This window comes from Streptomyces sp. NPDC008238 (genome assembly GCF_042956445.1).
Lineage (GTDB): Bacteria > Actinomycetota > Actinomycetes > Streptomycetales > Streptomycetaceae > Actinacidiphila.
In genome coordinates, this window is the sequence record NZ_JBIBGK010000017.1 from 1 (window position 1) to 111723 (window position 111723).

A 111723-nucleotide genomic window follows, 5' to 3' on the forward strand; every position below is an offset into this window, starting at 1 on the left:
GTTGACTTTTGGCACGCTGTTGAGTTCTCAAGGAACGGAAGCTTCCTTCGAGACCGTTTCACCGGCCCCTCCGGGCTTTCCCTTCGTTGTCTCCAACCTTACCAGATCCGTTTCGCGTTTCCGCTCTTCGTTTCCGGCCCCCTGTTGGAGCGGGGTTTTTCGTTTCGCGCCTTCCGGCGTGTCCACTACGTTAGCGGATTTCCCCGGCGGTTCATAATCGAGCCATTCGGATCGGATTTCGGCATGCCGAAATCGTCCCCGAGGGGAAGTCGTGCGGTAGTGGTTTGCCGCCGGGCGGCTTGAGTGGCCGCCCCTGAAAAGGTGACCCCGTCCGAGGCAGCTAGAGAACACTACACCACGCCCCACGGTGCTTCAAACCTGTGGCCGTCAACAGGTTTGCGGGTTACCTTCGGGGCATGACCGAGCATGCGCACTCGTACCTGTGGTGGGCCGCCTGACGGCGGCCGACCGACCAGCGCATGCACCCAACGGCCGCCGCTTCGGCGGCCGTACGCGTTCCTGCTCCGGCCCGTCGAGCTGCGGCGGTCCCACAGCCGGGAGGAACACGATGACGAGGGTCTTCAGCGGGATCAAGCCGACGGGGCACCTGACCCTGGGCAACTACCTGGGAGCGGTGCGGCAGTGGGCCGCCGTCGACCAGCACCGGGCCGAGTCGCTGTTCTGCGTCGTGGACCTGCACGCGATCACCGTCGAACACGATCCGGCCCGCGTGCGGAGGCTGAGCCGGCAGGCGGCGACCCTCCTGCTGGCGGCCGGCCTCGACCCACGGGTCTGCACGCTCTTCGTGCAGAGCCACGTGGACGAGCACACCCGGCTGGCGTACCTCCTCGAGTGCACCGCCACCGACGGGGAGATGCGGCGGATGGTGCAGTACAAGGAGAAGGCGGCCAAGGAGCGGGGGCGCGGCGGCGGTGTGCGGCTGTCCTTGCTGACGTACCCCGTGCTGATGGCGGCCGACATCCTCGCCTACGGGGCGGACGAGGTGCCCGTCGGCGACGACCAGGCGCAACACGTGGAGCTGACCCGGGATCTGGCGGTGCGCTTCAACCACCGGTACGGGCACGTGTTCACCGTCCCCCGGGCGGTGCTGCCGCAGGTGGCGGCGCGGGTGATGAACCTGCAGGACCCGGGGTCGAAGATGGGGAAGTCGCAGGACACCGGGCCGGGCATCGTCTACCTGCTCGACGAGCCGGAGGTCGTGCGCAGGAAGGTGCTGCGCGCGGTGACGGACAGCGGGCAGGACGTGGTCCACGACCCGCAGGAGCGGCCGGGGGTGGCGAACCTGCTGGAGGTCCTGTCGGCGTGCACCGGCCGGCCGCCGGGGGACCTCGCGGCGGGGTACGACTCGTACGGCGCCCTGAAGAAGGACACCGCCGAGGCCGTGGTGGAGGAGCTGCGGCCGTTGCGGGAGCGGCACGCGGGGCTGGTGGCCGACCCGGGGTACGTGGACGGGGTGCTGCGGGAGGGTGCGGAGCGGGCGCGGGCGCTGGCCCGGCCGACCGTGGACGCGGCCTACCGGGCCGTCGGGCTGCTGCCGCCGGGCTGAGTGTCCGTGCGTACCGGGGGCCGGTGGACGTTGCGGGCGGCGACGGCCGCCCGCCTCCCTCCGGGCCGCGCGTCAGCCGTTGCCGGAGGCCAGTTCGCGGCTGCGGTCGCGGGCGGCCTCCAGGGCGGCGATCAGGGCGTGGCGCACGCCGTGCTTCTCCAGTTCCCGGATGGCGTTGATGGTGGTGCCGGCCGGGGAGGTGACGGCCTCGCGGAGCTTGACGGGGTGCTCGCCGCTGTCGCGGAGCATCACGGCCGCGCCGATCGCGGACTGCACGATCAGGTCGTGGGCCTGGGCGCGGGGCAGCCCGAGGAGGATGCCCGCGTCGGTCATGGCCTCGACCAGGAAGTAGAAGTACGCGGGGCCGGAGCCGGAGAGGGCGGTGGCGGCGTCCTGCTGGTACTCGGGGATGCGCAGGGTCTTGCCGACCGGCTGGAAGATCTCCTCGGTGCGCAGCAGGTGCTCCTCGGCGGCGTGGCTGCCGGCGGAGATGACGGACATGCCCTCGTCGACCAGCACCGGGGTGTTGGGCATGACGCGGACGACCGCGATGCCGTCCGCGAGGCGCTCCTCGAAGAAGGAGGTGGGGACGCCGGCCGCGGCGCTGATGACCAGGCGGTCGGCGGCGACGTGCGGGGCGAGTTCCGCCAGGAGGGCGGACATGTCCTGGGGCTTGACGGCGAGGATGAGGGTGTCGGCGGTCTTGGCCGCCTCCTCGTTGGAGACCGATTCGACGCCGTAGCGGGCGTGGAGCTCCTGGGCGCGGACCGGGCGGCGCGCGGTGACGAGCAGGTTCTCCGGCTTCCAGCCGGCGCGGAGCATTCCCGACAGGAGGGCCTCGCCGATCTTGCCGGTGCCGAGCACCGCGACTTTCTGCGTCATGGGCTCATCCTCGCACCGTGGGCGGCCCGGGGGCCGTGCCGTCCACGGTGCGGTCACCCGCGGGGATCAGGCCGTACGGCGGCGGAGGGTGGCCGCGCCGAGGGCGAGGGCCAGCGCGGCGCTGCCGGCGACGACGGCGAGGTCGCGGACGAAGTCACCGGTGACGCCGGTGTGGGTGAGGACCTCCTGCATGCCGTCGACCGCGTACGACATGGGCAGGACGTGGGAGATGGCCTCCAGCACCGGTTGCATCCGGTCGCGCGGCACGAGCAGTCCGCAGAGCAGGATCTGCGGCAGCAGGACGGCCGGCATGAACTGCACGGCCTGGAACTCGCTGGCGGCGAAGGCGCTGACGAACAGCCCGAGGGCGGTGCCAAGGCACGCGTCGGCGAGGGCGACCAGGAGGAGCAGCCAGGCGGAGCCGGTGACCTCGAGGCCGAGGGCGAGGACGGCGAGCCCGGTGGCGAGGGCGGCCTGGACGACGGCGATCGCGCCGAAGGCGAGGGCGTACCCGGCCAGCAGGTCGCCCTTGCCGAGCGGCATGGACAGCAGGCGTTCCAGGGTGCCGGAGGTGCGTTCGCGCAGCGTCGCGATGGAGGTGACCAGGAACATCGTGATGAGCGGGAAGATGCCCAGCAGCGAGGCGCCGACGGTGTCGAAGGTGCGCGGGTTGGCGTCGTAGACCCAGGACAGCAGGGTCAGCAGGACGCAGGGCACGACGACTATCAGGGCGATGGTGCGCGGGTCGTGGCGCAGTTGCAGCAGCACGCGGCGGGCGGTGGCGAGGGTGCGGCGCGTGCTCATCGGGCGGCCTCCTCGGCCTGGTGGGGGAGCTTGCCCGCCGCCTCGTCGACGAGGCGGAGGAAGGCGTCCTCGACGGTGCGTGCGCCGGTGCGTGCGCGCAGCTCGTCGGGGGCGCCCTGGGCGAGGATGCGGCCCTCGCGCATCAGCAGCAGCCGGTGGCAGCGCTCGGCCTCGTCCATGACGTGGCTGGAGACGAGGAGGGTGGCGCCGCGTTCGGCGGCGAGGCGGTGGAAGAGCTCCCACAGGTCGCGGCGGAGGACGGGGTCGAGCCCGACGGTGGGTTCGTCGAGCACGAGCAGTTCGGGGGTGCCGAGCAGCGCCACGGCGAGGGAGACGCGGTTCAGCTGTCCGCCCGAGAGGTTGCCGGCGAGGGCGGTGGCGTGGGAGGCCAGGTCGACGTCGGAGATGGCGCGTTCGACGTGGCCGGGGGCGTCGCCGCCGAGGACGGCGGCGAAGTACTCGAGGTTCTGGCGGACGGTCAGGTCGAGGTAGACGGAGGCGGCCTGGGTCACGTAGCCGATGCGCGGGCGCAGCTCGCGGTGGCCGGCGGGCAGGCCGAGGACGTCGAGGGTGCCGGTGACGGCGGCCTGGGTGCCGACGACGGCGCGCATGAGGGTCGACTTGCCGCAGCCGCTGGGGCCGAGCAGGCCGGTGATCTCTCCTCGGGGGACGGTGAACTCCAGTGCGTCCAGGACGGTGCGGCCACCGCGGACGACGGTGAGCCCTCCGGCGTGCACGGCTGGTCCGGGGCCCGGCTCCCCGGGCTCCTCGGCTTTATTCATCATGCGGTGAATAATGCTCCGCGGGGCTTCGGGGCGTCAAGGAGCGGAAGGAGTATCCGTTTGGGTGACGGATCATTTACGCTCCGTTTACTTAAAGAGCTTGCAAAATGGAGTGGCTGTCTGCGCAAAATGAAGGGCGGCTACGCATCGGAACGGGGGCACCTGTGGTATCGGCCAAGGGAGTTGCGCGTGCTGTCGCCGTCATGGCGGCACTGCTGCTCTCCCTGTTCGCGGCGATAGGCTGCGCCGCCGCCGAGCCCGTTCCCGCCTCCGGCCGTGGCACGGGCACGACGGTGGCGCGCGCGGAGCCCGATACCCGTACCTGCCTCGCACGGAGGCACGGGAGCAACGGCATACGCCTGGTGCTGCCCGGGACGGTGAGCGTCCCGGCCCCGGCACCCGCTCCGCGGGGCGGCGCCGGAACCGACGAGACGGTTCCGGTGGACGACGCCCAGGTGTCCGCCGCCGTGACGGCGCCGCGGACCGCCCGGCAGGCGGTACCCCTCTCCAGATCCGGAGAACTACCGATCGCCCACGGCGCGTTCCGCTGCTGAGGCACGGCCTGCCGCCTGCTCCTCCCTCCTGACCGCGGTCGTCGCCCGCGGCCCGGGCCCCACCCCGGCCCGAGCCGCGCCGGCGCCCGCGCGTCCACGTGCACGCACATGCACTCGTACGCGGCGCCCGCGGCCCGGGAGACCGACCCCCCACACCGCTCGACCACGTACGCCCCCGCCCACGCCGGCGCCGGGGCGCAATGGAGGACACCCGCGTGAAGACCTTCATCCCCCCATGCACCACCCCCTGTTCCGCCCTCCCCCCACCACCGGCCCGGGCCGACCGGCCCGACCGGTCCCTTCGGCCCGGTTCGCCGCCCGTCCGCGGCTCCCTCACCCCCGCCCCCGCCCGGTGAGCCGCCTCATCCGCGCCGCGTCGCGACTGCCCCGCCCGGAGTCGCTGCGCGCCGACGTCACCGCATCCCTCGTCGTCTTCCTCGTCGCCCTGCCGCTGTGCGTGGGCGTGGCCGTCGCCTCCGGGGTGCCGGCCGAACTCGGGCTGGTCACCGGCATCGTCGGCGGCATCGTGACCGGGATGCTCCCCGGCAGCAGCCTCCAGGTGTCCGGCCCGGCCGCCGGACTGACCGTCCTGGTCTACGAGGCCGTCCAGGAGTTCGGGCTGCCCTCGCTGGGCGTGCTCGTGCTCTGCGCCGGGGCGCTGCAGCTCGCCATGGGCGTCCTCCGGCTGGGCCGCTGGTTCCGGGCCATCTCCGTCGCCGTCGTCCAGGGCATGCTGGCCGGCATCGGCCTGGTGCTGATCGCCGGGCAGGTCTACGCCCTCACCGACACCGCGGCACCGGCCGGGGGCCTGGCGAAGATCGCCGGATTACCGGGACTGGTCGCGGGCACCCTCACCTCACCCACGGCGCTCACCGCGCTCGCCGTCGGCGGCGGCACCATCGCGGTGCTCGTCCTGTGGCCCCGCATCCCACGGGCGGCGCGGCTGCTGCCGGGGCCGCTGGCCGCGGTCGCCCTGGCCACGGGCGCGGCGATGCTGTTCGACCTGCCGGTCGAGCGCGTCCAAGTGGCGGGGCTGCTCGACGTCGTCCAGCCGCCGGGCGCCGGACAGTTCGCGGGGCTGGCCGGCCTGTCCATGATCGGCACCGTGCTGGCCTTCACCCTGATCGCCTCCGCCGAGAGCCTGTTCAGCGCCGCCGCGGTGGACCGGCTCCACGACGGGCCGCGCACGGAGTACGACAAGGAACTCATCGCACAGGGCGCGGGCAACGCCGTCTGCGGGGCGCTCGGGGCCCTGCCGATGACCGCGGTCATCGTGCGCAGCGCCGCCAACGTGCAGGCCGGCGCCCGTACGAAGGCCGCGCGCGTGCTGCACGGCGTGTGGCTGCTGCTGTTCGCCGCGCTGCTCCCTGGCGCGCTCGGGGTGATCCCGGTGGCCACGCTGGCGGGTGTGCTGGTGCACGCCGGCTGGAAGCTCGTACCGGTGAAGGAGATCGTGCCGCTGTGGCGCGAGCACCGGGGCGAGGCCGTGGTGCTGATCGTCACCGCGACGGGCATCGTGGCCACCAACATGTTCGAGGGCGTGCTCATCGGACTCCTGACGGCGGTGGTCAAGGCGGCCTGGGAGACCTCGCAGACCCATGTGGAGATCCACGACAAGGGCGAGGGGCCGATCGTCGTCCGCGTCCTGGGCAACGCGACCTTCCTACGGCTGCCCAGGCTGCTGGAGCAGTTGGAGGCGCTGCCCCGTGACCGCCCGATGGAGCTGGACCTGCGCCGGCTGCGGCACCTCGACCACGCCTGCGGCATGGCCCTGCTCGGCTGGGCCGAGCGGCACAACGAGGAGGGGGTGACGCCGGTCCGGGTCCAGGGCGCACCGGTGTAGCGCGGCGACCCCGTCCCGCCCGGAACCGGGCGGGACGGGGCGTCCCGCCCCTGACCCTCGGTTCCGGGCCGTCTCAGGGTCATCCCCTATGGCTTCCGGGGCTAAGCGGAGTGACCGTGGCCATATGAGGCGTTCTACCGATGTATCCCGGGACGTGACCGGAGCCGAGAAGCGGCAGCTCGCGGTGGCCTCGGCCACCCTCGGCCCCTGGCGTCCGGCGGCGGCCGTCGGCGCGATCGGCGGCGGGGTCTCCCTCGCCGCCTCCGCCCTGAGCGGCGACTTCGGTCTCGGCGTCGTCGCCGGCGCCGTGTCCGTCGCGTTGATGCTCTTCTTCCTCGTCGGCGGCGCCGGCGCGGTGACCGGCCGCGGCCCGCGCGCCGACCGCCGCATACGCCGCTGGGCGGCCGCCCACCCCTGGCGCGTCGCGCTGGTGCCGGCGGGGATGCTGCTCGTCACCGACGTCGTGGTGCGCCAGGTCCTGACCTCGGAGGGCTTCTTCGGGAGCCTCTGGGACGGCCTGTGGCGAGGGGCCCTCGTCGCGGGTGTGGTCGGGCTCGTCGGTTCGGTGGCGGGGAAGCGGCGGGCGGGGTAGGGAGGCCGGTCCTCGCCCTTCGTGCCCGCGTGCCCGCGTGCCTTCGTACGGCGGGCCTTCGTCTCGCGGGCCTTCGTCTCGCGGGCCTTCGTTCTGTCAGGTCTTCGTTCTGTCAGGCCTTGACCGCGACCGTGAGGTCGACCTTGTAGGGCTCGACCACCTGGCCGTCCGGGAAGAACTCCAGCAGCGTGCGCCGCTCGTCGTCGAGGATGCGGCGTGCGGCCTCCGGGGCGAGCACGGCGAAGTAGGAACGGCTGCCGAGCATCGCGAGGTGCGTGTCCAGCGGGACGGTGCGCGTCCAGTGGAGGACGCGGGACTCGGTGCGCATCCCCAGGCGGGTGCCGAGCGAGCGGAGGATGTCCTCGGCCGTGCCCGTCAGGCCGTTCTCGTGGTAGCGCGGGACCGCCCGGGACAGCCGTTCCTCCTGCTCGCGCACCCAGGCGACCCCGGTGTCCGGGACGTTCCACCACAGCGCGAGCGCACCGCCCGGGCGCAGCACCCGGGCAGCCTCGGGGGATGACTTGACCGGGTCCGTCCAGTGCCAGGCCTGGGCGTACGTGACGAAGTCCGCCACCCCGGAGGCGAACGGCAGCGCGTCCCCGTCCCCGCGCACGAGCGGCACGCCCGGCTGCCCCGCCCGCAGTTGCGCGGCCATCCCCGCCCCGGGCTCCACCGCCGTCACGTGCGCCCCGCGCGCCCGTATCAACACCGTGGCGATGCCCGTGCCGGCCCCCACGTCCAGGACCGTCGCCCCGGCGAAGGGCCGTCCGCCGATCTCCTCGACGGCGTCGAACAGCTCTCCGGGGTAACCGGGGCGGGCCGCGGCGTACTGCGCGGCGACGGTGTTGAACGAGTGGGCGAGCACGCGGTGGGCCGGCTGTGTGGTCATGGGGGTTGTCCTTCCCCGTGGGACGCGGGCGCGACCCACCGCGAGGGCTCGGTCAGCCGCACTCCCCGGCGACGTAGCCGTCGCTGCCGGTGTGCACGTAGGTGTCGGAGACGTACTGGCCGGGGCCGATCCGGTCCCAGATGTTCGAGGTGCCGTAGTAGCCGCTGACCGTCTCACCCCGGGTCTGGCAGAAGATCGGCACCTTCTGGTCGTACGGCAGGATCTTGACGATCTGGTAGTTCGTGCCCGGGCCGGTACGCACGTTGAGCCGTACGTCGGGTGCGACCGGGTAGTACACGAGGTTCGGGGCCGCCACGGCTTCGGCGGCACCCCCCAGCACGAGGAGGACCGTCCCCGCCATCGCCGCCGCACCGGTCACCAGTGCGGCGCGCCTGTTCTTGCTCATCATGTTCCTGCCGCGGGTCCGAGGCATGGGTGGGACGAGACCCGCCGCATCAGCTGCAGCGCGAGGCGACGTACCCGTCGCTCCCGGTGTGCACATAGGTGTCGGAGACGTACTGGTTGGTGCCGATGCAGTCCCAGATGTTCGAGGTGCCGTAGTAACCGCTCTCCGTCGTGCCGGGTGTCTGGCAGAAGATCGGCACCTTCGCGTCATAGGGGAGGACCTTGACGATGTGGTAGCTGCTCCCCGGTCCCGAGCGGACGTTGAGGCGCACGTCCGGAGCGACCGAGTAGTAGATCAGATCGCCCGCGACCGAAGCCGAGGCCGCCGCGGCATCCCCGGCGCCACCGAGCACCGGCAAGGCCGCCCCGGTCAGCACGGCGACGCCGGAGGCGAGTACCGCGCGCCTGCTCTTGTTGGTGCTGTCGCTGTTGCTCAACACGTTCCTCCTGGAGAACGGGCCTCATGGGCACGCGCCACCGGCTCCCCGGCAGGCGAGGAGCACGGTGACGCGATGGAGCACGGACTGCGGCAGTGTCAGCTGCAGCGGGAGGCGATGTAGCCGTCGCTGCCGGTCTGCACGTAGGCGTCCGAGACGAACTGGCCTTCGCCGATGCAGTCCCAGATCTTCGACGTGCCGTAGTAACCGCTGACGGTCGTGCCCGGCGTCTGGCAGAAGACCGGCACCTTGACGTCATACGGGAGCACCTTGACGATGTGGAAACTGGTGCCGGGCCCGGACCGGACGTTGAGCCGGCACCCGGGAGCCACCGCGTAGAAGATTTGCCCGGCAGTGGCTGCGGCACCCGTCGTAGCGGTCATCGACTGCACGCCGTCGCGCGCCTCGTCAAGATTGTTCTCGGCCATCGGCCCTCCCCCGTGAGATTCACGCTGTGTCAGGTGCAGGCTAGCAATCCGACCCGTCGCCGTTACGAGGATCCACTAGGCTCACCGAGTTACGGCTGCTGACGAACACACGGGGGTGGGTCATGCCGCCAGTGCGGAGACCCGGGACCGACCCGGAAGCGGAACATCCGGAATACGCGGGGCAGTACCGGCTCGAGGGCCGGCTCGGCTCCGGGGGCATGGGCGTGGTGCACCTGTCGCGTTCCACTTCAGGCATGCGCCTGGCCGTCAAGGTCGTACACGAGGAATTCGCCAAAGACCCCGAGTTCAGGGCACGTTTCCGGCAAGAGGTAGCCGCCGCCAGACGCGTGAGCGGCGCCTTCACCGCGTCCGTCGTGGACGCCGATCCCGATGCCGAGCGGCCGTGGATGGCAACGGTCCACATACCCGGGCCGACCCTGGCCGAGTTCGTGAAGCGGAACGGACCGGTGGCTCCGGCCCAGGTGCGGTACCTGATGACGGGCCTCGCCGAGGCGTTGCGAGATATTCACCGAGCGGGCGTCGTCCACCGGGACCTCAAACCCAGCAACGTGCTGCTCGCCGCCGATGGCCCGAAAGTGATCGACTTCGGCATCTCGCGCCCCTCGGACAGCGAACTGCGCACCGAGACCGGCAAGCTCATCGGAACGCCGCCGTTCATGGCGCCCGAGCAATTCCGGAGACCTCGAGCCGTGGGACCGGCAGCGGACGTCTTCGCGATGGCCAGTGTCCTGGTGCACGCCGCCACTGGACGCAGCCCGTTCGACTCCGACAGTCCCTACATCGTGGCGTACCAAGTGGTCCACGATGAACCGCAGTTGGACGGCATCCCGGCGGACCTCCGGCCGCTCATCGAGCGCTGTCTGGCCAAGGACCCCGAGGACCGCCCCTCGCCGGACGCGCTGATGGCCGAACTGAGGACCGTCTCGGCTTCGTACGACACCCGGACCTTCAACGCCTTCGACATCGAAGGTCTCATCCCCGTCCAACGTCGGTCCGGTGAGGGCCGGGCCCTGCCCTCGTCGGAAGACTCCGCACCCGCAACGGCAACGGAGGCGGAACCTCGTCCACGACGGCACGCCCTGCGGGCGATCGTGGCAGCGGCGGCACTGGCAGTCCTCGGCCTGGGCGCTGTGTGGGCGACGATGCCCGGGAGCGCCCGCACAGCGTCACCCGATGGCCCGGACGGCCGTTCCGCCGCCACCACCTTCCAACCGTGGGAGACGGTCCTGCGAAGCGGCGGCGCAACCACACCGGCGGCGTGCGGCTTCGGTGCGGGCGCCCTCTTCTGCAACGGTCCCGGCGTCAAGGCGGCCAGGGTGGACCCGGCCGGCGGCCTGTTGCAGTGGTCGGTGCGCACGCGGGTGAGCCGCATCCCCGGGACCAGGCCACCGGCGCCGGAATGGGCAGGCGGCGTTCTCCGCGTCGTCAGTGAGGACCAGTCCCGTATGGAGGGCCTCGACCCGGAAACGGGCCGCTCCCTCTGGACCCTGGACATCTCGGCGTACGAGGGCTCGCCCGTCGGTGTCGGAACGACGGTCCTGTTCTCCGGCCGGGACGGAGCTGTCAGCGCCGTGGACGGGAAGACCGGAGAAGAGCGCTGGAGGAGGAAACTGCCGGGCTTCACCCGGCCGTCGATCGGCGGGAACGGCACTTCCCGCTACGCGTACGCCGTGGAGACCGCACCGGACGGACGCCACACGCGTGTCGCCGCTGTGAGGCCGGCCGACGGCACCGTGGAGCGGCAGGTCACGCTCGACGGGCAGTTGAGCTTCCTCGGCGAGTCGAACGGAACGGTCGTCCTCGCCTCTTCGGATGCCTACACACGTGTCAACGCGATCGTGCGGTTGCGTGTGGCGGACTGGTCGTCACGTCGCATACCGCTCTCGGTTCCCCTCACCGACGCCCATGCGGCCTTGCGGGGCGGGACGGTCTACCTGCTCGAGTACGCAGGCACGTTGGTGGCCGTGGACACCGATCGCCCGAGTGGTGCCGGCAAGGCCGAGCGATGGAGACTCGAAACGTCGGTGAGCGGTGGCTCCTGGCCGACCGTGGCCGGGCGTGGTCTCTACTTCACGGCCGCCGACGGACGGCTCCTGGCAGTGGACGCCGAACGGGGCGTCTTCCTCGGACAGACGAAGCTGCGACTGGGGACGCGGACGCGGCCCGGCAGCCACCCCGGATTCCCGCCCGCCCCCGTCGTCGCCGACGGGAAGGTGTTCGCGACGGCGCCCGACGGCAGTGTGTTCGCCGTGGACGCGAAGGACCCCTCCCGCTGGTGATCGTGGCGATCGGCGGAAGGGGTCCCTGGGGACGACGACGGGGCCCCGTGTCCGGGGGCCGGGGTCAGCCCTCGAGCTTGGAGACGTCGCGGACGGCGCCCTTGTCCGCGCTGGTGGCCATCGCGGCGTAGGCCTTGAGGGCCAGGGAGACCTTGCGGTCGCGGTCCTTGGGGGCGTACGCGCCGCCGAGCGCGGTGCGGCGGGCGGTCAGTTCCTCCTCGGGGACGAGGAGTTCGATGCTGCGGCCCGGGATGTCGATGCGGATCCGGTCCCCGTCCTCGACCAGCGCGATCGTGCCGCCGGAGGCCGCCTCGGGGGAGGCGTGGCCGATGGAGAGCCCCGAAGTGCCGCCGGAGAAGCGGCCGTCGGTGATCAGGGCGCAGCTCTTGCCGAGGCCGCGGCCCTTGAGGAAGGACGTCGGGTAGAGCATCTCCTGCATGCCGGGGCCGCCCTTGGGGCCCTCGTAGCGGATGACGACGACGTCGCCCTCCGTGATCTCCTTGCGGAGGATCTTGTCGACGGCCTCCTCCTGGGACTCGCAGACCACGGCCGGCCCCTCGAAGGTCCAGATGGACTCGTCGACGCCGGCGGTCTTCACCACGCAGCCGTCGACGGCGAGGTTGCCGTGGAGCACGGCCAGGCCGCCGTCCTTGGAGTAGGCGTGCTCGACGGAGCGGATGCAGCCCACGGCGGCGTCGGTGTCGAGGGCCTCCCAGCGCTCGGACTGGGAGAAGGCCTCGGCGGAGCGGACGCAGCCCGGGGCGGCGTGCCAGAGTTCCTCGGCCTCGGCGGAGGGGGAGCCGCCGCGCACGTCCCAGGTCTTGAGCCAGTCGGCGAGCGACGGGGAGTGGACGGCGTGGACGTCCTCGTTGAGCAGGCCGCCGCGGTGGAGCTCGCCCAGCAGGGCGGGGATGCCGCCGGCGCGGTGCACGTCCTCCATGTAGTACGTGCGGTCCTTCGCGACGTTGGGCGCCACCTTGGCCAGGCACGGCACGCGGCGCGAGACGGCGTCGATGTCGGTCAGGCCGAAGGGGACGCCGGCCTCCTGGGCCGCAGCGAGCAGGTGGAGGATCGTGTTGGTCGAGCCGCCCATGGCGATGTCCAGGGCCATGGCGTTCTCGAAGGCCGCGAAGGTGGCGACGGAGCGCGGCAGGACGGACTCGTCGTCCTGCTCGTAGTAGCGGCGGGTGAGGTCGACGACGGTGCGGCCGGCGTCCTCGTACAGCGCCTTGCGGGCGGTGTGGGTGGCCAGGACCGAGCCGTTGCCGGGCAGCGACAGGCCCATCGCCTCGGTGAGGCAGTTCATCGAGTTGGCGGTGAACATGCCGGAACACGAGCCGCAGGTGGGGCAGGCGTTCTCCTCGATGCGGAGGATGTCCTCGTCGGAGATCTTGTCGTTGACGGCGTCGGCGATCGCGTCGATCAGGTCGAGGGTGCGCACGGTGCCGTCGACGAGGGTCGCGCGGCCGGCCTCCATGGGGCCGCCGGAGACGAAGACGGTGGGGATGTTGAGGCGCAGGGCGGCCATCAGCATGCCCGGGGTGATCTTGTCGCAGTTGGAGATGCAGATCAGCGCGTCGGCGCAGTGCGCCTCGACCATGTACTCGACGGAGTCGGCGATCAGGTCGCGGGAGGGCAGCGAGTAGAGCATGCCGCCGTGGCCCATGGCGATGCCGTCGTCGACGGCGATCGTGTTGAACTCGCGCGGCACGGCGCCCGCGGCCTTGATCGCCTCGCTGACGATGCGGCCGACGGGCTGCAGGTGGGTGTGCCCGGGCACGAACTCCGTGAAGCTGTTGGCCACCGCGACGATCGGCTTGCCGATGTCCTCGCTCGCTACGCCCGAGGCCCGCATGAGGGCACGGGCGCCCGCCATGTTGCGGCCGTGGGTGACTGTGCGGGACCTCAGCTCGGGCACGGGGACCACTCCCTACGTTTCCATCCTTGGAGCCTTCGAGCGTACGCCCCCGGCCGTGGCACCCGGCGGCGTGTCCGTATCGCGGACGGCGAGTCCACGCTCTGGATGACGTCCGGTACCGGCCGCCGCGGGTCGGCCGCGGGGCCGGCGACGCACCGGAACCGCTCCCTCCCATTGTCGGCCCGCGGGCCGCGGTGCGGGCTCAGCCCGTGACGGGTCCCGGATCGGTCAGGTAGCGCTGGAGCGTCGGCGCCACGAGGGCGACGACCTCCTCCATGTCCGCCGACGCCAGCGGCTCGATCCTGATGACGTAGCGCATCATCGCGAGCCCGATCATCTGGGCACCCGCGAGTTCCGCGCGCAGCCTCGGGTCGGGGACCTCCAGCTCCGACGCGACGCGTTCCAGCAGCCGCCGCAGGACGATGCCGCGCAGCACGCCCGCCGCCGTGTCGTTGGTCACGGCGGAGCGGAGGATCGCCAGCATGGGGGCCCGGGAGACCGGGTTCTCCCAGATGGTGACGAAGAAGCGGGCCAGCCGCTCGCCGACGCCCTCGGGGCCGGCCGCGAGGACGTCGGGGACGCCGAAGGCGGGCTCGAAGCTCAACTCGATGGAGGCCGCGAAGACCTGCTCCTTCGCCCCGAAGTAGTGGTGGACCAGCGCCGAGTCCACGCCCGCGGACTTGGCGATGGAGCGGATCGAGGTCCGGTCGTAGCCGTGGGCGGAGAACTCCTGGCGGGCGGCGGCGAGGATCCGGTCGCGCGTCTCGGGGGTGCCCGAGCGGCTTCCCGCGGGCCGGCCGCGGCCGCGCCTGCCGGCGTCGCCGTCCGGGACCATCAGCGCACCCGGGCGGCCGCGGCCAGGTGCAGCCGGGTGAACGCGAGTGCCTCGGCGAGGTCCGCCTCGCGCTCGGCGGCCGACATCGCGCGCCGGGTGTTGACCTCGATCACGACGTGGCCGTCGAAGCCGCGCGCCGCCAGGCCCTCCAGCACCTGCGCGCAGGGCTGCTTGCCGCGTCCGGGCACCAGGTGCTCGTCCTTGCCGGAGCCGCTGCCGTCGGCCAGGTGGACGTGGCCGAGCCGGTCGCCCATGCGGTCGAGCATCTCCAGCGTCTCCGTCCTGGCCGTGGCGGTGTGCGACAGGTCGATGGTGAAGTGCCGGTAGTCGTCCTTGGTCGGGTCCCAGTCGGGGGCGTAGGCGAGCATCTCCCGGTCGCGGTAGCGCCACGGGTACATGTTCTCGACGGCGAACCGCACGTCGGTCTCGTCCGCCATCCGCCAGATGCCGCTGACGAACTCCCGCGCGTAGCTGCGCTGCCAGCGGAACGGCGGGTGGACGACCACGGTCGAGGCGCCCAGCTTCTCCGCCGCCGCCCGGGCCCGCTGCAGCTTCACCCACGGGTCGGTCGACCAGACCCGCTGGGTGATCAGCAGGCAGGGGGCGTGCACGGCCAGGATCGGGATGGCGTGGTAGTCCGAGAGGCGGCGCAGCGCCTCGATGTCCTGGCTGACCGGGTCGGTCCACACCATCACCTCGACGCCGTCGTAGCCCAGCCGGGCCGCGATCTCGAAGGCCGTCGCCGTGGACTCGGGGTAGACCGAGGCCGTGGACAGCGCGACCTTCGCGTCCGGTACGCGCACGGTGTGTCCGTTCGGGTCCACAGGGTCAGGGGCTGCCACGGGGAACAGCGTACGGCGGCCGGTCGGCCGAACGGCACATCGCACCCGGCCGACGTGACGCGATCGACACGCGCGGGGCGCGGGGGCCGCGGGGCGGCCGCACCGCGTGCGCCGTCTCAGCCCCGGTCGCTCGTCATCAGGTCGAGGCGGCGCAGGATGACGCCCTCGCGCAGCGCCCACGGGCAGACCTCCAGCTCCGTGACCCCGTACAGGTCCATCGCCGCGTCCGCGACCAGCGCCCCGGCCAGCAACTGGCGGGCCCGGCCCTCCGACACGCCCGGGAGTTCCCGACGGGCGCCCTCGGTCATGGCGGCCAGCCGCGGCACCCACTCCGCCAACGCCTTGCGGCTGAGGGTGCGCTGTACGTACAGGCCCTCGGCGGAGCGCGCCGCGCCGGCGATCCGGGCCAGCTGCTTGAAGGTCTTGGAGGTGCCGACCACGTGGTCGGGCGCGCCGAGCCGGCTGAACTCCGCGACGGTGCGGGCGATCTCGGCGCGCACGTGCTTGCGCAGGCCGCGCACGTCGTCGGCGGCGGGCGGGTCGCCGGGCAGCCAGCCGCTGGTGAGCCGGCCGGCGCCGAGCGGCAGGGAGACGGCGGCGTCCGGGTCCTCGTCCATGCCGTACGCGATCTCCAGGGAGCCGCCGCCGATGTCCAGCATGAGCAGCCGGCCGGAGGACCAGCCGAACCAGCGGCGGGCGGCGAGGAAGGTGAGCCGTGCCTCGTCCTCCCCGGACAGCACGGTCAGGTTGACCCCGGTCTCGGCGGCGACCCGGGCGAGCACCTGCTCGCCGTTGGCGGCCTCGCGCACCGCGCTGGTGGCGAACGGCAGGACGTCCTCGACGCCCTTGTCCTCGGCGACGACCAGGGCCTCGGCGACCTGGGCGACCAGCCGCCGCACGCCGTCCTCGCGGATCGCGCCGTCCTCGTCCAGCAGCTCCGCCAGCCGCAGCTCCGCCTTGTGGGAGTACGCCGGGAGCGGACGCGCGCCGGGGTGCGCGTCCATGACCAGAAGGTGGACGGTATTCGAACCCACGTCGAGGACACCGAGTCTCATGCCCGGCACGCTACTGCGCCGGACCCGGACCGGGGACATGCGGGGTATGGGCACGTGCGCGGGTGACCACTCGAGAAGCTTCACATGCTTACCCTGACATCGTGGCGAAGGTGAAAAAGGCGACGAAGCGGCAGCATCACCCGGACGTGTCGGACGAGGTCGGGCTCGATTTCCCGCGCGCGTGGGTCGAGTTCCCCGATCCGGCGGACGAGGAACAGGTCTTCCGGTGCGACCTGACGTGGCTCACCTCACGGTGGAACTGCGTCTTCGGCCGGGGCTGCGAGGGCATCCAGGCGGGCCGGGCGAGCGACGGCTGCTGCACCCTCGGCGCGCACTTCTCGGACGACGACGACGAGAAGCGCGTCGCACGGCACGTGGAGCGGCTCACCCCGGAACTGTGGCAGTTCCACGGGGTCGGCGAGGAGGACGGCTGGGCCGAGGTCAACGAGGACGGCGACCGGCAGACCCGGCGGCACCAGGGCGCCTGCATCTTCCTCAACCGCCCGGGCTTCCCGGCGGGCGCCGGCTGCGCGCTGCACACGCTCGCGCTCAAGGAGGGCCGCGAGCCGCTGGAGACCAAGCCGGACGTGTGCTGGCAGCTGCCGATCCGGCGGACGTACGACTGGGTGGACCGCCCGGACGACACGCGGGTGCTGATGATCTCGATCGGCGAGTACGACCGGCGCGGCTGGGGCCCCGGCGGCCACGACCTGCACTGGTGGTGCACCGGCGCGCGGTCCGCGCACGGCGCGGGCGACCCGGTGTACGTCTCGTACCGGGCGGAGCTCACGGAGCTGATGGGGCGGCCGGCCTACGAACGGCTCGTCGAGCTGTGCGAGCAGCGGCTCGCCTCGCTGCTGCCGATGGCGCCGCACCCCGCGGACCCGTCGACGCCGGACCCGCGCGGCCGGGGCGAGGACGCCGGGTAGGCCGTGCCGTCACCCGGCCGCCTACTCACCGGTGTGGCCCTGGCCCTGGCCCCCGTCCGCGGCGGAGGACGGGGAACCCGAGGGGCTCTGGCTCGGCGGGTGCGGGTCGCTCGGTGACGGGCCGGGGTCGGACGGGCTCGGCGAGGGGTCCGGGGAGGGCGACGACTGCGGCCTCCCCCGCCCCTCGATCGTGACGACGGCACCCGACGGGTCGAACCAGATACGTGCCGCCCAGGGCCCCTCGGGCTCGCGCGAGCGGTCCACGGAGACCGTCAGCGTCATGCTCTCGCCGGGGCGGAGCCTGCCGTGACTGCGGCTGAGCCGCAGCCACGGCTCGGAGGTGGCCGCCCGCCAGCGCACCGGTGCGGCGCCCTCGGCGGTGAGGGTGACGACGGTGACGTGACCGCGCGAGCGGGCCTCCACCAGCAGCCGGCCCGGGCGGGGCGCCGAGCGGTCCTCGCCGTCCGCGAGGTCGCCGGACGGCGAGGCGGAGCCGCGGGCCCCCGCCGGGGCGGAGGCGGCGGTGGACGCCGAGGGGGCGGCGGAGACGACGGAGACCGACAGGCGGCCCTGGCCGCGGTTGGACCGCCCGCGCGCGTCGGCCGCGCCCGCGACGCCCGCCTTCTCGTACTGCACGCCGTCGAGGCCCTCGCCGGCGCTGAAGGAACCTTCCCCTTTGTGCTCGGGGGCCAGCGGCGCGCCGTGGTACGCCGCCCACAGCGCCAGCACCGGCGCCGCGACGACGGCCGCGACGACCGTGGAGGTCACCGCGCGGTGCCGCATCCGGGCCCGCCGCGCCATCCGTTCCTTGAGGTCCATCGGGAAGCCGTGCCGGTCGAAGCGCGGGGTGCCCTGGCGGGCGCGTCCGACGCCGCCCCGCATGGCGTGCAGCAGGGCGGCGTACGCGGCGGAGCGGGGTGCCTCGACCGTCGACAGCACGGCCGTGGCGGCGGTGGTGGCCAGGCCCGGCCAGGGGCCCGTCGCCACGGCGCGCTCGGCCGTGACCCGGCAGTGCGGGCAGACGTCGACGTGGGTCACCAGCTCGCGGCGGAGCGCCGAGCCCAGCAGCACCCGGGCGTCACCGGCGAGCCGGGCGACGGCCGCGCAGTTGCCGAGCTCGACCACGGCGAGGGCCGCCCGGGTGCGCTCCACCTCGCAGGCCGCCTGGGCGAGCAGCGCCCGCGTCGCGTCCGGCTCCCGTCCGACGACCAGGGCCACCTCGTGCGGGGCCAGCTGGTGCCGGACGGCGAGTTCCAGCGCCTCGCGCTGCTCGGGGGTGGTGCCGGCCGCCTCGGGCCAGGCCAGTGCCGCCAGTTCGCCGCGCCTGCGGGCGGCGACGTCCGCGGAGGCCTGCACCGACACCGGGCGGCCCTCGGCCAGGGTGCGCAGGCAGGCCCAGCGGGCCAGCGCGTACAGCCAGGGCCTGCGCAGCTCCGGGTCGCGCAGCCGGGCGCGCTGGCGCTCGGCCACGGCCAGCACGTCGCCGAGGGCGGCGGCGGCGGAGTCGTGCTCGCACAGCACCGAGAGGCAGTAGGTGAACAGCCCGTCCAGGTACGGCTCGTAGTGGGCCGGCGGCTGCGCGGGCAGGGTCCCCTGCGGGCGCGGCCGCCGCCGCGCCGGGGACCCGGTGGCCCCCGGCGCGGAGCGGCCACGCTGGACCGGCGCGCGGTGTCGGCGGTGCGCGCCGGTTGTCTGGGAGGGTGTGTCAGACCTGCTGCTCATCACTCCGTGACGGTAGGACCACGACCCGTACGCCCTCAGGCATCACGGCGGGCTTTAATCCAAATGGGTGGTGATCCCGCCCGAAAGAGCACACGCCGCTCACTCCCCCGGGTGACCCCTCCGGCCAGGTGCGCGAGCCTTTTCCGGAGCGGACGGCAGACGTCCGCGCCCGGGGCGGCGCCGCGTTGTCGGTGGCACCCGATAGCGTGCGGCACATGGCTGCCCGTACCCGCCCCGCTTCCAAGGACCGTCCGTCGTACCGCTGCACGGAGTGCGGCTGGACGACGGCCAAGTGGCTCGGCCGCTGCGGCGAGTGCCAGGCGTGGGGGACGGTCGAGGAGTACGGCGGCGCGTCGCCGGTGCGGACGACCGCGGCGGGCCGGGTGACCACGCCCGCCAAGCCGATCGGCCAGGTGGACGGGCGCCAGGCCACCGCGCGCGGCACGGGCGTGCCGGAGCTGGACCGGGTCCTGGGCGGCGGGCTGGTGCCCGGGGCCGTGGTGCTGCTCGCCGGCGAGCCCGGCGTGGGCAAGTCGACCCTCCTGCTGGACGTGGCGGCGAAGGCCGCCGGCCCGCAGGCCCGGACGCTGTACGTGACGGGCGAGGAGTCCGCCTCGCAGGTCCGGCTCCGCGCCGACCGCATCGGGGCGCTCTCCGACCACCTCTTCCTGGCCGCCGAGACGGACCTGTCGGCCGTGCTCGGCCACCTCGACGACGTGAAGCCGTCCCTGCTGATCCTGGACTCGGTGCAGACCGTCGCCTCCCCGGAGATCGACGGCGCCCCCGGCGGCATGGCCCAGGTGCGCGAGGTCGCGGGCGCCCTGATCCGCGCGTCGAAGGAGCGGGGCATGTCGACGCTGCTCGTCGGCCACGTCACCAAGGACGGGGCGATCGCGGGTCCCCGCCTCCTGGAGCACCTGGTGGACGTGGTGCTGTCCTTCGAGGGCGACCGGCACGCCCGCCTCCGCCTGATCCGGGGCATCAAGAACCGCTACGGCGCCACCGACGAGGTCGGCTGCTTCGAGCTGCACGACGAGGGCATCACGGGCCTGGCCGACCCGTCCGGTCTCTTCCTGACCCGGCGCGACGAGCCCGTCCCCGGCACGTGCCTGACGGTGACCCTGGAGGGCAAGCGCCCGCTGGTCGCCGAGGTGCAGGCGCTGACCGTCGACACCCAGATCCCCTCCCCGCGCCGTACGACCTCCGGCCTGGAGAACTCCCGGGTGTCGATGATGCTGGCGGTGCTGGAGCAGCGGGGCCGGATCAAGTCGATCGGCAAGCAGGACATCTACACGGCCACCGTCGGCGGCGTGAAGCTCGGGGAGCCGGCCGCCGACCTGGCGGTGGCGCTCGCCCTGGCCAGCGCGGCGATCGACACGCCGCTGCCGAAGAACCTGGTCGCGGTGGGTGAGGTGGGCCTGGCGGGCGAGGTCAGGAGGGTCACCGGGGTGCAGCGCAGGCTCGCGGAGGCGGCCCGGCTGGGCTTCACCCACGCCCTCGTGCCGCCGGACCCGGGGAAGATCCCGGCGGGGATGAAGGTGACGGAGGTGACGGACATAGGGGACGCCCTGCGCGTCCTGCCCAAGAGGGCCCCACGTCCCTGACCCTTCCGACGGTAAACTTTGCCCTGGTCTCGCCCATCCGGGCATCCGTACGACCGGAGGAGAGCAGTGGCAGCCAACGACCGGGCGGCAGCTCCCGGCAAGGCCTGGGGTCGCGAGGGCTCCGGCGGTGAGGGCCTGATGCGCGCCTCCCTGAGCGCCGTCGCCCCCGGCACGGGCCTTCGGGACGGCCTCGAGCGGGTTCTGCGCGGCAACACCGGCGGCCTCATCGTGCTGGGCATGGACAAGACCGTCGAATCGCTGTGCACCGGCGGTTTCGTGCTGGACGTCGAGTTCAGCGCCACCAGGCTGCGCGAGCTGTGCAAGCTCGACGGCGCCCTCATCCTCGACCGGGACATCACCAAGATCGTGCGGGCCGGGGTCCAGCTGGTGCCGGACGCGGCCATCCCCACCGAGGAGACCGGCACCCGCCACCGCACCGCGCAGCGGGTCTCCATCCAGACCGGCTTCCCCGTGGTGTCCGTCAGCCAGTCGATGCGGCTGATCGCCCTGTACGTGGGCGGGCAGCGTCGCGTCCTGGAGGACTCGGCGGCCATCCTCTCCCGCGCCAACCAGGCGCTGGCCACGCTGGAGCGTTACAAGCTGCGCCTGGACGAGGTCGCCGGCACGCTCTCCGCCCTGGAGATCGAGGACCTGGTCACCGTCCGGGACGTCACGGCGGTCGCGCAGCGCCTGGAGATGGTGCGCCGGATCGCCACGGAGATCGCGGAGTACGTGGTCGAGCTGGGCACCGACGGCCGGCTGCTCTCCCTGCAGCTGGACGAGCTGATCGCGGGCGTCGAGCCCGAGCGCGAGCTGGTCGTCCGCGACTACGTGCCGGAGCCGACCGCCAAGCGCAGCCGCACGGTCGCCGAGGCGCTCGCCGAACTGGACTCGCTGCCCCAGGGCGAACTGCTCGAACTCCCCACCGTGGCGAGGGCGCTGGGCTACGCGGGCTCCCCGGAGGCGCTGGACTCCGCGGTGTCGCCGCGCGGGTACCGGCTGCTGGCGAAGGTGCCCCGGCTGCCCAACACGATCGTGGAGCGGCTGGTCGAGCACTTCGGCGGGCTGCAGAAGCTGCTCGCCGCGAGCGTGGACGACCTGCAGACCGTCGACGGTGTCGGCGAGGCCCGGGCCCGCTCCGTCCGCGAGGGCCTGTCGCGCCTCGCGGAGTCCTCGATCCTGGAGCGCTACGTCTGAGACCCCGAGGGACCCCGGGCCCCGGACGCCGGGGCGTCCAGGGTGTCCGGAGCGTCCCGGCCCGGCCGGGGCTCCCTAGACGTTCTTCAGGACGAAGGACGTCTGCTTGGCGGAGCGGCCCGGCAGCTTCACCTCGAGCAGGTAGGTGCCGTAGGGGGCGGTGCGGGTCTTGGGCGTGGCGCACTGCGGGGAGCTCGTCCGGCGGTCCCACTCGACGTCGTACGAGGTCGAACCGCCCGCCGGGACCTGCAGCAGGTACGACGCCCGGCTCCTGGGGCAGTCGTCGCTGGCCCACACGTGGTGGTCGCCCACGTCGGTGATGGACAGCACCGCGGACTCCGGGCCGAAGTCCAGCTTGCAGGCGGTTGCGGTGGGGTTGGTCGCGGTCAGCGTGAACCGGGGCCGCTCACCGGGCTCGTAGGCGTTGTCGGTGCTGCGCACGCTCACCGAGACACCCGGACCGCAGTCCGGCAGCGAGGAGCCCGCAGGCAACTGCCCACCGCCGCCGCCGTTCCCGCTACCGCCTCCGCTGCCGCCGGAGCCGCCCGTCCCCGCGGCGCCCGAGGCACCGGAGTCCGCGCCGCCGTCGCCGGCGCCCGCGTCGGCGCCCTGCGAACCGCCGTCCGTGGCACCGGAGTCGCCGGTACCACCGTCCGCGCCGCCGTCCGAGGCGTCACCGCCGTCGTCGCCTCCCCCGCCGCCGACCGAACCGCCCGGGCGGGAGCTGTTGAGCGGACCGCTCGCGGACGGACCGGGGGTGATGGACGGCGCCGGCGTGCGGCCGTCCGGCCCGTTGGCGCTGTTCCCCCCGCCGTCACGGGAATTGACGGCCCATACGGCCAGGACGGTGAGCAGCGCGAGCAGGAGCAGCACAACCGCCCGTCGCCGCCAGTAGATGGAGGACGGGAGAGGTCCTACGGGATTGCGCATAGAGCCCACGCGCAAACCTTATGCGGTTTCCCATGAATCGGACCAAGGCACGCGCGGCACGCTGGCAACTTGTGTGATTGATCAGCAGATCTCCCCTCCGTTCCGGGGAACTCCCTCACCCGTTCGCGCTGCCCGCCGCGGCGCCCCCGGGGACGTAGGATCGAAGGCGCTATGAACGACGACCGCGACCACCACCCGCTGCACTCGCCCGTGATCGACTGGTTCGACGACCACGCCCGGGACCTGCCGTGGCGGCGCCCCGAGGCGGGCGCGTGGGGCGTCATGGTCAGCGAGTTCATGCTGCAGCAGACCCCGGTCAGCCGGGTCCTGCCGGTGTACGGGCAGTGGCTGGAGCGCTGGCCCACGCCGGGCGACCTCGCCGCGGAGGCCGCCGGCGAGGCGGTGCGCGCCTGGGGCCGGCTGGGCTATCCCCGCCGGGCGCTGCGGCTGCACGCCGCCGCAACCGCGATCGCCCAGCTGCACGGCGGCGAAGTGCCCACGGAGCACGCCGAGTTGCTGGCCCTCCCGGGGGTCGGGGAGTACACGGCCGCCGCGGTGGCCTCCTTCGCGTACGGGCAGCGGCACCCGGTGCTGGACACCAATGTGCGCCGGGTGTTCGCGCGTGCCGTGACCGGTGTGGAGTACCCGCCGAACGCCACGACCGCCGCCGAACGCCGGGTCGCCCACCGGATGCTCCCCGCCGACGAGGCCACCGCCGCCCGCTGGGCCGCGGCCACGATGGAACTGGGGGCGCTGATCTGCACCGCCCGCGGCCCCGAGTGCGTGCGCTGCCCGATCGCCGGGCAGTGCGCCTGGCGGCTGGCCGGCTCCCCCGCGCACGACGGCCCGCCGCGCCGCGGCCAGACGTACGCCGGCACCGACCGCCAGGTCCGGGGCAGGCTGCTGGCCGTGCTGCGGGAGGCCACGGAGCCGGTGCCGCAGGCCGCGCTGGACGCCGTGTGGCACGAGCCCGTCCAGCGTGCCCGGGCCCTGGACGGCCTGGTCGCCGACGGCCTGGTGGAACCCCTGCGGGACGGTCTGTACCGGCTGCCCGGCTGAGGGCCGCGCCTGCGCGGCGGCCGCGTCGTTACACAACCGATGGGTGGCTGTGGGTCCGCTGTGCGGCGGCGGTCGCCAAAGCCGGACATCCGCTCCGTAGCGTCGGCCGGGTCGTAATCGAGCGCGCCGGACGGAGGGACGCCATGGCGGCGAACGCCCAGGGGACAGCCCCGGTCATGGACTTCGAGGAGTACGTGCGGAACCGGCAGGAGGCGCTGCTGCGCAGCGCGCGCCGGCTCGTGCCGGACCCGATCGACGCCCAGGACCTCGTCCAGACGGCGCTTGCGCGCACCTACCCGCGCTGGGGCGACATCGCCGACAAGAACCTGGCCGACGCCTACATGCGCCGGGTGATGATCAACACCCGGACGGAGTGGTGGCGCGCCCGCCGGCTGGAGGAGGTGCCCACCCCCGAGCTGCCGGAGGGCTCCGTCGACGACGGCGCCGAGCAGCGCGCGGACCGGGCGATGCTGCTGGACGCCCTCGGCATGCTGGCCCCCAAGCAGCGCCAGGTGGTGCTGCTGCGCCACTACCGGCAGCTCAGCACGGAGGAGACGGCGCACGCGCTGGGCATGTCGGTGGGTACCGTGAAGAGCACGCTGCACCGGGCACTGGCGCGGCTGCGCGCCGAGCTGGAGCGGCAGAGCAACGGATACGGGAGGCCCGTGGAGCCCGCCACGGGCAGGACGGAGGGCGTGTGCGCCGCAGCGTAGTCCCGGTGGGTGCCGCCGCCGCCGCTGTCGCGGTGTGCGGGGCGCTCGTCGCCGTGACCAGCTGCCGCGACGCCGGGGGTGTGCGCGAGGAGGGCACCGCCTCGGTCGCCTCCCCCGCCCCGCCGTCCCCCTCCGCGTCGCCCCCCGCCGCGGACGCCCACCCGCTGGACGCCGGGCGGTCCGCGGACCCACCGGCGGTGGACGCGAAGGCCGCCGCGGACGTGGTGCACATGGTGCGGCAGGACCCGAAGGTGGCCCGGGACATCCGGGACGGCCTGGCGGCCTGCCCCGCGCAGTCCGCGGTCACCGAGGCCCGTCCGGTGGCCGCCGCGGAGCCCTACCCGGTGGACCGCCGCACCGCGCGGCTGACCGGCGGGCAGGGCGCGGACCTGGTGGTGAACGTCTCGACCTGCGCGGACAGCGTGGGCATCGGCAGCTACGTCTACCGGCGGGTGGGCGGCGCGTACGTCAACGTCTTCACCGACGAGCAGCCCCCCGTCTTCGCCGAGGTCAGCGGCGGCGTCCTGAAGGTGACCCACCAGGTGTACGAGCCGCAGGACGCGGTCTCCAACCCCTCGGGCGAGGACGTGACCACGTACCGGTGGAACGGCTCCCGCTTCGAGGAGGTCTCCTTCTCCCACCGCGACTACGGGACGGACGACGGCACCACCGGGAGCGCTCCGCATGGCTGAGACGCACGTCCTGTTCGTCGAGGACGACGACGTCATCCGCGAGGCGACCACGCTGGCGCTGGAGCGGGACGGCTTCGAGGTGACGGCCGTGCAGGACGGCCTGGCCGGGCTGGCGGCGTTCCGCGCGCGGCAGCCGGACCTGGCGCTGCTGGACGTGATGGTGCCGGGCCTGGACGGGGTGAGCCTGTGCCGGCGCATCCGGGACGAGTCCACGGTGCCGGTGATCATGCTCTCGGCGCGGGCGGACGCCATCGACGTCGTCCTGGGCCTGGAGGCCGGCGCCGACGACTACGTGACCAAGCCGTTCGACGGCGCCGTGCTGACCGCCCGCATGCGGGCGGTGCTGCGGCGCTTCCGGGTGGCCGCGGTGGACGGTCCCGCGGCCGGGGCGGGGGTGCTGACCTTCGGGGACCTGGAGGTGGACCCGGAGGGGATGGAGGTGCGGCGGGCCGGCGAGCGGATCGCGCTGACCCCCACGGAGATGCGGCTGCTGCTGGAGTTCTCGGCGGCGCCGGGAACGGTGCTGTCGAGGGACCGGCTGCTGGAGCGGGTCTGGGACTACGACTGGGGCGGCGACACCCGGGTCGTGGACGTCCACGTCCAGCGGCTGCGGGCGAAGGTCGGGCAGGAGCGCATCGAGACGGTGCGCGGCTTCGGCTACAAGCTCAGGGGCTGACGCGGTGACCGCGCGTCCCGGCAGGCCCGCCGCGAACAAGGGCCGCCCGCTGCCCAAGATCGGGTTGCGCTGGAAGGTCTGCGTGGCGATCGCCGTGGTGTCGGCGCTGGTCGCGCTGGTGCTGAGCCTCGTGGTGCACAATGCGGCCCGGGCCAGCATGATCGACAGCTCCCGGGACGTGCAGGACGAGCGGGTGCGGTTCGTCCAGCGGATCTACGAGTCCACCGGGCGGCTGGGGAGCCTCTTCGGCGCCCGGCTCAACGACCCGGATCTGCCGGCCTCGCTGAAGCGGCTGGCCCGCGAGGGCAAGCGGGCCACCTACGTCGACAACTCCGGTGGCGCGCCGGTGGTGTGGGCGGCGACGCCGGTCAAGGACGGCAAGATCCTGTCGCTGAAGACGACCTTCACCGACGGCTTCGCGGTCCTGGAGGACCTGGACCAGGCGCTGGTCATCGGCTCCTCGGCGGTCGTGGTGGGCGGTACGGCGCTGGGCGTGCTCATCGGCGGGCAGCTGTCGCGGCGGCTGCGCAAGGCCGCCGAGGCGGCGGGCCGGGTGGCCGACGGGGAGACGAACGTACGGGTGCGCGACGCGATCGGCGGCCGGGTCCGGGACGAGACGGACGAGCTGGCGCGGGCCGTGGACGCCATGGCGGACGCCCTGGCCGGCCGGCTGGAGGCCGAGCGCCGGGTCACCGCCGACATCGCCCACGAGCTGCGGACCCCGGTGACGGGGCTGGTCACGGCGGCCGAGCTGCTGCCGCCGGGGCGCCCCTCGGAACTGGTCAGGGACCGTGCGCAGGCGCTGCGCACGCTCGTGGAGGACGTGCTGGAGGTCGCCCGGCTGGACGGCGCCGCCGAGCAGGCCGACCTGCAGGACGTGGCGCTGGGCGACTTCGTGCGGCGCAGGGTCGCGGCGGCGGCGCCCGAGGCGACCGTGACCGTACGCGGGGACGCCGTCGTCCGCACCGATCCGCGCCGGCTGGAGCGGGTCCTCGGCAACCTGCTGGCGAACGCCGCGCGGCACGGCCGGCCGCCGATCGAGGTCACCGTCGACGGCCCGTACGTGGAGGTCCGCGACCACGGCCCGGGCTTCCCCGACGACCTGCTCCGCGACGGCCCGAGCCGCTTCCGCACGGGCAGCAGCGACCGGGCCGGCAGCGGCCACGGACTGGGCCTGACCATCGCCACCGGCCAGACCCGCGTCCTGGGCGCCCGCCTCACCTTCCGCAACGTGCCCGCGGCGGACGGCGGCGGCGCGGTCGCCCGGCTGCTGCTGCCGAGGGAGTAGCCGCGCGACGCGCCCGGGCAGGCGCGCGACCCGCGCATACGGACGATGCCCGCACGCGGGTCGGAAGACCTGCGGGCGGGCATCGGCAGCGGGTGGGTCGGGGTGGGCCGGCGGCTCAGACCACCTCGACCGCGGCGACCGCCTCCTCCGTGCTGGGCACGGTGGGCGCCGAGCGCAGCGGGATCTCCTTGACGAAGAAGGCGAGCAGGAAGCCGATGACGCTGACGGCGGCGCCCCACAGGAAGACGTGGTGCGTGCCGCCCGCGACGGCGTGCAGGTAGGCGTCCTTGACCGGCGGAGCCAGCCTGGCCAGGCCCGCCGGGTCCAGCTGGGCGGCGCCGGAGGCGGCACCCGCGGCGGCGTCGCCGAGGCGGTCCGTCATCGTGTTCTGCACCTGGTGGGTGAAGATCGCGCCGAAGAGGGCGACGCCGAAGGAGCCGCCGATCGTCCGGAAGAGGGTGGAGGACGAGGAGCCGACGCCCATGTCCTTCATCTCGACGCTGTTCTGGGCGATGAGCATGGTGATCTGCATCAGGAAGCCCATGCCCGCGCCGAGCACGGCCATCCACAGGCCGGAGACGAAGCGGGTGGTGCCGGTGTCCATCGTCGACAGCAGGTAGAGGCCGACGGTCATCAGGCCGCCGCCGACGATCGGGAAGATCTTGTACTTGCCGGTCTGGGTGGTGACCCGGCCGGCTATCAGCGAGACGACCATCATCGACAGCAGCAGCGGCAGCAGCAGGAGCCCGGAGTTGGTCGCCGAGGCGCCCTGGACGGTCTGCTGGAACAGCGGCAGGAAGGTCATCGCGCCGAACATCACGAAGCCGACCAGGAAGCCGATCACCGAGATCAGCGAGAAGTTGCGGCTGTGGAAGATGTGCAGCGGGATGACCGGCTCGGCGACCCGGGTCTCCACGTAGAGGAAGGCGGCCAGCGCGGCCACGCCGAGCACCAGCAGGCCCAGGATCTGGGGCGAGCCCCACTCGTACTGGTTGCCGCCCCAGGTGGTGAGCAGGACGAGCGAGGTGATGCCGACGGTCAGCAGCACCGTGCCGAGGTAGTCGATGCTGGTCTTGATGGTCTTCTTCGGCAGGTGCAGCACCGCCGAGATCATGAAGAGGGCGACGACACCGAGCGGGAGGTTGATGTAGAAGCTCCAGCGCCAGCCCCAGTTGTCGGTGATGTAGCCGCCGACGAGCGGGCCGCCGATCATGGCGACCGCCATGACGCCGGCCATCATGCCCTGGTACTTGCCGCGCTCGCGCGGCGGGATCAGGTCACCGATGATCGCCATCACGCCGACTATCAGACCGCCGGCGCCCAGGCCCTGGACGGCGCGGAAGGCGATCAGCTGGCCCATGTCCTGCGCCATGCCGGACAGCGCCGATCCGATCAGGAAGATCACGATCGACGACATGAAGATGCCCTTGCGGCCGTACAGGTCGCCGAGCTTGCCCCAGACGGGCGTCGATGCGGCGGTGGCGAGCGTGTAGGCGGTGACCACCCACGACAGGTGCTCCAGGCCGCCCAGTTCGCCCACGATGGTGGGCATCGCGGTGCCGATGATCATGTTGTCCAGCATCGCGAGCAGCATCGCGATCATGAGCCCGAACAACACCACGCGCACACTGCGCTGCGGGGTCTCGGCGGTGTCCGCCATCACAAGCTCCCCTACTTGTTTCTCTGTCTTGACTTGAGGTTGCTTACCTGCCGCCCGGCTAGTTGCCTGGGGCACCCTGACAGTATGCGGCTTACTAGCCGGGCGTCAAGTAAGTTAAAGTGCGCCCATGGCAACGCCCCACGCACGCAGAGGTGATACGCGACGCCGCATCCAGGACGTCGCGCTGGAGCTCTTCGCCGAGCAGGGATACGAGAAGACGTCCCTGCGCGAGATCGCCGAGCACCTGGACGTGACCAAGGCGGCGTTGTACTACCACTTCAAGACCAAGGAGGACATCCTCAACAGCATCGTCGAGGACCTGGCCTCACCGGTCGACGAGCTGATCGCCTGGGCCAACGAGCAGCCGCGCACCCTGGAGACCAAGTGCGAGGTGCTGCGCCGCTACTCGGACGCGCTGTGGAGCGCGGGCCCGCTGTTCCGCTTCGTGCAGGAGAACCAGGCCACCGTCCGCGACCTCAGCATCGGTGAGACCTTCAAGACGAAGCTGCTCGCCGTCCACTCCCTGCTCAAGGACCCGGACGCGCCGCTGACCGACCAGGTGCGATCGATCACCGCGGTCTTCGCGATGCACGCGGGGATGTTCGCCATGCAGAACCTCGAGGGCGACCCCGAGGACAAGCGTGCCGCCGTCCTCGAGGTCGCCCAGGAGTTGATCGCCAGGACCTACGGGGGTCAGACCGACACGCCGTGAGCCCGGAGGTAGGGCAGCGGGTTGACGGATGAGCCGTAGTACGGGGTCGTGCGGATCTCGAAGTGCAGGTGGGGGCCGGTGCTGTTGCCGGTGTTGCCGGACAGCGCGATCTGCTGGCCCTCGCCGACGTGCTGGCCGACGCGCACCTGCGTCGCGGACAGGTGGCCGTACTGCGAGTACATGCCGTTGGCGTGGCGGATCACGATGTTGTTGCCGTAGGCGCCGCCCCAGCCGGCCTCGACGACGGTGCCGGAGCTCACGGCGTGGACGTTGGTGCCGATCGGCACGGCGAAGTCCTGGCCGGAGTGCTTGTGCGCCCAGCGGGCGCCGTCCTGCATGTAACCGGCGGACAGTGCGTACTTCTTGACCGGCACCGACCAGCCGCTGTTGCTGCTCTGCTGCTGCGGGGCGCTCTTCGCGGACCGCGACAGGTGGTTCTGGTGCTTCCAGTGCAGCTCGGCGTGCGCGTGGCGGTCGGCCTTCACGGCCTGGGCGGCGCGCTGCTGCACGTCGGCCTGCGCCCGGGTGACGTCCGCCAGCTTCCCGGCAGCGCCGAGGCCCAGCAGGCTCTCGCTCTGCGTCTCCGCCATCGCCGTGCCTGCCGCACCGAGTGCCAGCGAGGCGCACACACCGGCGGTGACGACGGTACGACGGCCACGGAAGACGGAGTTCGAGATCTTGGGCATGCGCATTCGGAATTACCTCGCGGAAATAGCCGGACAAGACTTTTGCGACGTGTTCGCCGCGATCCCTTGGTAACCCGGCATTCCGGCCCAGGACAAACCCCCCCGTCCACTGCCTTCTTTCGTAGCCGGCGCCCGGCGGACCCCGCTCGGCCGCCTGCGGCATGGGCTCCGTCCCCTAAGGTGATTCGTACGTGGCCCAGGTCACGTGGGTCACGTCACCGGCCCCGGGACCAAAGGGAATTGCCCTTCGGGACCTAGGTCCCGTGGCCCGGGTCACACGGGAAGAAGAAATCCGGGAGCTCGCGGGGCGCGGGGAATGCGAAAAGCGCGCTCCGTACGACGGGGGGCGGGAACGTGGATCCTTCGGCCGTGGGCGTACGGCTGGCGTCGGCCGTGGCGGGACCTCTGGTGAAGCGGCTCTTCGTGGCCGAGGGACCCGGCGCCGGCCTCGTGGACCGGCCGGTCCGCATCTCCTCCCGGGTCTCCTTCAGGGGCGAGAAACGCACCCTGACCGAGGCGGACCTGCGCGCCCTGGCCGCCGCGCTGGTGCGCCGGGCCCTGCGGGCCGGGGAGCGCCCCGTCGGCGCCGGCGAGGAGACCGCCGTCGCGGACGCCCTCGCGGCCTCGCTGCGGGCCCTGGGCGACCTCGACCTCACGGACCTGCAGGCCGTGGACCTCGGCCACACCGCCTTCGCCCGCGCCCTGCACCGGGCGGCCGGCTCGCCGGAGCGGGAACTCAGCGCCGACGGCGCGTACTTCCACGAACGGCTGCTCGACACGGCCTGCCTGCACATCCTGCACTTCTTCACCCAGCGCTCGACCTTCGTCGCCGCCACCCTGGTCGAGCAGAGCCGGGCACTGGGCGAGCTGACCGCCCGCGTCGACGAACTGCTCTCGCGCAGCCCGCTGCCGGGCGGCGAGGACGCCGCCTTCGAGCGGCGCTACCTGCGGTACGTCGAGAAGAAGTACGGGCGGCTCACGATCCACGGCCTCGACCTGGCGGACACCCCGGACCGCTGGCCGCTCGACACCGCCTACCTCAGCCTGGAGGCGGCACCCTCCGCCGGGCCCGCGGACGGCGTGCCGCAGGGGGCCGCCGACCCGCACCCCGCCGACCGGGCGCTCGCCGCGCACGAACGGGTCCTGCTGCGCGGCGAGGCCGGGTCGGGCAAGACCACGCTCGTGCAGTGGCTGGCCATCGCCTGCGCGCGTCAGGACCCGGACGGGCCGATGGCGTACCTGGAGGACCGGATCCCGTTCGTCCTCCCGCTGCGCACCCTCGCCGGCCACGGCGGGCCGCTCCCCGTCCCCCGCGACTTCCTCGCCGCCGCCGGCTGCCCGCTCGCCGGTACCCAGCCGGCCGGCTGGGAGGCCCGCGTCCTCACCGAGGGCCGCGGGCTGCTGCTGGTGGACGGCATCGACGAGATCCCCGGGGCCGGGCGCCGCCGCGCCAGAGAGTGGCTCGGCGACCTGCTCGACGCCCATCCCGGCAACCGCTGGCTGGTCACCTCCCGCCCCTCCGCCGTACGGGAGGACTGGCTGGCCCCGGAGGGCTTCACCGAACTGGCCCTGACGCCCATGGGTCCCGCCGGCGTCGCCGCCTTCGTCCGCCGCTGGCACGCCGCCGCCGGGCCGGAGGCGGCCGGGTACGCCGAAGGGCTGCTCGCCGCCGTACGGACCGAGCCCGACCTCGCCCGGCTCGCCACCAACCCCCTGATGTGCGGCCTGATCTGCGCCCTGCACCACGACCGCCGCGGCTACCTGCCCCGGGCCAGGAAGGACCTGTACGCCGCCGCGCTGTCGATGCTGCTGGTCCGCCGGGACCGCGAACGGCGGACCGCGGTCGTGCCGCTGCGCGAGGAGGCGCAGACGGAGCTGCTGCAGCGGCTGGCGCACTGGCTGGTCCGCAACGGCCGCACCGAGATGGACCTCGACCGGGCCGAGGCCGTCGTGGCGCGGGCGCTGCCCACCGTCCCCGAGGCCGCGGCGCTCGGTGACGCCGCCACCGTGCTGGCCCACCTCCTCGACCGCGGCGGCGTCCTGCGCCGGCCCGCGCCCGGCACGGTCGACTTCGTGCACCGCACCTTCCAGGACTACCTGGGCGCCCGCGCCGCCGTGGAGGAGGGCGACTTCGGGCTCCTCGCCGCGCACGCCGCGGACGACCGGTGGGAGGACGTCCTGCGCATGGCGGTCGCCCTCGCCCGTCCGCACGAGCGGGCCGCGGTCCTTCGAGAACTCCTCGACCGCGGGGACGGCGCCGGCGACCGCCGCACCCGGGCACGGCTGCACCTGCTCGCCGCGGCCTGCCTGGAGCACGCGACCGCCCTCGACCCGGACGTGCGGGAGGCCGTCGCGGCACGCGCCGCGGCGCTGGTGCCGCCCGCCGACGCGGCGGAAGCCCGCGCCCTGGCCGAGGCCGGGCCGCTCGTCCTGGACCTGCTCCCCGGCCCCGACGGGCTCTCCGACGAGGACGCCCTCCACGTGGTGGTCACCGCCTGCCACTTGCCCTCGGACCGGGCCGCCCGCTACCTGGGCGGCTTCGCCGGGCACCCGTTCCTGCGGGTCCGCGCCCAGCTGATGTGGTCCTGGCACCGCTTCGACGCCGCCGTGTACGCGGAGGAGGTCATCGCCCGTCTCGACCCGGAGGGGCTGGACTTCACCGTCCGCTCCGCCGGGCAGCTGCGCGAGCTGCGCCGGCTCGGCCTACGACCCGCCCGCCTGGACCTGCGGGGCGACCTGCCCGCGGACGAGCTGGCCGCATACGTGGCCGGGCTCGACCTCACCGAGGTCCGGATGCGGGACTGCGCCCTGCCCGACCTGCGCTTCCTGGCGGGCCAGCGGGGTCTGCGCAGGCTCGCGCTGCTCGGCCCGGGGCTGCCCGCCGACTGGGCGTCGGCCGGCGTGGCGGCCGCGCTGCGGGAACTGGAGCTGGCCGCCCCGGCCGACGGCCGGCTCGACCTGTCGCCGCTCGCCGCCCACCCCGGACCGCTGACCGTGCGCGTCGCGCTGCCCCCCGACCGAATCGCCGGGGCCGAGCGGCTGCCGACAGGCGTCACCGTCCTCCCCGGACCGCGTCGGGGAGGCTAGCCCTCGTCCCGTTCCCTCCAGCCGTCCCAGCCGCCGTGACCGCGGCCCCGCCCGCCGTGGTCCCGGCCGGGGCCGTCCCCGCCGGCCGTCGGGGAGGCGGTGGCCGAGAGCGTCGGGCTCGGCGGCGCCGAGGGCGGCACGGCCACCCGGGTGGAGTCGGCGCGCAGCCGGGAGCCGGTGGTGTACGCCACCGACTGGAAGCGGGGCGGGGCGATCGAGGTGTCGAAGGCCCAGTGCTGGACGGGCCGCCCGTCCCGGGGCCTGAGGACGACCTCCGCGCCGGGCGCGCCGCCCTCGGGGGCGACCGCCAGCTGCTGGTTCCAGCGAGGGATCAGGTCGCCCGTGAGGGTGAGGTCGTACCGCACGTCCTGGGCGCCGGTGACGAAGGACGCCGTGCACAGGCCCAGCTCCAGCGCGGGGCCGCGGTGCGAGTTGAGGCAGTAGGCCGGCTGGGCGACGCTGCGCATCAGGCCGTCCGGCTCGTACGACCAGAACTGCGTGGCGCCGGAGTCGCAGCGCGCGGTGATCGTCCCGGTGCCGATGACGGTCCGGCGGCCGGTCAGGTCGACGCACAGGTCGTTGTCGTCGTTCCGGAGCCGGCCGCGCAGCCCGTCCTCGGGCAGGGGGCCGGTGGTGGTCGTGCCGGAGGCGGGCGCGGTGTCCGAGCCGCCGGCCGGGGCCGGGACGGTGGGGGATGCGGTGGCCGCGGTGGGCGCCGTCGCGGCGGCGCGGTCGTCGCCGTCGCCGCCACCGCTCGTGAGACCGACGACCAGGGCGGTCGCGAGGGCGAAGCCGCCGAGTCCCAGCAGGGTCGCGACGAGCCGCCGGGGCCCGTTCTTCGCGGCCCTGCGCCTGCGGCCGCCCTGGCGGCGTCCCGGAGCGGCGCCGGAGCCGTTCCGGGCATCGTTGTCACGCGCCGCCCGGCGGGTGGGGCGCGAGTCGTAGTAGCCCCGCGCCTCCCAGACCAGCACCGCCTCGGCGATCAGCACGCCCAGCCGGTCCCCGGAGTGGTCGAGCTGCTCGGCCGCGTAGCGGCAGTGGTCGCACCGGGCGATGTGACGCTGCAGGTCGGGTACGAGCCCGGCGCCGCCGCGGTGGACGGAGATGTCCAGCAGACGGCTGAACTGCAGGCACGCCTCGTAGGGCGCGAGGTCCCGGTGCGCCTGGACGCAGGCCTCGCGGAAGCGGGTGCGGGCGAGCTGCAGCTGGCCCGCGGCCCGTTCCGGGTCGATGCCGAGGAGTCCGGCGGGCACGTCCAGCGGCTCGGCGTCGACCTCGGCGTGCCAGAGCAGGCAGCGGGCGGGTTCGGGGAGCCGCATGAAGGCCCGGTTCGCCAGCCGGCGGTTCTCCGGTACGGCCAGGCGGGCGTCGGTCTGGTCGGGCCGGGGCCGCAGCCGCCGGTGGAGCCAGGCGCGCCGGCGGTCGACGGCCCACTCCTCGGAGATCTTGTGGACGGTGATCAGCAGTTCGGGGCGCCAGGCGGCCGAGGGCCCGGTCAGTCGCAGGGTGTCGACGAAGACCCGGGTGAACGCGGCCGCCGCGAGTATCCCGGCGGCGTGTCCGGAGACCGTGCACAACTCCGCGTACTCGGAGACCGGCCGCCAATGGCGGGCCAGCAACTCCTCGAACGGTTGGTGCGCGCCCTCCTTTCCCAGGGCCTTTCCGATCTCTCCGGACAGCGACTCGTCCGGTACGCCGAACAGCCGGCCGGGGTGCGCGGAATTCGGATGCGGGGATTCCTTCAACGGGAGTTTCCTTCCGCGTTCGCCCCGCCGGGAAAAGTACGAACCAATGCGCCGGCGCGGCACGCAGCTACGTGGGGGGAGGTGAGGCCGGGGCGCCGGTGAAGGGGCAAGGCGGCCGCTCCTCACTCTCGGCTGATCCTTTCGAATGCCTGCCGGAATGACGGCACGACACCGGCCGGAGCACGGAGAAGGAAGGGTCCGTGCTGAACATCGCTCACCTTTCCACAAATGCAACCGGCGCAACAAGGGTGGGTTCATGGGGAACACAAAACACGACGGCCCCGCCCGCACTATTGTGCGGACGGGGCCGGATCGCTCTGCGATTACCTGCGGTTATGCTTCCTTGCTGAGGTTCGGCCCGCCGGCCGCCTCGACCGGAGGAGCGTCGGCGACGGCCACCTTCTCCTCACCGCGGAAGGTGAACTTGACGTTCTCGCCCTCGCCCTCGGTGCCCACGACCACGATGTGACCGGTGCGCAGCTCGCCGAAGAGGATCTTCTCGGAGAGCACGTCCTCGATCTCCCGCTGGATCGTCCGGCGCAGCGGCCGGGCTCCCAGCACGGGGTCGTAGCCCTTCTTGGCGAGCAGCGACTTGGCCTCGGGGCTGAGCTCGATGCCCATGTCCTTGTCCCTGAGGCGCTCGTCCACCCGGGCGATCATCAGGTCGACGATCTGGATGATGTCTTCCTCGCTGAGCTGGTGGAAGACCACGATGTCGTCGACACGGTTCAGGAACTCGGGGCGGAAGTGCTGCTTGAGCTCCTCGCCGACCTTGGCCTTCATCCGCTCGTACCCGGTCTTGACGTCGCCCGCGGCCGCGAAGCCGAGGTTGAAGCCCTTGGAGATGTCCCGGGTGCCGAGGTTGGTGGTCATGATGATCACCGTGTTCTTGAAGTCCACGACCCGGCCCTGGGAGTCGGTCAGCCGACCGTCCTCCAGGATCTGCAGCAGGCTGTTGAAGATGTCCGGGTGGGCCTTCTCGACCTCGTCGAAGAGGACGACGGAGAACGGCTTGCGGCGCACCTTCTCGGTGAGCTGGCCGCCCTCCTCGTAGCCGACGTATCCGGGCGGGGAGCCGAACAGCCGCGAGACGGTGTGCTTCTCGCTGAACTCGGACATGTCGAGCTGGATCAGCGCGTCCTCGTCGCCGAAGAGGAACTCGGCGAGCGTCTTGGAGAGCTCGGTCTTACCGACGCCGGACGGGCCGGCGAAGATGAACGAGCCACCGGGGCGCTTGGGGTCCTTCAGACCGGCCCGCGTGCGGCGGATGGCCTGCGAGAGGGCCTTGATCGCGTCCTTCTGGCCGATGACGCGCTTGTGCAGCTCGTCCTCCATGCGCAGCAGACGCGAGGACTCCTCCTCGGTGAGCTTGAAGACCGGGATGCCCGTGGCGGTGGCCAGGACCTCGGCGATCAGCTCCTCGTCCACCTCGGCGACGACGTCCATGTCGCCGGCCTTCCACTCCTTCTCCCGCTTGGTCTTCGCGGAGAGCAGCTGCTTCTCCTTGTCGCGGAGGGAAGCGGCCTTCTCGAAGTCCTGCGAGTCGATCGCGGACTCCTTCTCCCGGCGCACGTCGGCGATCTTCTCGTCGAACTCGCGCAGGTCCGGCGGAGCGGTCATCCGGCGGATGCGCATCCGGGAGCCGGCCTCGTCGATCAGGTCGATCGCCTTGTCCGGCAGGAAGCGGTCCGAGATGTAGCGGTCGGCGAGGGTCGCCGCGGCCACCAGGGCGGCGTCCGTGATGGACACGCGGTGGTGGGCCTCGTAGCGGTCCCGCAGACCCTTGAGGATCTCGATGGTGTGCGGCAGCGACGGCTCCGCGACCTGGATGGGCTGGAAGCGGCGCTCCAGGGCCGCGTCCTTCTCCAGGTGCTTGCGGTACTCGTCGAGCGTGGTGGCGCCGATGGTCTGCAGCTCACCGCGCGCGAGCATCGGCTTGAGGATCGAGGCGGCGTCGATCGCGCCCTCGGCGGCGCCCGCACCCACCAGGGTGTGGAGCTCGTCGATGAACAGGATGATGTCGCCGCGGGTGCGGATCTCCTTGAGCACCTTCTTCAGGCGCTCCTCGAAGTCACCGCGGTAGCGGGAGCCGGCCACCAGGGCGCCGAGGTCCAGGGTGTAGAGCTGCTTGTCCTTCAGCGTCTCCGGGACCTCGCCCTTGACGATGGCCTGGGCCAGGCCCTCGACGACGGCGGTCTTGCCGACGCCGGGCTCGCCGATGAGGACGGGGTTGTTCTTGGTGCGGCGCGACAGCACCTGCATCACGCGCTCGATCTCCTTCTCGCGCCCGATCACCGGGTCGAGCTTGGTCTCACGAGCGGCCTGCGTGAGGTTGCGGCCGAACTGGTCCAGGACGAGCGAGGTCGAGGGGGTGCCCTCGGCCGGACCGCCGGCGGTGGCGGCCTCCTTGCCCTGGTAGCCGGAGAGCAGCTGGATGACCTGCTGCCGCACCCGGTTGAGATCGGCGCCCAGCTTCACGAGGACCTGGGCGGCGACGCCCTCGCCCTCGCGGATCAGGCCGAGCAGGATGTGCTCGGTGCCGATGTAGTTGTGGCCGAGCTGGAGGGCCTCGCGGAGCGACAGCTCCAGGACCTTCTTGGCCCGGGGGGTGAAGGGGATGTGGCCGGACGGGGCCTGCTGCCCCTGTCCGATGATCTCCTCCACCTGCTGGCGGACCGCCTCGAGCGAAATCCCGAGGCTCTCCAGGGCCTTAGCGGCGACACCCTCACCCTCGTGGATAAGGCCCAGGAGGATGTGCTCGGTGCCGATGTAGTTGTGGTTGAGCATCCGGGCTTCTTCCTGAGCCAGGACGACAACCCGCCGCGCGCGGTCGGTGAACCTCTCGAACATCGTTAATCGCTCCTCAGAGCGGTCGGGCAGTTAGGGGCGTGTCCCCTCCCTGTCCTTCCGCATGCTAGTCCCGCACAGCGGGGCAGCTCACTTCAACCGTCGACACCTGGCGAGGTCGTTAACCCCCGCGCCGTCGACAACAGCCTCAACCCGATGGTGCGAGACGATGTTCCCGCAGGCCAGGCGGATAGCCCTTTATCCAGTACGCCGAGGGCGAACGTCCCACCTGTCCGACATGGCCGTCGTCCGTTCCCACTAGGTATTTCTTACCCGCCCGCACGGACAGTCCATGCCGGGAGCACGCCCGCTGTCTGCTATAGGCGAACAGACTTGCGTCGGGTGGATTCACGGAGGGTGACGGCACACCGGCCGCCGGGCACTCCCGGTGACCCGCCTCGTAACCCCGGACGCCCGGGGGGCGTTGCGCAGGGCATGCAGGCCTCACGGGTCCCGGTGACCCTGGAACACGCGGACGCGCTCGACGTCCCCGCGGAGGCGGGGCACGAGGTGCTCGGCCGCTTCCCGGCGCCCCGGACGGGGCCGGTCGCCCTGGCGGGGCAGCGGATGCGGTTCTTCGTCGCCCCCGGCAGCGCCGAGGAACTGCCCGGCCTGCTGGACTGGCTGGAGTGGAGCGGCATCCCGCTCGACCTCGTGCCGCTGCGCGGCGCCGGGGCCGCCTACGACGACGGCGCGCCCGCCTGGCTCCGGCCGCCCGTCCGGGACGGCGGACGCCACGCGGGCGCGCCGCTCCACCTGCCCGCCATGACGCTCGGCACGCAGCCCGGCCCCGCGGCGGACGGACGCTCCGGGGGGACCGTGGGCCTCACGCCCCTGGTCTCCGCGCTCGCGACCGCCTGCCACCGGGTCCGGCTGCGGGTCGCCCGGACCGATCAGCCGTGTGCCTTCTCGTACGCCTCGCGGATCTGCGCGGGGACGCGGCCGCGGTCGTTGACCTCGTAGCCCTCTTCCTTCGCCCACGCGCGGATCTTCGCGGTGTCCTGGCTCGCTGCGCCCCCGCGGGAGGCACCCTTCGCGGCGCGCCCGCGGCCGGCACGGCCACCGGTGCGGCGGCCGCCGTCCACGTACGGACCGAGGAGACCGCGCAGCTTGTCGGCGTTGTCGGTGGTGAGGTCGATCTCGTACGTCACTCCGTCGAGTGCGAACGTCACGGTCTCATCCGCCTCGCCGCCGTCGAGGTCGTCAACAAGAAGGACCTGAACCTTCTGTGCCACCGGCTTCCCTTTCATCGAATACGGATTACCGGTAAAAGCAAACCGCCTTTTCCCGGAAAACTCAAACCCCTTGCCCGAACTGCTCCCGGCCCGGTAGGCATCCCGGCGGTCTTCCGCGGAACGTTTCGGACATACTGTTGTGCCGGGCGGCCACCGTGGGCGGTCTCACAGATGCAACAGCATCCGGCTGTTGCCCAAGGTGTTGGGTTTCACTCGTTCGAGGTCCAGGAACTCGGCCACGCCCTCGTCCTTTGACCTCAGCAGCTCACCGAAGACATCGCCGTCGACCGGCGTCTCGCCGATCTCGACGAAGCCGTGCTTCGCGAAGAAGTCCACTTCGAAGGTGAGGCAGAAAATGCGCCGCACTCCCAGCCGGCGCGCCGTCTGCAGCAGCTTCTCCAGCACGAGATGCCCGACGCCCGTGCCGTGCCGCGCGGGGTCGACCGCGAGGGTGCGCACCTCGGCGAGGTCCTCCCACATCACGTGCAGTGCGCCGCAGCCCACCACCTCGGCGTCGTGGTCGTGTTCGGCCACCCAGAACTCCTGGATGTCCTCGTAAAGCGTCACCGTCGGCTTGTCGAGCAGGATGCGGTCGCGGACATACGCGTCGAGCAGTCGCCGGACAGCCGGCACGTCGGCCGTCCGCGCCCTGCGGATGGTGACGTCATTTGATGCGGCGGGCATGTGCGGACGCTATCGCCCGGCCGATCCGTCCGTCTCGCCGGGGTCACCCGGATCAGCTGATTGCACCACCCGCATTGCGTCACGGAGCGCTTCTCGCTGTTCCGCCGACATCATGCCGAAGAAGGCGACAAGGGCGGCGGCGGGGTTGTCGCTCGCGGCCCACGCCTCGTGCATGAGTGCCGCCGAGTAAGCGGCGCGAGTGGATACCGCCTCATAGCGATAGGCGCGCCCTTCGGCTTCCCGCCGGAGCCAGCCCTTCTGATGAAGGTTGTCCATTACGGTCATGACCGTCGTGTAGGCGATCGAACGCTCCCGCCGGAGATCCTCCAGCACCTCGCGCACCGTCGCCGGGCGGTTCCAGCGCCACACCCGGGTCATCACGGCGTCTTCGAGGTCTCCCAAAGGACGGGGCACACCCGAATACTAGTTGCTCACGGGCGCAATGCCCGGAATGCCGGGAATATCGAGGTCACACCCGGTGCTCGGTGCCGCCCGGCCGCTGGGCCGGGGGCTGCGCGCCGGACAGCGCGGCGTCGACCACCGCGTCCTCCTTGGCCTTGTTGACCCCGCCCTGGCTCCTGATCAGCGTCCGGATGAGGAAGGTGAACGCGATGGCCATCACGGTGGGGGGCACGAGCGCGGAGACGTAGTCCATGGCACCAGGGTAGCCACGCCCCCGCGCGACCCCCTCGGCGGACCTCCTCCGGGGCCCGGGGGCCCGGGGGCCGGGTCCCCGGGCGGTCGTGACGTGGCCCCGGCCCGCTGCGGTGCGGGCCGGGGTCACGAGTGCGTCGCTCCGGGCGGCTACCCGCCCGTACGCGCCCTGCGGCGGACCGCCGCCACCAGGAGCACCCCCAGGGCCGCGCAGGCCGCCGAGCCGGCCACCAGGGGGCGCACGGGGCCCGCTCCGGTGGCGGCGAGGGATCCGCCCGTCCCGCCGGCCGGGACCACGCCGGAACCGCCCGGGGTGCTCCCGCCGGAACCGGGCGACGCCTCGGCCGTGACCGTCAGGACGCCCGCGTTGTTCTTCTGGCCCTCCCGGTCCACGCCGTAGTCCGAGGCCGCGAAGACGAGGCCGGTGGCCTCGTCCAGTGCCCGGTCCGCGACGAGGGTGAAGGAGAAGGTCTGGGAGGTGCCGGGTTCGATCGAGTGCCGGGTGGAGCAGTAGTAGATCGTCCCGGTCGGTACCGGCGCGACGTCCTCCGGGTCGTCGCCGAAGGTGGCGCCGCCCGGGTAGTCGTCCCAGTCCGCGTTCGTGGTCAGCCTGCAGGCGCCGTCACGGGCCGTCACCCGCACCCCGTGGGGGATCTCAACCGCGACCCAGGTGGCCGGCCCGGTCCCGCTGGTGCCGCGTGCCCGCGCGGCCTCGTCGCCCTCGTTGCGCAGGCCCACGACGGCCTCGGTCCGCTCTCCGGCCGTCGCCCGGACCGTGTCCCCGATCGCGACCAGGTCCGCCCCGCGGTGGCCGGGGGCCGGGCCCTCGGGGTCGTACAGCCTGATCTCCAGGCCGCCGAGGTTGTCGCTGTAGTCGACGTCCCAGCCCTCCTGCGCGGCGAGCGACCGGGCCGCCGCCCCCGGGCCGCCCGTGTCCTTCGCCGCGGGGGCCTGGGCCGTGCGGACGAGGGTGAGCGGAGCCCCGGTGCCGGGGGTGCCGCCGGGTACGACGTCGTCGAGCCTTCCGCCGATCACGTCGGCCTGGTAGCCCACCCTGCCGTCGGTGGCGCCGGGCTCGACGTCGATCCTCAGTGGCCGCGCGAGTTCCCACACCTCGCCGGGAGCGATGTCGGTGTCGAAGTGGCAGACGAAGGCGCCCCGCTGTGCCTGGTCGAGCGGGTCGTAGCGGCAGTTGCCGAAGTCGCCCGCCACCGCCAGGCCCGCGCCGCCGGAGCCGGTGAGGTTGGTCCCCACCATCACGGAGACGCCGCCGCGGGTCGGCCGGTCGCCGGCGTTGGCGATGACGACCGGCAGGTCGAGGGTGTCCCCGGGCCGTACGTCGGAGACGGTGGACAGCTTCGGCACGACGAGGTCCGGGCCGGTGCCGACCGTGATCCGGGTGGCGGTCATGCTGTCGGGATCCGGCCCGGCGTCCTTCGCGCCGACCGAGTAGCGCAGCGTCGCGGCGTCGTCGGTCCTGGAGCCGGAGGCGGCCCGTATCTTCACGGGTATCGCGGTGCCGGCGTGGTCGACCGTGCCCAGGGAGCAGGTGGCCGTGCTGCCCGAGGTGGCGCACAGGTCCGCGGGGAGCACCACGTCCACGACCCCGGTCAGGGCGGCGAGGTCCATGGTGACGACGACCTCGTGGGCGGGCTCCGGCACCTTCCCGTCGTCGAAGCGCTGGACCAGGGCGGTGATCTCGAAGGTCTTGTACGTGGTGCTCGTCGCCGCCACCCCGACGTCGCCGGGTGCGGTCAGGTGCAGTTCGGCCCTGAGGGCCGCTGCCGGGGCCGCGGTGGCGGCGGATCCCGCCGCCAGGGTGACGAGGGCGGCCGCGGCGCACACCGCGGACCGGATGGGTCTCATGCCGGGTTCCCCCCTGAGGAAGTCGACAGCCGGGTGGCGCACCCGTGAACGCACGGGAGACGTCACGTGAAGGACCCGTGACGTCTCCGGAAGGTTGTGCGGTGACTGTGCGTCAGCCCGTGGCGCGCTCCTCGGGGGGTGGCGGGGTGCGCCGGCGGGGCGGGAAGATCTCGGCCGGCGTGGGCACCTTGCGCTTCTCCTCACCGGGTTCCGGCGCGGCCGGCTCGGTGGGAGACGTCTTCGGGTCGGGCTTGGGGCCCGGCTTGGGGTCGTCGGAGGCGGCCCTGCCGCCGGGCAGCGCGCGCAGCCTCGCCCTGCCCGTGTACGGCGTGCCGCAGGGCTGCGAGGGCGCGGGGATGCGCGCCTCCAGGCGGGCGCGCACGTCGAGCTCCGCCAGGTGCTCGCAGCGGCGCAGCACGGCCCTCCTGCGGTGCGCCTCGGCGTCCGTGCACGGCGCGTCGTGCAGCCGGCGCAGCGCGGCGAGGTCGTCCGGCAGGGGCACGTACCCCATGTCGAGCGCTCCCGTCAGCCGCTCGAGGTAGCCGGCGGCGCTGCCCGGCAGCGCGTCCCGGTACCTGGCGAGCTCCGCGAGCTGGAAGGTCCGCAGCCGTCCGCCCTCGCGGGCCGCCTCGTCGACGTCCTCGACGAGGCGCAGGTAGTCCTTGACCTCGTCGGGGGTGGGGATCATGGTGCTGGACTGGAGGGCCGCTGAGAGGGCGCGCCGGAGCACGCGCAGTTCATCCGCGCTGAACGCCATTCCGCCTCGGGACCCGTGTGGCGTGGGCATGGTCTGACTTTACGTACTAAGCGGACAAAATACGCGTAACCAGATATGCCCGGGCGCGCCGCGCACGTTCCCCCGCGGACCCGCCGGGCCGTCGGCTCGTCGGCTCGTCGGGTTGTCCGCTCGTCGGGTCGTCAGGTCGTCGACACGTTCCGCTCGTAGACGAGCCGCAGGCCTATCAGGGTCAGCCAGGGCTCGTGCACGTCGATGACCGCCGACTCGCCCAGCACCAGCGGCGCCAGCCCGCCGGTGGCGATGACCGTGACGTCGTCCGGGTCGTCGGCGAGCTCCCGCGCCATCCGCTCGGCCACGCCGTCCACCTGGCCGGCGAAGCCGTACAGGATGCCGGACTGCATGGCCTCGATGGTGTTCTTGCCGATGACGCTGCGCGGACGGGTCAGTTCCACCTTGCGCAGCTGGGCCCCGCGGGCACCCAGGGCGTCCACCGAGATCTCGATGCCGGGGGCGATGGCGCCGCCCGCGTACTCGCCCCGCGACGTGACCGCGTCGAAGGTGGTGGCCGTGCCGAAGTCCACCACGATGCACGGACCGCTGTAGAGGTGCACGGCGGCCAGGGAGTTGATGATCCGGTCGGAGCCGACTTCCTTGGGGTTGTCGGTGAGCACCGGGACACCGGTCTTGACGCCGGGCTCCACGAGCACCGCGGGCACGTCGCCATAGTAGCGGCGCGTCACCTCGCGCAGCTCGTGGAGCACGGAGGGGACGGTGGAGCAGATGGCGATCCCGTGGATGTTGTCGCCGAGCTCCTCGCCGAGCAGCGGGTGCATGCCCATCAGGCCCTGCATGAGCACGGCCATCTCGTCCGCCGTGCGGCGCGGGTCGGTGGAGACCCGCCAGTGCTCGACGATCTCTTCCCCGTCGAACAGCCCGAGGACGGTGTGGGTGTTGCCGACGTCGATGGTGAGCAGCATCAGTCCCGTCCCGACCCCTCGGACCGCAGGTCCAGTCCGATGTCGAGGATCGGCGAGGAGTGGGTCAGGGCGCCCACGGCCAGGTAGTCGACGCCGGTCGCGGCGTAGGCGCGGGCGTTGTCCAGGGTGAGCCGGCCGGAGGACTCCAGCAGGGCACGGCCCGCGACGACGGCGACCGCCTCCTCCGTGTCGGAGGGCGTGAAGTTGTCCAGCAGAATCAGGTCAGCGCCCGCGTCCAGGACCTCGCGGACCTGGTGCAGGGTGTCGACCTCGACCTCGATCGCCAGCTCGGGGAACTCCTCACGGACGGCCTTGAAGGCGGCCGCCACGCCGCCCGCGGCGACCACGTGGTTGTCCTTGACCAGGGCCGCGTCCGACAGCGACATGCGGTGGTTGACGCCGCCGCCGCAGCGGACCGCGTACTTCTCCAGCGCGCGCAGGCCCGGGGTCGTCTTCCGGGTGTCGCGGACCTTCGCCTTGGTGCCCTCCAGCGCGTCGGCCCAGCGGCGCGTCGTGGTGGCGATCCCGGACAGCCGGCACAGCAGGTTGAGCGCGCTGCGCTCCGCGGTCAGCAGGTCCCTCGTACGGGTGCGCACCGACAGCAGCGTTTGACCGGCCTCGACCCGGTCGCCGTCCTCGACGTGCCGCTCGACCTCGAACTCGTCGGTGCAGACGATGGACAGCACCGCCTCCGCGACCCGCAGCCCGGCGACCACGCCGGCCTCGCGGGCGGTGAAGTCGCCGGTGGCCATGGCGTCCTCGGGGATGGTGGCCACGGTGGTGACGTCCACCCCGCCGTCCAGGTCCTCCTCGATGGCCAGGTGCGCGACGTCCTCGACCAGCACCGGGTCCAGCCCGGCGTCGGCGAGCAGCTGCGCCAGGTCGGGGTCGAGACCGCACTCGCTCGGGTCGTGCGCGTACGCGTCGCCGGAACCGCAGCCGCAGCCGTCGCCGCAGCCACCGCCGCCGGCGCCGCCGATCTGCAGGAGGGGGAGGTCGGGCGTGCTCATCGCTGGGGCTCCGTTCCAGGACGGGTTGCGGGAAGGTCCGCTGTGGGGGTGGTGCGGATGGTGAGACTAGTGGGTGCGGCGGGCAGCCCCGCACCACTGGAGGGGAGCCGGACGACGATGTGCCGGCGCCAGTCCTCGTCGTCGCGCTCCGGCCGGTCCTCGCGCCAGTGGCAGCCGCGGGTCTCCTCGCGGCGGCGGGCCGCCTCGACCAGCACCCGGGCGACCAGGCAGAGGTTGGTCGCCTCCCAGGTCTCCACGCAGGGCTCGGCCGTCTTGCCGTCGCGCTCCAGCAGCTCCTCGGCGTCGGCGTACATCCGGCTCAGCGCCGCCGCCGCGCCCTCCAGGCTCTCCGCGCTGCGCAGCACGCCCGCGCCGCGGGTCATGATCCGCTGGATCGCGAAGCGGGCCTCGGAGGGCAGTAGCGGGGAGCGGCCCGGCTCCGGGACCACGGGGGCGCCGGGGGCCGCGGGGTGCTCGGCGATGTCGGCGGCGATGCGCTCGGCGAAGACCAGCCCCTCCAGGAGGGAGTTGGACGCCAGCCGGTTGGCGCCGTGCACGCCCGTGCAGGCGACCTCGCCGCACGCGTACAGGCCCGGCACCGTGGTGCGGCCGTGCAGGTCGGTGCGGACGCCGCCGGAGGCGTAGTGCGCGGCGGGCGCCACCGGGATCGGCTGCGTGACCGGGTCGATGCCGTTGGCGCGGCAGGCGGCGAGGATCGTCGGGAAGCGCCGCTCCCACATCCGCGCCCCGAAGTGCCGGCCGTCGAGGTACATGTGCTCGGCGCCGGTCTCCTGCATGCGGCGCGTGATGCCCTTGGCGACGATGTCGCGCGGCGCGAGCTCGGCCAGCTCGTGCTGCCCCTGCATGAAGCGCACCCCGTCGGCGTCGACGAGGTGGGCGCCCTCCCCGCGCACGGCCTCGGAGACCAGCGGCTGCTGGCCCTCCGCGTCCCGGCCGAGGAAGAGCACCGTCGGGTGGAACTGGACGAACTCCAGGTCCGAGACCTCCGCGCCGGCGCGCAGCGCGAGGGCCACCCCGTCGCCCGTGGACACCGCCGGGTTGGTCGTGGCCGAGAAGACCTGCCCCATGCCGCCGGTGGCCAGCACCACGGCGCGGGCCCGCACCGCGCCGACGCCGTCGCGCTGCCCCTCGCCCATGACGTGCAGGGTGACGCCCGCGGCGCGGCCCTCGGCATCGGTCAGCAGGTCCAGCACGAGCGCGTTCTCGATGAACTCGATCCTGGCCTCGCGCACGGCCTCGATCAGCGCCCGGGAGATCTCCAGGCCCGTCGCGTCGCCGCCCGCGTGGGCGATCCTGCGGCGGTGGTGGCCGCCCTCGCGGGTCAGCAGGATCTCGCCGGTCGCCTCGCTGGTGTCGAAGTGCGCGCCCGTCGCGATCAGCCGGCGTACGGCGTCGGGGCCCTCGGTGACCAGGGTGCGCACGGCCTCCTCGTCGCAGAGCCCGGCGCCCGCCACAAGGGTGTCGGCCAGGTGCTGCTCCGGGGTGTCGCCCTCGCCGAGGGCGGCGGCGATGCCGCCCTGCGCCCAGCGCGTGGAGCCGTCGTCGAGGCGGGCCTTGGTGACGACGGTGACCTTGGCGCCCTGTGCGGCGCAGCGCAGCGCGACGGTCAGCCCGGCGACGCCGGACCCGACGACCACCACGTCCGCCTCGTGCTCCCAGCCGGGCGCGGGGGCGTGCAGCCGTATGCGTGTACCTGTGCCGCTCATCGGCGGACTCCGAACTCCAGGGGGATGTTGTCGATCAGCCGGGTCGTGCCCACCTTGGCGGCGACGGCGAGCACCGCCGGTCCGGTGTGGCCGGGGGCGGCCTCGGTGAAGTCGTCCGGGTCGACCAGGGCGAGGTAGTCCACCGCCAGGCCGTCGCCCTTCTCCAGCACCGTCCGCGCCGCGTCCCGTACGGCGTCCGGGCCGTCCTCCAGCGCGTCACGTCCGGCGAACAGGGCGCGGGAGAGGGCCAGGGCGCTCTCGCGGTCGCCGTCGGAGAGGTAGCGGTTGCGGCTGGACAGGGCCAGGCCGTCCGGCTCGCGGACGGTGGGCACGCCGACGATCTCGGCCGGGAAGTTAAGGTCCGTCACCATGCGGCGGATGAGGGCCAGTTGCTGGGCGTCCTTCTGGCCGTAGAAGGCGACGTCCGGCCGGGTCAGGTGGAGGAGCTTGGCGACGACGGTCAGCATGCCGTCGAAGTGGCCGGGGCGCGAGGCGCCCTCGTAGCCCTCGCCCATCGGCCCCGCGCTGATCCGCACCCGCGGCCGCCCGCCGGGGTACACCTCCTCGACGGAGGGCGCGAAGACCACGTCGGCGCCGGCCCGCCCGGCGGTCCGAACGTCCGCGTCGAGGGTGCGCGGGTAGCGGTCGAAGTCCTCGCCCGGCCCGAACTGCAGCGGGTTGACGAAGACGGTGACGACGACGGTGCCGTCCCCCACCCGCTCGCGGGCGGTCCGCACGAGGGTCGCGTGCCCCTCGTGCAGCGCGCCCATGGTCATCACGACGCCGACATCGCCGGGCCGGCCGCCGACGGCCTCCCGCAGCTCGCGCGCGGTGTGCACCAGCCTCGTCATCGCCCTCCCCCTTCGGCGCCGTCCGCCAGGACGCCCAGCAGCGCCTCCGCGAACTCCGCCTTCAGCATTCCGCCCGCCAGCGCGCGGTCCGCGGTGGCGCGGGCCATCGCGACGTACGGGGCCACCATCTCCGGGGCGTGCACGCGCAGCTCCGCCAGATGCGCCGCCACCGTGCCCGCGTCGCCGCGGGCGACCGGACCGGTCAGTGCGGCGTCACCGGAGCGCAGGGCGTTGTCCAGGGCCGCGCCGAGCAGCGGGCCCAGCATCCGGCCGGGCTCGCTGACGCCGGAGGCACGCAGCAGCTCCATGGACTGCGCGACCAGGGTGACCAGGTGGTTCGCGCCGATCGCCAGGCCCGCGTGGTAGAGCGGGCGGGCCGACTCCTCGATCCACTCGGGCTCGCCGCCCATCTCGATCACCAGCGCCTCGGCCGCCATCCGCAGCTCCACGGGGGCCGTGACGCCGAAGGAGCAGCCGGCCAGCCGCTGCACGTCGACGGAGGTGCCGGTGAAGGTCATCGCGGGGTGCAGGGCCAGCGGCAGCCCGCCCGCGCGCAGGGCCGGCCCCAGCACGGCGGTGCCGTACCGGCCCGAGGTGTGCACCAGCAGCTGGCCGGGACGTACGGCCCCGGTCTCGGCGAGACCGGCCACCAGCCCGGGCAGCGCGTCGTCCGGCACGGTCAGCAGGACGAGCTCGGAGCGGGCCAGCACCTCGGCCGGCTCCACGAGCGGCACGTCGGGCAGCAGGGCGGCCGCGCGACGGCGTGAGGCGTCGGACACACCCGACGCCGCGACCGGGTGGTGCCCGGCCAGCTTCAGCGCGGCGGCGAGCGCGGGACCGACCCGCCCCGCGCCGACGACGCCGACCGTGAGCCGCGCGGGGCGGGCCTCCACGTCGGGGGGCAGGGGCCCCTGGTTGTGCGATGCGTTCACGCTGCGCTGGCCTTCCGTTCCAGTCCTCACGGGGGTACCGGACGTTCTCGTCAATGCTACGCGAATGTTTCCCGGCGCCCTCGGGCACGGCAGGATCGGTCCATGACCTCTGCCGATGACGAGAAGGCGCGGCGCATCGCCGCCGTACGCTCCTGCGACCGCGTGCTGTCCCACGGGAAACCGCCGACGATGGGCGAACGGCTGGCCGGACTGGCCCGGCGGGACGGCCTGGACGGCCCCGCCGACATGTACGGCGACGGGATCGTCGCGGAACTGGAGCACCGGGTGGCAGGACTGCTCGGCACGGAGGAGGCCGTCTGGTTCCCCACCGGGACGATGGCCCAGCAGGTCGCCCTGCGCTGCTGGGCGGGACGCACCGGCAACCCCGTTGTCGCGCTGCACCCGCTGGCCCACCCCGAGGTCCACGAGCGCGGCGCGCTGTCCGCGCTGAGCGGGCTGCGGACCGTCCACCCGACCACGGCCCGCCGGATACCCGACGCGGACGAGGTCCGCGGCATGGACGAGCCCTTCGGCACGCTCATGCTCGAACTGCCGCTCCGGGACGCCGGCTTCGTCCTGCCGACCTGGGACGAACTCACCGCCACCGTGGCCGCGGCCCGCGAGCGCGACGCCGTCGTCCACTTCGACGGCGCCCGCCTGTGGGAGTGCCCGCCGCACTTCGGGCACCCCCTCGACGAGATCGCCGGCCTCGCCGACAGCGTGTACGTCTCCTTCTACAAGTCCCTCGGCGGCGTCTCCGGCGCGGCCCTCGCCGGCCCCGCCGACCTCGCCGCCGAAGCCCGCACCTGGCGGCACCGCTACGGCGGCCTCGTCTTCCAGCAGTGGCCCGCGGTGCTGTCCGCGCTCGACGGGCTCGACCACGAACTGCCGCGCCTGCCGGAGTACGTGGCCCACGCGAAGGTCGTCGCGGCGGCCCTGCGGGACGCGCTCGCCGCGGGCACGGGCTGGGTCCGGGTGCACCCGGAGGTGCCGCACACGCACCAGTTCCAGGTGTGGCTCGCGGAGTCCCCGGACGTCCTCAACGAGGCCGCGGTGCGGCAGGCGGAGGAGACCAAGACGGCGCTCTTCGGGCGCTGGACGGGGTCGGAGGTGCCGGGGGTCGCGATGACGGAGGTCACGGTCGCGGCGTCGGCGCTCGAGTGGGATGCGGCGGGGATCGCCGAGGCGGTGGCGGACTTCACGCACTTTCTCCCTGGGGGCGCCTGACCCGGGGTCGTTTGCTTGCGGCCCCTTGTCGTGTGCGGCGCCGTTGTGGTTTCTGTTGGGGGTTCGCCCACCCTCCCTCCCGATTGCCCGGCGCGGTTGGTGCGGGTCTCGCACGTCGTGTTGGGGTCGGCGCCGCGCCGGCGCACGTCCTCAACGCTCGCGGTTTACCCCCACATCCTCGGGCGCCGCACTTAACCGCTCGTCGTTTCCGGGCGCACCCCGACACACCCCCTCCCGAGGTATGGGCGCACACGGCCGGTGGGGGATATGGAGGCAATCCGGGGTTGCCCCGGACCGCTCACTGACCCCACGGCCCCGCAGTTCCAGCCCGCATTTTTCGGCACCGGGTCCGCAGCTCGCTTCCCCGGCCTTCTGACAGGGGGAGCGCCCCGCCACGCCCCTCCCTGTTGTGCGGGCGCAGGGTGCCCCGTTGGGGGTGCGTCGGACAGGTGCGGTGACCCCGGATTGCCTTCTGACCACCCACCGGCCGTTGGTCGCCACGGATACGGAGGGGGTGGGGGAGGTGGGGGCACCCCCGGCCGAAGGCTGGGGGAGGGTGGGCGTTCTGGACGCTGACGTGTATTTGATGTGCGGCACAGACGGCACCGCCGAGTGCTGCCCGCCATGCACATAAATATGCGGTACAGAATGCCCACCCCGGAGGCCCCGCCCCCGGCCCACCAACCCACAGAGCGAGCCCCGCACCAATCGCGCCGGATGGGGGCACCCCCGGCCGAAGGCTGGGGGAGGGCGGGAGGGCGGGGGAAAAGCCCCCAACCGCAGCCACAAACAACCCGCACACGACAAGGGGCCGCAAACAAACGGCACCGGGTCAGGCGGCTCCGCCGCCTCCCGCACGGACGAGCCCCGTCTCGTACGCGAGCACGACCGCCTGCACCCGGTCCCGCAGGTCCAACTTCGTGAGGATGCGCCCCACATGCGTCTTCACCGTCGCCTCGCTGAGCACCAGCTTCCCGGCGATCTCCCCGTTCGACAGCCCCTGGGCGACCAGCAGCAGCACCTCGCGCTCGCGGTCAGTCAGCCGCTCCAGTTCCTTGTGCGTCGGCTGGCTCGCACTCGGCAGCAGCGGGGTGAAGCGGTCGAGCAGGCGCCGGGTGGTGCTGGGGGCGACGACCGCGTCGCCGCTGTGGACGGCGCGGATGGCCGCGAGGAGTTCGTCCGGGGGGACGTCCTTGAGCATGAAGCCGCTCGCGCCGGCCTTGAGGGCGGAGAAGGCGTACTCGTCGAGGTCGAAGGTGGTCAGGATGAGTACGCGGGGCCCGCCGTCGTCGGGGGTGCGGTCGGGGGCGCCGCAGATCTGGCGGGTGGCCTCGACGCCGTCCAGGCGGGGCATGCGGACGTCCATGAGGACCACGTCCACCGGGGTGGTGCGCAGGGTCTCGACGGCGTCCGCGCCGTCCCCCGCCTCGGCGACGACCTCCATGTCGGGCTGGGCCTGCAGCACCATGCGGAAGCCGGTGCGGAGCAGCACCTGGTCGTCGACGAGCATCACGCGGATCGCCATCGGTCCGGTCCCTCTTTCCCTTTGCCTGTCGTCTCTGTTTGCCGCTGCCGCGCAGCGCGTCCCGCTAGCGCGCGGCCTTCACCGGGAGCACCGCGCTGATGCGGAAGCCTCCGCCGGGGCGCGGTCCGGCGTCCAGGGTGCCGCTGACCATGCCGACGCGTTCGCGCATGCCGATGAGCCCCTGGCCCTGGCCGTCCTCGCCGCCGCCTTCGTAGAGCTCCTGCTGGGCGCCGCGTCCGTCGTCCTCGATGAGGAGGCTGAGGTCGCTGTCGCCGAAGGTGAGCCGGACCTTGGCCCGCGCCTCGGGCCCGCCGTGCTTGCGGGTGTTGGTGAGCGCCTCCTGCACGATGCGGTAGGCGGTGAGTTCGACGCCGCTGGCGAGGGGCCGGGACTCCCCCTCGACCTCGAAGGCGACCGGCAGTCCCGCGCCCCGGACCTGTTCTATGAGGTCGGTCAGCTGGTCGACGCCCGGCTGCGGCACGTACTCGCCGCCGCCGTCGTCGCCCGCGCGCAACACCCCGAGCAGCCGGCGCATCTCGGTGAGGGCCTGGCGGCCGGTGGTGGAGATGGTCTCCAGTGCCTGCTTGGCCTGCTCGGGGGAGGCGTCCAGCACATAGGCGGCGCCGTCGGCCTGGACGACCATGACGGAGACGTTGTGGGCGACGACGTCGTGCAGTTCGCGGGCGATCCGGGCGCGTTCGGCGGCGACCGCGGCCTTGGACTGGGCCTCGCGTTCGCGCTGCAGGCGGGCGGCGCGCTCCTCCAGCTCGGCGTAGTACGCGCGGCGGGTGCGGAGGCTGTCGCCGATCACCCAGGCCAGCAGGAAGGGGACGGCGAGGAAGACGGTCGCGACGGCGTCGGCCCAGTAGCCCTCGCTCTCGTTGGGCCAGCGCAGGGTGGAGATGGTGGAGGCGGACAGACCGCCGAGGAGGGCCAGCCGGGACGCCCAGCGGGCGCCGTTGGCCGCCACGGTGTAGATGATCACCAGCATGGCGAAGTCGCCGGGGTTGGACTGGACGTCCAGCACCAGCTGGACCACCCCGACGAGGACGGCGAGCAGCAGCATCTTCTCCGGCATGCGGCGGCGCAGCGCGACCACGAGGGACAGCGCGAGCGCGAGCGGCACGGCGGCGGCCCGGGTGTTCGCGTGCAGGTCGTCGTTGGCGATCCACAGGGCGGAGAACCCGAGCAGGACGAGGGCCCAGAAGCTGTCGACCCAGGTCGGGTGCCTGCGGAGGAAATCGTAGAGACGCTGCACGTAACCCAGCGTAGGCATCCCGGATGCGTGCGGGAGTCAACCGGAGGAGCGATCCGGGGTACTCCCCAGGGTGGACGCGCGCCCTCCGCCGAGGAGGAGGCGGCGGGCCGTCCGGGGTGCGCCCCGGCCGGTCAGCCCGCGGCGCGGCGGTGGCCGCGGGTGCCGTTGCGGGAGCGCTTCTCGATGTACATGCGCTGGTCCGCGGACTGCAGCACCTCGTCCGCGGTCATCCCGCAGCCGGCCCAGCCGATGCCGAAGCTGGCGCCGACCCGGACCGCCCGGCCCTCGAAGCGGATCGGGGGGATGATCGCGTTGCGCAGGCGGACGGCGAGGTCCTCGGCGTCCTCCCGGCCGAGGCCGTCGGCGAGGACGACGAACTCGTCGCCGCCGAGCCGGGCCACCGTGTCGCCGTCGCGCACCGCGCTGGTGAGGCGGCGGGCCACCTCGATGAGCACGGCGTCGCCGGTGTGGTGGCCGAAGCGGTCGTTGATCGACTTGAAGCCGTCCAGGTCGCAGAAGAGCACGGCCAGGCCCTTGCCGCCGTCGGCGTCGTCGGACGGCGCCGCGGTGTGGGTGTGGTGGTCGAACCCGGGGAGCGGGGCGGTGCGGTCGACCGGGTCGTAGTCGTAGGTGTAGGCGAACTCGTCGGCGCCCGCGAAGACGGCGGTGTGGCCGTCGGCGTCCGGGGCCTGCGGGCGCGCGCAGATCTTGCCGGACAGCCGGGCGCGCAGTTCGGCGCTGTTGGGCAGGCCGGTGAGGGAGTCGTGGCTGGCGCGGTGGGCGAGGGCGAGTTCGCGGCCCTTGCGTTCCTCGATGTCCTCGACGTGGGTGAGCAGGAAGCGCGGGCCGTCGGCGGTGTCGGCGACGACGGAGTTGCGCAGGCTGACCCACACGTAGCTGCCGTCGCGGCGCTGCAGGCGCAGTTCGGCGCGGCCGCCCTCGGCGCTGGTGCGCAGCAGGACGCCGACGTCCTCGGGGTGGACGAGGTCGGAGAAGGAGTGGCGGCGCAGCACCGCGGCGGGGCGGCCGAGCAGCCGGCACAGCGCGTCGTTGGTGCGGACCAGCTTGCCGTGCTGGTCGCCGCCCATCTCGGCGATGGCCATGCCGCTGGGGGCGTACTCGAAGGCCTGACGGAAGCTCTCCTCGCTGGCCCGCAGGGCCTGCTGCTCCCGCTCCAGGCGGACCAGCGCGCGTTGCATGTTCGCACGAAGACGCGCGTTGCTGATGGCGATGGCGGACTGGAAGCCGTACATCTGCAGGGCCTCGCGGCCCCACGGGCCGGGCCGCCGGCCGCCCACCGGGCGGTCGACGGAGATGACGCCGATCAGCTCGCCGCCGCCGTTGGGGTTGGCGTACATGGGGGCGAGGAGGCGGTCCTCGGGGTGCCACTCGTCGGGGAAGCGGGGCGGCGGGCCGTCGCCGGGCCAGCTGGGGACGTCGTCGCCGTCCAGGACCCAGCCCTCGTGGTGGGGTATGAAGCGCAGGGCGCCCCAGCGCTCCCCCATGGTGAGCCGGCGCTCCCAGGAGGCGCGCGAGCCGACCCGGCCGGCCATCAGGGCCTCGGCGGCGGCGCTCCCGGCGACGGCGGCGACGACCAGGTCACCGTCGGGGCGGACGAGGTTGACCACGGCGAGTTCGAAGCCGAGGCCCTTGACGACGCCGTCGGCCACGGCCTGCAGGGTGTCGGCGAGGCTGCGAGCGCAGTTGAGGTCCGCGACGACCTGGTGCACCTGGCGCAGGGTCGCGAGGCGGACATACGGCTCCGACTCGGTGTCCATGCGCTCTCCCCGGGCCCTCGACGACAACTCCTGAGACTGCTTGTGGTCCGTTGTGGTCCAATTCCCACCGCAACTGAATCACAGCGAGCAGTTCGACCGGTACACAGGGTCAACAATTCATGCCCCTTGTGACTCAAGTCACATCTGATTGTCGTGTTCCGATCACGCAGCGTAGAGCAGACCGGGTGTCCCCCTTCACCCATTGAACACAATCGAGCAGGTGAGCGGGGGTTGTACGACCGGAAGCGGTGACGGCCGGGAGGTCCTAGGACCTGGCTCGATCCGAAGTCCGATGCGGGTGGTGCGGCAGTCCGGCTAGCGTCGGGGCGTGTCACAGTCAATCACCTCCACGCCCCGCATCCCGCATCCTGGGACCGTGCCCGACGGTTCCGAGCCACCCGTGTCCGGCGTGGACAGCGACGCCTTCCGCGCCACCATGACCCGCCTCGCCGCGGGGGTGGTCCTGGTGACCGCCCACGACCCCGAGGACGGCCCGCGGGGCGAGGACGTCGGCATGACCGCGACCGCCTTCGTCTCGGTCTCCCTGGAGCCGCCCCTGGTGATGGTGAGCCTGCGCACGGGGTCCCGCATGGACGAACTGCTGGAGCGCCGGCGGCGCTGGGCGGTGTCCGTGCTGAGCGAGAGCCAGCGGCACATCGCCGGGCGCTTCGCCATGCGCGGGCGCATCAGCGACCGGCTGCTCTTCGAGGACGTGGCCTACTACCGCGGCGAGGTCTCGGGCGCCCCGGTCCTCGGCGGCGGCCTGGCCGTGCTGGAGTGCGAGACCGAGCAGCGCGTCCCGGCGGGCGACCACACCCTGGTGATCGCCCGCGTGCTGACCGCGCGCACCCCCAGCGCGGACGGCGCGCCCCTGATGTACTTCCGCGGCCGCTACCGGCACCTCGGCTGAGGCGCCGCGGACACCCGGCCGGGCCCTGCGGGAAGGGCCCGCAGGAAGGACACCGCGGGGGCTCAGGACCAGTCGCGCCCGTCGCGGCCGCGCTTGGTGTCGCCGCGGCGCTTCTTCTCCCGCAGCCGCCGCTCGTTGATGCCGCGCGGGATCCGCGTGGGCCTGCGCACCTTGGGCGGCGGCGCGGTGGCCTCGGCGAGCAGGGCCGCCAGACGGGTCATCGCCGTCTCCCGGTTGCGCCACTGCGAGCGGTGCTCGGAGGCCCGTACGGTCAGGACGCCGCCCACCAGGCGCGAAGCGAGCCGCTCCAGGGCGCGCTCCTTCCACACCGGGGGCAGCGACTCGGAATTGGCGAGATCGAATCGCAGTTCGACCTGGCTGTCCGAGGTGTTGACGTGCTGGCCGCCGGGTCCGGACGAACGGGAGAAACGCCACATCAGCTCGGCCTCCGGTATGGAGACCGAGCCGCGGACGACGAGTGGGGGCGGCCCTGACATGCCTCCCATGATCCCGCCGACGGGCGCCGGAGTCACAGGATTTTCCGGGACATGGCACCGGAGGCGGTTTTCGCCGTAAAGGAACCATGCCGGCCTCTCACGACGTTCCCCCCTGTGAAGGTAGCGTCGAGGTCGGCACGAACGACCGACATCACGGAGGGGACTCCCATGGCTGTAAGCCTGTCGAAGGGCGGCAACGTCTCGCTCACCAAGGAAGCACCGGGCCTGACGGCCATCACGGTGGGCCTGGGCTGGGACGTGCGCACCACCACCGGCACCGACTTCGACCTCGACGCGAGCGCCATCGCGCTCAACCCGAGCGGCAAGGTCTACGCGGACGCCTACTTCGTCTTCTTCAACAACAAGCAGACGCCGGACCAGAGCATCGTCCACACCGGCGACAACCGCACCGGCGAGGGCGCGGGCGACGACGAGGCGATCAACGTCAACCTGGCGGGGCTGCCCGCCGACGTCGAGCGCATCGTCTTCCCCGTCTCCATCTACGAGGCCGAGGCCCGCAGCCAGAACTTCGGCCAGGTCCGCAACGCCTACATCCGCATCGTCAACCAGGCCGGCGGCGCCGAGATCGCCCGCTACGACCTCAGCGAGGACGCCGCCACCGAGACCGCCATGGTCTTCGGCGAGCTCTACCGCAACGGCGCCGAGTGGAAGTTCCGCGCGGTCGGCCAGGGCTACGCCTCCGGCCTCGCCGGCATCGCCACCGACTTCGGCGTCGGCCTCTGACACCGGTCGGGCCCCAGGGCCCGACGGGCCGCCTCACCCGATGAGGCACCCCGTGCCCCGCACGCGACCGGCGTGCGGGGCACGCCGGTGCCCGGCCCTTCGTACCGGTGGACGGCCCCGGCGTCCTCGCCGGGCCGGCGGAGCCGTACGCCTCCGGCCCGGCCCGCCGCGGAGGTGCCGCCGGCACGGACCTGCCGCCGGGGCCGCCGCGTACCATCGGCGGGTGATCGACCTCGGCTACTCGCTCTCCCGCCGCTTCCCCGACCCCCCGCAGACCGACTACCGCACCGCCGACGTACGGGCGCTGCGCCACGACCTGTTCTGCGGGGACGTCTACCTGGCGGACGTGAAGGCCGACCGCGAACTGTCCACAGCCTGGGGATGGGTGCCCGTCCTCGACTTCGGGTGGGCGCTGTGCGACATCGTCGAGGAGCTGGACCGCGACCCGCTCGGCAGCCGCGCCGCCCGCCCCCAGTACGCGGAGCTGGACTTCACCGAGTCCACCGACCGGCTCCGCTTCCAGCGCCGCTTCGGCTTCGTCGACGTCAGCGCCGACTGGGCGCCGGAGGAACGGCCGCTCTCCTTCGCCCACGCCGAGCTGCGCCGCGAGGCCCGCGACTTCCTGCACGACCTGCTCGCCGACCTCACCGACATGCACGACGGCCTGGACGCCAACCCCGCGATCTGGGACCTGGCGGCGCGTTTCCCCCGTCTGTAGCCCGGACGGCGCAGCCCCGGGTGCGGGACCCGTTCGGCCGCCGTCCACTTGGGGCATGGACGACTACCCTCTGCTGAACCTCTTCTGGACGATGCTCCTGATCTTCTGCTGGGTGCTGTGGTTCTTCCTGCTCTTCAGGATCATCGGGGACCTCTTCCGCGACCACACGGTCGGCGGTTGGGCCAAGGCCGGCTGGATCATCGTGCCTTCCTCGGCGTGCTGATCTACGTCGTGGCTCGGGGCAAGGGGATGGCGGAACGCGACCAGAAGCAGGCCAGGGACATGGACGCGGCGTTCAAGCAGTACGTGCGCGAGGCCGCCGCGGGCGACGGGGGAACGGCGGGCAACAACGTCGAGCGGCTGTCCGAGCTCGCCGAGCTCAAGAGCCAGGGCCACATCACCGAGGACGAGTACACCAAGGCGAAGACGAAGCTCCTCGCCTGACCGGCGCTTGACCTCAACCGCGCTTGAGGTCGGACAGTGGGCGGTGCGGATCATCCGACCGCCCACTGTCGTCGTGTCCAGGGGGAAGCACCGTGCACGCCATCCGTCTCCACGCGTTCGGCCCGGCCGGCAACCTCAGCTACGAGAGGACCGGTGACCCGGACCCCGGCCCCGGGCAGGTGCGCGTCGCCGTCGCCGCCGCCGGTGTCCACGTGCTCGACACCGCCATCCGGGCCGGCGACCCCAACGGCCCCTACCCGCTGCCGGAACTGCCCACGGTCCCGGGCCGCGAGGTGGCCGGCACCGTGGAGGCCACCGGGGAGGGCGTCGGCCCGGAGTGGCTCGGCCGGCCGGTCGTCGCGCACCTGGGCATGGTGCCCGGCGGTTACGCCGAACTCGCCGTCACCGCCGTCGAGAAGCTCCACGTGCTGCCGGACGGCCGTGACCCTGCCGAGGCCGTGGCCATGATCGGCACCGGCCGCACGGCGATGGGCATTTTGCGCCAGGCACCGCTCGGCCCCGCCGACACGGTCGTGGTCACCGCGGCGGCCGGCGGGCTGGGCAGCCTGCTGGTCCAGGCGGCGCGCGCCGCGGGCGCGGTCGTCCTCGGGCTGGCGGGCGGGCCCGCCAAGACCGCCCGCGTCCTGGAACTGGGCGCGGACGCCGCCGTCGACTACCGCGCCGAGAGCTGGACGGACGCGGCCCGCGATGCCCTGGCCGGACGGCCGGGCACGGTCGTCCTGGACGCGGTCGGCGGCGGCGCCGGCCGCGGGGCGGTCGGCCTGCTGGGCCCCGGCGGGCGGCACGTCGTCTACGGCTGGGCGTCCGGCGGGCCGCTGGAGTTCCCGCCCGGGGAGCTGTCCGCGCGCGGCATCACCTCCGAGGTCGTGCTCGGTCCTGCCATGCTGCGGATCGGGCTGCGGACGCTGGAGGAGGAGGCCCTGGCGGCGTGGACGACCGGGCGGCTGACCCCCGCCGTACAGCGTTTCCCGCTCGCCGAGGCCGCCGCCGCACACGCGGCCCTGGAGAGCCGCGGCACGATGGGCAAGGTCGTCCTGGTCCCGTAGCGGGCGCCCGCTCCCCGCGCCCATCGGCGCGGACACGGCACCCGTCGCCGGATCCGATGGCGCGGCCGTGTGCCCGGTGCCGGTCCCGGGCAGGGAGAAAACGTGACAACAGCGACGCACGTCCTGCGCGCGGTCCCGCTGACCGGGGGCCCGGTGGAGATCCGCGGCGCGCTCGACCTGGAGCGGACGAGGGCCGGGCTGCTGCCGCGCCGTCTCCCGGCGTGGACGCGGTCGCAGTACCCGGACGTCTTCATGGACGAGACGGCCGCCCTGCCCTCCGGCGTACGGCTGGCGTTCCGCACCGCGGCCCGGGTGGTCGAGCTGGAGCTGCTGACCTCGGTCTGGCAGCTGGCGGGGACCTCGGAGCCGCTGCCCGCGGGCGTCGTCGACCTGGTCGTCGACGGCAGGTCCGCCGGCAGCGCCCCCGCGCCACCCGGGAACGTGCTCCACAAGCCGGACCTCTTCGCCGAGCCCTCCCGGCGCGTGCCGGGGGCGCCGGGCCGGGTCAGGTTCCACGGCCTGCCGGGCGGCGAGAAGGACGTCGAGCTGTGGCTGCCCCAGCAGACCCGCACCGAGCTGGTCGGGCTGTGGGCGGACGCCGAGGTGCTGCCGCCGCGCCCGAGCGGCCGGCGGCGCTGGATCCACCACGGCAGCTCCATCAGCCACTGCGCGGCGGCGGATTCCCCGACCGCCACCTGGCCCGCCCTCGCCGCGGCGCTGGCCGGGGCCGAGCTGCTCAACCTGGGGCTCGGCGGCAACGCGATGCTCGACCCGTACGTCGCCCGGACCATCCGGGACCTGCCGGCCGAACTGATCAGCCTCAAGCTCGGCATCAACATCGTGAACCGGGACGCCTTCCGGCTGCGCTCCTTCGGCCCCGCCGTGCACGGCTTCCTCGACACCGTCCGCGACGGGCACCCGGACGTCCCGCTGCTGGTCGTCTCGCCCATCAGCTGCCCGGTCGTGGAGACCACCCCCGGCCCGACCGCGCCCGACCTGTCGGCGGCCGTCCCCCGGGTGGTGGCCATGGGCTCCCCCGCGGACGTGCCCGGCGGCGCGCTGACGCTCACCGTCATCCGGGCCGAGCTGGCCCGGATCGTCGCCGCCCGGGCCGCCGCGGGCGACCGGAACCTGCACTACCTGGACGGCCGCCGGCTCTTCGGCCCCGGCGACGTCGCCGACCTGCCGGACGACCTGCACCCCAACGCCGCGGGCTACCGGCGGATGGGCCGGCGCTTCGCGGCGCTGGCCTTCGGGCCGGGCGGGCCGTTCGCGGACCCCCGGCGGCCCGGCCCGGGACACTGACCGGGGCCCCGGCCCTGACCCGGTCAGTCGAGGGCGAGGGGGCGCAGGACGCCGTCCGGGTCGTGACGCCGCCACAACTCGCGCACCCGGGTGCCGGTCGCGCCCGGGTAGGCGCGGTCGAAGACCTCGGGGCCGCTGCCGCTCTCGAAGTTCACGTAACTGCCGCCGCCGTGCTCCCGGACCGGCTTCCACAGCCGGTGCAGATCGTCCTGCCCGTGCGGCGGGAAGAGGTTGCCCTGCGCCAGGACCCGCGCGCCGCGGTGGGCGTAGGCGGTGGCTCCGGCCGGGACGTCGTCGATCGCGCCGCCGAGCGAGCGCAGCTGGACGAAGGCCGGCCGGCGCCGGTCGCCGGCGGTCGCCATGACGGCGCGGGCGGCGTCCCGGGTCATCGCGGGCAGCAGCGAGTTGGTGCTCACCACCGGCTGCTGTCCGGTGTTCGCGTGCTGGTGGGCGGTGGAGACCAGCGCGGTGTACGGGGCCGGCTGGGCGGTCGCCTGCAGCGGGCGGTGCCGCCCGGCGAGCAGCGGGCCGAGCGCCTCGCGGACGCGGCCCGGGTCGTCGTCGGCCGCGGCAACGGTGACGGAGAGCGCCAGCCCGGCGCCGTCGGACAGGATGTGGGCGGCGGAGGTGAGCACGCGGGGCGCCGCGGCCATCGCGGTCGCCCACTGGGCGAGGGCGCCGCCCGCCGGGTCGGCCTCGAAGACCAGCTGGGCCACCGCGATGTCCCCCAGGTCCATCGCCTCGACCTCGAACGCGGTCACGATCCCCACGCCCGCGCCCGCCCCGCGTACCGCCCAGAACAGGTCCGGGTGGTGCGTGGCGTCGGCGCGCAGCGCGGTCCCGTCGGCCAGGACGAGTTCGACGGCGCGGACCCGGTCGACGGTGAGGCCGTACGTGCGGGCGAGCCAGCCGATGCCGCCCGCGGTGGCCAGGCCGCCGGCCGCGACGTTTCCGTGGTCGCCGGAGCTGACGGCCAGCCGGTGGGCCGCGAGCGTGGCGGCCGCCCGGCCCCAGCGGGCGCCCGCCCCGATCCGCACCAGCCGGGTCGCCCGGTCCAGGACCCGTACCTCGTCGAGCCCGGAGAGGTCGACGACGACACCGCCGTCGTTGGACGACCGGCCGGACAGCCCGTGGCCGCCGGAACGCACGGACACCGGCAGTCCCTGCGCCCGGGCCGCCGCGAGGGCGGCCGCGATGTCGCCGGGCCCGCGGACGAGGACCACGGCGGCGGGACTGGCGACGGTGGTGTACGTGGAACGCAGCAGCGGGTAGCGGGAGTCGCCGGGGAGCACGGTCCGCCCGGCCAGGGCGGCGGGCACGGCGAAGGCCGCGGCCGGGGCGGTGCCGTGACCGGCCGTCATCGGGCCACCCGCTCGCGGACGGCGGGCACGACCTCGCCGGCGAAGACCTCCAACTGCCGCCGGTGGGCGGTGACGGGCCAGAACACGAAGGTGTCGAAGCGCAGCCCGGTCGCCCACTCGGCGAGCGTGTCGGCCCAGTGGCCGACGTCGCCGTTCAGGCCGGGGGCGCCGGAGCCGCCGATCACGCCGATGACGTTGTAGATGCGGCGGACGCGCGCCGGATCGCGCCCGGCGGCGCGGGCGGCCTCGTCGACGATCCGCTGGCGCTCGGGCACCTCCCGGGGCGGCACGTAGATGTTCAGCGGGGAGATCCAGCCGTCCGCGGCCCGGCCCGCGACCGCCAGCATCCGCGGCCGCTGGCCGCCGAGCCACAGCTCGACCCGGCGCGGCGGCACCGGGCCTGCCTGGTAGCCGGGCACGGTGAGGACCTCGCCGTGGTGCCGCACGGGCCCGCCGTCCAGGGCGGTCCGCATGATCCGCAGCGACTCCTCGGTGTACGTCACGACCTCGCGGGGCGGCATCGGCTGCGCCCCCATCGAGCCGATCGCCTCCGGTATCCCGCCGCCGCCCACGCCGAGCCGGAACCGGCCGCCGGAGGCCGCGGCCAGACTGGCGGCGGTCTTGGCCAGCATGACGGGCGGCCGCAGCCGGAGGTCGGCGACGTCGGTGAAGACGGAGACGCGCGAGGTGCGGGCCGTGACGAGGGTGGACAACGTCAGGGCGTCGAGGTGCCCGGGCTGGTACGGGTGGTCCTGTACGGCGAGCAGGTCCAGCCCCGCGGCGTCCGCGGCTGCGGCCAGCTCCAGCGTCTCCGGCAGCCGGGCGGCGTCCGGGTCGAGGCTCAGCCCGAAGCGGAGCCGCTGTGCACGGTCGGTGGTGTCCATGGCTTCAGCGTCGAGGGCCCGGCGCGTTCGGCAAAGACAAGGGTAAGCAACTTATCTTTGGTAAGCGACTTTCCATGCGCGACCGCCTCCTGAAGGCGCTGGGCGTCTCCGGCCGGCCTCCCATACGCCGGAGTGGACAGCGGCGCCGGGGTCGGCCAGGCTGCGTCGGCGATCATGTGCGACCGAGGGGTGGGGAGTTCGATGGAACACGTCCGATTCCGGCTGACCTGGTACCAGCGGATGATGCCGCTGCTGCCCGCAGCAATCGCCGTCACCCTGATGACCCTCCCACTGCTCTCCCCCGCTTCGTCCCGCCCCGGACTCGCCTTCCCGGTGGGCGTGTGGCTGGCGCTGCCGGTGGTGCTGCTCTCCTCCGCGCGCTTCGGCGTCACGCTCACCCCCTCGGAGGCGGTGGTGCACAACCTCCGGCGCAGGACGATCCGCTGGGCCGACGTCCAGGGCATCTGGGTGGAGTCGAGCATGGGGGTGCGGCGGGTGGTGATCTGCGAGGCGGACGGGCGCCTCACCCGCCTGCGGGCGCCCGTCACCGGCTTCCTGAGCCAGGACGCCGCCTTCGAGGAGAAGTTCGCCGCGATCGGCGAGTGGTGGCTGCGCCATCGCGGACCCGAGTGGGCTCCCCGGCCCCAGCCGTGGCGGAGCTGGTGAGCCGTCTGTGCAACGATTCACGTAAGCCGCGCAAAAAATGGACAGCCAGCCGCACCTGTTCATCATCCTGCCGAAAACCTCGCGCAGGAGCCTTGTGGACCGGCCTGACGGGTCCTTACTGTCGCCTCACCTCACGACGTCCGCTCCGCCTCGAACGTCCCGGGCGGTCGCGCCTTACGAGAGAAGAGCTGGGGATGACACGGAGCAGCAGGAGTGCGTGGCGAAGAGCCGTGGCGGTGGTCGCGGTGGCGGCCGGCCTCGGTGCCGGCATCGGCCCGGCCGGCGCGACGGCCCAGGCCGTCACCGTGTCGGCGAAGGGCGCGGCCGGGCCGGTCGTGACGCGGGCGGCACTGGACCCCGCACTGGTGGAGGGCCGCGGCGCGGACCTCGGGTTCGTGGAGCAGGAGGCCGAGAACGCCGCCACGAACGGCGAGGTCATCGGCCCCGACCGGACCGCCTACACCCTCCCCGCGGAGGCGTCGGGTCGCAAGGCGGTGACCCTGCGGCCGGGCCAGTACGTGGAGTTCACGCTGCCGAGCGCCGCCAACGCGATCACCGTCCGCTACAGCATCCCGGACGCGCCGGCCGGGGGCGGCATCACCGCGCCGCTCGACGTGACGGTGGACGGCCGCGCCCGCAGGACGATGACGCTGACCTCGCAGTACGCCTGGCTCTACAACCAGTACCCGTTCTCCAACGACCCCCGTGCCGGGCTCCTCCACGACGACTGGTGGATCACCGAGTGCGGCTGCGTCCCCAACGCCACCACCCCGGCGCCGGTCATCGCCAAGCCCTTCCGCCCGAACCACTTCTACGACGAGCAGCGCCTGCTGCTCGGGCGGACGTACAAGGCGGGCGACCGCGTCCGGCTGACGGTGCCCGAGCGGGCGGGGGCCGTGCCGACGACCGTGGACCTCCTCGACTCGCAACTCGTCGCGCCGCCCCGCGTGTCCCTGCTCGCCGCGAACGTCCTCGCCTTCGGCGCCGACCCGACCGGGCGCCGCGACTCCGCCAAGGCCCTGGACCAGGCGATCGCCTTCGCCCGCCGCGCGCACCTGAAGGTCTACGTGCCGCCGGGCACCTACCAGGTCAACCGGCACATCATCGTGGACGACGTGACGATCGAGGGCGCCGGCAGCTGGTACACGGTCTTCAAGGGCAAGGAGGTAGCGCTCGACTCCCCCGCCCCCGACAACTCCGTCCACACCGGCGTCGGCTTCTACGGCAAGGACGCGTCGGCCGGCGGCAGCCGCGACGTCCACCTGTCGGGCTTCGCGATCGAGGGCGACGTCCGCGAACGCATCGACACCGACCAGGTGAACGGGATCGGCGGTGCCATGAGCGACTCCACGATCCAGGGCCTGTACGTCCACCACACCAAGGTGGGCATGTGGTTCGACGGCCCGATGTCGAACCTGCGGATCACGGGCAACGTCATCACCGACCAGATCGCCGACGGCCTCAACTTCCACACCGGCGTGACGGATTCCGTCGTCCGCAACAACTTCGTCCGCAACTCGGGCGACGACGGGCTGGCCATGTGGTCGGAGAAGACCGGCAACGCCCGCAACACCTTCGACCGCAACACCGTTCAGACGCCGGTGCTCGCCAACGGCATCGCGATCTACGGCGGCACCGACAACACGGTCTCCGGCAACCTGATCGCCGACCCGATCCGCGAGGGCAGCGCCCTCCAGGTCGGCTCCCGCTTCGGCGCCGAGCCGTTCACCGGGCACCTGTGGATCACCGGCAACACGACGGTGCGGGCCGGTACGTACGAGCTGAACTGGAACATCGGCCTCGGCGCGATCTGGTTCTACGCCCTGGAACGGAACATCGACGCCGACATCCGCGTGACCGGCGACCACTTCCTCGACAGCACCTACAACGCGGTCATGCTGGTCGCCGACTGGCCGGTGAAGGACACCTACTCGATCACGAACGTGCACTTCAAGGACATCCGGGTGGACGGCACCGGCACCTCGGTCGTCAGCGCCCGGGTCGCCGGCTCCGCCACCTTCGAGAACGTCGACGCCCGCAACGTCGGCGCGGTCGGCGTCAACAACTGCGGCTCCTTCAACTTCCCCGCCACCGGCTCCGAGTTCTCCCTGACCGACCTCGGCGGCAACGACGGCGGCGGCACGACGGGCCCCTGGCTGGGCGCGTGGGAGCTGCCCAACACCATCACCTGCGACGACCGTCCCCCGGTCGTGGCGCCCCCGGGACCCGCCCCCTGGTGACCGGCGTCCGCGCCTGACCCGCGGGTCCCGCCGCGCAACGCCCCGGCCGTTCGACGGCCGGGGCGTTCCGCGCGTCCGGCCGGGTACGGCGGCGCCGCGGGGACGACTTGACCGAATCCATAACGTCGCACCCCCTCCGGGTCACCTGCGCATCCACCACCGGAAACCCGCGCTTCGCCGAACGGGTGTCGGGTGGACACGGGCCGGCGCCCAGCCGGCCCATCACTGGTAAGGAACACGCAATGACATTTCGCGGTAACAGAACCGCGGGGACCGGCGCACGCCGGACCGCCGTGGTCACCGCGCTGGCGCTGGCGCTGACCGGCGCCGTGGGCGGGGCCGTGGCCACCGCCTCGGCGCCGGCGGGCGACGAGGCCGTCCAGGGCCACACGCCCGACCGTGACTGGCTGCCGCAGACGCCGCAGAACTGGCCGCTCGTGGTGGACTACACCCGCACCCCCGCCGAGACGGTCACGCGCGGTCTGCAGCACTTCAGCGAGACGTACGACACCGTCGGCGGCCGCCAGCACGTCCAGGTGCTCAGCGCCGACCTCGGCGACCCGAACCTCCGGGTCGGCATGGTCGAGGCCGGCGACACGATCACCGACCCGGCGGACGAGACGCCGTCCTCGATGGCCCACCGCACCGGCGCCGTGGCCGGCGTGAACGGCGACTACTTCGAGATCCACGCCAGCGGGCGCCCGCTCGGCGGCATCATGACCGACGGCCGGCTGCTGAAGAGCCCCAAGCCGGGCTTCGCCTCCCAGCTGGGCGTCAAGCCCGACGGCACGATGGTCATGGGCCCGCAGACCTTCTCCGGGACGATCACCGCCGGCTCCGCGACCCGCGCGCTCACCTCCGTGAACACGGTGAACGACCTGACGGCGGGCGGCATCACCGAGGTCACCCCCGACCTCGGCGAGACCCCCGGCCTGCCCAAGCCCGCCACGCTGGTGCTCGGCCACGTCACCGACGGCGGGTTCGTCGTCGACGAGGTGCGGACCGGCGTCACCACCATGCCGCGGCTCTCCACCGACCAGCTGGGTCTGCTCGGCGCCGGCGACGGCGGACAGTGGCTGACCGACACCCTGCACGGCGGCGACACGGTGGGCATCGTCACCGCACTCTCGCCCGACAACGATGTCACGCAGCTGATCAGCGGCGTCGACACGCTGGTGAAGGACGGCGCGGTCTACAAGGACCCGACCGGCACCCCGCCGAGCGGCGCCAACCCGGAGACCGCGGTCGGCGTCACCAAGGACGGCAAGCACGCCATCGTCGTGGCCGTCGACGGCCAGGGCGGCGCCACCAGGGCCTTCGGCGTGACCCGTGACCAGGTCGCGGGCTACATGGTCGCCCACGGCGCCTACGACGCCATGCTCTTCGACGGCGGCGGCTCCACCGGCATGGTCAGCCGCGCCCCCGGCGCCGACCGGGCCGAGATCGTCAACACCCCCTCCGACCAGCCCGGCAACGCCGAGCGTCCGGTCGCCAACGGCATCTTCTTCTACTCCACCGCCAAGGAGGCCGGCCCGGCCGCCGAGGTCGTGGTGAACGGCGGCGAGCAGGTCACCACCGTCGCGGGCGGCACCGTCCCGCTCGCGGTGCACTCCGTCGACCGGCTCGCGAACCCGGCGGCCGGCCAGGTCCACGTCCGCGTCGAGCCCTCGTCGCTGGCCTCGTACGAGAACGGCAGGCTCACGCCGCACCGTACGGGCTCGGGCCGGATCATCGCGTCGAACGGCCGCGCCTCCACCTCGGAGAAGCTCGAGGTCGTCAGCAAGCTGAAGACCCTCACGGTCTCGCCCGACAAGGCCGACCTCGGCAACGGCGCCACCCAGCAGCTGACCCTCTCCGGCACCGTCAAGGACGGCGGCGCGGTGCAGATCCCCGCCGAGGCCGCCACGTGGAAGGTCACCCCGGAGAACCTGGGCACCGTCGACGCGCACGGCCTGTTCACCGCGAGCGCGGACGTCGGCGGTCTGGCCGAGGTCAGCGCCGAGGTCGCCGGCACCACCACGACCACCTCGGTCGCCGTCGGCAGCGTCAGCAAGGTCATCGACCCGATGACCAGCCTCGACGTCTGGCGGCTCAGCAACAACACCACCGGCCAGCCGGCCACCCTCGCCGCCGACCCCGGCGTCCTCCCGCCCGGCTCCACCGAGTCCGGCTCGCTGCGCCTGGACTACTCGATGCCGGCCGGCTCCGGCGTCAAGCAGCTGGTGCTCTCGCCGCGCACGACGCTGAAGACCGACACCGTGGGCGGCCAGGTGCCCACCGGCATCGGGGTCTGGATCAAGGGTGACGGCAACGGCATCGAGCTCGCCGAGAAGTACATCGGCGTCAACGGCTCGTCGACCACGCTGTACCCGACGTTCGTGACGTGGAAGGACTGGCACCTGGCGGTCGCGCAGCTGCCGGCGGGCATGCAGTTCCCGCTGACCATCAGCTTCATCGACTTCCTGGCGATCAGCCCCAGCACCGCCTACAGCGGCTCGCTCAACGTCGCGGGCCTGCAGGCCCTGTACTCGCCGCGTCCGGTCACGGTGCCCGAGTACCACGCGATCCCCGACAACCCGAAGTGGCTGTCCTTCGAGGAGGACTCCGCCGACTTCGCCAAGCGCGGCACCACGATCCTCACCGGTGACGACGCGCACCTGCTCGCGAGCGACCCGGGTTCGGTCAGCAGCAACGTGATGGACTCCATCGCCCGGCGGCTGCCCACCCTGACCCCGCAGGCACGCCCGGACTCCGCGCAGTTCCTCGGCGACATGCCCGACGACGGCAAGCCGGCCGACCTGCAGTACGCCAAGTCCAAGATCGACGCCCTCGGCATCCCCGGCCGCGACATCGTCGGCAACCACGAGATCACCCAGGGCGCCGACGCGGAGAACGGCAACTACAGCGACACGTTCGGCGAGACGCACTACGCGTACAACCAGGGCGCGGCGCGGCTGATCGTCACCGACAACTCGCACGGCAGCCTGCAGTCCTCGGACCCGTTCCAGAACCCCGAGGGCGTGCAGTACCCGTGGCTGGTCCAGCAGCTGACCGAGGCCACCGCCAAGGACGTGCTGGTCATCACCCACATGCCGGCCTACGACCCGCACCCGGCCGCGAACAGCCAGTTCACGGACCGCTGGGAGGCCCGGATGTACCTGCGGCTGGTGCAGCGCTACCAGGAGACGCACCCGAAGCAGCACGTGATCATGATGTACGGCCACGCGCGCGGCTTCGCCGAGCAGATCCTCGACCCCGAGGGCCGGAGCGTCAGCACCGAGGACGGCGGCATCCCGCAGTTCACCTTCGCCGACCTCGGCATGCCGGCCTACGCCCCGGCGGACCAGGGTGGCATCTACCACTTCGGTCTCGTCCGGATCGGCGACGACGGCGACCTGCAGTACACCGTCGAGCCCGCGCTGGCCTCGATCGACGTCACGGGACCCAAGGACCCGATCGCCCGCGGCGACCGCGTCACCCTGACCGCGACCGGCGACCAGATCGCCGGTGACAACATCGCACCGCTCACGATCCCGATCGCGGACCCCGCGTCCCACGTCTGGACCTCGAGCAACACCAAGGTCGCCTCGGTGGACCCGTCCACCGGCGCCCTGACCGCCCACCGCTCCGGCACCGCGACCATCACGGTGACCAGCGGCGGCGTGACGGGCACGGCCCAGGTCACCGTCCGCTGACCCCGCAGGGGTGCCCGCGCGCGCGGGCACCCCTGTCGCGGGCCGCGACCGCGCACTCGCGGTTCCGCCACGACCGTGGCTCCTCACGGCAGTCGGTCGAGGGGCGGCCGTCCGCGTTCCCTCCGCCACCGCCGTGCCGGTCCCAGCAGCGGTACCCGCATCACGCACAGGGCGAAGGCGAGTTGGCCCGACACGGGGATGACCAGCTGCTCCTCGAAGTTCTGGAAGAGCAGGAACCAGGTGGGCAGAAGCAGGAGGACGGCCAGCGGAAGCCGGAACTGCAGGCTGGTCCGCGGGTTAAGGAGCGCGTAGTAGGCGCTGATCAAGAGTGACGGGATCGCGATCAGGGGGATGCAGGGCGCCCAGAGCGATTCCCCCTCCCCGGGCAGCCGGAGGTCCACCGCCACCCAGGTGAGCGCGTAGGTCACGGCGTAGCGCAGGATCAGATCGCCGAGCCGCAGCCCGACGAACCGGAGATTGCGCCAGGGCGTGTCGGTATCCACAGCCGTCCCCCTCGTGGCACCACGAATCAGCGGCACGCCGAGGTGGCATCCGCTGCGCACGCCATCCTGACAGCAATCTTGAACGCGTTCAATTCTGAGTCGATCACCGCTGCGTACGCAGCAGCGAGCGCCCGCCGCCGGTCAACGCGGCAGGCCTGCGCGACTCACCGCCCCACACCCAGTCCCGCGCGGATCAGCGAGTCCAGCCGCCGCCAGGCCGGGGAGGCGGCGTTGACCCTGTCCTGGACGAGGGCGGGGATCCCGGAGGCCGCGTCCCCCTGGGGCGGCGGGCCCGAGCCGTAGCGGCGCCGGGTCTCCTCGACAATGCGCCGGGCCAGGTCCTCGACGCGCGGATCCTCCGGGTCGAGGCCGTAGGCCTGGTCGTAGCGGAGGAACAGCCGCCGCAGCGCGGGATCGGACAGCATCTCGCCCTGGTCCCGGAAGAGTTCGGCCGCCCCGTCCGGGTGGGTGGCGAAGACCAGGATCCACAGGTCCCGCTGGAGCTCGACCCACCGGGCGGTGAAACCCCACCGCTCCAGGGCCTCCAGGCGCCCGTGGACCCCGGCGGGCAGCAGCGCCGGCTCCCCGGAGGCGAGTACGCGCAGCCGTGACTGCGTGGCCTGCAGTCCGCGGATCCGCTCGGTCAGCCGTCCGTCGATGTCGTCCAGGGCCCTGCGGAACTCCTCCTCGCCGGCCGCCCTCAGTTCCCGGATGCGGGCCAGGGGGACGCCGGCTTCGGCGAGCGTGCGGATCCCGATGAGGGCGACGACGTCGTCCGCGCCGTAGCGCCGGTAGCCGGAGGCATCGCGGCCGGGCTCGGGGAGCAGCCCCTTGGCGTGGTAGACGCGGACGGTCTTGACCGACACCCCCACGTACCCGGCGAGCTGTCCGATGGTGATCACCCGGCCATCGTGGCACTTGACCCTGCCCCTGGGGCAGGGCCGCACCATGGCGCCATGGTGAACACGAACTTCGACCGCGAGACCCTGCGCGAACTGGCCGACGCCGGGAACGAGACCGCCCTCGACCGACTGGCCGACCTCGCCGACGCCGCCGGGGACACCGAGGAGCTGAGCGAGCTCCTGGACGAGGGCTCCACGCGCGCGGGCCTCCTGCTGACCCGCCGCGCCTGCGCCGCGGGCGACCTGCGCGAGCTGCAGCGCATCGCCGACGCGGGATACGAGGATGCCGGGCACGAACTCGACCGGCTGCTGGCCGGATAGGCGCGGGGCGCGGCCTCAGACGGCCAGGAGCGCGGCGAGCAGCACGGCCGCCACCGCGGAACACAGCCGCCGCCCGCGCCACCCGGGCCCCGACGCCTGGCGGGTCAGCTCCATGACGGCCACGACGACGCCGCCCAGGCCGAGCGCGCCCCGCAGCAGGAAGACGACGGTGTACACGGGGCTTCCTCCAGGTCTCGGCACGCTCCGGCGGACAACGTACCCGCCGGCCTCCAGACCCCGGCGCCCGGGCACCGGGGCCTGACCGCCGGTGGGCCGTCCGATCAGCGTTCGGCGAAGACCGGCGTCCAGTCCACGAGCGCACCTTCGCCCGGCTTGCTGTAACCGCTCAGCGGCACGACCTCGTCGCTGCCGATCGTGACCAGCGCCAGCCCGAAGCGGACCTCCCTCGAGCTCCGTGTGTACCGAGCGAGCCTGCTTCTCGGTGCGGGGGCCCAGGAAACCGCCCCCGACGAGCTTGCCGTCCGGGGACAGCCCCGACTCGCTGAGCCAGGACACGTGCGCCTCGTTCACGGGCGGGGCGACCTGCCGGCCCGCGAAGTCGTAGTACTGCCGGTACGGAGGCGACGTGCGCCCGGAGTGGAGCAGCCCGCCGTCACGGCTGAAGGCGAAGTCCTGGTTCGCGCTGAGCTGGTCGACGACCGGGGCCTCGCTCCAGAATCCCTTCCCGTGGCCCGCGCCCTCCGTTCCGGGTCCCGTGGCGGACGCCGGGACGGAGGGCGCAGGGCCGCCGGACCGTCAGCACCCGCTCGGCGAGACCCGGCGCCGGCGCGGGCTGTTCGTCGGCCTGTTCGCGCAGCGCGTCGCGCACCAGCTGGTCGACGTTCACGGACGCACCTCCACGGGCGAGTAGTCACGGAACGGCCGCTGCTCGGCGTCCGCCGGGCCGAGTGCCGCCAGTTCGGGGGCCAGCTCCCGCAGCCGGGCCAGGGAGCGGTGCGTGGTTGACCGCACCGTGCCGACCGAGCAGCCCAGCAGACGGGCGACGTCGCCCTCGGGCAGGTCCTCGAAGTAGCGCAGGGCCAGTGCGGCGCGCATGACGATGCGCAGGTCGGCCGCGCCGGGCCCGTCGTCGGAGCCGTGCCGCACCGGTCCCTCCAGCGGCTCCGGGACGCTCAGTTCGCCTCGCGGCCACTTCAGCCGCCAGCGGCTCACCTGCTGCCGGTAGAGGACCTGCCGTACGTACGCCTCGGGCTCCTCGATGCGGTGCCAGCGTCCGGCGGCCTTGATCAGCGCGTTCTGCAGCAGATCCTCGCCCGCGTGCCGGTCCCCACCGCTGAGCAGGACAGCGGTCCTCAGCAGCGCGGACGACCTGTTCTCCACGAACTCCCTGAAGTTCTCCTGGCCCTCGGCATCCATCGCCACCTTCTCTGGTCGCTCAGATCTTCCCCGGCAGGCTTGCCGTCCTTGATGACGACCGAGGTGGCGCCCCGCTATGCCTGTACGCACGCAGGAAAAACAGCCGGGCCGCCCACACCGGGATCCGTACGCCCACGGCACATCCCGGGCCCGTGTGCCGAGGTCCCGACCGCACGGGACGCCCTGCGTCCTCACCACCCGCACGGGGCGCCCGGTCGAACCGAGGAACATCAATCGGTCCTTCTTCCGGCTCGCCGCTTCGGCCGGCCTTCGGTGCATCCGTCTCCACGATGGCCGGTACGGCTGCGCGACACTGCTGACCGCGGCCGACGTGGCCCCGCGGGTGGTATATCGAGATCCTGGGTCACAGCCAGGTCAGCATCACGATGGACGCCCACGGGCACGTGACATCGGACACACAGCGTGAGTCCACCAGCCCCACGGACCGCCTGCTCCGGTGCCGCCTCGACCGTGAGTGACCGCCCGCTCGATGTCACCCGTGGACACCGAACGCCCCGGACCGATCATGGTCCGGGACGTTGTCGCTGCTCCCAACTGGAGCCGCCTGTCGGGTTCGAACCGACGACCTTCGCTTTACAAGAGCGGTGCTCTACCAGCTGAGCTAAGGCGGCACGGCACCGTGCCCGCTCCGGGTGCCCGGGTGACGGGTGGGGCCATGAGAAGTGTACCCAGGCGGGGAGGGGGGAGGGTCGGGGAATTGGGCGCCGGGAGGGTACTGACAAAGCGGGGCTGGGCGGGTAGCGTCGCGGAAGGTCCACACCCTGTGGACTAGACCTCATTCCTTTACTCGGATCGTCCGGCACGTTCCTGCCGGTGAAGGGACCACTGCACCATGGCTACTGTCACTTTCGACAAGGCGACCCGGATCTACCCCGGGTCCGAGCGCCCCGCCGTCGACCAGCTCCAGATCGACATCGAGGACGGCGAGTTCCTCGTCCTCGTCGGCCCCTCCGGCTGCGGCAAGTCGACCTCGCTCCGCATGCTGGCCGGCCTGGAGGACGTCAACGGCGGCGCCATCCGGATCGGTGACCGGGACGTCACCCACCTGCCGCCCAAGGACCGGGACATCGCCATGGTGTTCCAGAACTACGCGCTCTACCCGCACATGACCGTCGCGGACAACATGGGCTTCGCCCTGAAGATCGCGGGCGTCAACAAGGCGGACATCCGCACGCGGGTCGAGGAAGCCGCCAAGATCCTGGACCTGACCGAGTACCTGGGCCGCAAGCCCAAGGCGCTCTCCGGTGGTCAGCGCCAGCGTGTGGCGATGGGCCGCGCGATCGTCCGTGAGCCGCAGGTCTTCCTCATGGACGAGCCGCTGTCCAACCTGGACGCCAAGCTCCGTGTCCAGACCCGTACGCAGATCGCCTCCCTGCAGCGCCGCCTCGGCACCACCACGGTCTACGTCACCCACGACCAGACCGAGGCCATGACCATGGGCGACCGCGTGGCGGTCCTCAAGGACGGTCTGCTGCAGCAGGTCGACACCCCGCGCCACATGTACGACCGGCCGGCCAACCTCTTCGTCGCGGGCTTCATCGGCTCCCCGGCGATGAACCTGGTCGAGGTGCCGATCGCCGACGGCGGCGTGAAGTTCGGCAACTCGGTGGTGCCGGTCGAGCGCGACGCGGTGCAGGCCGCCGCCGACAAGGGCGACCGCACGGTCACCGTCGGCGTCCGCCCGGAGCACTTCGACATCGTGGACGGCGACGGGGGCCTGTCGAAGGACGAGCCGGCCGGTCTGGCCGTGACGGTGAACGTCGTCGAGGAGCTGGGCGCGGACGGTTTCGTCTACGGCTCGGCCGAGGTCGGCGGCGAGCACAAGGACCTGGTCATCCGCGTCGGCGGCCGCCAGGTGCCGGAGAAGGGCTCCGTGCTGCGCGTCGTGCCGCGCGCCGGCGAGAGCCACGTCTTCTCCACCTCCACCGGTGAGCGCCTGAGCGACTGAGCGGCCGGAGGTGACCGCAGGGTCGCCCCACCGCTGAGGACCCGTGTGGCCCGGCCCCCGCGCAAGGGGGGCCGGGCCATGGTCGTTCCCGGGACCGGCCCCGGTGGTCGCGGGACCGGACTCGCCGAACCGGGCCCCGGCGCTCGCGGGCCGGATCACGGCCGCTCCGGGGCCGGATCACCCCTCATTTCCGGTCATACAATGGCGTTTCGACCATGTTCGTCAATGCCCCCGTAGTCGATCAAGGGGCATTCATCACTCATCAGAGTGGCTAAATGTCGCCAAATCATCACTCCTCGCTACCATCACTGCCGTGAACCAGGTAGCCCGCCGCATCGGCAAGTCACTCGCCCTCGTCCTCCCGGTCGTCCTCGTGCTCTCCGGCACCCTCGCCGTCACCCGCGTCCCGTGGGCGACTTCGGCGTCCGAGGCCCAAGTCCTCACCGCCTCGCACCAGAAGGAGGCGGCGTCCCAGCGGTCGGCCCCGCAGGAGGTGCTCCGCCGCAAGCTGCTGGGCGAGCTGCAGCAGAAGAACCCCGGCACCGCCCTGACGCACCTGCAGCGCGAGATGAACGAGCGGCCTTCGCTGGCGCGGTACTGCGGTTCGATCGCCCGGTCCCTGGGCCGCGCCGCGGTCGCCAAGTACGGCTCGGTGCACCGCGCCCAGGCCTGGTCGCGGCCGGTCTGCGACACCGCCTTCGCGACGGGCGTGGCCTCGCTCGGATGACCCGACGCGCGGGTCGCGTAGGGTGCGCCCATGACCGGCACGCCCGCGACCTCCCAGACGGTGACCCAGGCCGTCCTCCTCGCCGGAGGACAGGGCTCCCGTCTGAGGCCCTACACCGACACCCGCCCCAAGCCGATGATCGAGATCCCCGGAACCGGGATCCCGATCATCGGCCATCAACTCGCCTGGCTGGCCGCCGAGGGCGTCACCGACGCCGTTGTCTCGTGCGGCCATCTCGCTGAGGTCCTCCAGGAGTGGCTCGCGGGCGCGGCGGCCGACCTGCCGCTGCGGGTGACCACGGTCGTCGAACGCGAACCGCTCGGCCGCGGCGGTGGCCTGAGGTACGCCGCCGCCTCCCTGCCACGGCCGCAGGAGGCCTGGTACGCCACCAACGGCGACATCTGGACGCGGTTCTCGCTGCGGGAGATGGCCGCCTTCCACGTCGAGCGGGGCGCGGTCGCCACACTGGCGCTGGCCCGCCCGCGCATCCCGTGGGGCGCCGTGGAGACCGACGAGTTCGGCCACGTCCTGGACTTCATCGAGTCGCCGCCCTCGCCGTTCCTCATCAACGCGGGCGTCTACGTCTTCTCCCCCGAGTTCACCGGGCTGCTCCCGGAACGCGGTGACCACGAGCGCACGACCTTCCCCCAACTCGCCCGCGAACGGCGGCTCGCGGGCTTCCCGCTGCCCCAGGGCGCGTACTGGCGGGCCATCGACACCGCCAAGGACCTGGCCGAGGCCGCGAAGGAACTCGCCTCCCGCACCTGAGCGCGACGGGCCGCGGCCGGCACGACGGACGAAGCACCGCGCAACGGCCCAGAACGGCCCGCACCGGGCACGAAGAGGCGGCCGGAGGAAGGAACCTCCGGCCGCCTCTTCCCGTGTCCCGTACGGGCGTTACGCGACCTTCCCCGAGCCGTGCCGTGCCGGGGCGCCGAGCAGCCAGCCCGAGGTCTCCCCGCTGCCCAACAGGCCGCCGAGCGCGCCGCCGCTGTCGGAGGAGCCGCCGCCGGTGCCGCCGCCCCCGCTGCCGCCGCCCGGGGTGGGCGGGTTGTTGGGCACCGTGGGGCGGGACGGGACGGACGGCACGGTCTGCGCGGGCCCGCCGCCGGTGCCGCCGCCGCTGCCGGTGTTGGCCGAGGACGACCCCGGACGCGACTGCCGGGCGTTCGGCGCCGAGGACGCCGCACCCGGGGCGGACGGCGAGGAGGACGGCGAGGACGAGGGACCGCCGGAGCGACCCGCCGAGGGGGTCGCGGAGGGCCGGGAGGACTTCTCGCCGGGCACCTCGGGCAGCGGCGAGCCCTCGAGGTCGTTGGTCGGCAGGTCGGTCGGGGCGGGGAGCTGCGACCGCGGGCTGGTGGACCGTACGGCGGTGCCGAGGGTGGCCCCGACCACGAGCGAGATCCCGACCAGCACCGTGGCCAGCACCGCGCCGCGGCGCAGCACCCGGCGCCGCAGCTCCCCGAGCGGGGCACGCGGGCCGAGCTTGCGCCAGGCCTCGCTCGCCAGGCGCCCGTCGGCGGAGTAGACCGGCGCCCCCGCGATGACCAGGGGGCTCCAGGCGGCGAGCAGGATGATGTCGGGCGTGTCGTAGGCCGGGACGGTCCGCCAGCTCACCGTCACCAGCAGCGCCACCGACAGCAGGGCGCCGACCGACGCCGCGAACCGCTGCCAGAGCCCGAAGACCGTCAGCACGCCGGCGATGACCTGCAGGAAGGCCACCGTCAGCCCGGCGCCGATGGGGTGTGCGAGGGCGAGGTCGCGCAGCGGCTCGGCCATTCCCCAGGGGTGGAGCGAGGCGAGCCAGGTCACCATCGAGCCGCGCTTGCCGCCGTCGAAGTAGACGGGGTCGCAGAGTTTGCCCATGCCGGCGTAGATGGAGATGAAGCCGAGGAAGATGCGCAGCGGCAGCAGGACGATGCCGAGGTTCATCCGGCGGCCCGGGTAGTAGGCGTGCCGGATGGGATCGGCACGGTCCCGGTTGCGGCCGAGGCCGCGCTCCTCGCCCGGCTCCTCGTACGGGTCGAAGTCGGGGTCCTCGTCGACGGGACCGGCGGGCGGCGCGGTGTACGCGAACTCGCTGGTGTCCTCGGAGTCGAGGTAGTCGTCGTAGGCACCGCGGGCCGGGCGGATGCCGCCGAGCATCTCGCCGGGCGCCGGCGGCCGGCGCGGCGGGCCGACGACGGGCTGCGGCGGCTCCTCGATCCGCGGCAGCACCTGCGTCGCGGCGCCGAGGTCGAGGCCGTCCTGCCGGCCGTGGCGCACCGCGGCGAGCAGTTGGGTGGCGGCGGCGTCGCCGGGTTCGCTGCGCCCGGACCACACCAGGGGCGCGCCGCGCCGCTGCGCGGCGGCGGAGGGGCGGACGGAGGTGGGGATGACGGGGACGCGCTGGGTCCTCGTCAGGGCACGGCCCGAGGTCGCGCCGAGCTGCACGCGGAAGCTCGCGTGATTGACGATGACCTGGGCGGGGTCGGAGGAGACCTTGAGCATGTTGAGCACAGGCTCGTCGGTGATCGACGACGACCGTCCCCCCGGAGGAGTGCGGGGTGTTCTGGTGTCCACACTCATCTAACCGAGTGACACCCGATAAGGACACTGTGTGACGGGCCCCGTTGTGTCCGAGGCCCGTCAATCAGGGGTTGTCGCCGGGGCGCGCCCGGGGGCGCGTGCGGGTTCAGGCCCGGCGGCGGGACGCCTCGTAGAGCACGATGCCCGCGGCGACGCCCGCGTTCAGCGACTCCGCGCCGCCCGGCATCGGGATACGGACCCGCAGGTCACAGGTCTCGCCGACGAGCCGCGACAGGCCCTTGCCCTCCGAGCCGGCGACGACGACGACCGGTCCGGCCAGCGCCTCCAGCTCGTGCAGCTCGACCTCACCGTCGGCGGCGAGGCCGACGACCGTGAGGCCCGCCTTCTGGTAGGCCTCCAGCGTCCGGGTGAGGTTGGTGGCCCGGGCGACCTGGACGTGCGCGGCGGTGCCGGCCGAGGTCTTCCAGGCGCCCGCGGTCATCCCGGCGGCGCGGCGTTCGGGCACGACGACCCCGTGACCGCCGAAGGCGGCGACGGAGCGGACGACGGCACCGAGGTTGCGCGGGTCGGTGACCCCGTCCAGCGCGACGATCAGCGGGTCCTCGCCCGCGTCGAGGGCCTCGGCGGCGAGGTCGTCGGGGTGGGCGTACTCGTAGGGCGGGATCTGCAGCACCAGGCCCTGGTGGTTCAGCCCGTTGGTGATGCGGTCCAGTTCGGGGCGCGGGGCCTCCATCAGCGGGATGCCCCGGTCGGTGGCGAGCTTGATCGCCTCGCGCACGCGCTCGTCGTTGTCGATGAACTGCTGGACGTAGACCGCCGAGGCCGGGATGTCGGCGCGCAGCGCCTCCACCACCGGGTTGCGCCCGGCCACCAGCTCCGAGGTCGACTTGGAGCCCCGGCCGGAGGGGCGGCGCGACTGGGTGGACGCGGCGCGCTTCACCTTGGCGTTGGCGGCCCGCTGCTTGGCGTGCCCCTTGCGTGCCTCCGCGGGCGGGGTGGGGCCCTTGCCCTCCAGGCCCCTGCGCCGCTGCCCGCCGCTACCGACCGTGGCGCCCTTCTTGTTGGACGTGCGGCGGTTCCTGCGCTGGCTGTTGCCGGCCATGGGTCACCTGTTTCCTGCTGCTGTTGCTGCTACTGCGTGAACGTACGTACGTGTCAATGATGACGCGGGCGCCCGGCTACCGGGAGCCGAGCGTCCAGCGCGGACCGGAGGGGGTGTCCTCGATCTCCAGGCCGGACTGCTGGAGGCGGTCGCGGATGGCGTCGGCGGTCGCGTAGTCCTTGCGGCCGCGGGCCGACTCCCGCTGCTCCAGCACCAGCCGGACGAGGGAGTCGACGACGCCGTGCAGGTCCTCGCCGCGGCCGTCGCCGGTCCAGTGCGGGTCCAGCGGGTCCAGGCCCAGGACGCCGAGCATGGCGCGCACCTCGGCGAGGCGGGCGACGGCGCTCTCCTTGTCGTCCGCGGTGAGTGCCGAGTTGCCCTGCCGGACGGTGGTGTGGACGATCGCCAGCGCCTGCGGGACGCCCATGTCGTCGTCCATCGCCTCGGCGAAGGCCGGCGGCACCTCGGCGGCCGGCTCGACCGGGCCCGCCATCTCGACGACCCGCTGCACGAAGCCCTCGATCCGCGCGAAGGCCGACTCGGCCTCGCGCAGCGCCTCCTCGCTGTACTCGATCATCGAGCGGTAGTGCGGGGTGCCGAGGTAGTAGCGCAGCACGATGGGCCGCCAGCGCTTGGTCATCTCGCTGACGAGGACCGAGTTGCCGAGCGACTTGCTCATCTTCTCGCCGCTCATCGTGACCCAGGCGTTGTGCACCCAGTACCGCGCGAAGTCGTCACCGAAGGCCTTGGCCTGGGCGATCTCGTTCTCGTGGTGCGGGAAGATCAGGTCGATGCCGCCGCCGTGGATGTCGAAGGCGGTGCCCAGGTACTTGTGGGCCATCGCCGAGCACTCCAGGTGCCAGCCGGGACGGCCGCGGCCCCAGGGGGTCTCCCAGGACGGCTCGCCCGGCTTGACGGCCTTCCACATCGCGAAGTCGCGGGAGTCCCGCTTGCCGGTCTCGCCCTCGCTCTCCGGCTGGCGCAGGTTGTCGAGCTCCTGGTTGGACAGCTCCAGGTAGTCCGGGAAGGAGCGGACGTCGAAGTAGACGTTGCCCTCGGACTCGTAGGCGTACCCGCGCTCGATGAGGCCGCGCATCATCTCGATCATCTCGGGCACGTGGCCGGTGGCGCGCGGCTCGTACGTGGGCGGCAGGCAGCCGAGGGCGTCGTAACCCTCGTTGAAGGCGCGCTCGTTCTCGTAGCCGATCGCCCACCAGGGGCGGCCCTGCTCGCCGGACTTGGCGATGATCTTGTCGTCGATGTCGGTGACGTTGCGGACGAACGTCACGTCGTAGCCGCGGTAGGCGAACCAGCGGCGCATGATGTCGAAGTTCAGCCCGGACCGGATGTGCCCGATGTGCGGGGCTGCCTGCACGGTCGCGCCGCACAGGTAGATCGAGACGCAGCCCGGCCGGAGCGGGGTGAAGTCACGGACCTGGTGTGCGTCGGTGTCGTACAGGCGAATGGTCACGCATCAAGGGTAGTGGCCCCGGGTGCGTGCGCCGTCCGCTCCGGGTGAGCTTCACGGTGTTGTGACGCTCACGGGGGGCCGTGGCACCGCCCGCCCGGCGGGCGGCCGCTTCACCCGTACGGCGGACGGCACGGCCCGGGAGGGCGGTGGCAACTCGCCACCGCCGCGGCTCACTTCGCCCTGCGGACCACCAGTGCGGTGGCCACCGCCGCGAGTCCGTCGCCGCGCCCGGTGAAGCCGAGGCCGTCGGTCGTGGCACCGGAGACCGAGACCGGGGCGCCCACCGCGTCGGCGAGGACCTTCTGCGCCTCGTCGCGGCGCTTGCCGATCTTGGGGCGCGGGCCGATGACCTGGACCGCCACGTTGCCGATGTCGTAACCCGCCTCGCGGACGATCCTGGCCGCCTCCGTGAGCAAGGTCACACCGGAGGCGCCGGACCACTCCGGGCGGCCGGTGCCGAAGTGCGCGCCCAGGTCGCCCATGCCGGCCGCGGAGAACAGCGCGTTGCAGGCGGCGTGCGCGACGACGTCGGCGTCCGAGTGCCCGGCCAGGCCGTCCCCCTCGCCCTCCCAGAGCAGGCCCGCGACCCACAGTTCGCGGCCCGCCTCGAAGGCGTGGATGTCGGTGCCGATGCCCACCTGGGGCAGCACGGGGACGTACGGCGCCGGGGCGGCGGCGGTCGGCTCAGTAGTCATCGGTGGCCCTCCTGCGGGCGAGCACGGCCTCGGCGAGGACCAGGTCCAGCGGGCGGGTGACCTTGAAGGCCTCCTCGTGCCCCGGCACGACCCGCACCGGGACGCCGAGCCGCTCGACCATGCTCGCGTCGTCCGTGACCGCGCCGGTGACCGTGGTGTGCGCCTTGAGCAGCGTCGCCCGGTCGAAACCCTGGGGGGTCTGGACGGCGCGCAGCAGCGAGCGGTCCGGGGTGCCGACGACGGCGTCGGTGGCCGGGTCGATCTCCTTGACCGTGTCGGCGAGCGGCAGCCCCGGCACGACGGCCGAGGCGCCGTCCCGCACGGCGGCGGCGACGGCGTCGACCATGTCGACCGGCACCAGCGGGCGGGCGGCGTCGTGGACGAGCACCACCTCGACCTCGTCCGGCAGCGCGGCCAGGCCGAGCCGTACCGAGTCCTGCCGGCTCTCGCCGCCGGCGACGATCCTTATGTCCTTCGCCTCGGGCAGGCCGTGGCTGTCGAGCAGCGCCCTGACCTCGGCGACCCCGTCCGGGGGCGCCACGACGACGACCAGTGACACCGCGCGGGCGCGGGTCATGGCACGTACGGCGTGCACGAGGATCGGGACGCCGCCCAGGGTGCGCAGCGCCTTGGGCGCGCCGGGGCCGAGCCGGACTCCACGTCCGGCGGCGGGAATGACTGCCGCGGTAGTCAGGTTTGTGTCCTTGGCCGAAATGGGTATCGCCTCAACGTGCCGGGCGCGAAGCCCCTGTCGGACCCTTCCGTGACACCGACAGGGCCAGCTGCCCGGGCCCGGCACCCAGTATGCAGGGGGAAGCGACGCGCGAACGAAGACGAGGGGGATCCTCGGCGTCGTCGAAGTGCCAGGCCACCGAGAGGGCGCCCCGGCATGCCGCAGTGCCCGGCGTAGGGAACGCACCGGGCACTACGGCGGAAATCCGCGTCAGGACGCGAGGACCTCGTCGAGGAGGGTCTCGGCCTTGTCCTCGTTGGTGTTCTCCGCGAGCGCGAGCTCACTGACCAGGATCTGGCGGGCCTTGGCGAGCATGCGCTTCTCGCCGGCCGACAGCCCGCGCTCCCGCTCACGACGCCACAGGTCACGCACCACTTCCGCGACCTTGATGACGTCGCCGGAGGCGAGCTTCTCCAGATTTGCCTTGTACCGGCGGGACCAGTTGGTGGGCTCCTCGGTGTACGGTGCGCGCAGCACCTCGAAGACCCGGTCCAGCCCTTCCTGACCGACCACGTCGCGCACGCCGACGAACTCCGCATTGTCCGCGGGCACGCGTACCGTCAAGTCGCCCTGGGCGACCTTGAGCACCAAGTAGGTCTTGTCCACGCCTTTGATCTGGCGAGTTTCGATGGCCTCGATCAGCGCGGCCCCGTGATGGGGATAGACCACGGTGTCGCCAACCTTGAACGTCATGTGACAGGTACCCCTTCCGTGGCTATCCAGGGTAACACGGGAACGGCTGGTTCTGAATGGCGTTTTCGCAGGTCAGGGCATATCTCGGGGCTTGACAAGTGCGGCCGGAACGTGCTGCGAAGGGGGAGCGGAGGGCGGAATTCGCAGGTCGGAGCGGGTGCCGAGGGGCCCTGAAACGCCCCCGTTACACCCCCTGGAGGGCCTGGACAAGAGGAGGAACATCCCGGTTTGTCGCTCTCTTGCGGGGGGTCTCCCGCTACTCCGTTCGGCCGCCGCGGGCTTGATGTGATCCATTTTCGCACCACGCCGGATTTCCGTCCGGCGGATGAACGGTAAATGGATCTTGCCGGTGTGGCGGGAATCGTTCGGCGGATTCCGGTAATGGATTCCGCCGGGTCCGGGCCGGCCCGTCCGGCGGCCCCGCGGAAGGCCCCGGGCGGCCCCTGTGACGCCTCCGGGACACCCGGGCGGGTGAAGCCCCGCCCCGCCGGGGGGTGGGCCGGTGCGGGCGCGCCGGACGGGCTCGGTAACCTGATCCCGCACCAGGTAAGCCGTAAGTCCCGTACGTCCGAACCTTCGTACGCCCGTACCCCGCCCAAGGAGATGCCGCCGCCGTGAGCAGCAGCCTTCGTCGCGGCGCTCTCGCCGCCGCCCTCGCACTCTCGCTCTTCCCGCTCGCCGCCTGCGCTGCCGGGAACAGCGCGGAGACGCTGCGCGTCAGGCCGGACAACGCCGCGACCAGCGTCGGCGCCATCGAGGTCCAGAACGTCGTGGTGCTCACCCAGGCCACCTCCGACGGCTCCTCCTCAGTGACGGCCAAGATCTTCAACAACGGCGACGAGCAGCAGACCCTGGACTCCGTGAAGGTCGGTTCGCTCGACGCCGAGCTGTCCGGCCCGATCTCGCTGCCCGCCCACAGCTCCGTGCTGCTCGGCGGCGACGGCAACCCCTCCGCCGTCTTCAAGGGCGGCTCCGAGAGCAAGAACGACGGCGACTTCAAGAACGTCGTCTTCGACTTCAGCAAGACCGGCGAGGTCTCGCTGCAGAGCCTCGCGCTCCCCGCCGCCGGCTACTACGCCTCCTTCGGGCCGAGCGAGAAGCCCTCGCCGACGGAGACCGCGAGCCCCGGCGAGTCGCCCGCCGAGGGCGTCACGGCCTCGCCGACCGAGACCGAGACGATCACCGAGTCGCCCGCCGGCTGAGGCACACGCAGCGGCACACGAAGGGGCCCCGGGAGCTCATCGCTCCCGGGGCCCCTTCACGTCCGGCGACCCCGGCCGCGGGCGGTTTACGGCTCGAACTTGTAGCCCAGGCCACGGACCGTCACCAGGTAGCGCGGCGCACCCGGGTCCGGCTCGATCTTCGCGCGGAGGCGCTTGACGTGGACGTCGAGGGTCTTGGTGTCGCCGACGTAGTCGGCGCCCCAGACCCGGTCGATCAGCTGCATGCGGGTCAGGACGCGGCCCGCGTTGCGCAGCAGCATCTCCAGGAGGTCGAACTCCTTGAGCGGCAGGTCGACCTTGCCGCCGCCGACGGTGACGACGTGCCGGTCGACGTCCATGCGGACCGGGCCGGCCTCCAGCGCCGAGGGGGAGATCTCCTCGGGCTCGCCGCGGCGGCGCAGCACGGCCCGGATGCGGGCGACCAGCTCGCGGGAGGAGTAGGGCTTGGTGACGTAGTCGTCCGCTCCTATTTCGAGACCGACAACCTTGTCGATCTCGCTGTCCTTCGCGGTGACCATGATCACCGGGACGGTGGACTTCAGCCGCAGCTGGCGGCAGACCTCCGTGCCGGGCAGGCCCGGCAGCATCAGGTCGAGCAGGACCAGGTCGGCGCCGTTGCGCTCGAACTCGTCCAGCGCGTCGGGCCCGGTCGCGGCGATGGCGACCTCGAAGCCCTCCTTGCGGAGCATGTACGACAGGGCATCACTGAAGGACTCTTCGTCCTCGACGACGAGTACTCGGGTCACGGGAGGACCTCCGGGGCGGGGATGTGATCGGGAAACGTCTCGTAGAGCGCGGAGGAGGAGCCGGAGCCTGGCTCGGGCTCCCCGTCCTCCGCCGCCACGGCGGTGGAGCGGTCCCGGCCGTCCCGGGTCGCCGCGGCTTCGGGCAGCCGCAGGGTGAAGGTGGAGCCCTGGCCTTCGGCGCTCCACACTGTGACCTCCCCGCCGTGGGAGGCGGCCACGTGCTTGACGATGGACAGACCGAGACCGGTGCCGCCCGTGGCGCGCGAACGCGCCGGGTCGACCCGGTAGAACCGCTCGAAGATGCGGTCCCGGTCCTTTTCGGAGATGCCGGTTCCCTGGTCGGTCACGGAGATCTCGATCAGGTCGCCGCTGGGTGCGGCGACCCTGCGGCCCGCGATCCCCACACGGGTACGGGCCGGGCTGTAGTTGACCGCGTTCTCGACGAGGTTGCCGAGCGCGGCCGCGAGCTGGCCGCGGTTGCCCCAGATGAACAGGTCGGGGGCACCGCCGGTGGCCATGGTGATCTGCTTGGCGTTCGCCGGGTGGCGGCAGCGGTCCACCGCCTCGGCGACGAGGTCGTCGACGGCGACCGGCTCGGCGTCGTCGAGGGGGTTGTCGTCCTGGACCCGGGAGAGCTCGATGATCTCCTGGACCAGGCTGGTCAGCCGGGCGGCCTCGATCTGCATCCGGCCCGCGAAGCGTTCCACGGCCTCGGGGTCGTCGCTGGCGTCCATCACCGCTTCGGAGAGCAGCGACAGCGCGCCGACCGGAGTCTTGAGCTCGTGGCTGACGTTGGCGACGAAGTCGCGCCGTACCGCCTCGATGCGCCGGGCGTCGGTCAGGTCCTCGACCAGCAGCAGCACCAGGCGGGACCCCAGGGGTGCCACCCGGGCGGAGACCGCCAGGCCCTCACCGCGGCCGGCGCCGCGACGTGGCAGTTCGAGTTCCACCTGCCGTATCTCGCCGTCCCGCCGGGTTTCGCGGGCCATCTGCAGCATCTGGTCGACGGCGAGCCTGCCGCCCCGCACCAGTCCGAGGGCGTACGCCGCCGAGCTGGCCTTGACCACCGTGTCGCCCTCGTCGAGGACGACGGCCGACGAGCGCAGCACGGAGAGCACCGTGTCCACGCCCGGCGGTAGTACGGCTGCGGCGTCGGGCCGCAGGGATGTGCGTGTGGGGCGGGCCTGTTCCCGCTCGCTCCAGCGGAACGCGAGCACAGCGATCACACCGGTGCAGAGCCCGGCGATCGCACTGGCTGCGGCGACTGCCGCGTTCACGTCCATACACCCAGGTTAGGGGGACGAAATGAGTGGCCCACAGGGTCGGAGCGTCTTCTCGAACGGGCGTTGCCAAGAGTTCACCGTGGTGTCAGTACTGGTTCATTCCGGATGCTCGGGCGGTACGCGTGCGCCCGCGAGGTTGGGGAGCGTGTCAGCGTGGGAGGACAATCCTCTTTTCGAACGACTCGAGTGGCAACGGAAGGAACGCGATGCGCGACGCATATCACGAGGAACTCGACTCGATCGGTGACGGCCTGGTCGACATGGCCCGGCTGGTCGGTTCCGCGATCGGGCGGGCCACCACGGCACTGCTCGACGCCGACCTCAAGCTCGCGGAGAGCGTGATCGCCGCCGACGAGAAGGTCGACGACCTGCAGCGCGAGCTGGAGAACCGCGCCATCACGCTGCTCGCCCGCCAGCAGCCCGTCGCGACCGACCTGCGGATCGTCGTCACCAGCCTGCGCATGAGCGCGGACCTGGAGCGCGCCGGGGACCTCGCCCGGCATGTGGCGAAGCTCGCACGGCTGCGCTTCCCCAACACCGCCGTCCCGCGCGACCTGCACAGCACGATCCTGGAGATGGGCCAGCTCGCGCAGCGCCTGATGGCGAAGGCCGCCGAGGTCATCGTCAGCAAGGACGTCGACGACGCGCTGCAGCTGGAGGCCGACGACGACCGCATGGACGAGCTGCACCGCACGCTCTTCCAGCACCTGCTCGACGACCGCTGGAAGCACGGCATCGAGACGGCCGTGGACGTCACCCTCGTCGGCCGCTACTACGAGCGCTTCGCGGACCACGCGGTCTCCGTCGCCAAGCGCGTCGTGTACCTGGTCACGGGCGAGCACGCGGACGAGCTGTCCCCGGCGCCCACCCCGATGCCGGCGGACTAGGCACTCCTCCCGTCCGGTGCGGCTTGCCGGCCTCTCCGGTACGGCCTTGCCGGCGCTACGCGGCGCGCGGGGCGGGTGCGCCCCCGGCGCGGAACGCTTCCGCGCGCCGTTGATGCGCCGGGGTGCGGTGTCGTTCACTGGTGACAGGCATGCAAGCAGCCGTCGCCAACGGCAGAGGAGGGTACCCATGCCCGAGTCCCCGACATCGCCCACCGCCCGCGATCAGCCGTCCCCCGACGGGACCCCGCAGTCCCCCGGCATCCGTGAGCTGCCGCTGCTCGGCGCGTGCGGCTGCGGATCGGGCTGCGGATGCGGTTGCCAGTCCGGAGCGCCCTGCCGCTGCGGCGGCAGCTGCTGACTCCACCGGTTCCACGCCACCCGCGTTCTGCACGCTCGGGGGCCCGTCCGTCCGGACGGGCCCCCGACGCCGTGTTCTCCCGGTCACACGCCGTCGTACGCGCGGCGCAGCGCGGCGAGGTCCATCTTCTTCATGGACAGCATCGCCGCCGTGGCCCGCCCGGCCTTCTCCGGGTCGGCGTCCCCGACCATCTCCAGCAGCACCTCGGGGAACACCTGCCAGGACACCCCGAACCGGTCCTTGAGCCACCCGCAGGGGCCCTCCTCGCCGCCGTCGGTGAGCTTGTCCCAGTAGTAGTCGACCTCGGCCTGGTCGGCGCAGCGGATCTGGAACGAGACCGCCTCGTTGAAGGTGAAGTGCGGGCCGCCGTTCAGCGCCACGAACTTCTGCCCGTTGGCCGTGAACTCCACGGCCATCACGGACCCGGCGGGCCCGGGCCCGGCCTCGTTGTAGCGGCCGATCGTGCCGACGGCCGAGTTCTTGAATACCGAGACGTAGAACTCCGCCGCCTCCTCGGCCTTCCCGTCGAACCACAGGCACGTGGTGAATCCGTCGGTGGTCATCGCTGCCTCCTCGTTCCTGACGCGCGGTGCGCCCGGCGTTCGGGCGCGTACGTCCTGGGGACGGTCCGGGCGCGGCAAACTCATCGGTGCCCCTGCGGCTCCCCGGGTCCTCGCGTCATGAGCAGGTGGCCCCTGCGGAAGCGCTCGTCCGGCCCGGGCTCGCGGAGCATGCGGCCGGTCTCGGTGAAGCCGGCGGACACCGCCAGGGCGGCGAGGTCGTCGATCGGCCAGCGGTAGGCCGTCGTCACCTTGTGGTCGAACGCGTCGAGGGGGCCGCCGCCGGATTCGAAGAAGCCCAGCAACAGGTGGCCGCCCGGGGCCAGGACGCGGCGGAACTCGTCGAAGTACGGGGGCAGGTCGCGCGGCGGGGTGTGGATGACGGAGTACCAGGACAGGATGCCGTCCAGCGCGCCGTCGGCGACGCCGTGCAGGGCGTCCATCGAGCCGACGTCGAAGCGCAGTTCCGGGTACGCCTCGCGGGCGAGGCGGATCATCTCGGGGGACAGGTCGACGCCGAACGCGTCCAGCCCGAGGTCCCTGAGGTGCGCGGTGACGTACCCCGGGCCGCAGCCGACGTCGGCGACGGTCCTGCCGCCGGCGGCCCGGACGGAGTCGGCGAAGGCCGTGATCAGCGCGCGGTCCAGCGGGAGCGAACCGAGCCAGTCGCCGAACAGCTCGGCGTAGAGGACGGCGACGGAGTCGTAGGCACCGGCCGTCGAGACGGAGTGCGGGGTGAGGTCGGTCACGGGCCACGACCCTAGGGCCCCGTGTGGGGGCGCCGTCCGCGGGGTCTTCTCCTGCGGGCCGGGGCGCATCCGGTTGACGGCGGCCGGGCGCGGTCGCTGTACTCCGGTGCCGGGACGGCGGCTTGGGAGGGCAGTCGCCGCGGCCGCCGTCGCGAAGAACGGGCGGAGCCGGACTTCCGAAGCGCTGAGCACGGCTGTGACGGGCCCGTCGGACGCCCTTTCCCGCGGACCCCGAGCAGGGTGTGCGGCGTCCGCGGCGCCCGGCGCCGCTCGCCCCCTCACGGCGCGTTTCCGCAGGTCAACACCCCTGCGTCCGTGAGCACCCTCACCCGAATGGCGCAGCACGACGTGCCACCGTCATGGGTGAAGATCAAGCTGGCTAGTGCCCCGTCCGAGGCAATCCGTGAAAGGGGAACCACATGCGCATTCGACGAATCTCCGCCGCCGTCATCGCCACGGCAGCCCTCGCCGGACTCGGCCTCACAGGCGCCGCCAGCGCCACGGCCGCCACCCACAACGCCACCACCACCGCCCACACCGAAAGCCTCACCCCGGGTGAGTGTTTGGACGGCGGCGGAAAGGTGGTCGGGATGAAGTGCGTCGGTGGTACGGGCGACGGGCAGATGGTCGACTAGCCCCCTCAGGGCGCCCCGCAGCCACGCGCTGCGGGGCGCCCCCGCACGCGCAGCGAGCCGCGGAGGGCCCGGGAGCGCGGCAAGGACGGTCAGGTCAGAAGGCGTCGCGCCACCAGCGATGTGACGGCTCGCCGTACGGCACGGCATCCGGCCGCCGAAGGATTCTTCGGTCAAGAGGCTCCACGATGCTGCGCAACTCGCGTGCCGCCTTCCTGGGCAGGGCACATATCGCCAGTTCCAGAAGGTCGCGTTCGTCCGCCGGTTCGGGGCAACAGTCCGTGACCCCGCACCGGTCGTGGAACGGCCGGGGAAGGGGATCCATCGCGATGGCCGCCCAACGCGAAAGTGCCAGCCCCACCAGGCCCGGCTGGAGCCGTGTTCGCTCCAGGGCGATCACCTGCGCCTGCGCCGGGCCCGAGAGCCGGCCGATCTTCGAGTAACGCCCACGATCTGCCGCGAAGCGTCTGCTGTCCGCCCGGAGGCGGGAAGGGCGCCTACGCGGCATATCCCTTTCGGCTGTGTCTCATGGCGGGCAGTGTGCCACGCGGCCGGCGCGGTGCGAACCCCAAGGGATCCGGCCACCGGGGTCTTCCTTGTCGGCCCCGGGTCGGAAGACAGAGGACCGGGCCCCACTGTGCCCTCGCGCATCCGTCTGGCACGCCTGTGGCACGTCAACCGCCGGGAGCAAGACCGCATGAAGCGCCGGACCGCCCAGGCCGGGAAAACGTGACCGTGAATGACATCGAAAGCGCCCCCGCCACGCGCAGTCGGTGGGACGCCAGAGCGGGCTGACGCTCCGGGTGTACCCACACCTGCTGCCGTCGAGTCAGGAGCGCACTCGCAAGCCGTGACCGCCGTCGTCGACGCCACCGAATTGACACGACACGGCACTTCAGGGCTCGTAGGCTCCGAGCCGGAGAGAGGTGGGGGAGCGATGACGGACGAGTACGTGGAGTTGGTGTGCGACGACGTACCCCATGACGCGGTGCTCACCGATCCGGGCGTCCGCGTGCTGGATGTGGCCCAGGTCGTGCGTCGGCTGAAGGGGCTGAGCCTCTGGCACAGCAAGGTTCTGGTGACACAGGTTCCCGCCGTGGTTCTCGCCGGCGTGCCCGGGGAAGTCGCTGCCGCAGCCGTCTCGGCCCTCCGCGAGGCGGGAGCGCAGGCGGAGACGAGAGAACGGCCGGAGCCGGAGTTTCCGACGGACTGGGCACGGCCCGATCAACTCACCGACGGCCCAGGGACGGCCCCGGAGCAGCAACAAGCCCCCTCACCGCGGGGAAACCGCAGGTAGGGGGCTTGATCGCGTCGGGTTACTTCTTCTTGCCCTGGTTCTTCACGGCCTCGATCGCCGCCGCGGCCGCCTCGGGGTCGAGGTAGCGGCCGCCCGGGGTGACGGGGCGGAAGTCGGCGTCGAGCTCGTAGGCGAGCGGGATGCCGGTGGGGATGTTCAGGCCCGCGATGTCGGCGTCGGAGATGCCGTCGAGGTGCTTGACGAGGGCGCGCAGGCTGTTCCCGTGGGCGGCGACCAGGACGGTGCGGCCGGTGAGGAGATCCGGGACGATGCCGTCGTACCAGTACGGCAGCATGCGCTGGACGACGTCCTTGAGGCACTCGGTGCGCGGACGCAGCTCCGGCGGGATGGAGGCGTAGCGCGGGTCGTCGGCCTGCGAGAACTCGCTGTCGTCGGCGATCGGCGGCGGCGGGGTGTCGTAGGAGCGGCGCCAGAGCATGAACTGCTCCTCGCCGAACTCGGCGAGGGTCTGCGCCTTGTCCTTGCCCTGCAGGGCGCCGTAGTGGCGCTCGTTGAGGCGCCAGCTGCGGAGGACGGGGATCCAGTGCCGGTCGGCGGCCTCGAGGGCCAGCTGCGCGGTGCGGATCGCGCGCTTCTGGAGGGAGGTGTGGACGACGTCGGGGAGGAGTCCGGCGTCCTTCAGCAGCTCGCCGCCCCGGACCGCCTCCTTCTCGCCCTTCTCGTTGAGGTTGACGTCAACCCAGCCGGTGAAGAGGTTCTTCGCGTTCCACTCGCTCTCGCCGTGGCGGAGGAGGATCAGCTTGTAGGGAGCATCTGCCATGCCATGGAGTCTAGGAGAAAACCCCTTGGTGCCCTCCGGAGGGCACCTGTAAGCTGCGCTCGCCACCCTGGCCCATTACGCCTACGACGCCCCGAACGCCGCGAGGAGCAGCCGCCGTGCCCGATGTCAGACGTGCCGTACGGGAGACCGTGTCGGGACTCCCCCGGACCTTCTGGTGGCTGTGGACCAGCACGCTGGTCAACCGGCTCGGCGCCTTCGTCGTCACCTTCCTCGCCCTCTACCTGACCCTCGACCGGGGCTACTCGGCCACCTACGCCGGGCTCGTCGCGTCCCTGTACGGCCTCGGCGGCGCCGTGGGCGCGGTCGTCGGCGGGGTGCTGACCGACCGGGTGGGGCGGCGCTGGACGATGCTGCTGGCGCAGGTCGCGGCGGCGGCCGGCACGGCGACGCTGGCCTTCGTGCAGGGGCAGGCGGAGATCGCCGCGGTGGCCACCGTGATCGGCGTGGCCAGCAGTGCCTCGCGGCCCGCGGTGCAGGCGATGATGGCGGACGTGGTGCCCGCCGAGGACCGGGTGCGGGCGTTCTCGCTCAACTACTGGGCGATCAACATCGGTTTCGCCGTCTCCTCGGCCGCGGCCGGCCTCATCGCCTCGCAGGGCTACCTCTGGCTGTTCCTGGGCGACGCCTTCATGACGGTGCTCTGCGCGCTGGTGATCTACGCCAAGGTGCCGGAGTCGATGCCGGGCCGCGAGACCGGGGCGGCGGCGGCAGCGGCCGCCGGGGGCGGGAACGGGAAGCCCCGGATCGGCCTCGGGGTGGTGCTGCAGGACCGGCGCTTCATGGCGTTCGTCGCGCTGACGTTCCTGCTCGGCACGGTCACCCAGCAGGGTTCGACGACGCTCTCGGTCGACATGGGCCGCCAGGGGTTCTCCGCGAGCGAGTACGGCCTGGTCATCGGGCTCAACGGGCTGCTCATCGTGCTCCTGCAGCTCCCGCTCACCCGGCTCGTCGAGCGGCGGAGCGTGGCGGCGCTGCTCACCGCGGGCACGCTGCTGATGGGCTGGGGCTTCGGGCTCACCGCGTTCGCCGGTTCGGTCCCGTTCTACGCGCTGACGGTGGCGGTGTGGACGATCGGCGAGATCCTGCACGCGCCGGCCTCGATGTCGCTGGTCGCCGACCTGGCGCCGGCCCGTGCCCGGGGCCGCTACCAGGGCATGTACTCCCTCGCCTGGCCTGCGGCGTCCTTCGCCGGGCCGCTGCTGGGCGGCGTGGCGCTCGACCGGTGGGGCGGCGGCGTGGTCTGGGGGGCGTGCGCCGTGGTCGGCACGGTCGCCGGCGCCGGCTACTGGACGCTGCTGCGGGAACGCGGGCCGCGCGCCGAGCCGGTGGACACGGTGCCCCCGGCCCCGGCCAAGGCGCTGGTGCCGCAGCCGGAGCCGACCGCGGACTGCTAGCGGGTCGTACGCAGGGCGCGCTGCGCCTCGTACAGGTTCGGCGGGGTGACCGCCGGGTTCCCGTACGAGACGAGCCGCGAGTTCAGCGGCCCCGTGAAGTCCGGGACGTCGATCTGGCCGAAGGCGGTGACCTCGGAGATGCCGACGGTCGCGCTGCACGGGGCGACGTCGTCGATCTTCACGCAGCCGGCCCGCCCGTTGGTGACGGTGACGTTCCAGTGCGCGAAGCGCGCCCCGTACAGCGGTCCCGCCGACGCGTCGCCGCCGTGGGAGCCGTCGTTGTTGACGGTGATCCCGGTGCGGACGTTGGCGAAGGGCAGTCCGCGGTGGGTGTCGAAGGTGCCCGTCGCCATCCGCCCCCGCGACCAGACGTTGTGGCTGGACAGGCCCTCCACGTTGATGCCGTGCAGCTGGGTGCCCGCGGGGGCCGGCGCGGTGCGGGGGTCGATGACGAAGTCCTCGACGAGGTTGTCGTGGGCGCCCTCACGGCAGGCGTACGGGTGGTGACCGCCGCGTCCGGAGACGCGGGTGCGGCGCAGGGTGACGCTCTTGGTGGCGACCAGCAGGAACCCGTTGTCGGCGTTGACCACGGTGACGTCGTCGGCCCAGCAGTCCCAGGCGCACTGCAGGGCCAGTCCGTTCCAGCCGGTGTCCAGCAGGTGCGGGGCCTGGGGGATGTCGGGCAGTTCGATGGTGAGGCCCTCGACGCCGCTGCCGACGACCGGGGTGACCAGCGTGGTGAGCACGGGTTCGAACGCGGGGCGGGCGTCCAGCGGCAAGGGCTGGGCGAGCGTGACGCGCCGGCCGTGGACGGCGCCGATCCGCACCGGCCACTCGTAGGGCACGTAGCTGAGCACCTTGCTCTTGTCGGACCAGTCGTACGTGGCGGTGCCCTCGACGTCGCCCGCCATGTGGTCGAGCAGGCTGTGGTCGTCGGGGTCGGACAGCCGCAGCATGACGCGGTCGCCGGGACGCAGCGCTCCCGCGGTGTCCACAGTGACGGTGCGGTCGCCCCGGCGGGCGCCGCCGGTGATCCGGGCGAGCGGGCGCCACTCGTCGCGGCGGTTGCCGGTCCAGCCCTCGAAGGGCCAGTCCTGGGCGCGGATGGCGTCGGTGAGGGTGCGGTAGCGGTCGGTGGGGCAGACCCAGACCAGGCCGCCCGCCCACGACCAGGCGGACTTGGTGCCGCCGTAGCGGCTGCCGTAGGGGCCGATGATCTCGGTGAGGGACCGCCCGGCGCGCAGCACGGTGGCGCCGCTGCCCGCTCCGCGCAGGGTGACGCCGCTGTGGCCGAGCCGGACGACGTCGTCGATGCGGTAGGTGCCGGCCGGGACCAGGACCGTGCCGCCGCCGCTCGCGCCCACGTGCTCGATCGCCCGGTTGATGGCGGGCGCGGCGTCGGCGCTGCCGTCGGGGCGGGCGCCGTAGCGCCGGACGTCCGCGCGGACCGGGCGCCGGGGGAAGTGCCGGCTGCCGCCCGCGTGGCCGGCCTGGCCGACCCAGGGGATCTGCGGGTGGGTGTACGGGGCGCGGGTGAACTCCGCCCACAGTCGTTCCGCCGGTCCGGACGGGGCCGGCCGTCCGGCGGCCGGGGCGGCGGTGGGGACGGCGGTGGGCCGGGGGACGAACGCGAGGGCGCCGCCGGCTTGCAGGATGCGTCTGCGGCTGATGGCCATGAACAGGACCCGCCTTTCACGTATCTGAACAACATTCAGATGTGCGACGGGCATGAGGGTGTCATGGCGCGGCGACCCCTGGGAAGACCCGGACATGACAACCCGATGGATCCCGGTCACTCCTGCGCACCCGGGAGAGTGCGCGAACGGCGATGCCGCGCTACTCGGCGCCCTTGTCCGCCTTGCCGATCAGATGTGTGAACGCGTCGAGGTTGCGGGTGGATTCGCCGCGCGCGATCCGCCAGGCGTGCTCCTTGCGGATCGCCTCGGCGAAGCCCAGCTCCAGCAGCGTGTTGAAGCTGCCGTCGGCGTTCTCCACGACCGAACCCAGCACCCGGTCGACCTCCTCGGGCGTCACCGCGACCAGCGGCAGCCGGCCCGAGAGGTAGACGTCGCCGAGCGCGTCGATGGCGTACGCCACCCCGTACAGCCGGGTGTTGCGCTCCAGGAGCCAGCGGTAGAACGCCTCGTGGTTGGCGTCGGGGCGGCGCACGACGAAGGCGTTCACCGTCAGGGTGTGCCGTCCCACGGCCAGGGCGACGGTCGTGGAGAGCTTGCGCGTGCCGGGGAGCGTGACGACGTACTCGCCGCCGGCGCCGGTCTCCCAGCCGAGTTCCGCGTCCGTCAGTGCCTGCTCGACCGCCGCGCGCGCCGCCGTCTGCTCCCGCTCACCCATGCGGCGATCGTAGGCGACGCCGCCGCTCGGCCATCGCACCCGCGTACACCTCGGCGGTCCTCGTCGCCGCCGCGTCCCAGCCGAAGCACTCCGCGTGCTTGGCCGCGGCCGCGCCCATGGCGGGCACCAGCTGCGGGTGCTCGACGAAGCGGCGCAGGGCGCGCGCGTAGTCGGCCGGCTCGTGGCCCGCGACGAGGAAGCCGGTCTCGCCGTCCTTCACGGCCACCGGCAGCCCGCCGACCGACGCCGCCACGACCGGCGTGCCGCAGGCCTGGGCCTCGATGGCGACCAGCCCGAACGACTCGCTGTACGAGGGCATGACCAGCACGGACGCGGCCCGGTACCAGTCCGCGAGCCGGTCCTGGGCGACCGGCGGCTGGAAGCGCACGAGGTCGGAGATGCCGAGCCGGGCCGCGAGCTTGTGCAGCCGCTCGGGCTTGGCCAGCCCGCTGCCGCTCGGCCCGCCGACGACGGGGACGACGAGGCGGTCGCGCAGCGACGGGTCCTCCGCGAGCAGGATCGCCGCGGCGCGCAGCAGGATGTCGGGCGCCTTGAGGGGCTGTATCCGGCCGGCGAAGAGCGGGATCACCGCGTCCTGCGGCAGGCCCAGGCGCGCGCGGGCCCCGGCGCGGCCGCCGTGGGCGTCCGGCCGGAAGCGCTCCAGGTTCACCCCGGGGTGGACGACGGCGACCTTGCGGGGGTCGGCCTCGTAGTGCCGGATGAGCTCGTCCGCCTCCTCATCGGTGTTGGCGATCAACCGGTCGGCGGCGTCCACGATCTGCGTCTCGCCGATCACCCGGGCCGTGGGCTCGGGCGTGTCGCCCTCGGCGAGCGCGGCGTTCTTGACCTTGGCCATGGTGTGCATGGCATGGACGAGCGGGACGCCCCAGCGCTCGGCGGCGAGCCAGCCGACGTGCCCGGAGAGCCAGTAGTGCGAGTGCACCAGGTCGTAGTGGCCCTGCCGGTGGCTGGCCTCGGCGTGCATCACGCCGTGGGTGAAGGCGCACAGCTGCGCGGGCAGGTCCTCCTTGTTCAGCCCCTCGTACGGGCCCGCGTCCACGTGCCGCACCAGGACCCCGGGGGCCAGCTCGACCGTGGGCGGCAGGGCGGCCGTGGTGGCCCGGGTGAAGATCTCCACCTCCACACCGGGGCCCTCCGCGAGCCGCTTGGCCAGCTCGACGATGTAGACGTTCATGCCGCCCGCGTCCCCGGTGCCGGGCTGATGGAGGGGTGAGGTGTGAACGCTGAGCATGGCCACGCGCCGCGGACGGCGCCCGCCGGCATGGCGGCGCAGCCGGCGATGGGCACCGCCGGCCAGGACCTTCGCCACGTACTGGCTCACGTCGCGTCCTCCACTTCTCCACGGGCGGCGGAGCGGAAGCCACCCATCAACAGTGGCAACCGGTGGAGGGCCTAGATCCATTTCCGCTTTGCCAAAGCGTGACCGTCCACGGGGCCCGGATCCGGCGCCCGCCGGCTCGCATAGGCTCGTCGCATGCGTGCGACACGGCCGGTCGGCGAGGTGACCCGGGGGACGACCAATCCCAACCGGCTGCGCCGCATGGACCGCTGGATCGCCGCCCAGCACGGACCCGCCCTGCGCCGCAGCCACGACCCCCTCGCCGTGGACCTGGGCTACGGCGCCGCGCCCTGGACCGCCCTGGAGCTGCTCGTACGGCTGCGCACCGCGCGCCCCGACGCCGAGGTCGTCGGCATCGAGATCGACCCGGCCCGGGTGGCCGCCGCCCGGCCGTACGCCTGTGAGGGGCTCTCCTTCGCGCACGGCGGCTTCGAGGTGCCCCTCCCGGACGGCCGCCGGCCCGTCCTGATCCGGGCGGCGAACGTGCTGCGCCAGTACGACGAGGAGCGCGTCGCCGAGGTGTGGACCCGGCTGCGGTCCCGGCTCGCGCCGGACGGGCTGCTGGTCGAGGGCACCTGCGACGAGATCGGCCGCCGCCACGTATGGGTCGCGCTCGGCCCCGAGGGACCGCGCACGGTGACCTTCGCCACCCGGCTCGGCTCGCTGGAACGCCCCTCCGACCTGGCGGAACGGCTGCCCAAGGCGTTGATCCACCGCAATGTGCCGGGCGAACCGGTGCACGCGTTCCTCGGCGACTTCGACCGCGCGTGGGCGGCCGCCGCGCCCTTCGCCCCGCTGGGCGCCCGGCAGCGCTGGATCCGCACGGTACGCAGCCTCGCGGGCCCGGGCGGCTGGCCGGTCACCGACACCGCGGCCCGCTGGCGCCAGGGCGAGGTGACCGTCCGCTGGGAGGCCCTGGCCCCGGCACGGGGCTGACCCCGATCGGGCCCCTGGGGGCACCGGCCGCGGCAGGTCGCCGGCCCGGCCGTCACTACCCGCCGCACCGCACGTTCGCGTCCCCCGGACGCGCACCCGCCGAAAAGGCGAGGTGACCGTCCGCTGGGAGGCATCGGCACCGGGCTGACCCGGATCCGGCCCCTGGGCCGCCGGGTGCGACAGGCCGCCGGCCCGGCCGTCACCACCCCATCGCCCGCCGCACCCACACGGTCGCGTCCCCCGCACGCGCACCCGCCGAGGAGCCGAGGGCGCCGCTCGGCCCGCCGGCCGCACGGGCCCGGGGCGAGCCGAACGCGCGCCGGCAGCCGGACTCCCGGCGGCCCGACGCCGAGAAGGCCACGCGGTACCGGCAACGGGTCCCGGGCCGGGCCGATGCGGCGCCGACCCGTGACGCAGCAGCGCACGGCTCTGGCCGATTCGCGTCTTCCGTGGCACCATCCACAGCCATGTGACGGTCCGTCAGACATTTTGCGGAGGTGCCCGCATGAAGCGTACGGCCTGCCTCGCCTGCGCCGCGCTGCTGCTCCTCGCCGCCCCCGTACCGTCCGCGCACGCCGATCCGTCCCACCCCCGCCGCACGCTCCAGAACGTACGGGCCGAGGTCGGCGCCCTCTACCGGCAGGCCGAACGCGCCACCGACACCTACAACTCCGCTCACGAACGGGTCCTCACCCAGCAGCGGCAGATCGTCCGGCTCGCCCGCCTCATCGACCGCGGGCAGACCCGGCTGCGCGCCCTCACCGCCCAGGCGGGCGCCCTCGCCCGCGCCCAGTACCGCGGCGGCGGCGTCGGCCCCGGAGTCGACCTGCTGCTCAGCGACGACCCGGACGCCCTCCTCGACGGACTCGCCCTCGCCGACCGGGGCGCGCACGCGACCGACGCCACCATCGAGCAGCTGCGCGCGACCACCGCGGAACTGGGGGCCTACGCCCGTTCCGCCACCGTCGCCTGGGAGCGCCTCATGGCCGGCCAGAAGGCGGCCGCCGACGCCGAACGGGAGGTCACCGCCCGCCTGGCCCGGGCGAAGCGCCTGCACGCCGGGTTGGAGGCCCGCGAACGGGCCCGGCTGGAACGGCTGGAGGACGAGGCCGCCTACCGCTCGCAGGTCGCCTGGCTGCGCACCGGCGCCGCCACCCGCCTGCGCCGCGACGCCGCGGGCGCCTCCCGGCAGGGCGCCGCTGCCGTCGCCTTCGCCGCGGCCCAGATCGGCAAGCCCTACGTGTGGGGAGCGGACGGCCCGGCGGCGTACGACTGCTCCGCGCTGACCCGGGCCGCCTGGCGGGCCGCCGGGGTCGGCATCCCGCGCACCTCGCAGGAGCAGTGGCGGCTCCTGCCACACGTGCCGGTGGCGGCGATGCGCCCGGGCGACCTGGTCGTCTACTTCGACGACGCGAGCCACGTCGGCGTCTACGTGGGCGACGGCGCCATCGTCCACGCGCCGCGGCCCGGACGGCGGATCACGATGGCGGGGGCCGGTTCGATGCCCGTCCTGGGGGTCGTGCGCCCCGGCTGAGCGGACGCGGACCGCGCCGGAGCACCGCCCCGCCGCGACCTGCGCCCTGTGACCTGCGCCCTGCGCCTGTGACGGCGACCGCGTGACGCGCGCCACTCCGCGACGGACCAAACGTGACGTTGGTCATGCCCGTTTCATCCCACCGCAGTCGAAATCCGCAGCTCAGCACCGCATATGACACGGGCGGTTTACCAACAGGGCCTCCCCTGCCGCCGGGCGCTACCGCTATGGTCGCCCTTCAGTGTGCTCGGAGCCGAGCAACCGATCCGACCGATCGACCGCTCCGGGACGTTGCCCTCGGGGGGAGGGAAGGAATTGTCCGATGTCGCCGATGTCCGCGACCGGGCGGCGCACCGACCAGTACGCCGCCGTGCCGGGGCCTCGCCAGGAAACACCCCTGGCCGACGGCCGGACCTCCCCTGCCCTGACCCTGCTCGTCATCGGTGACGACCCCGTCGGCGCCTTCACCGTCCCCGATCTGCTGGACGTCTCCGGCACGCGCGTCCGCATCCGCCGCGCCCGCAACCTGACCGAGGCCGAGCGGCTGCTCAGGGACGACGTCAACTGCATCCTGCTGGAGCTCTCCGCGCGCGCCGCCGAGGGCGCCTCCGACGCGATGGACAGCCTGCGGCAGCTGCTGCGGCTCGCCCCGCGCACCGCCGTGCTGGTGCTGACAGCGGGCACCGACACCGACGCCGAGCGCGCCGCCGAGGCCGTCCGCGTCGGCGCCCAGGACCACCTGACCCCGGCCGACCTGGACCCGTCCCACCTGACCCGGGCGATCCGCTACGCCGTGGAGCGCAAGCGCGCGGACGTCGCGCAGCGGCAGCTGACCGAGACCCGGCTGCTCGCCCAGGAGAACGCGCGGCTGGAACGCGGGCTGCTCCCCACACCGCTGCTGCACGGCGCCGACCTGCGCTTCGCCGCCCGCTACCGGCCCGGCCGCAGCCGGGCCCTGCTCGGCGGCGACTTCTACGACACCGTGCGCACCCCGGACGGCACCGTGCACGCGATGATCGGCGACGTCTGCGGCCACGGCCCGGACGAGGCCGCCCTCGGCGTGGAGCTGCGCATCGCCTGGCGCGCGCTGACGCTGGCCGGACTGTGCGGGGCCGCCCTGCTGGGCACGCTCCAGCAGGTCCTGGAGCACGAGCGCTCCGACGACGAGATCTTCGCGACCCTCTGCCAGGTCGACATCGGCCCGGACGGCCGCGCCGCCGACCTCTGGCTGGCCGGGCACCCGGCCCCGCTGGTGTCGCTGTCCGGGATGGCCCCGCAGCTGCTGCCGTACGAGCACGGCGGCCCGGCGCTGGGGCTGCTGCCGCAGAAGGACTGCTGGGAGGGCGCGCGCTTCGAGCTGGGCGAGTCGTGGAGCCTGATGCTCTACACCGACGGGCTCATCGAGGGCCGGATCGGCCCCGGTCCGCAGCGGCTGGGCCAGGAGGGCATGGTCGAACTGGTCGGACGGCAGCTGTCCGCCGGGCTCACCGGCGAGGAACTGCTGGACGCGGCCATGACCGAGGTGCGCCGGCTCAACGGCGAGGAGCTGACGGACGACGTCGCCCTGATGTTCCTGGAGTCGGGCGCCTGACACGACGGCCCCGGCCGGTCAGCCGGCCGGGGAAGGGGAGGCCCGGGGGGAGGGAGGCCCGGGGAGGGTGTCAGCGGTTGAAGGGGCCGTACGGGCCGTCGCTGCTGCTGCCGCCGCCGCGCCGCCGCGGACCGGAGACCTGCTTGAGGGCGGGACGCACGTCCACCGTGTAGACGATCACCGCGATCAGGCCGATGACCGGCAGGAACGACATGATCGGCAGGATCGCGATCAGCGCCGCCGCCACGGCGAGGATGATCAGCCAGAAGGCCTTGGTCTTCTTGTCCGCCGCCCGGTAGGCGTCCTCACGCCGGACGGCGGCGTCGACCAGCGCGAACACCGCGAAGACCAGCAGGGCGATGGAGATCCAGCCCATAAGGTCGTAGAAGCCCTGCACCAGCATTGCCGTCCACCTCCGTCATCGGCTCCCACCGTACCCGCACAACGAGCCGGGCACGCCGCGCGTGCCCGGCCCGTGATGTCCGGACGCTCAGGAAGCGGGCTTGCCCGGCGTCGCGGGCTTCTTGGCCACGGGGGCCTTCTTGGCCGGCGCCGGGGTCTTCTTGCCCTGGCCGTCGTGCACGGAGGCGGATGCGGGGGCGGGCGCCGGAGCCGGGGCGGGCGCCGGAGCCGGGGCCGGCTTGGCGTCCGAGGCGGGCGCCTGCCGCGCGGCCGGGACGGGCTCCGGCTCGATCGCGACCGCGATGTCCTCGACCTGCTCGGCGGCCTCGCCGCGCCAGGTGGCGACCGCGTCCTTGCCGCGCTCGGCCAGGCCGTCGTACGCCTCCTTGGCGCGGACGGCGTACTCGGCGGCACGGCCCACCTGCTGCAGGGCGAAGTCCTGCGCGGAGTCGCGCAGCTTGCGCAGGTCGCCGTCGATGGTGCCGAGGAGCTCGTTGACCTTGGCCTGCGCCTTGGTCTGCGCGTCCTTGGCCTGCGCGGTCACCTTCTCCTGCACGACCTTGGGGTCGGTGCCGCGGATCTTCTCGATCCGCTCGGGGGCCTCGGCGCGGATCTTCTCGATCAGCGGCGGGACCTCCTTGAGCTTCTCGGCCGCGAGGTCCGCGGTCCCGGCCAGCGCGTACAGCGGGGTCGGGTCCTTGAGGGTCTTGACGATGTCTTCGGTGATCGCCATGAGGGTTTCTCCCGTTTGAGGATGGTGGCGGTTACGTCAGTTGGGTCCGCTCGTTCCGCGCGACCGGGCGCGCCCGGTCACCCGGCGGCAGCGGCGTCGTCGCCGCCGCTGCCCGGTCCGGCCGGTCCGTTCGCGTTCGGCTTCAGCACGGCGACAGCCTTCTTCGCCGCCTTCTTCGCCACGTGCTCGCGCGGCGCAGCGGGCTGCTCGTCAAGAGCTTCCTCCACTGCGGCGTTCTCCTTGCGGAACGACTCGTAGATCTGGACGAGGACTTGCTTCTGCTTCTCGTTGATCGCCGTGTCGGCCAGGATGGCGGTCCGCACCTCCATGCCGTCGCCCTGGTTCCGCTCGTCGAGGATCCCTGCCTGCACGTACAGGGTCTCGGCGGAGATGCGCAGCGCCCTGGCGAGCTGCTGCAGGATCTCCGCGCTGGGCTTGCGCAGCCCGCGCTCGATCTGGCTGAGGTAGGGGTTGGACACCCCGGCGGCGTCGGCGAGCTGACGCAGGGACAGCTGCGCGTTGCGGCGCTGCTCCCGCAGGTACTCGCCGAGGGTGCCGACGTTCAGTGAAGCCATGTCTCCGAGCATGCCGCCCGGTGCTAACTTTTGCAAGCAAGGTGCTTGCAAAAGTCTCGTTACGGCGATGTGACGTCCCTCTCCCGGCCCAGCCCGCGCTTCCCCTGTGAAGCAAGGTGGGGCGTGCCGGTGCTCCCGCGCTCGGCGGGTCAGGACGACTGGACCCGGTCGAAGAGAGCGAGTGCTTCGGCGGGATCCGGGCTCACCAGGCGTTCCAGGCCGGCCGTCGTCATCCGCGCCCACCTGCCGGCCCGTGCCCACATCCGCTCCTCGAAGGCCCGGACGGCCGCGTCCGGATCCGCGGGGCCGGCGGCGATGGACTCGGCGAGTTCGGCGCCGTCCAGCATCGCGAGGTTCGCGCCCGCCCCCAACGGGGGCATCAGATGGGCGGCATCACCCAGGAGCGTCACCCCGGGGACATGGGTCCAGGTGTGGGACACGGGCAGGACGTGGAGGGGGCGGTGGACGAAGGCGGTGCCGCGGCGGAGGAGGTCGAGGAGGGGAGCGGCCCAGCCGTCGAACAGGGCCAGCAGGCGCGACCGCACGGCGTCGGCGTCGGCCGGGTCCAGGCCCGTGTGCCAGTCCAGCGGTGCGCGGAACTGCGCGTACACCTTGACGTGGCCTCCGCTGTTGCGCTGGGCGACGAGGCCGCGGTTCACGCCGTACGCGGCCACGGATCCGTCGCCGACCAGCCGGGCGAGGTCGGGGTGGCGGGTGTCGACGTCGTCGAGGGAGGTCTCCACCGAGGTGACCCCGGTGTAGTGCGGCGTCACCGCGGAGACCGCCGGGCGGATCCGGGACCAGGCGCCGTCGGCGCCGACCACCAGGTCGAACGTCTCCTTCCGCCCGTCGGCGAAGTGGACCAGGACGCCGTCCCCGGTCCCCGGCTCCGCCTTCGTCACGCTCCGCCCCCACTGGACCTCGAGCGGGCCGAGCAGCAGTTCACGGAGGTGCCCGCGGTCGATCTCGGGGTTGGCCCGGTCATCCGGACGGGGTCGCCAGTCGCGCAGGACGGTCCCGTCCGGGTCCAGGATGCGCATGGCCTGCCCCTCGGGCCGGGACAGCGCCCGGAACTCCGGCAGCAGCCCGGCCTTGTCCAGCGCGAGCTGGCCGAGCCCTTCGTGGAGGTCCAGCGTGCCGCCCGCGGGGCGGGCGTCGGGGGCGGGATCGCGTTCGAGGACGGCGACGGGGTGACCGTGGCGGTGCAGGACGCGGGCGAAGGCAAGGCCGGCAGGACCACTGCCGACCACGGCGATACGTTGCATCATATCGATACACTGTATTTTCTCAGGGCGGCGGCTGGCAACAGTACGGTGTGGGCATGACTGTGTGGGACCGACCGGAGCCGCCGGCTCGCCCCGTGCCGCTCGACCGGGAGCGGATCGTCGCCGCCGCCATCGCGCTGGCCGACGAGGGCGGGCTGGAAGCGGTGTCGTTGCGGAAGGTGGCCGGCCGGCTGGACGCCGGCCCGATGCGGCTGTACGGATTCATCTCCAGCAAGGAGGAGTTGTTCGACCTCATGGTGGACGAGGTCCAGGCCGAGATCGTCCCCGCGGAGCGGCCCGGTGACTGGCGGGAGGCGCTGCGCACCCTCGCCCACCGCACCAGGCAGGCCGCTCTCCGCCACGAGTGGCTGGCCGACCTGCTCGGCGGCCGCCCGTCCCTGGGTCCGAACGGCCTCGCCGTGGCCGAGGCCACGCTGGCGCCGCTCGACGGCATGGCCGACATCGACACCGTGATGCGCGCCGTGGAGACCGTCAGCGCCTACTTCACCGGCGCGATCAGACGCGAGATCGCCAACCTGCGGGCCGAGCGCACCACGGGCCTGTCCAAGCTCGACTGGCAGCGCGCCTCGGGCCCGCACGTGACGAGGATGCTGGCCACCGGCCGCTTCCCGACGCTGGCCAAGGCCGTGCACGACGGCACGGACGTGGACGCCGGGACGTCGTTCGAGACCGGCCTGGACTGGGTTCTCGACGGCGTGGCCGCCAGACTCGCCCGGCCGCCGGCGTGAGGCCCGGCGCCCGCCGGACGTGAGGCACTCCTGCCGGGCACCGCGCAGGAGTCGTCCGCCCGCCGTCCGGACGCCCCTCGAAGCCGGTCCCCGCGGCCGGTTGACCTTGACCTTGGGGCAGGCCGCAGCATCGAGGCGGCCGGGCGGCGTGCCCGGTCCGAGGGAGGGGAGCCCGCCATGGACTCGCTGACGATCGGGGCCTTCGCGAAGGCGTCCCGGCTGTCGCCGAAGGCGCTGCGGCTGTACGACGAGCTCGGACTGCTGACGCCCGCGCGCGTCGATCCGCAGACCGGCTACCGCCACTACGCGCCCGCCCAGCTGGAGCGCGCCCGGCTCGTGGCGTGGCTGCGGCGGCTGGGGATGCCGCTGGCCCGCATACGGGAGGTGTGCGCGCTGGACGCGCCCGCCGCCGCGCGGGAGGTCCGGGCGTACTGGGCGCAGGCCGAGGCCGCGCACGGGGCGCGGCGGGACCTGGCCGCCTTCCTCGTCGATCACCTGTCCCGGAAGGACTCCGCCGTGAACGACGCGAACACGGACCCGAACCCGAACCACCGACTGGAACTGCGCTACGCCGCCCTCTCCGACGCCGGCCTGGTCCGGCCCGGCAACCAGGACACCGCCTACGCCGGCGACCGGCTGCTCGCCGTCGCCGACGGCTTCGGTGGCGAGGGGGCGCCCGCGGGCGCCGCCGCCGTCGACGCGCTGCGGGAGCTCGAGTCCGGCGACGCCGCGGGCGGCGGTCTGCTGGACGTGCTGCAGGACGCCCTCGACCGGGCCGACGAGACCGTGCGCGGCTTCGCGGACTCGGGCACCACGCTCACCGCGCTGCTGTGGTCCGGGGAGCGGCTGGCCCTCGTCCACATCGGCGACTCGCGGGCGTACCTGCTGCGCGCCGGCGAGCTGTTCCGGATCACGCACGACCACACGATGGTGCAGTCGATGGTGGACGAGGGCCGGCTGACCGAGGCCGAGGCCGCCTCGCACCCCCAGCGGTCGCTGCTCGTACGGGCGTTGGGCTCGGGCACCCGTCCCGCCGGGCGCCTGCCCGACCTGCGGCTGCACGATCCGCGGCCCGGCGACCGCTACCTGCTGTGCACGGACGGCCTGTCCGCCGTCGTGCCGGACGATGAGCTGCACCGGGTCCTCGCCTCCGGCGCCGGGCCGGGGGAGGCGGTGCGGGCGCTGGTCGGGCTGGCCAACGCCGCCGGCGGTCCGGACAACGTGAGTTGCGTGGTCGCCGATGTACAGCAGGCAGCCGCGGCGGCATAGTCCTCACCCATGGGCGAGGAATGGTTTCTGCAGACAGGTCACGGAGTGCGGTTCGACTGGGGACCGGAGGGCGCCCGGCGGGTCGGGGCGCACGTCGCGTGCCTGGTCGTCGTCGACGTCCTCTCCTTCACCACCGCGGTGACGGTGGCCGTCGAGGCGGGCACCGCCGTGCACCCGTACGCCTGGCGCGACGCGACGGCCGCCGCCTACGCGCGGCGGGTCGGGGCGCGGCTGGCCGTGGGGAGACGGGAGGTGACCGAGCGCTCGCCGTGGTCGCTGTCCCCCGCCGCCCTGCGGCGCGCGCCCTTCACCCCGCGGCTGGTGCTGCCCTCGCCCAACGGATCGGCGATCGCCGCCGCGGCCGGGGAGGCGGCGACCGTGGTCGCCGCCTCCTTGCGCAACGCGGGCGCGGTCGGCGCGTGGCTCGCCCGGCACGGCTACGGCGTACGGGACCGGCCGGTCGCGGTGGTCGCCGCCGGCGAGCGCTGGCCGGACGGGAGCCTGCGGCCCGCGCTGGAGGACCTGCTCGGCGCCGGCGCGGTCCTCGCCGCGCTGCGCGGGCACGCCCCCGCGGTGACGCTGTCCCCCGAGGCCCGCACCGCGGCCGCCGCCCGCACCGGGACCCCCGACGTCGCCGCCGCCGTCGCGGCCTGCGCCTCCGGACGCGAGCTGACCGGCGGCGGCTTCCCCGAGGACGTCGCGATCGCCACGGAACTCGACGCGGCCTCCGTCGTCCCCGTGCTCTCCGGGGGAGCCTTCTCCTCCGGGACCTCCTCGGAGACCTCCTCCCGGGCCATCGAGGACCGGAACTGACCGCAAGGGTGCGTACCGTCGAAGACGCGAAGGACGCCGGAACACCCCGGCGCCACGACCGGCGCGGACGTCCAAGGGGGCGTCCGAGCGGACGACCAAGGGGAGCGCATGCCGACGGTGGTAAGGAACGAGACGGGTGAGCGGGACGCGCTGCTGGCGTACCTGGAGGCTCAGCGCGGCGGGGTGCGTCGCGCGGTGCTCGGGCTCACCGACGAGCAGGCCGCCTCACGGCCCAGCGTCAGCGAGATGAACCTCGCCGGGCTGGTCAAGCACGTCGCCAGGACCGAGGAGTCCTGGGTGCAGGGCCTGCTGCTCGGCCACGAGGACAAGAAGGGCACCCAGGAGGACTACCTCGACGGCTTCCGGCTGGTGGAGGGCGAGACCCTCGCCGGCTGGCTGGACGCGTACGCCAGGACCGGCCGGGAGACCGAGGAGGCGATCCTGGCGCTGCCCGACCTGGACGTCGTGGTGCCGCTGCCGGACGCGCCCTGGAACCCGCCCGGCATGAAGGTCAGCGCCCGCTGGATCCTGCTCCACCTCATCGAGGAGACCGCCCGGCACGCCGGCCACGCGGACGTGATCCGCGAGTCCCTGGACGGCCGGACGGCCTTCGAGCTGGTCGCCGAGGCGGCTCAGCAGGGCAAGCCGATGGGCTGACCCGTCACGCCCCCGGGGCCACCGGTTCCTGCAGCTCCGTCACCCACGTGTCGGGGCGCCCCTCGCACTCCAGGTACAGCTCCCGGGGGTAGCCGAGGGACCGGTGGCCGTGGGCGTCGATCCAGCGGGCCAGCGTCTGCTCGGAACGCAGGACGTCGTCCATGGAGCCGCGGTGCACGATCGTCGCCGCGCTCTGCAGCCCCGGCAGGTCGACGACCGCGAAGTCGTACCGGCCGTCCGGCTCGACCGCGACCTGCAGCCCCGCGTGGACGAGGATCGCCCCCTCCCCCTCCGGCGCGTCCTCGTAGTACGCGATCCCCGGCCCGACGGGCCGCACCCCTGCCGCGTCCAGCCGCCGGCACAGCTCGCCGTACAGCGGCTGGATGACGGGCCCGATCTGCGCCGGATCGAAGCCGGCGGCGGTCGCCGTCAGCTCCGCGAGCCGGACCGCGGGCACCCTCTTGATCACCACGTCGTCGGTGGACATCCGTCCCTCGCTCTCGATCGTCCGGAGCCTCGCCTCGACACCCGCCAGCCGGGCCGCGTCCGCGGCCATCGCCGCCGCGAGCTCGGCGCGGCGCAGGCGCAGCATGCCGCGCAGCTGCTCCGCGCTCACCTCCTCGTCGAGGATCGACCGCACCTGTTCGAGCGTGAAGCCGAGGTCCTTGAGGGCGATGACGCGGTTGAGCCGGGCGAGCTGCCCGGCGGCGTACTGGCGGTAGCCGGTGGCGGGGTCGACACGGTCGGGGCGCAGCAGCCCGATGGCGTCGTAGTGACGCAGCATGCGGACCGACACGCGGCCGTGCCTGGCGAAGTCTCCGATGCCGAACGCGCGGTCCGCGCCGGGGCATCCGTGGGAAGCGGCGGTCAGCCGCGCAGCTCCGCGGCGACCAGCTCCGCGATCTGGACGGCGTTGAGCGCGGCGCCCTTGCGGAGGTTGTCGTTGGAGAGGAAGAGCGCGAGGCCGTGCTCCACGGTCTCGTCCACCCGGATCCGGCCGACGTAGGAGGGGTCCTTGCCCGCCGCCTGCTGCGGGGTCGGGATCTCCGACAGCTCCACGCCGGGGGCCTCCGCCAGCAGCTCGTACGCGCGCTCCACGCTGACCGGACGCTCGAAACGGGCGTTGACCTGCAGCGAGTGGCCGGAGAAGACGGGCACGCGAACGCAGGTGCCGGACACCTTCAGCTCCGGGATGCCCAGGATCTTGCGGGACTCGTTGCGGAGCTTCTGCTCCTCGTCGGTCTCGAAGCGGCCGTCGTCGACGATCTTCCCGGCGAGCGGGACGACGTTGAACGCAATGGGCCGCCGGTAGACCGCGGGCTCGGGGAACTCCACGGCCTCGCCGTCGAAGGCCAGCCCGGTCGCCCGGTCGGCGACCTTGCGCACCTGGCCGTCGAGCTCGGCGACACCGGCCAGACCCGAGCCGGAGACCGCCTGGTAGGTGGTGGCGACCAGCGCGGTCAGCCCCGCCTCCTCGTGCAGCGGGCGCAGCACAAGCATCGCGGCCATGGTGGTGCAGTTCGGGTTGGCGATGATGCCCTTGGGACGGTCCGCGATCGCCTGCGGGTTGACCTCGGAGACGACCAGCGGGACCTCGGGGTCCATCCGCCAGGCGGAGGAGTTGTCGATCACGACGGCACCCGCGGCGGCGACCTTCGGGGCCAGCGCCTTGGAGGTGGCGCCCCCGGCCGAGAAGAGCACGATGTCGAGACCGGAGTAGTCCGCGGTGGCCGCGTCCTCGACCGTGACCTCGCCGTCCTTCCATGGCACGGTGCGTCCGGCCGAACGGGCCGACGCGAACAGCCGCAGCTGCTCCACCGGGAAGTCGCGCTCGGCCAGCACCTTGCGCATGACACCGCCGACCTGGCCGGTGGCTCCGACGATTCCGATCCTCATCCGGTCTCTCCGATCAGTGCGTACGTACGGTCCCGAGTATCCCCCGATGCGGCGAGTGCCCGGAGTGCCGTCCCGAGGGACGAACGCCCGGCGGGCAGCAGCGGCAGCCGCACGTCAGGGGTCGGGATGCGTCCCTGGGCGTGCAGCACCGCCTTGATCACCGTGGGGTTGGGCTCGGCGAAGAGGGCGGCGGCGAGCCCCGCGAGCGCCTGCCCCGTCGCCGGATCGTGGGAACGGGCCAGCTCCGCCCACCGCTCGGTGGCCAGGTGCGCGGAGGCGGTGATCGCCCCGGCGGCGCCCAGGGCGAGCAGCGCGGGCGCGAAGACGTCGTCCCCGGCGTACAGCGGCACCTCCCCCACCAGGAGCACGGTGTCCTGGTCGATGCCGCCGACGGCGTGCTTGAAGCCGGCGACCCCGTCGATCGCGGCGAGCCGGCGCACCGTGTCCGCGGTGAGGGCGAGCCCGGTGCGGTAGGGGATGTTGTAGACGACCAGCGGCACGGCGGACGCCCGGGCCAGCGCCTCGAAGTGCGCGACGACGCCGTCCTGGGAGGGCCTGACGTACGACGGCACGGAGACGAGGGCGGCGTCCGCGTCAAGCTCCGCGAGTTCCGCCGCGGCCCTGCGCGTGTCCGTCCCGCCGGCCCCCACGGTGAACCGCAGCCCGCGTTCCCGGCACACCCGCCCCACGGTCTCCCGGACGACCGCCTTCTCGGCCTCGTCCAGCATGGCCGCCTCGGCGGTCGTCCCCAGCGCGACCAGCCCGGCGACGCCCCCGTCGGCCACCTCGTACGCCAAGCGCTCCAGGGCGCCGGCGTCCACGCAGCCGGCCTCGCCGAAGGGGGTGATGAGCGGTACGTGAATACCCATGCCCTCGAGCGTGGGCCCAGGGCACCCTCAAGGTCCAGTTAATAGTCCTTCATCGCACCGGTAAGCGCTTCTGCATGAAGGCGCCGCCCGACCGGCCTGGCCCCCGCTACCCTCCGCGCATGACGACCGCCGAAGAGCAGTACGAGATATCTGCCGACCCCGCCCGCGTGGACGCGGCCCTCGTCCACCACTGGCTCTCCACCGACGCGTACTGGGCCCTCGGCCGCCCCCGCGCCGTCCAGGACGCCGCTATCGCCGGCTCGCTCAACTTCGGGGCCTACGACAGGGCTTCCGGTGCCCAGGTCGCCTGCGCTCGCGTCGTCACCGACCACGCGACGTTCGCCTGGCTCTGCGACGTCTACGTCACCCCCGCCGCCCGCGGCCACGGTCTGGCGACGGCGTTGGCAACGGCCGCCCGCGACCACCTGCTGGGCCTGGGCGTCCGTCTCGTCCTCCTGGCCACGCACGACGCCCACGGGGTCTACGCGAAGGTGGGGTTCGAGCCGCTGGAGGTGCCGGGGCACTGGATGTCCCTGGTGATATGAGCCCGCACCGAGGTAGTGAGCGTCAGACCGACTCGGCGATCGTGTTCCACAGGGAGTCGAACCACTCCTGGCCCTCGGCCCGTTGCGCGGGCCCCTGGGGGTACAGCCGTGCCGCCAGGCCCAGTACGTCGTGGATCTGAGCGATTTCCCCGTCGGGGAGATCGACGGTGTTCGCCTCGACCTTGTAGAAGCCCATGAGCCCTTGATCGCGATTGATCAGGTAGTACTTCACCACCGGCGTGACGGGGAGGGTCCGGACATCGACGGTCACGTTGACGTCCCGCCGGCCCAGGTCCTCCAGCAGGTTGCGCAGGGTGAACGCGTGCCGCTCGATCAGTTCGGAGAGCCGGTCGAGCGGCCGGGTGTCGTCGGGATCCCCCACGATCCGGGGAATCGCCAAGTGCGCACCCGGGCGGGCGAGCAGGAGCCGGACCTGGATCGACGACGGTTGGATCTCCCCCCTGAGGACCCGGCGTGCCTGCGGCACGATGGCCGCGTTCAGCGACTCCGCGGTCAGGCAGTACGCGTCGATCGTCACGTGCTCCGCTCCGAAAGCCTCCGCGACGGCGTCGTCCAGTTCGACGCTGCCGGCCTCAACGGTCTCCGCAGCATTCCCGTTGGCGTGGGCAGCGCCGGCGGACTTCCGCCAGTCCCGGGCGAAGACGCCCTTGCCCTGGCCCGACTCCACGTAGCCCTCGTCCTGCAGCGCCTTGATCGCCCTCTGGACGGTGGCACGGGAGACGTCGAAGCGGTCCACCAGCTCCGCATGGGTGGGCAGTTGCGCGCCCACCGCGATGTCGCCGCCCTCGATCTCATGACGTAATGCATCGGCCACGCGCTCGTACTCGCGCCTGAGCCCACGGGCGGTGCCGTCGTTGCTCACGACCAGACTGTAGTGCCGTGCTTCAGCCTGGTCCCCCCGTTCTGCTCAGCCTCGAGTACCACGGGTCCAACCGATGACATCGTGTCGAGCCGAGGATCCGAGCCCACCCCGCCTGCCGTCGCCACGTCATCCGCCTTCCGGGCCAGGTCTCCGTACTCCCGTAGCCAGCGGAGGAGTTCCTTCTCGATCCGCTGAGGAGTGGCCACCGTCCGCAGCCCCACATGGCGGAGCCCCGTGCCGTCCTCTCCGCGCCGGGCACGGGTGAGGGCCGCCGCGATGGCTGTGACGGCGTGCGTCACCACCTCGCGTTGTCCCGGCCCGTCCTCGGGGGCCCAACTGACCGCCATCGCTCCGCGCATCACATCCGTATAGACGGATTGGACTCGCTTGTACGCGAGGTAACGGGGAAGATCACCCGCCACCGCGTCCGACGCCCCCGGCGAACTCTCCCCCACGGCCTTCCGCCAGCCCCGGACCATCTGCCGTTCCTGCCGGCGGGGGTAGCGCATCAGATGGAGGTGCGTGGCGAGGTCGTAGAGCGGGTCACCGATGCGGGCGAGCTCCCAGTCGATCGTCCACAGTTCCCCGTCGCCGTCGACCACGAGGTTCTCGCGGTGCAGGTCACCGTGCAGGAGGGCGAACGGGCGCCTGGCGAGGTCTCCCAATGCGTCGGGGAGTGTTTCCAAAAGGCCATCGGGGATCGCCAGCGCATCGAAAAGCGGACCGAGTACCGGCCTTCTCTTGTCAAACACCCCGCGGGTGTGGCCGATCAGGTTTCCCAGGAAACTCGTGCTGTCGTTACCCCCGAAAGGGAGTTGCCCCGGTTTGTTCCCGCAGACGCGATCCGCGCGGACACCCGCCGCGTCGACCGACACCAAGGACCCGAAGAAGTCAATCAATTTCTTTCTGTAGCGCCGGGGAACCGACCTTCCGGGAGATGTCAGATCTCCCAGAGTCCGGCCTTCGACGAATTCAACGAAAGTCACACCGGCGGGAGCGTCCACCACCAGCTCGCTCACGTCGACCACCTTGGGAATGCGCGGAACGCGACCGCCCAATTCCAGCACCAACTGCTCCTCCGACGCGAAGCACCTGTGGTCGTACCAGAAGGCGTGCTCCCGAGGTTCGCGCAGCTTCAGCCACCTGAACTTGTCGCCGAGCGACGTACCAGGGGCCAGGCGGACGGCATATGCCTCGTGATGGTGCCCTTTGAGTGGGCCTACCACCTCGGTGGCGATTCGCGACGCGAACTCGTAGGTAGGGCTGGTCACCGGATTCCTCGAGGATCAGAAAAAGGGAAGCGTATCCTCCCCTCGACCCGCATGGGGCTGAACTCCACCGCATCTTTATTCATTTTTGGACCCTCCAGCCCCACTGCGCTATGCAAACCGCACGTCGCGCGGGGCGAGACACCGCATAGTTATTCTGGAAGGGTCCCACCGACGGGGCACCCGGAGCTAGCCCGAACGATGGAACCCATCGAAATCGGCGAACCGGGACCTCCCCACACGAAACGGCTGCGGTCAGTGGGTCTCGCCGCTGGCCGAGTGCGTCCGGCACCGGCCATGGACTTCACCCCACGCCGCCCGGATCTCGTCCAGACGCTCGACGACCGTCCCCCGGAAGACGTGGCGCAGTTCCTGGTTGTCGTCGACGTGCGGGTT

The 111723-nt window shown here is 73.0% G+C and carries 104 protein-coding genes, 1 tRNA gene and 3 pseudogenes (1 of these 108 only partly in view); 45 read left to right on the forward strand and 63 right to left on the reverse strand.

What is annotated here, in order from left to right; translation table 11 throughout:
* The first annotated feature begins 568 nt into the window (after positions 1-568).
* Entirely contained in the window at positions 569-1567 is a 999-nt protein-coding gene (trpS, locus tag ACFZAU_RS28040; RefSeq protein ID WP_500554431.1) for a tryptophan--tRNA ligase, read from the forward strand.
* 72 nt (positions 1568-1639) lie between these two features.
* Here trpS and proC read toward each other — a convergent pair whose 3' ends face one another.
* From proC to ACFZAU_RS28055, 3 genes are all read right to left on the reverse strand, one after another.
* On the reverse strand, positions 1640-2449 hold the full coding sequence (proC, locus tag ACFZAU_RS28045; RefSeq protein ID WP_500466258.1) for a pyrroline-5-carboxylate reductase: 810 nt from the start codon (positions 2447-2449) through the stop codon (positions 1640-1642).
* 66 nt (positions 2450-2515) lie between these two features.
* Positions 2516-3253, reverse strand: a complete 738-nt coding sequence (locus tag ACFZAU_RS28050; RefSeq protein WP_500554432.1) for an ABC transporter permease — start codon at positions 3251-3253, stop codon at positions 2516-2518.
* The gene (locus ACFZAU_RS28055; RefSeq protein ID WP_500554433.1) at positions 3250-4038 is read right to left on the reverse strand and encodes an ABC transporter ATP-binding protein; all 789 of its coding nucleotides are present in this window, start codon (positions 4036-4038) and stop codon (positions 3250-3252) included. The genes ACFZAU_RS28050 and ACFZAU_RS28055 overlap by 4 nt, the downstream gene beginning before the upstream one ends.
* Positions 4039-4238: 200 nt before the next feature.
* On the opposite strand from ACFZAU_RS28055, the gene ACFZAU_RS28060 reads away from it, so the two are divergent.
* The 3 genes from ACFZAU_RS28060 to ACFZAU_RS28070 all read left to right on the forward strand — a co-directional run bounded on the left by ACFZAU_RS28060 (position 4239) and on the right by ACFZAU_RS28070 (position 7024).
* The gene (locus ACFZAU_RS28060; RefSeq protein WP_500554434.1) at positions 4239-4589 is read left to right on the forward strand and encodes a hypothetical protein; all 351 of its coding nucleotides are present in this window, start codon (positions 4239-4241) and stop codon (positions 4587-4589) included.
* 352 nt (positions 4590-4941) lie between these two features.
* On the forward strand, positions 4942-6432 hold the full coding sequence (locus ACFZAU_RS28065) for a SulP family inorganic anion transporter (RefSeq protein WP_500554435.1): 1491 nt from the start codon (positions 4942-4944) through the stop codon (positions 6430-6432).
* 154 nt (positions 6433-6586) lie between these two features.
* A complete protein-coding gene (locus ACFZAU_RS28070; protein ID WP_500554436.1) occupies positions 6587-7024 on the forward strand; it encodes a hypothetical protein in 438 nt (145 codons plus the stop codon).
* Between the two features lie 112 nt (positions 7025-7136).
* On the opposite strand, the gene ACFZAU_RS28075 is transcribed toward ACFZAU_RS28070, so the two are convergent.
* From ACFZAU_RS28075 to ACFZAU_RS28090, 4 genes are all read right to left on the reverse strand, one after another.
* The gene (locus tag ACFZAU_RS28075; protein ID WP_500554437.1) at positions 7137-7913 is read right to left on the reverse strand and encodes a class I SAM-dependent methyltransferase; all 777 of its coding nucleotides are present in this window, start codon (positions 7911-7913) and stop codon (positions 7137-7139) included.
* A 52-nt stretch (positions 7914-7965) separates the two neighbouring features.
* Complete coding sequence (locus ACFZAU_RS28080; RefSeq protein ID WP_500554438.1) at positions 7966-8346, reverse strand: SH3 domain-containing protein; 381 nt, start codon at positions 8344-8346, stop codon at positions 7966-7968.
* 22 nt (positions 8347-8368) lie between these two features.
* Entirely contained in the window at positions 8369-8755 is a 387-nt protein-coding gene (locus ACFZAU_RS28085) for an SH3 domain-containing protein (RefSeq protein ID WP_500554439.1), read from the reverse strand.
* 98 nt (positions 8756-8853) lie between these two features.
* The gene (locus tag ACFZAU_RS28090; protein WP_500554440.1) at positions 8854-9183 is read right to left on the reverse strand and encodes an SH3 domain-containing protein; all 330 of its coding nucleotides are present in this window, start codon (positions 9181-9183) and stop codon (positions 8854-8856) included.
* A gap of 122 nt (positions 9184-9305) precedes the next feature.
* On the opposite strand from ACFZAU_RS28090, the gene ACFZAU_RS28095 reads away from it, so the two are divergent.
* Positions 9306-11483 carry a protein kinase domain-containing protein gene (locus tag ACFZAU_RS28095; protein ID WP_500554441.1) on the forward strand — a complete coding sequence of 726 codons (2178 nt, stop codon included), beginning with the start codon at positions 9306-9308 and terminating at the stop codon, positions 11481-11483.
* Between the two features lie 64 nt (positions 11484-11547).
* On the opposite strand, the gene ilvD is transcribed toward ACFZAU_RS28095, so the two are convergent.
* The 4 genes from ilvD to ACFZAU_RS28115 form a co-directional block, all read right to left on the reverse strand.
* Positions 11548-13401: a dihydroxy-acid dehydratase gene (ilvD, locus tag ACFZAU_RS28100; RefSeq protein ID WP_500554442.1), complete on the reverse strand. Its 1854-nt coding sequence runs from the start codon at positions 13399-13401 to the stop codon at positions 11548-11550.
* Positions 13402-13603: 202 nt separating this feature from the next.
* Positions 13604-14236 carry a TetR/AcrR family transcriptional regulator gene (locus ACFZAU_RS28105; RefSeq protein WP_500466267.1) on the reverse strand — a complete coding sequence of 211 codons (633 nt, stop codon included), beginning with the start codon at positions 14234-14236 and terminating at the stop codon, positions 13604-13606.
* Positions 14236-15039, reverse strand: a complete 804-nt coding sequence (locus tag ACFZAU_RS28110; protein ID WP_499610906.1) for a sugar phosphate isomerase/epimerase family protein — start codon at positions 15037-15039, stop codon at positions 14236-14238. The genes ACFZAU_RS28105 and ACFZAU_RS28110 overlap by 1 nt, the downstream gene beginning before the upstream one ends.
* A gap of 155 nt (positions 15040-15194) precedes the next feature.
* Complete coding sequence (locus ACFZAU_RS28115; protein ID WP_499610873.1) at positions 15195-16133, reverse strand: Ppx/GppA family phosphatase; 939 nt, start codon at positions 16131-16133, stop codon at positions 15195-15197.
* Between the two features lie 101 nt (positions 16134-16234).
* Between ACFZAU_RS28115 and ACFZAU_RS28120 the strand changes: the two genes are divergently transcribed.
* Positions 16235-17062, forward strand: a complete 828-nt coding sequence (locus tag ACFZAU_RS28120) for a DUF3109 family protein (protein ID WP_500554443.1) — start codon at positions 16235-16237, stop codon at positions 17060-17062.
* Between the two features lie 21 nt (positions 17063-17083).
* Here the strand turns inward: ACFZAU_RS28120 and ACFZAU_RS28125 are convergent, their stop codons facing one another.
* Entirely contained in the window at positions 17084-18784 is a 1701-nt protein-coding gene (locus tag ACFZAU_RS28125; protein ID WP_500554444.1) for a BACON domain-containing protein, read from the reverse strand.
* Between the two features lie 215 nt (positions 18785-18999).
* Between ACFZAU_RS28125 and radA the strand changes: the two genes are divergently transcribed.
* On the forward strand, positions 19000-20388 hold the full coding sequence (gene radA / locus ACFZAU_RS28130) for a DNA repair protein RadA (RefSeq protein ID WP_499610865.1): 1389 nt from the start codon (positions 19000-19002) through the stop codon (positions 20386-20388).
* 66 nt (positions 20389-20454) lie between these two features.
* Positions 20455-21585 carry a DNA integrity scanning diadenylate cyclase DisA gene (gene disA / locus ACFZAU_RS28135; protein WP_499610862.1) on the forward strand — a complete coding sequence of 377 codons (1131 nt, stop codon included), beginning with the start codon at positions 20455-20457 and terminating at the stop codon, positions 21583-21585.
* Between the two features lie 75 nt (positions 21586-21660).
* Here the strand turns inward: disA and ACFZAU_RS28140 are convergent, their stop codons facing one another.
* Complete coding sequence (locus tag ACFZAU_RS28140) at positions 21661-22515, reverse strand: hypothetical protein (protein WP_500554445.1); 855 nt, start codon at positions 22513-22515, stop codon at positions 21661-21663.
* Between the two features lie 171 nt (positions 22516-22686).
* Between ACFZAU_RS28140 and ACFZAU_RS28145 the strand changes: the two genes are divergently transcribed.
* From ACFZAU_RS28145 to ACFZAU_RS28165, 5 genes are all read left to right on the forward strand, one after another.
* Positions 22687-23574 carry an HhH-GPD family protein gene (locus tag ACFZAU_RS28145; RefSeq protein WP_500554446.1) on the forward strand — a complete coding sequence of 296 codons (888 nt, stop codon included), beginning with the start codon at positions 22687-22689 and terminating at the stop codon, positions 23572-23574.
* A 143-nt stretch (positions 23575-23717) separates the two neighbouring features.
* The gene (locus ACFZAU_RS28150; protein WP_499610854.1) at positions 23718-24287 is read left to right on the forward strand and encodes a SigE family RNA polymerase sigma factor; all 570 of its coding nucleotides are present in this window, start codon (positions 23718-23720) and stop codon (positions 24285-24287) included.
* The gene (locus tag ACFZAU_RS28155; protein WP_500554447.1) at positions 24272-24979 is read left to right on the forward strand and encodes a hypothetical protein; all 708 of its coding nucleotides are present in this window, start codon (positions 24272-24274) and stop codon (positions 24977-24979) included. Before ACFZAU_RS28150 ends, ACFZAU_RS28155 begins: the two co-directional genes overlap by 16 nt.
* Positions 24972-25655 carry a two-component system response regulator CseB gene (cseB, locus tag ACFZAU_RS28160; protein ID WP_500554448.1) on the forward strand — a complete coding sequence of 228 codons (684 nt, stop codon included), beginning with the start codon at positions 24972-24974 and terminating at the stop codon, positions 25653-25655. The genes ACFZAU_RS28155 and cseB overlap by 8 nt, the downstream gene beginning before the upstream one ends.
* Before the next feature lie 4 nt (positions 25656-25659).
* The gene (locus tag ACFZAU_RS28165; protein ID WP_500554449.1) at positions 25660-26943 is read left to right on the forward strand and encodes a sensor histidine kinase; all 1284 of its coding nucleotides are present in this window, start codon (positions 25660-25662) and stop codon (positions 26941-26943) included.
* Positions 26944-27058: 115 nt separating this feature from the next.
* Here ACFZAU_RS28165 and ACFZAU_RS28170 read toward each other — a convergent pair whose 3' ends face one another.
* A complete protein-coding gene (locus ACFZAU_RS28170) occupies positions 27059-28603 on the reverse strand; it encodes an MDR family MFS transporter (RefSeq protein WP_500463768.1) in 1545 nt (514 codons plus the stop codon).
* Between the two features lie 127 nt (positions 28604-28730).
* On the opposite strand from ACFZAU_RS28170, the gene ACFZAU_RS28175 reads away from it, so the two are divergent.
* On the forward strand, positions 28731-29315 hold the full coding sequence (locus tag ACFZAU_RS28175; RefSeq protein WP_500554450.1) for a TetR/AcrR family transcriptional regulator: 585 nt from the start codon (positions 28731-28733) through the stop codon (positions 29313-29315).
* Here ACFZAU_RS28175 and ACFZAU_RS28180 read toward each other — a convergent pair.
* Complete coding sequence (locus tag ACFZAU_RS28180; RefSeq protein ID WP_500554451.1) at positions 29297-30007, reverse strand: M23 family metallopeptidase; 711 nt, start codon at positions 30005-30007, stop codon at positions 29297-29299. The two genes, ACFZAU_RS28175 and ACFZAU_RS28180, sit on opposite strands and share 19 nt — an antisense overlap.
* A gap of 363 nt (positions 30008-30370) precedes the next feature.
* Between ACFZAU_RS28180 and ACFZAU_RS28185 the strand changes: the two genes are divergently transcribed.
* Positions 30371-33088: an NACHT domain-containing protein gene (locus ACFZAU_RS28185; protein ID WP_500554452.1), complete on the forward strand. Its 2718-nt coding sequence runs from the start codon at positions 30371-30373 to the stop codon at positions 33086-33088.
* Here ACFZAU_RS28185 and ACFZAU_RS28190 read toward each other — a convergent pair.
* Positions 33085-34833 carry an RICIN domain-containing protein gene (locus ACFZAU_RS28190; protein WP_500554453.1) on the reverse strand — a complete coding sequence of 583 codons (1749 nt, stop codon included), beginning with the start codon at positions 34831-34833 and terminating at the stop codon, positions 33085-33087. The genes ACFZAU_RS28185 and ACFZAU_RS28190 overlap by 4 nt on opposite strands.
* Before the next feature lie 333 nt (positions 34834-35166).
* On the reverse strand, positions 35167-37683 hold the full coding sequence (locus ACFZAU_RS28195; protein ID WP_018559555.1) for an ATP-dependent Clp protease ATP-binding subunit: 2517 nt from the start codon (positions 37681-37683) through the stop codon (positions 35167-35169).
* 432 nt (positions 37684-38115) lie between these two features.
* Here ACFZAU_RS28195 and ACFZAU_RS28200 point away from each other — a divergent pair, with 432 nt between their 5' ends.
* Positions 38116-38643 (forward strand): SCO3374 family protein, encoded by a 528-nt coding sequence (locus ACFZAU_RS28200; protein WP_500554454.1) that lies wholly within the window; start codon positions 38116-38118, stop codon positions 38641-38643.
* On the opposite strand, the gene ACFZAU_RS28205 is transcribed toward ACFZAU_RS28200, so the two are convergent.
* From ACFZAU_RS28205 to ACFZAU_RS28255, 11 genes are all read right to left on the reverse strand, one after another.
* The gene (locus tag ACFZAU_RS28205) at positions 38574-38915 is read right to left on the reverse strand and encodes a histone-like nucleoid-structuring protein Lsr2 (RefSeq protein WP_500463762.1); all 342 of its coding nucleotides are present in this window, start codon (positions 38913-38915) and stop codon (positions 38574-38576) included. The two genes, ACFZAU_RS28200 and ACFZAU_RS28205, sit on opposite strands and share 70 nt — an antisense overlap.
* Before the next feature lie 165 nt (positions 38916-39080).
* A complete protein-coding gene (locus tag ACFZAU_RS28210; RefSeq protein ID WP_499610821.1) occupies positions 39081-39599 on the reverse strand; it encodes an amino-acid N-acetyltransferase in 519 nt (172 codons plus the stop codon).
* A 9-nt stretch (positions 39600-39608) separates the two neighbouring features.
* The gene (locus tag ACFZAU_RS28215; protein WP_499610819.1) at positions 39609-40013 is read right to left on the reverse strand and encodes a BlaI/MecI/CopY family transcriptional regulator; all 405 of its coding nucleotides are present in this window, start codon (positions 40011-40013) and stop codon (positions 39609-39611) included.
* Positions 40014-40068: 55 nt separating this feature from the next.
* On the reverse strand, positions 40069-40254 hold the full coding sequence (locus ACFZAU_RS28220) for a hypothetical protein (RefSeq protein ID WP_500554455.1): 186 nt from the start codon (positions 40252-40254) through the stop codon (positions 40069-40071).
* A 149-nt stretch (positions 40255-40403) separates the two neighbouring features.
* Positions 40404-42119 (reverse strand): hypothetical protein, encoded by a 1716-nt coding sequence (locus ACFZAU_RS28225; protein ID WP_500554456.1) that lies wholly within the window; start codon positions 42117-42119, stop codon positions 40404-40406.
* Positions 42120-42231: 112 nt separating this feature from the next.
* The gene (locus ACFZAU_RS28230; protein WP_500463759.1) at positions 42232-42906 is read right to left on the reverse strand and encodes a hypothetical protein; all 675 of its coding nucleotides are present in this window, start codon (positions 42904-42906) and stop codon (positions 42232-42234) included.
* A gap of 131 nt (positions 42907-43037) precedes the next feature.
* A complete protein-coding gene (locus tag ACFZAU_RS28235; RefSeq protein WP_500554457.1) occupies positions 43038-43835 on the reverse strand; it encodes a type III pantothenate kinase in 798 nt (265 codons plus the stop codon).
* Positions 43835-44845, reverse strand: a complete 1011-nt coding sequence (gene nadC, locus ACFZAU_RS28240) for a carboxylating nicotinate-nucleotide diphosphorylase (protein WP_500554458.1) — start codon at positions 44843-44845, stop codon at positions 43835-43837. Before nadC ends, ACFZAU_RS28235 begins: the two co-directional genes overlap by 1 nt.
* On the reverse strand, positions 44842-46572 hold the full coding sequence (locus tag ACFZAU_RS28245; protein WP_500554459.1) for an L-aspartate oxidase: 1731 nt from the start codon (positions 46570-46572) through the stop codon (positions 44842-44844). The genes nadC and ACFZAU_RS28245 overlap by 4 nt, the downstream gene beginning before the upstream one ends.
* Positions 46569-47423 carry a pantoate--beta-alanine ligase gene (gene panC / locus ACFZAU_RS28250; protein ID WP_500554460.1) on the reverse strand — a complete coding sequence of 285 codons (855 nt, stop codon included), beginning with the start codon at positions 47421-47423 and terminating at the stop codon, positions 46569-46571. The genes ACFZAU_RS28245 and panC overlap by 4 nt, the downstream gene beginning before the upstream one ends.
* Positions 47420-48355 carry a Rossmann-like and DUF2520 domain-containing protein gene (locus ACFZAU_RS28255; protein ID WP_500463755.1) on the reverse strand — a complete coding sequence of 312 codons (936 nt, stop codon included), beginning with the start codon at positions 48353-48355 and terminating at the stop codon, positions 47420-47422. The genes panC and ACFZAU_RS28255 overlap by 4 nt, the downstream gene beginning before the upstream one ends.
* Before the next feature lie 102 nt (positions 48356-48457).
* Here ACFZAU_RS28255 and ACFZAU_RS28260 point away from each other — a divergent pair, with 102 nt between their 5' ends.
* Complete coding sequence (locus ACFZAU_RS28260) at positions 48458-49582, forward strand: threonine aldolase family protein (RefSeq protein ID WP_500554461.1); 1125 nt, start codon at positions 48458-48460, stop codon at positions 49580-49582.
* An 832-nt stretch (positions 49583-50414) separates the two neighbouring features.
* On the opposite strand, the gene ACFZAU_RS28265 is transcribed toward ACFZAU_RS28260, so the two are convergent.
* The 3 genes from ACFZAU_RS28265 to cdgB form a co-directional block, all read right to left on the reverse strand.
* A complete protein-coding gene (locus ACFZAU_RS28265; RefSeq protein ID WP_500463753.1) occupies positions 50415-51107 on the reverse strand; it encodes a response regulator in 693 nt (230 codons plus the stop codon).
* A gap of 64 nt (positions 51108-51171) precedes the next feature.
* Positions 51172-52365: a sensor histidine kinase gene (locus tag ACFZAU_RS28270; protein ID WP_499610787.1), complete on the reverse strand. Its 1194-nt coding sequence runs from the start codon at positions 52363-52365 to the stop codon at positions 51172-51174.
* Positions 52366-52496: 131 nt separating this feature from the next.
* Positions 52497-54143: a diguanylate cyclase CdgB gene (gene cdgB / locus ACFZAU_RS28275; RefSeq protein WP_500554462.1), complete on the reverse strand. Its 1647-nt coding sequence runs from the start codon at positions 54141-54143 to the stop codon at positions 52497-52499.
* 409 nt (positions 54144-54552) lie between these two features.
* On the opposite strand from cdgB, the gene ACFZAU_RS28280 reads away from it, so the two are divergent.
* Positions 54553-55053: a flavin reductase family protein gene (locus tag ACFZAU_RS28280; RefSeq protein WP_500463777.1), complete on the forward strand. Its 501-nt coding sequence runs from the start codon at positions 54553-54555 to the stop codon at positions 55051-55053.
* A gap of 62 nt (positions 55054-55115) precedes the next feature.
* On the opposite strand, the gene arfB is transcribed toward ACFZAU_RS28280, so the two are convergent.
* The gene (gene arfB, locus ACFZAU_RS28285; protein ID WP_500554463.1) at positions 55116-55559 is read right to left on the reverse strand and encodes an alternative ribosome rescue aminoacyl-tRNA hydrolase ArfB; all 444 of its coding nucleotides are present in this window, start codon (positions 55557-55559) and stop codon (positions 55116-55118) included.
* Between the two features lie 159 nt (positions 55560-55718).
* Here arfB and ACFZAU_RS28290 point away from each other — a divergent pair, with 159 nt between their 5' ends.
* The 5 genes and pseudogenes from ACFZAU_RS28290 to ACFZAU_RS28310 all read left to right on the forward strand — a co-directional run bounded on the left by ACFZAU_RS28290 (position 55719) and on the right by ACFZAU_RS28310 (position 59828).
* Positions 55719-56294, forward strand: coding sequence for a TerD family protein (locus ACFZAU_RS28290; RefSeq protein ID WP_500463750.1), 576 nt, complete (start codon positions 55719-55721; stop codon positions 56292-56294).
* Positions 56295-56517: 223 nt separating this feature from the next.
* Positions 56518-57012: a hypothetical protein gene (locus ACFZAU_RS28295; protein WP_500554464.1), complete on the forward strand. Its 495-nt coding sequence runs from the start codon at positions 56518-56520 to the stop codon at positions 57010-57012.
* Between the two features lie 55 nt (positions 57013-57067).
* Positions 57068-57456, forward strand: a pseudogene (locus ACFZAU_RS28300) (SHOCT domain-containing protein).
* Positions 57457-57548: 92 nt separating this feature from the next.
* Positions 57549-58523, forward strand: a complete 975-nt coding sequence (locus tag ACFZAU_RS28305; RefSeq protein ID WP_500554465.1) for a zinc-binding dehydrogenase — start codon at positions 57549-57551, stop codon at positions 58521-58523.
* A gap of 102 nt (positions 58524-58625) precedes the next feature.
* Positions 58626-59828 carry a GDSL-type esterase/lipase family protein gene (locus ACFZAU_RS28310; RefSeq protein WP_500554466.1) on the forward strand — a complete coding sequence of 401 codons (1203 nt, stop codon included), beginning with the start codon at positions 58626-58628 and terminating at the stop codon, positions 59826-59828.
* Between the two features lie 23 nt (positions 59829-59851).
* On the opposite strand, the gene ACFZAU_RS28315 is transcribed toward ACFZAU_RS28310, so the two are convergent.
* Positions 59852-61189: an FAD-binding oxidoreductase gene (locus ACFZAU_RS28315; protein ID WP_500554467.1), complete on the reverse strand. Its 1338-nt coding sequence runs from the start codon at positions 61187-61189 to the stop codon at positions 59852-59854.
* A complete protein-coding gene (locus tag ACFZAU_RS28320; RefSeq protein ID WP_499610763.1) occupies positions 61186-62073 on the reverse strand; it encodes an LLM class flavin-dependent oxidoreductase in 888 nt (295 codons plus the stop codon). Before ACFZAU_RS28320 ends, ACFZAU_RS28315 begins: the two co-directional genes overlap by 4 nt.
* Before the next feature lie 201 nt (positions 62074-62274).
* On the opposite strand from ACFZAU_RS28320, the gene ACFZAU_RS28325 reads away from it, so the two are divergent.
* The 3 genes from ACFZAU_RS28325 (at position 62275) to ACFZAU_RS28335 (ending at position 68674) form a co-directional block, all read left to right on the forward strand.
* Positions 62275-62739, forward strand: coding sequence for a hypothetical protein (locus ACFZAU_RS28325; protein WP_500554468.1), 465 nt, complete (start codon positions 62275-62277; stop codon positions 62737-62739).
* Positions 62740-62933: 194 nt separating this feature from the next.
* Positions 62934-64979, forward strand: a complete 2046-nt coding sequence (locus ACFZAU_RS28330; protein WP_500554469.1) for a glycosyl hydrolase family 28-related protein — start codon at positions 62934-62936, stop codon at positions 64977-64979.
* Positions 64980-65221: 242 nt separating this feature from the next.
* Complete coding sequence (locus ACFZAU_RS28335; protein WP_500554470.1) at positions 65222-68674, forward strand: phosphodiester glycosidase family protein; 3453 nt, start codon at positions 65222-65224, stop codon at positions 68672-68674.
* 83 nt (positions 68675-68757) lie between these two features.
* Here the strand turns inward: ACFZAU_RS28335 and ACFZAU_RS28340 are convergent, their stop codons facing one another.
* Positions 68758-69177, reverse strand: coding sequence for a hypothetical protein (locus ACFZAU_RS28340; protein ID WP_500554471.1), 420 nt, complete (start codon positions 69175-69177; stop codon positions 68758-68760).
* Positions 69178-69341: 164 nt separating this feature from the next.
* A complete protein-coding gene (locus ACFZAU_RS28345; protein WP_500554472.1) occupies positions 69342-70079 on the reverse strand; it encodes a MerR family transcriptional regulator in 738 nt (245 codons plus the stop codon).
* Positions 70080-70133: 54 nt separating this feature from the next.
* On the opposite strand from ACFZAU_RS28345, the gene ACFZAU_RS28350 reads away from it, so the two are divergent.
* Positions 70134-70400 (forward strand): hypothetical protein, encoded by a 267-nt coding sequence (locus ACFZAU_RS28350; RefSeq protein WP_500554473.1) that lies wholly within the window; start codon positions 70134-70136, stop codon positions 70398-70400.
* 15 nt (positions 70401-70415) lie between these two features.
* On the opposite strand, the gene ACFZAU_RS28355 is transcribed toward ACFZAU_RS28350, so the two are convergent.
* Positions 70416-70577 (reverse strand): hypothetical protein, encoded by a 162-nt coding sequence (locus ACFZAU_RS28355; RefSeq protein ID WP_500554474.1) that lies wholly within the window; start codon positions 70575-70577, stop codon positions 70416-70418.
* Positions 70578-70986: 409 nt separating this feature from the next.
* On the opposite strand from ACFZAU_RS28355, the gene ACFZAU_RS28360 reads away from it, so the two are divergent.
* Entirely contained in the window at positions 70987-71271 is a 285-nt protein-coding gene (locus ACFZAU_RS28360) for a hypothetical protein (RefSeq protein ID WP_500554543.1), read from the forward strand.
* Here ACFZAU_RS28360 and ACFZAU_RS28365 read toward each other — a convergent pair.
* On the reverse strand, positions 71244-71777 hold the full coding sequence (locus ACFZAU_RS28365) for a SigE family RNA polymerase sigma factor (protein ID WP_500554475.1): 534 nt from the start codon (positions 71775-71777) through the stop codon (positions 71244-71246). The genes ACFZAU_RS28360 and ACFZAU_RS28365 overlap by 28 nt on opposite strands.
* A gap of 187 nt (positions 71778-71964) precedes the next feature.
* Here ACFZAU_RS28365 and ACFZAU_RS28370 point away from each other — a divergent pair.
* A pseudogene (locus ACFZAU_RS28370) lies at positions 71965-72256 on the forward strand (tyrosine-type recombinase/integrase); the annotation flags it as partial.
* A gap of 77 nt (positions 72257-72333) precedes the next feature.
* Here ACFZAU_RS28370 and ACFZAU_RS28375 read toward each other — a convergent pair.
* A tRNA-Thr gene (locus tag ACFZAU_RS28375) sits at positions 72334-72409 on the reverse strand.
* 221 nt (positions 72410-72630) lie between these two features.
* Between ACFZAU_RS28375 and ACFZAU_RS28380 the strand changes: the two genes are divergently transcribed.
* The 3 genes from ACFZAU_RS28380 (at position 72631) to ACFZAU_RS28390 (ending at position 75241) form a co-directional block, all read left to right on the forward strand.
* Positions 72631-73746 (forward strand): ABC transporter ATP-binding protein, encoded by a 1116-nt coding sequence (locus tag ACFZAU_RS28380; RefSeq protein ID WP_499609046.1) that lies wholly within the window; start codon positions 72631-72633, stop codon positions 73744-73746.
* Positions 73747-74059: 313 nt separating this feature from the next.
* Positions 74060-74473, forward strand: a complete 414-nt coding sequence (locus tag ACFZAU_RS28385) for a hypothetical protein (protein ID WP_500554476.1) — start codon at positions 74060-74062, stop codon at positions 74471-74473.
* Positions 74474-74503: 30 nt separating this feature from the next.
* Positions 74504-75241, forward strand: coding sequence for a nucleotidyltransferase family protein (locus tag ACFZAU_RS28390; RefSeq protein ID WP_500463733.1), 738 nt, complete (start codon positions 74504-74506; stop codon positions 75239-75241).
* 129 nt (positions 75242-75370) lie between these two features.
* Here ACFZAU_RS28390 and ACFZAU_RS28395 read toward each other — a convergent pair whose 3' ends face one another.
* From ACFZAU_RS28395 to ACFZAU_RS28420, 6 genes are all read right to left on the reverse strand, one after another.
* Positions 75371-77044 carry a DoxX family protein gene (locus tag ACFZAU_RS28395; RefSeq protein ID WP_500554477.1) on the reverse strand — a complete coding sequence of 558 codons (1674 nt, stop codon included), beginning with the start codon at positions 77042-77044 and terminating at the stop codon, positions 75371-75373.
* Positions 77045-77150: 106 nt separating this feature from the next.
* On the reverse strand, positions 77151-78107 hold the full coding sequence (gene rlmB / locus ACFZAU_RS28400; protein WP_500554478.1) for a 23S rRNA (guanosine(2251)-2'-O)-methyltransferase RlmB: 957 nt from the start codon (positions 78105-78107) through the stop codon (positions 77151-77153).
* A gap of 76 nt (positions 78108-78183) precedes the next feature.
* On the reverse strand, positions 78184-79578 hold the full coding sequence (gene cysS, locus ACFZAU_RS28405; protein ID WP_499609036.1) for a cysteine--tRNA ligase: 1395 nt from the start codon (positions 79576-79578) through the stop codon (positions 78184-78186).
* 170 nt (positions 79579-79748) lie between these two features.
* Positions 79749-80273 carry a 2-C-methyl-D-erythritol 2,4-cyclodiphosphate synthase gene (ispF, locus tag ACFZAU_RS28410; protein WP_500554479.1) on the reverse strand — a complete coding sequence of 175 codons (525 nt, stop codon included), beginning with the start codon at positions 80271-80273 and terminating at the stop codon, positions 79749-79751.
* A complete protein-coding gene (ispD, locus tag ACFZAU_RS28415) occupies positions 80263-80988 on the reverse strand; it encodes a 2-C-methyl-D-erythritol 4-phosphate cytidylyltransferase (RefSeq protein WP_499609103.1) in 726 nt (241 codons plus the stop codon). The genes ispF and ispD overlap by 11 nt, the downstream gene beginning before the upstream one ends.
* Before the next feature lie 228 nt (positions 80989-81216).
* Positions 81217-81699: a CarD family transcriptional regulator gene (locus ACFZAU_RS28420; protein ID WP_018559600.1), complete on the reverse strand. Its 483-nt coding sequence runs from the start codon at positions 81697-81699 to the stop codon at positions 81217-81219.
* Positions 81700-82313: 614 nt separating this feature from the next.
* Here ACFZAU_RS28420 and ACFZAU_RS28425 point away from each other — a divergent pair.
* Positions 82314-82901 carry a DUF461 domain-containing protein gene (locus tag ACFZAU_RS28425; protein WP_500554480.1) on the forward strand — a complete coding sequence of 196 codons (588 nt, stop codon included), beginning with the start codon at positions 82314-82316 and terminating at the stop codon, positions 82899-82901.
* Positions 82902-82987: 86 nt separating this feature from the next.
* Here the strand turns inward: ACFZAU_RS28425 and phoP are convergent, their stop codons facing one another.
* Both phoP and phoR read right to left on the reverse strand, forming a co-directional pair.
* Positions 82988-83668, reverse strand: coding sequence for a two-component system response regulator PhoP (phoP, locus tag ACFZAU_RS28430; protein WP_018559602.1), 681 nt, complete (start codon positions 83666-83668; stop codon positions 82988-82990).
* Positions 83665-84951: a two-component system sensor histidine kinase PhoR gene (gene phoR, locus ACFZAU_RS28435; RefSeq protein ID WP_499609030.1), complete on the reverse strand. Its 1287-nt coding sequence runs from the start codon at positions 84949-84951 to the stop codon at positions 83665-83667. The genes phoP and phoR overlap by 4 nt, the downstream gene beginning before the upstream one ends.
* A gap of 206 nt (positions 84952-85157) precedes the next feature.
* Between phoR and phoU the strand changes: the two genes are divergently transcribed.
* A complete protein-coding gene (gene phoU, locus ACFZAU_RS28440) occupies positions 85158-85838 on the forward strand; it encodes a phosphate signaling complex protein PhoU (protein ID WP_499609029.1) in 681 nt (226 codons plus the stop codon).
* Between the two features lie 441 nt (positions 85839-86279).
* On the opposite strand, the gene ACFZAU_RS28445 is transcribed toward phoU, so the two are convergent.
* The gene (locus ACFZAU_RS28445) at positions 86280-86759 is read right to left on the reverse strand and encodes a VOC family protein (protein ID WP_499609027.1); all 480 of its coding nucleotides are present in this window, start codon (positions 86757-86759) and stop codon (positions 86280-86282) included.
* A gap of 80 nt (positions 86760-86839) precedes the next feature.
* A complete protein-coding gene (locus tag ACFZAU_RS28450; RefSeq protein ID WP_500554481.1) occupies positions 86840-87505 on the reverse strand; it encodes a class I SAM-dependent methyltransferase in 666 nt (221 codons plus the stop codon).
* Between the two features lie 419 nt (positions 87506-87924).
* Here ACFZAU_RS28450 and ACFZAU_RS28455 point away from each other — a divergent pair, with 419 nt between their 5' ends.
* Entirely contained in the window at positions 87925-88140 is a 216-nt protein-coding gene (locus ACFZAU_RS28455) for a hypothetical protein (protein WP_500554482.1), read from the forward strand.
* Between the two features lie 934 nt (positions 88141-89074).
* Positions 89075-89341 (forward strand): annotated as a pseudogene (locus ACFZAU_RS28460) (ribosomal protein L7/L12); the annotation flags it as partial.
* A 112-nt stretch (positions 89342-89453) separates the two neighbouring features.
* On the opposite strand, the gene ACFZAU_RS28465 reads toward ACFZAU_RS28460, so the two are convergent.
* Positions 89454-90215: a phosphoglyceromutase gene (locus ACFZAU_RS28465; protein WP_500554483.1), complete on the reverse strand. Its 762-nt coding sequence runs from the start codon at positions 90213-90215 to the stop codon at positions 89454-89456.
* A gap of 116 nt (positions 90216-90331) precedes the next feature.
* Between ACFZAU_RS28465 and ACFZAU_RS28470 the strand changes: the two genes are divergently transcribed.
* A complete protein-coding gene (locus tag ACFZAU_RS28470; RefSeq protein ID WP_500554484.1) occupies positions 90332-91630 on the forward strand; it encodes an MDR family MFS transporter in 1299 nt (432 codons plus the stop codon).
* Here the strand turns inward: ACFZAU_RS28470 and ACFZAU_RS28475 are convergent.
* The 3 genes from ACFZAU_RS28475 to mshA form a co-directional block, all read right to left on the reverse strand.
* A complete protein-coding gene (locus ACFZAU_RS28475) occupies positions 91627-93306 on the reverse strand; it encodes a glycosyl hydrolase family 28-related protein (protein WP_500554485.1) in 1680 nt (559 codons plus the stop codon). The genes ACFZAU_RS28470 and ACFZAU_RS28475 overlap by 4 nt on opposite strands.
* A gap of 160 nt (positions 93307-93466) precedes the next feature.
* On the reverse strand, positions 93467-93982 hold the full coding sequence (locus ACFZAU_RS28480; RefSeq protein ID WP_500554486.1) for a YbjN domain-containing protein: 516 nt from the start codon (positions 93980-93982) through the stop codon (positions 93467-93469).
* Complete coding sequence (mshA, locus tag ACFZAU_RS28485; RefSeq protein ID WP_499609006.1) at positions 93975-95324, reverse strand: D-inositol-3-phosphate glycosyltransferase; 1350 nt, start codon at positions 95322-95324, stop codon at positions 93975-93977. The genes ACFZAU_RS28480 and mshA overlap by 8 nt, the downstream gene beginning before the upstream one ends.
* A 153-nt stretch (positions 95325-95477) precedes the next feature.
* Here mshA and ACFZAU_RS28490 point away from each other — a divergent pair, with 153 nt between their 5' ends.
* From ACFZAU_RS28490 to ACFZAU_RS28500, 3 genes are all read left to right on the forward strand, one after another.
* Positions 95478-96278 (forward strand): class I SAM-dependent methyltransferase, encoded by an 801-nt coding sequence (locus tag ACFZAU_RS28490; RefSeq protein ID WP_500554487.1) that lies wholly within the window; start codon positions 95478-95480, stop codon positions 96276-96278.
* 505 nt (positions 96279-96783) lie between these two features.
* On the forward strand, positions 96784-97812 hold the full coding sequence (locus ACFZAU_RS28495; protein WP_500554488.1) for a C40 family peptidase: 1029 nt from the start codon (positions 96784-96786) through the stop codon (positions 97810-97812).
* 322 nt (positions 97813-98134) lie between these two features.
* The gene (locus tag ACFZAU_RS28500) at positions 98135-99403 is read left to right on the forward strand and encodes a PP2C family protein-serine/threonine phosphatase (protein ID WP_500554489.1); all 1269 of its coding nucleotides are present in this window, start codon (positions 98135-98137) and stop codon (positions 99401-99403) included.
* A 70-nt stretch (positions 99404-99473) separates the two neighbouring features.
* On the opposite strand, the gene ACFZAU_RS28505 is transcribed toward ACFZAU_RS28500, so the two are convergent.
* From ACFZAU_RS28505 to ACFZAU_RS28520, 4 genes are all read right to left on the reverse strand, one after another.
* On the reverse strand, positions 99474-99806 hold the full coding sequence (locus ACFZAU_RS28505) for a DUF2516 family protein (protein ID WP_500554490.1): 333 nt from the start codon (positions 99804-99806) through the stop codon (positions 99474-99476).
* A gap of 87 nt (positions 99807-99893) precedes the next feature.
* Positions 99894-100538, reverse strand: coding sequence for a hypothetical protein (locus tag ACFZAU_RS28510; protein WP_500554491.1), 645 nt, complete (start codon positions 100536-100538; stop codon positions 99894-99896).
* Positions 100539-100615: 77 nt separating this feature from the next.
* A complete protein-coding gene (locus tag ACFZAU_RS28515) occupies positions 100616-101113 on the reverse strand; it encodes a helix-turn-helix domain-containing protein (RefSeq protein WP_500554492.1) in 498 nt (165 codons plus the stop codon).
* A gap of 149 nt (positions 101114-101262) precedes the next feature.
* Positions 101263-102381 (reverse strand): FAD-dependent oxidoreductase, encoded by a 1119-nt coding sequence (locus ACFZAU_RS28520; RefSeq protein WP_500554493.1) that lies wholly within the window; start codon positions 102379-102381, stop codon positions 101263-101265.
* 53 nt (positions 102382-102434) lie between these two features.
* Here ACFZAU_RS28520 and ACFZAU_RS28525 point away from each other — a divergent pair, with 53 nt between their 5' ends.
* The 4 genes from ACFZAU_RS28525 (at position 102435) to ACFZAU_RS28540 (ending at position 105866) form a co-directional block, all read left to right on the forward strand.
* Positions 102435-103127 (forward strand): TetR/AcrR family transcriptional regulator, encoded by a 693-nt coding sequence (locus tag ACFZAU_RS28525; protein ID WP_499608989.1) that lies wholly within the window; start codon positions 102435-102437, stop codon positions 103125-103127.
* 177 nt (positions 103128-103304) lie between these two features.
* A complete protein-coding gene (locus tag ACFZAU_RS28530) occupies positions 103305-104396 on the forward strand; it encodes a MerR family transcriptional regulator (RefSeq protein WP_500554494.1) in 1092 nt (363 codons plus the stop codon).
* A 9-nt stretch (positions 104397-104405) separates the two neighbouring features.
* Positions 104406-105209 (forward strand): 2-phosphosulfolactate phosphatase, encoded by an 804-nt coding sequence (locus tag ACFZAU_RS28535; protein ID WP_500554495.1) that lies wholly within the window; start codon positions 104406-104408, stop codon positions 105207-105209.
* A gap of 108 nt (positions 105210-105317) precedes the next feature.
* Positions 105318-105866 carry a DinB family protein gene (locus ACFZAU_RS28540; RefSeq protein ID WP_500554496.1) on the forward strand — a complete coding sequence of 183 codons (549 nt, stop codon included), beginning with the start codon at positions 105318-105320 and terminating at the stop codon, positions 105864-105866.
* Between the two features lie 4 nt (positions 105867-105870).
* Here the strand turns inward: ACFZAU_RS28540 and ACFZAU_RS28545 are convergent, their stop codons facing one another.
* The 3 genes from ACFZAU_RS28545 to ACFZAU_RS28555 are packed head-to-tail and all read right to left on the reverse strand — an operon-like array spanning position 105871 to position 108631.
* A complete protein-coding gene (locus ACFZAU_RS28545; protein ID WP_500554539.1) occupies positions 105871-106737 on the reverse strand; it encodes a MerR family transcriptional regulator in 867 nt (288 codons plus the stop codon).
* Complete coding sequence (locus ACFZAU_RS28550) at positions 106734-107762, reverse strand: aspartate-semialdehyde dehydrogenase (protein ID WP_500554497.1); 1029 nt, start codon at positions 107760-107762, stop codon at positions 106734-106736. The genes ACFZAU_RS28545 and ACFZAU_RS28550 overlap by 4 nt, the downstream gene beginning before the upstream one ends.
* Complete coding sequence (locus tag ACFZAU_RS28555; RefSeq protein WP_500554498.1) at positions 107759-108631, reverse strand: dihydrodipicolinate synthase family protein; 873 nt, start codon at positions 108629-108631, stop codon at positions 107759-107761. The genes ACFZAU_RS28550 and ACFZAU_RS28555 overlap by 4 nt, the downstream gene beginning before the upstream one ends.
* 119 nt (positions 108632-108750) lie before the next feature.
* On the opposite strand from ACFZAU_RS28555, the gene ACFZAU_RS28560 reads away from it, so the two are divergent.
* Positions 108751-109176, forward strand: a complete 426-nt coding sequence (locus ACFZAU_RS28560) for a GNAT family N-acetyltransferase (RefSeq protein WP_500554499.1) — start codon at positions 108751-108753, stop codon at positions 109174-109176.
* A 22-nt stretch (positions 109177-109198) separates the two neighbouring features.
* Here ACFZAU_RS28560 and ACFZAU_RS28565 read toward each other — a convergent pair whose 3' ends face one another.
* From ACFZAU_RS28565 to ACFZAU_RS28575, 3 genes are all read right to left on the reverse strand, one after another.
* A complete protein-coding gene (locus tag ACFZAU_RS28565) occupies positions 109199-110059 on the reverse strand; it encodes a GntR family transcriptional regulator (RefSeq protein ID WP_500554500.1) in 861 nt (286 codons plus the stop codon).
* Complete coding sequence (locus tag ACFZAU_RS28570; RefSeq protein ID WP_500554501.1) at positions 110056-111330, reverse strand: phosphotransferase; 1275 nt, start codon at positions 111328-111330, stop codon at positions 110056-110058. The genes ACFZAU_RS28565 and ACFZAU_RS28570 overlap by 4 nt, the downstream gene beginning before the upstream one ends.
* Before the next feature lie 252 nt (positions 111331-111582).
* Positions 111583-111723: the 3' portion of an HAD family hydrolase gene (locus ACFZAU_RS28575; RefSeq protein ID WP_500554502.1), read on the reverse strand. 630 nt of this gene lie beyond the right edge of the window; only the last 141 of its 771 coding nucleotides appear in the window; its start codon lies off the right edge, out of view; its stop codon occupies positions 111583-111585.

Coding starts and splice junctions, on each gene's coding strand:
- trpS (WP_500554431.1), top strand. CDS start 569: ATGACGAGGGTCTTCAGCGGGATCAAGCCGACGGGGCACCTGACCCTG.
- proC (WP_500466258.1), bottom strand. CDS start 2,449: ATGACGCAGAAAGTCGCGGTGCTCGGCACCGGCAAGATCGGCGAGGCC.
- ACFZAU_RS28050 (WP_500554432.1), bottom strand. CDS start 3,253: ATGAGCACGCGCCGCACCCTCGCCACCGCCCGCCGCGTGCTGCTGCAA.
- ACFZAU_RS28055 (WP_500554433.1), bottom strand. CDS start 4,038: ATGATGAATAAAGCCGAGGAGCCCGGGGAGCCGGGCCCCGGACCAGCC.
- ACFZAU_RS28060 (WP_500554434.1), top strand. CDS start 4,239: ATGGCGGCACTGCTGCTCTCCCTGTTCGCGGCGATAGGCTGCGCCGCC.
- ACFZAU_RS28075 (WP_500554437.1), bottom strand. CDS start 7,913: ATGACCACACAGCCGGCCCACCGCGTGCTCGCCCACTCGTTCAACACC.
- ACFZAU_RS28080 (WP_500554438.1), bottom strand. CDS start 8,346: ATGCCTCGGACCCGCGGCAGGAACATGATGAGCAAGAACAGGCGCGCC.
- ACFZAU_RS28090 (WP_500554440.1), bottom strand. CDS start 9,183: ATGGCCGAGAACAATCTTGACGAGGCGCGCGACGGCGTGCAGTCGATG.
- ACFZAU_RS28095 (WP_500554441.1), top strand. CDS start 9,306: ATGCCGCCAGTGCGGAGACCCGGGACCGACCCGGAAGCGGAACATCCG.
- ACFZAU_RS28105 (WP_500466267.1), bottom strand. CDS start 14,236: ATGGTCCCGGACGGCGACGCCGGCAGGCGCGGCCGCGGCCGGCCCGCG.
- ACFZAU_RS28115 (WP_499610873.1), bottom strand. CDS start 16,133: ATGAGACTCGGTGTCCTCGACGTGGGTTCGAATACCGTCCACCTTCTG.
- ACFZAU_RS28125 (WP_500554444.1), bottom strand. CDS start 18,784: ATGAGCAGCAGGTCTGACACACCCTCCCAGACAACCGGCGCGCACCGC.
- radA (WP_499610865.1), top strand. CDS start 19,000: ATGGCTGCCCGTACCCGCCCCGCTTCCAAGGACCGTCCGTCGTACCGC.
- ACFZAU_RS28140 (WP_500554445.1), bottom strand. CDS start 22,515: ATGCGCAATCCCGTAGGACCTCTCCCGTCCTCCATCTACTGGCGGCGA.
- ACFZAU_RS28145 (WP_500554446.1), top strand. CDS start 22,687: ATGAACGACGACCGCGACCACCACCCGCTGCACTCGCCCGTGATCGAC.
- ACFZAU_RS28150 (WP_499610854.1), top strand. CDS start 23,718: ATGGCGGCGAACGCCCAGGGGACAGCCCCGGTCATGGACTTCGAGGAG.
- cseB (WP_500554448.1), top strand. CDS start 24,972: ATGGCTGAGACGCACGTCCTGTTCGTCGAGGACGACGACGTCATCCGC.
- ACFZAU_RS28170 (WP_500463768.1), bottom strand. CDS start 28,603: ATGGCGGACACCGCCGAGACCCCGCAGCGCAGTGTGCGCGTGGTGTTG.
- ACFZAU_RS28175 (WP_500554450.1), top strand. CDS start 28,731: ATGGCAACGCCCCACGCACGCAGAGGTGATACGCGACGCCGCATCCAG.
- ACFZAU_RS28180 (WP_500554451.1), bottom strand. CDS start 30,007: ATGCGCATGCCCAAGATCTCGAACTCCGTCTTCCGTGGCCGTCGTACC.
- ACFZAU_RS28195 (WP_018559555.1), bottom strand. CDS start 37,683: ATGTTCGAGAGGTTCACCGACCGCGCGCGGCGGGTTGTCGTCCTGGCT.
- ACFZAU_RS28200 (WP_500554454.1), top strand. CDS start 38,116: ATGCAGGCCTCACGGGTCCCGGTGACCCTGGAACACGCGGACGCGCTC.
- ACFZAU_RS28210 (WP_499610821.1), bottom strand. CDS start 39,599: ATGCCCGCCGCATCAAATGACGTCACCATCCGCAGGGCGCGGACGGCC.
- ACFZAU_RS28220 (WP_500554455.1), bottom strand. CDS start 40,254: ATGGACTACGTCTCCGCGCTCGTGCCCCCCACCGTGATGGCCATCGCG.
- ACFZAU_RS28225 (WP_500554456.1), bottom strand. CDS start 42,119: ATGAGACCCATCCGGTCCGCGGTGTGCGCCGCGGCCGCCCTCGTCACC.
- ACFZAU_RS28230 (WP_500463759.1), bottom strand. CDS start 42,906: ATGCCCACGCCACACGGGTCCCGAGGCGGAATGGCGTTCAGCGCGGAT.
- ACFZAU_RS28235 (WP_500554457.1), bottom strand. CDS start 43,835: ATGCTGCTCACCATCGACGTCGGCAACACCCACACCGTCCTCGGGCTG.
- nadC (WP_500554458.1), bottom strand. CDS start 44,845: ATGAGCACGCCCGACCTCCCCCTCCTGCAGATCGGCGGCGCCGGCGGC.
- ACFZAU_RS28245 (WP_500554459.1), bottom strand. CDS start 46,572: ATGAGCGGCACAGGTACACGCATACGGCTGCACGCCCCCGCGCCCGGC.
- panC (WP_500554460.1), bottom strand. CDS start 47,423: ATGACGAGGCTGGTGCACACCGCGCGCGAGCTGCGGGAGGCCGTCGGC.
- ACFZAU_RS28260 (WP_500554461.1), top strand. CDS start 48,458: ATGACCTCTGCCGATGACGAGAAGGCGCGGCGCATCGCCGCCGTACGC.
- ACFZAU_RS28265 (WP_500463753.1), bottom strand. CDS start 51,107: ATGGCGATCCGCGTGATGCTCGTCGACGACCAGGTGCTGCTCCGCACC.
- cdgB (WP_500554462.1), bottom strand. CDS start 54,143: ATGGACACCGAGTCGGAGCCGTATGTCCGCCTCGCGACCCTGCGCCAG.
- arfB (WP_500554463.1), bottom strand. CDS start 55,559: ATGGGAGGCATGTCAGGGCCGCCCCCACTCGTCGTCCGCGGCTCGGTC.
- ACFZAU_RS28290 (WP_500463750.1), top strand. CDS start 55,719: ATGGCTGTAAGCCTGTCGAAGGGCGGCAACGTCTCGCTCACCAAGGAA.
- ACFZAU_RS28315 (WP_500554467.1), bottom strand. CDS start 61,189: ATGACGGCCGGTCACGGCACCGCCCCGGCCGCGGCCTTCGCCGTGCCC.
- ACFZAU_RS28320 (WP_499610763.1), bottom strand. CDS start 62,073: ATGGACACCACCGACCGTGCACAGCGGCTCCGCTTCGGGCTGAGCCTC.
- ACFZAU_RS28325 (WP_500554468.1), top strand. CDS start 62,275: ATGGAACACGTCCGATTCCGGCTGACCTGGTACCAGCGGATGATGCCG.
- ACFZAU_RS28330 (WP_500554469.1), top strand. CDS start 62,934: ATGACACGGAGCAGCAGGAGTGCGTGGCGAAGAGCCGTGGCGGTGGTC.
- ACFZAU_RS28335 (WP_500554470.1), top strand. CDS start 65,222: ATGACATTTCGCGGTAACAGAACCGCGGGGACCGGCGCACGCCGGACC.
- ACFZAU_RS28350 (WP_500554473.1), top strand. CDS start 70,134: ATGGTGAACACGAACTTCGACCGCGAGACCCTGCGCGAACTGGCCGAC.
- ACFZAU_RS28365 (WP_500554475.1), bottom strand. CDS start 71,777: ATGGATGCCGAGGGCCAGGAGAACTTCAGGGAGTTCGTGGAGAACAGG.
- ACFZAU_RS28380 (WP_499609046.1), top strand. CDS start 72,631: ATGGCTACTGTCACTTTCGACAAGGCGACCCGGATCTACCCCGGGTCC.
- ACFZAU_RS28390 (WP_500463733.1), top strand. CDS start 74,504: ATGACCGGCACGCCCGCGACCTCCCAGACGGTGACCCAGGCCGTCCTC.
- ACFZAU_RS28395 (WP_500554477.1), bottom strand. CDS start 77,044: ATGAGTGTGGACACCAGAACACCCCGCACTCCTCCGGGGGGACGGTCG.
- rlmB (WP_500554478.1), bottom strand. CDS start 78,107: ATGGCCGGCAACAGCCAGCGCAGGAACCGCCGCACGTCCAACAAGAAG.
- ispF (WP_500554479.1), bottom strand. CDS start 80,273: ATGACTACTGAGCCGACCGCCGCCGCCCCGGCGCCGTACGTCCCCGTG.
- ACFZAU_RS28420 (WP_018559600.1), bottom strand. CDS start 81,699: ATGACGTTCAAGGTTGGCGACACCGTGGTCTATCCCCATCACGGGGCC.
- phoR (WP_499609030.1), bottom strand. CDS start 84,951: ATGGACGTGAACGCGGCAGTCGCCGCAGCCAGTGCGATCGCCGGGCTC.
- phoU (WP_499609029.1), top strand. CDS start 85,158: ATGCGCGACGCATATCACGAGGAACTCGACTCGATCGGTGACGGCCTG.
- ACFZAU_RS28445 (WP_499609027.1), bottom strand. CDS start 86,759: ATGACCACCGACGGATTCACCACGTGCCTGTGGTTCGACGGGAAGGCC.
- ACFZAU_RS28455 (WP_500554482.1), top strand. CDS start 87,925: ATGCGCATTCGACGAATCTCCGCCGCCGTCATCGCCACGGCAGCCCTC.
- ACFZAU_RS28465 (WP_500554483.1), bottom strand. CDS start 90,215: ATGGCAGATGCTCCCTACAAGCTGATCCTCCTCCGCCACGGCGAGAGC.
- ACFZAU_RS28475 (WP_500554485.1), bottom strand. CDS start 93,306: ATGGCCATCAGCCGCAGACGCATCCTGCAAGCCGGCGGCGCCCTCGCG.
- ACFZAU_RS28480 (WP_500554486.1), bottom strand. CDS start 93,982: ATGGGTGAGCGGGAGCAGACGGCGGCGCGCGCGGCGGTCGAGCAGGCA.
- ACFZAU_RS28490 (WP_500554487.1), top strand. CDS start 95,478: ATGCGTGCGACACGGCCGGTCGGCGAGGTGACCCGGGGGACGACCAAT.
- ACFZAU_RS28495 (WP_500554488.1), top strand. CDS start 96,784: ATGAAGCGTACGGCCTGCCTCGCCTGCGCCGCGCTGCTGCTCCTCGCC.
- ACFZAU_RS28500 (WP_500554489.1), top strand. CDS start 98,135: ATGTCGCCGATGTCCGCGACCGGGCGGCGCACCGACCAGTACGCCGCC.
- ACFZAU_RS28505 (WP_500554490.1), bottom strand. CDS start 99,806: ATGCTGGTGCAGGGCTTCTACGACCTTATGGGCTGGATCTCCATCGCC.
- ACFZAU_RS28510 (WP_500554491.1), bottom strand. CDS start 100,538: ATGGCGATCACCGAAGACATCGTCAAGACCCTCAAGGACCCGACCCCG.
- ACFZAU_RS28515 (WP_500554492.1), bottom strand. CDS start 101,113: ATGGCTTCACTGAACGTCGGCACCCTCGGCGAGTACCTGCGGGAGCAG.
- ACFZAU_RS28520 (WP_500554493.1), bottom strand. CDS start 102,381: ATGATGCAACGTATCGCCGTGGTCGGCAGTGGTCCTGCCGGCCTTGCC.
- ACFZAU_RS28525 (WP_499608989.1), top strand. CDS start 102,435: ATGACTGTGTGGGACCGACCGGAGCCGCCGGCTCGCCCCGTGCCGCTC.
- ACFZAU_RS28530 (WP_500554494.1), top strand. CDS start 103,305: ATGGACTCGCTGACGATCGGGGCCTTCGCGAAGGCGTCCCGGCTGTCG.
- ACFZAU_RS28535 (WP_500554495.1), top strand. CDS start 104,406: ATGGGCGAGGAATGGTTTCTGCAGACAGGTCACGGAGTGCGGTTCGAC.
- ACFZAU_RS28540 (WP_500554496.1), top strand. CDS start 105,318: ATGCCGACGGTGGTAAGGAACGAGACGGGTGAGCGGGACGCGCTGCTG.
- ACFZAU_RS28550 (WP_500554497.1), bottom strand. CDS start 107,762: ATGAGGATCGGAATCGTCGGAGCCACCGGCCAGGTCGGCGGTGTCATG.
- ACFZAU_RS28555 (WP_500554498.1), bottom strand. CDS start 108,631: ATGGGTATTCACGTACCGCTCATCACCCCCTTCGGCGAGGCCGGCTGC.
- ACFZAU_RS28560 (WP_500554499.1), top strand. CDS start 108,751: ATGACGACCGCCGAAGAGCAGTACGAGATATCTGCCGACCCCGCCCGC.